We start from the raw sequence: 115343 nt of genomic DNA, 5'->3' as shown, positions 1-115343 counted from the left end.
GCTTGCCAGTTGACGTAAAAGGCGGCGAGTTTATGACTCGCGAGTTACTCAAGGTGGGTAACCGTGATGTGTACGGCGCAGACTTCACGTGGGTCGTTGGTGAGTGGCTGAGTAACTCCCGTACACCCGCAAGCCTGACGGCTTTTGAGCGCCGTGAGTGGGGTAACTTTTATGGATACATCGTCAACGTTAAGGAAAATGGCAACGTTGTTGCTGAGGGTGATGCTGCTTGGGCAGAGCTGACTCAACGAATTGACCGGGTGACTGAGCTTCACAAGCAACTGGTGCGCCTGGAGAAGAAGGACATCGGTGAGGTCAATGCGGCGCTGGAGCGTATCCGTCTTTCCGAGCGTGGCCTTGAGTTGAAAGGGCAACTGGACGATGCAGCCCGTGCGGAGTTCAACGCTGAGCGTGACCAGTGGCACAAGCACTACCAGTCTTTGGAAGGGGAGCTGCTGGCGCTGCGTGAAGCCTACAACCGCGACAGCGTGACGGTGAAAACCGCCGATGGCCGTGAAGTGAGCTTCACCCTGGGGCATGTAGTGCGCGCTTTCCAGCCGAACAACATGAGCTTCATGGAAAAGCTTGGTTTCTACTTCAGCAAGCTCTGGGAGTTTGTCAGCGACGAACCCCGTGAAGCGAATACTGAGGGCGGTATCTTCCCGGCTATCTTCGGTACCGTGATGATGACCCTGATCATGGCCGTGATCGTGACGCCGTTTGGTGTGATCGCTGCCATCTACCTGCGCGAATACGCCAAGCAAGGCCCGCTGACCCGCGTGATCCGCATTGCGGTGAACAACCTGGCGGGTGTTCCGGCGATTGTGTACGGCGTATTTGGCCTGGGCTTCTTTGTTTATGTGCTGGGTGGCTCGCTCGACCGCATCTTCTTCCCAGAGGCTGCACCGGCGCCGACCTTTGGTACGCCGGGCCTGATGTGGGCTTCGCTGACTCTGGCCATCCTGACCCTACCGGTGGTGATTGTGGCCACTGAAGAAGGCCTGTCACGGATTCCTCGTGCGGTACGCGAAGGCTCCCTGGCGCTGGGTGCAACCAAGGTTGAAACCCTGTGGCGTGTGGTGCTGCCAATGGCCAGCCCGGCGATGATGACCGGCCTGATCCTGGCGGTGGCCCGTGCTGCGGGTGAAGTGGCTCCGCTGATGCTGGTGGGTGTGGTGAAACTGGCACCTTCGCTGCCGCTGGATGGCAACTACCCGTACCTGCACCTGGATCAGAAGATCATGCACCTGGGCTTCCATATTTATGACGTCGGCTTCCAGAGCCCGAACGTAGAAGCGGCACGCCCGCTGGTTTACGCCACGGCGCTGCTGTTGGTGCTGGTGATCATCTCGCTGAACTTCAGTGCGGTCTTTATCCGTAACCATCTACGCGAAAAGTACAAAGCGCTGGATCATTAATTATCAGCCGCCCGGCCGTTTGCCGGGCCGCCCAAATGAATTGTTAACGAGGGAGCATTCCATGCAACTCGAAGCACAAACCCACGGTATCGACATCTCCGCACTGGGCCGCGAGCGCCAGGGGCTGGACCTGAGCAAGGAAAGCGTAGCCATCGATGTACCGGGCCTGAACCTGTACTACGGCGAAAAACAGGCGCTGTTCGACGTCAAAATGAGCATTCCGAAGCAGCGCGTCACCGCCTTCATCGGCCCGTCCGGCTGCGGTAAGTCCACGCTGCTGCGTACCTTCAACCGCATGAATGATCTGGTTGACGGTTGCCGTGTCGAAGGCGAGATCAATATCGACGGCACCAACATCTACCGCAAAGGCGAAGATGTTGCCGAGCTGCGTCGTCGTGTCGGTATGGTGTTCCAGAAGCCTAACCCGTTCCCGAAAAGCATCTACGAAAACGTGGTCTACGGCCTGCGTATTCAAGGCATCAACCAGCGCCGTGTGCTGGATGAGGCGGTTGAGTGGTCGCTGAAAAGTGCTGCCCTGTGGGACGAGGTGAAAGACCGTCTGCACGACTCGGCGCTGGGCCTGTCCGGTGGTCAGCAGCAGCGTCTGGTGATCGCCCGCACCGTCGCGGTACAGCCAGAAGTGCTGCTGCTCGATGAGCCATGCTCGGCACTCGACCCGATCTCCACCCTGAAAGTGGAAGAGCTGATCTACGAGCTGAAGTCCAAGTACACCATCGTCATCGTGACCCACAACATGCAGCAAGCGGCGCGGGTTTCTGACTACACCGCGTTCATGTACATGGGCAAACTGATTGAGTTTGGCGACACAGATACGCTGTTCACCAATCCGGCCAAGAAGCAGACTGAAGACTACATCACCGGCCGTTACGGCTAATGGGCATGTCTGAGCGCGCTGGGCTGCGGCGGCGGGACTTGCCGTACTCATTGTACTGTCTGCGTCCCGCCTTCTTGCCCAACACGCTCATCCAAGGCCCATTAAACACTGGTCAGTAAACGGTTAATCAAGGGTTTCAAAATGATCAACAAAGAGAACCTTACCCAGCACATCTCCCAGCAGTTCAACGCCGAGCTGGAGGAGGTGCGTAGCCATCTGCTGGCCATGGGTGGTCTGGTTGAGAAGCAGGTAAATGATGCGGTCACCGCGCTGATTGATGCCGACTCCGGTTTGGCCCAGCAGGTGCGTGAGATTGATGACCAGATCAATCAGATGGAGCGCAACATCGACGAAGAGTGCGTGCGCATTCTGGCCCGTCGTCAGCCTGCGGCGTCTGACTTGCGTCTGATTATCAGTGTGTCCAAGTCGGTGATCGACCTGGAGCGCATCGGTGACGAAGCGACCAAAATCGCCAAGCGCGCTATTCAGCTGTGTGAAGAAGGCGAGGCCCCGCGCGGTTACGTTGAGGTGCGCCATATTGGCGATCAGGTACGCAAAATGGTCCAGGAAGCACTGGATGCCTTTGCTCGTTTTGACGCTGATCTGGCCCTCTCTGTGGCGCAGTATGACAAAACTGTCGACCGTGAATACAAGACGGCGTTGCGTGAGCTGGTGACTTACATGATGGAAGACCCACGGGCTATTTCGCGGGTGCTGAGCATCATCTGGGTACTGCGTTCGCTGGAGCGCATCGGTGATCATGCCCGTAATATCGCTGAGCTGGTGATTTACCTGGTGCGCGGTACCGATGTGAAACACCTTGGCCTGGCCCGCATGAAAGAAGAGGTTCAGGGGCCAGGTAAGGCTGACTGATCAGCCACTGCTCTGGCCCGCAGTCATGCACGTATTTCATCTATATGTGCATTTCTGTTGGCCATTGGCCATCCGCCATGACTATGCTTATGCCCAGCTAAGCAGGAGTGGCCAATGAGCAAAGTCAGTGTGCTGGTGGTGGATGACGCCACCTTTATCCGCGATCTGGTTAAAAAAGGGTTGCGTGATCATTTCCCCGGAATCCAGATTGATGAGGCAGTGAATGGCCGTAAGGCCCAGATGCTGCTGACCCGTCAATCTGTCGATTTGATCCTGTGTGACTGGGAAATGCCGGAAATGTCCGGCCTGGAATTGCTCAGCTGGTGTCGTGGGCAGGAAATGCATAAGTCCACGCCCTTTATCATGGTCACCAGCCGTGGCGATAAAGAGAACGTCGTTCAGGCCATCCAGGCAGGTGTATCGGATTACATCGGCAAGCCCTTCTCCAACGAGCAACTGATCACCAAAGTCAAAAAAGCCCTGAATCGTACCGGCAAGCTACAGGCCATGGCTGCCAGCAACGCGCCGAAGATTCTCAGTTCCGGTGCTATGGCTAACGATTCGCTGGCGGCGTTGACGGGGGGCAAGGCGGAAGTCATCAAGAAGGCGCCTGCCACGCCCGTGCGTAACACTCAGCCAGTAGAGTCTGTCAGCAGCGCGCCCGCCACGAGCAGTGCCCCGACGGGCCGAGGTCAGGGGCGTCTGCGTTTGTCATCGGGAGCCAATCTCGCCTGTGTGATCAAAGCGCTCAGCCTTAAGGAGGCTTTGTTGGTCATCAAGCGCGGTGAAGTGCTACCGCCGGTGCTCGACAGTGCTGTGCTGGATCTGGAGCAGGGTGAAGCGGCCGAAACGGCACGCCTTAACGGTTACCTGCATGCTATTGCGGCTTTGGAGCCGAAGCCTGACAGCGAGTGGCTGCAGCTGACTTTCAAGTTTGTCGATCAGGACCCGCAGAAGCTGGACTACATCTCTCGGCTGATTGCCCGTGGCAGTGCACAAAAGCATTTCACACCGGGAGCCTGACGCCCTGATACCACCCGTTTACCCAAGGGGCGTGGCACGATCAGGCATCGGCTGCTAATCTGCGCATCCGGACACGTCAGAAGATCCGATCACGATGCTAGGGCGACTGATACTGTTATGCGGCGCCATGAGCCTGGCTGCTCAGGCCGCCGCATTGACCATCTACAAATACACCGATGCCAACGGTGTGGTGACCTATTCCGACCAGGCGGCGCCGGGGGCGCAAGTCTTCGTGTTCCGCGACCGCATGGTTGAGCGTCTCGATCAGCAGGTCAAACTCGAAACCAAGAAGCATGTGGCGGGCGAAACCCTGCTGGTGCGCAATGATCTGTTTGCACCTGTGCAGGTTGAGCTGAGTTTGGAAGAGCTGAATAACGTTGCCGGTGCTCCGGATAAGCCGATTACGTGGGTTCTACCGCCACGCAGTCACATTCGCTTGGCGACCCTGGCGCCGCGGGATGCGTCCCAGCCCATGCGCTATAAGCCAAGACTGCGTTACGTCATGGGCGATCCACGCTTACAGCCATCCCAACAGGTCTACCCGCTGCCATGGCGTGGAGGCCCATTCCGCCTGACGCAGGGTGCCAATGGCAAGTACAGCCACTTCACCCCCAAAGGCCGTTATGCGATTGATATTGCCATGCCGGAAGGCACGCCCATTGTCGCCGCACGGGGAGGCGTGGTGGTAAAGACCGAGAATAACCAGAGCGGGCGGGGGAATAACCCGGCCGGTAACTTTGTGCGCATTCTCCATGACGACGGCACCATGGGCGTTTATCTGCACTTGATGCGCGGCTCCGTGGCAGTAGCAGAGGGCTCACGGGTCAGTACCGGCACCATGCTCGGCCGTTCGGGCAATACCGGTAATAGCACCGGCCCACACCTGCACTTTGTGGTGCAGCGCAATGTGGGGTTTGCCCTGGAGTCGATTCCTTTTGATTTTGCTCAGCCGGTAAACAGCCTGCCGAACTTTGCTGTCGGTGGTGAGTAAGGCCGGATAGGTTCCGGCCTTAGCGTCAATCAGCTCAGCTTGAGCACTTTGGCCAAGACCACTTTCGGGCCTTTCATCTTTTTCACGATGATACGCAGGCCCTCGGTTTCCACTACTTCCTCCTCCTCCGGCATGCGGTTGAGGGAGTCGTAGATCAAGCCGGCAAGTGTTTCGGCCTCAACGTGGTCGAGGTCTACGCCCAACAGGCGTTCGACTTTGGCCAGCGGTGTATCACCCCGGACCAGCAATTTTCCGGGTTGATAGGCAAGGATGCCGCGTTCGGCCTTGCGGTGTTCGTCCTGAATGTCGCCCACCAGCGCTTCCAACACGTCTTCCATTGTCAGGTAGCCAATCACTTTGCCGTCGGCTTCTTCTACCAGCGCAAAGTGTGTGCTGCCTTGGCGGAATTGCTCCAGCAGATCGGATAGCGGCATATGCCGGTTAACCCGCTCAATCGGGTGCATTAAATCACTTAGGCTCAAGGCCGACGGCAGCATTTCCAGAAGGGACAGTTGCAGCAGCAGGTCCTTGATATGCAGCACGCCCACATACTCGTGTGTGTCTTCATCGTAAATGGGGTAGCGGCTGTATTTGTGGCGGCGGAAAACGCTGAACACTTCATCAAGCTTGGCATTGAGTGGCAGTGAGATCAGGTCTTCCCGGGAGTTGGCCCAGTCCACCACTTCCAGCTCGCCCAGCTCCACAGCGGAGGCGACAACGCGCATGTCCTGATCATTTGGGTCGCTTGCGCGGCTGGAGTGCAGGATCAGCTTGAGTTCATCACGGCTGTAAGGGTGCTCGTTGTTGGCCCCAGGCTCACCTTGGCCGGCAATGCGCAAAATAGCGTTGGCGCTGGCGTTAAGCAGGAAAATCGCCGGATACATCAGCCAGTAGAACAGATAAAGCGGGACGGCAGTCCACAGCGAGAGCAACTCAGGCTTGCGGATTGCCCATGACTTTGGCGCCAGCTCACCGACCACAATGTGCAGGTAGGAAATGATGAAGAAGGCCGTGATGAATGAGACGCCATGGATAACCTGCTGAGATTCGATGCCGATGGCCGCCATCAGTGGCTCCAGCAGATGAGCAAAGGCGGGCTCGCCGACCCAGCCAAGCCCAAGCGAGGCCAGCGTGATACCCAACTGGCAGGCTGACAGGTAGGCATCTAGCTGATTGTGCACTGTACGCAAGATGTGGCCGCGCCAGCCGTTTTGGGCTGCCAGGGTTTCCACTTTGGTAGAGCGCAGCTTGACCATGGCGAACTCAGCGGCAACGAAGAAGCCGTTAAGCAGAACCAGGAAAAGGGCGAATAATAGAAGGCCGAAATCGGCAAAATAGTTGCTTACGGTAACGCTAGAAGAGGGGTCCATAACGGAGTCAATTGGCCATTGGGCCTTAAAGGGTGGCGCTGCCTGAGAGATTTTTCAAGTGCGCGGCCTGTTATTGGCCGCGCCGGTTCACTTGTTGGTTGGGAAAGTGGCAGGTGAAGACACTGCCTTTGCCGAGCACGCTGGTTATCTCCATCTTGCCGCGGTGACGCAGCAACACATGCTTGACGATGGCCAGACCTAACCCTGTACCGCCGGTATTGCTGGCACGGCTGGAGTCGACTCGGTAGAAGCGTTCGGTCAGACGCGGCAGGTGTTTTTCATCAATACCAATGCCTGTGTCACGCACGCTCAGATGGGCGCCTTGATCGTCTGCCCACCATCGCACATGAACTTCGCCCGCATCGGGTGTGTACTTAACCGCATTGAAGATCAAATTGGAGAAGGCACTGCGCAGCTCAGCTTCACTGCCCTTGAGCTTGATACTGCTATCGGCTTCCAGGGTGATGCGATGATTGCGCTCACCGGACAAGGCCTGTGCGTCTCCCTTAATGCTCAGCAACAGCAGGTCGACAGCAACCGGCTGGTTGTCCGACGGGTAATCGGTGGCTTCAAGTTTGGCCAGCAGTAGCAGGTCGTTCAGCAGGTTCTGCATGCGCCCGCCCTGTTGTTGCATTTGCTGCAAGGCACGGAGCCAGCGCGGGTTAACGTTTTCAACATTATCCAGCAGCGTCTCCAGGTAGCCCGCAATCACCGTCAGCGGTGTGCGTAGCTCATGGGAAACGTTGGCGACGAAGTCTTTACGCATCTGCTCCAGCTGGTACAGGCGGGTGACGTCACGTACTAACATCAGGTGTTCGCGGTTACCGTACTGAGTAATGTGGTATTGCAGGCGCACACGGTCGCTGATGGGAGAGGGCAACTCCAGTGGCTCGTTGTAGTTGTGCCCTTCAAAATACTCGATAAAACGCGGGTCACGGACTAGGTTGGTGATTTGCTGGCCACTGTCTTGAGGCGTTTTCAGTCCCAGCAGTTTCTCGGCAGCGATATTCCACCACTCCAAGTTGCCGTCACGGTCGAGCATGATCACTGCATCGCGCAGGGCGGCAGTGGATTCCTGCACGCGGTCAATCACCGCCTGCAAGCGGTCACGCACCCGCAGATCACGGCGTTGCAGGTGGTAGATGTTGTCGAACACCTCCCCCCAAAGTCCGTGCCCCTCAGGGGGCGCTTCGTCGTGTTTGCGAGTCAGCAGCCATGTGTGCAAACGCAACAATTGCTTCAGATGCCAACCCAGATACAGGGTCAGTCCTGCAACCAGCGACCAGGCGTACTCACCAGTAATCACTCCGAGCAGGAGGCAGGCGGCAATCAGTAACAGGCAATGACGTATTAGTGCTGTGCGCCAGTCTCGGTTCAATTCATATCTCTCGCCAATTCGTCTTCATTCGTCCGTGAGTGACTCAGCTTTTGGTAGAGAAACGATAGCCTGTACCGCGCACAGTCTGGACCAGGTTCTCATAGGCTTCGCCCAGTGCTTTACGCAGGCGGCGGATATGGACATCCACCGTGCGCTCTTCAACATAGACGTTTCCGCCCCATACCTGATCAAGCAGTTGACCACGGGTATAGGCACGCTCTTGGTGGGTCATGAAGAATTGCAGCAGACGGTATTCAGTCGGGCCCATCTCCGCAGGTTTACCATCGATGGTGACGCGGTGGCTGACGGGATCTAACAACAGGCCGCCCACCTCAATCGGGCCTTCGCTGTCAGCAGGACCTGCACGGCGCAGTACGGCCTTGAGGCGAGCAACCAGTTCACGTGGCGAGAACGGTTTGGTGATGTAGTCGTCTGCGCCTACTTCCAATCCTTGGATCTTGTTGTCCTCTTCGCCTTTGGCGGTGAGCATGATGATTGGGATGTCGTTAGTCAGCTCATCACGCTTCAGGCGGCGGGCCAGTTCAATGCCGCTGGTGCCTGGCAGCATCCAGTCGAGCAGAATCAGGTCCGGTTTGCGGTCAACGATAATGGCGTGTGCCTGCTGAGTATTCTCCGCCTCTAAGCACTCATACCCGGCCATCTCCAGGGCCACGGCGATCATTTCACGGATCGGTGCTTCGTCATCGACGATCAGGATGTTCTTGCCAACCATTAATCAAGCCTCGGGTCATCTTGCTGTATACGCAGCATTAGATAACGAAATTATTGCAGCTATGTGACAAGTAGATTTTCACAGTCTGCAGGCTCTGACGGTCAGCGCAAGGCGTAATCCAGAATGAGGCCGATGAGGATGGCTAAACCTGCCCAGTGGTTATGCAGGAAGGCCTTAAAACACACCATCGGCTCGCGCTTGCGGGTGACGATGAACTCCCAAATGAAACAGCCCGCTGCGACCAGTAAGCTCAGGTGGAAGTACAGACCCAGTTCGAAGCGTGCTGCTGCCAGCAGCAGGCAGCCGAGGGCGAGGGCTTGCAGGGTGAGGATAATGATGCGGTCAGCATCGCCGAACAGGATGGCCGTGGACTTCACCCCGATCTTCAGGTCGTCGTCACGGTCGGCCATGGCGTAATAGGTATCGTAGGCTACGGTCCACAGCAGGTTGGCGATATACAGCAGCCAGGCCTCCGGCGGCAGGCTGCCGGTTTCTGCGGTAAATGCCATTGGCATACCCCATGAGAATGCAGCACCCAACACCACCTGCGGGTAATAGGTATAGCGCTTCATAAAGGGGTAGCAGGCCGCCAGCGCCAGGCCGCCAAACGAGAGCCAGATGGTGGTGCTGTTGGTGAACAGCACGAGGATAAAGCTCAGCACGATGAGGATGGCAAACAGCGTGAGTGCTTCTTTGGAGGTTACTTTACCGCTGGCCAGTGGGCGGGCTTTGGTACGGGCAACATGACCGTCTACTTTGCGATCCGCAAAGTCATTGATCACACAACCAGCGGCACGCATCAGCAGCACGCCCACAACGAAAATAAACAGATTTTTAACGCTAGGCACACCCTCTGCCGCTACCCACAGCGCCCACAAAGTTGGCCACAGCAGCAGGTAAATGCCGATGGGCTTTTCCAGGCGCATCAACTGCACAAAATCCCACGCGCGGGGATGTACACGGTTGAGCGATTGCAGCAGGCGGGTATACATCGGTCAGGTCTCCAGACTAAGCCGGCAGATTATACGGATGATCAGGTGCTCGGCGCTGGACTGCGCGCCAGCTCGTGCCAGAACTGTGGCAGAAAGACTTCCGCCACGAGCACGCCTAATGTGCCACGGGTGAAGCAGGAGCGGCGGCCCCACAGGTCTTTTATGCGGTACTCAGTTGGCAGCCATTGCTCAGGGTAGCGACAGACCTGAAGCTCGCCGCGATCAAAGGCGGGGTTGCTGAACAGCAGCTCACCGAGGGAGCGGGTGCCTAGTTGTTCCATGTCCAGATCTGAGTCCTGCAAAGCCTGTCGGGCTGCCACGCTGCGGGCAAATACCCAAGGCTGTTGGTGGCCGAGCAGGTAAACCTCGCGCACCCAGCCTTCACTGCCAGGGGCTACACCAAGGGCTGCGCACTCATCATCCCGCAGCGTCTGCCAACCTTCTGACAGAGGTGTCACGCTGAAGTGATTAACAGACTGGCGGGTTAGCCTGCGGGTCAGGGAGTCTTCGTTGAACAACCAGTCGTAGACGACGGCATCCGGCTGTGGCTGCAGCTCTGTGCAGGTCAGCCAGACAGGGGCGGCATAAGCAGAAGCGTGGGGCACGAGCGCACTTTCGATAGGGGAACAGATGGCCGAGTCTAGCACGCTGCCGGACTGGGGGGCGGCCTCCGGGCTGAACTGAATGTTCTGGCTTCTCGACTTTGGTTGGCCTTTCAACACTGTTATTCATCGCATCACAACTTGGCGCAAGGGGCGTGATGCGGTAGTTTCGCGGCGCAAAAGCGCTGTGATCGGCCTGAGGTTGATATGAAAAAGTGGCAATGTGTAGTCTGCGGACTGATTTATGACGAGAGCCAAGGCTGGCCAGATGATGGTATTGCCCCCGGCACCGCCTGGCAGGACGTTCCTGAAGATTGGCTGTGCCCGGACTGCGGTGTGGGTAAAAGCGATTTCGAGATGATCGAGATTGCCTGATCTGCTCTGCGGAAACACTGAGCGGCGACTTCGGTCGCCGCTTTGCTTATAAGGCGGGCATACTTCGGTATTTCTTGGCAGGTGCATCAGCCCTGTCTGTATCAAACAATTGCAATGCGCTGCTGCCTGGCTGCGCCAAGAGAACTGCATCATGAGCGATCCATTGGTAATCGTTGGTACCGGTTTGGCCGGCTATAACCTGGCCCGCGAGTTTCGTAAGCTGGACAGTGAAACGCCTCTGCTATTGATTACCGCCGACGACGGGCGCTCATATTCCAAGCCGATGCTTTCCACCGGTTTTGCTAAAGGCAAGGATGCAGATGGCCTGACCATGGCTGAGCCCGGCGCGATGGCCGAACAGCTCAAAGCTGAAGTCCGCACCCATACCCGTGTCACGGCCATCGAGCCTGAGCACCGGCGTATTTGGATCGGCGAAGAGTCCGTGCGCTACCGTGACCTCGTTCTGACTGTGGGGGCGGAGGTCATCCGTTTGCCGATCCCCGGAGATACGGCTGACAAGGTGTTTTCAGTCAATGACCTGGAGGATTATGACCGCTTCCGCCAGGCCATCGCTGGTAAGCGTAATGTCCTGATCCTCGGCGCGGGCCTGATTGGCTGTGAGTTTGCCAACGACCTCATGCTGGGGGGCTATGGGGCTGAGCTGGTGGCGCCGAGCGATCAAGTGATGCCGGGGCTGATCCCACCGGCTGCCGCCACGGCTGTCCAGCAAGCGCTGGAAGGGGCGGGTGCGAAGTTCCACTTGGGCTGCGTCTTGGCGTCGCTGAGAAAGGATGGCGATGGTTTGCTGGCCGAGCTGTCAGATGGTTCTGAGCTGAAATGCGATGCTGTGCTGTCCGCCGTAGGGCTGCGCCCGCGTATTGAGTTGGCATCAATGGCGAGCTTGCGGGTCAATCGTGGGATCGTGGTCGATCGGCAGTTGCGCACCACCCACGACAATATTTATGCACTGGGCGACTGCGCCGAAGTGGATGGCATCAATTTGCTTTATGTCATGCCACTGATGGCAGGCGTGCGGGCGCTGGCACAGACCCTTACAGGCACACCGACAGAGGTTAAATATGGGCCAATGCCCATCACCGTTAAAACACCAGTGTGCCCTTTGGTTGTTTCTCCACCGGTTGGTGACAGCGGTATCTGGCAGATTGAAGGCAGTGGCGCAGACACCAAAGCGCTCTGTCACGGGCCTGATGGGAGCCTGCTTGGGTATGCATTGACCGGGGCTTACGTGCAGGAGCGATTGCAGCTGAATCGGCTGTTGCCACCCGTTTTGGCATAGAAGTCACGCGAAATGTCAGATGTGTCTTATTTTTGTTTCGTTTAATTGTCAGACAAGGCTAGCGCGATTGGGTGCGGCCGTGCCATTCTCCACGCGTCTGCCGCAGGAGGTGGTCGTCGCGGCATTTGGTATCTGCTCGAACAGAGCAGCCCCGGACACAACAACAAAAACGTAAGAGGCACTTATGCGTAAACCGGAACTCGCCGCAGCTATCGCTGAAAAAGCGGATCTGACCAAAGATCAGGCAAATCGCGTACTCAATGCAGTACTCGATGAAATCACTAAAGCACTGCATCGCAAAGACAGCGTTACCCTGGTTGGGTTCGGCACATTCGTGCAGCGTCATCGCGGTGCCCGTACCGGCAAAAATCCACAAACCGGTCAGCCGGTGAAGATCAAGGCCAGTAACACTGTTGCCTTCAAGCCCGGTAAGTCGCTGAAAGACGCGGTGAACTAAGAGCGCGCTCTGGCTTCCGCGGAACCCTATCAAGAAGAGCCCCCGAAAGGGGGCTTTTCTTTTTAATGTAGGCTCAAGAAATACTCGGGCTCTGAATAAGCTAATATCTGGCCCAAGAAAGAATATGCCTTTAAATAACTTAAGTACTCTGGCGAATCTTTACACTAAAGATATTTCAACGTGATGGTTGCCGTGCTGTTGGCCTTTCCGGGTTTTATCTGTTCTTGAGTCTGTATGTATCGTGCCGACATAGGTATTCTGAAGGTTCCTGCTGTCTTAACAGTGTCTATGAAAAATAATTCCCCCAGTTTTATTGGGCTGTTCTTGTGGAGTAATTGAATGGCAGCACCGCTTGCGGTGCGAGCGCCAGAAGAAAGTTTCAAAAGCCCTAGGCTTGCATCCTCAGCATCACCATCAATTTGAAGGTTTACTCGCGTACCTGCATTACACTTTAGTGGTATGTTAAATGCTTTTTCTGAGCCACTTTCAGAGCTCGCAGAGCCTATACCATCGAAATGCTTTGCATCACCACGAGGCATGTCGATAATAATCGACTTAGTCGTAAGGTCGCATGTGCCTAAAACCAATGTGGATGCGTTAAAAAATAAGTCCTGACTAGAATATGTTCCATCACTGTTATAGAGCTTGATCTGGCCAATTTTACTTTGGGTAGTGCTGCCAGGGGAGATGACAGGAGATGTTTGATAGAACGTATAAGTTATGCTGTTCCAAACAACTACTGGCTCTCCAGGTATTGCTGCGTTGTAATCTACATCACATAATTTATGCGTGCTGTTCGTCAAAAATCCATATTGGCAGTTTTTATGTAGGTTTAAAGTTGATTGACCGTCTATGTGGTGACCGACGGTTGGGTGTACCTTAATTTTAAAACCTACGCCGGGTATAGGGCTGGCAAATATTCCCTTCGCCATAGAGGGAGCCTGAGGTGCATCTATAGATATCTCCAGCTTTCCCATTCCTGGTGTGATCTCACAGCCTAAATGGCTATAGGAGGCGTGGCTTTTGTCATCACCCAGCGGCTTTCCAACACTAGGTGCAGTGTGCTCTTGAATAAGTTTTGGTAAGGACAAGTATGTCGCAGGTGTTGGACTGCAGTTGATCGCATAAGCATTCTTTGAAAAAAATATTAAAAATAATAATTTTATTAATGGTAATAATCTGGATAGCATTTGTTTGCCTGCTTAAATTTAATTACTACACGTCACGCGTATGTCATCATAAAAAACGTCGTGTGTTTTTTCTGGCAATTGGTAGGTTGCTTCACAAATCTCATCTTGCCATTTTATTGTTAACTTCCCAGTGTCTTTTATCCCGAAAGCTAGTAAGCGAGAGTTGTTGTCAATAACGCCTAGATTTTTTCCATCTTGATCTACAGCCACTGCGCCCATAGGGATTCCTTCACCTGTTGTAAGGGCGAGTGTAAATTGGACTCGACGCCCAGTCTCAGCATTAAAGCGTGCATGGGCAATAGAACCGCGCCGTGGAATAACCTGTATTGAGGTCTCTTCAAGTTCAACGTCTGAGCCTATAGTTGAAGTGTCTAGGTCTATCCAGTTACGACGATAAGGTTGAACGTAATTTGCGATAACGAAACCAGCGCTGTCTGTATGGGCTTGTGACGATAAATTAATGCCTACACCTTTAACTTTTGGTACTTCAACCAGTGCGAATGTATCAGATACAGGCTGGCCAAGCGTGATCCCGTGCTTATGTACTACAACGGAGCCTGCGGCACCTAAGTTATAATGTTTGCTATCTGGGGATTGTGAATAACTGCCGTTTAATGAAGCATACGGAGAGTTCCAGTTCAACCCAAGACTGATGGATGTATTGTCATCTTCGTTGTAAGTTGCTTGGGCGTTGTAATTTAGGTTTCCTTTATCGTCAACGGATCCAGATATGCCTGTCTGAAAATTATCACCGCTATTTTTTGAGCTGATTGCTGAGGTATAAATTCGTGGTGATCGGTTAGAACTACCCAGCGGCATACTAAATGTAGCTGATATTTGGTTGTCCTCTGCCTGGCTTGAGTCAGCTGACTCTGTCCGAGACAGCGATATACTAAAGTTTCCGTCAAATAATCTTCCGCTGTAACCAGCTTGGAATTTTCGTGTGCGCCCAAGCGTGTTCCAATAACTGGTTTCTCCTGCGCTGACGAAGAAGGTGCCACTGTCACCCAAGCTTTGGTTTATGTTGAGGTCTAGACGGTTCTTTTGTTTAGCGTAAGATGCGCTAGCAAAATCACCCATATCTTCAACATGTTGGCTTAAAGTCCGATATTCCTCTGTAGAATATCGATATCCCACCATCGTGAATGTGGTGTCAGTACTATTGAATGTCTTAGAGTACAGAAACCGAACGCTTTGACCATTTTTTTTGTCAGAAGGTGTTTTGGAGTTGCTGTTCGTTACATCTAGCGACATGCCACCAATTGGTGTGTTGAGCCCTAAACCTACGTTTATGGCGTTGTAGTCTTCAGCCGTAATCGTGCCGCCATAGGCCGTAATTTCATTACTCAGTCCGTAAACAAAAGTGCCTTGAGCAAAGTTCGGTGCCGAATAATCACCGTTGCCATATTCTCCCATGGCAAGGCTATAGCGTTTTTGACCCTTGCTAACCATTACGGGCAAAAATGCGTAAGGCTGTATAAAGCTTCGTTTCTCGCCGTCAGACTCAATAATGGTGACTTCCAAGTCGCCGTTAGATCCACTTGGATAAATATCTGTAATTTCAAATGCGCCTGGCGGTACAGAGGTTGAGTAGATTAGGTTGTTATTCTGGCGTATTTCAACTGTTGCATTGGAGTTAGCAATACCGTGGACGGTAGGGGCAAAACCGATTTCGTTAGCCGCCAGCATGGACGTGTCGGTGCCGAGTTGTAAGCCTCTGTATTGAACGCTATCAAAAATGTTTCCAGGGCTATAAAGTTCGCCAAGAGATAGGGTGCTCTTTAGGCGGCTTATATCACGCTCGATGTAATTCCTAGTGCTATTGAATTTAGCTGAGGTATCTGAGGTTGCTGTAATTGTAGATTCATTACGCAAACGCCAAGCACCGATATTCAGGCCGTTACGGAGGCCGATAAACAAATAATCATTGGAGTTGTTTGCGTTTGTGTTTCTAGTAAAGTTACTTTGGTAGTTGCTATAAAATGCGGTTATACCATCCTCCCACAGTGAAGGGTCAACTGTGGTTGATGTGCGCAAAATGTAAATTTGTGGAACGCTTATGCTAAGCTCGAGTTTATTAACATCGAAACTAATAACTGCGCTTGGGATTGTTTCAAGATCGAATATGCTGTCATCGGTCAATTCTGAGGATATGTATCCGTCACTTTTGAGTCGGTAGATGTCTACTCCCATTTCGCGTAGTGTGGCTATGTTGAACTCTGGAAGTACTTTTCCGCTAGTCTGCTCCTTGAATACTAAATCATCACGCTTCCATACTGTGTTATTGATTAGTATGTCTACGTTGTAGCTGCCAGGTGCCACACCACTTTCAGTTTCGAAGTATTTTAATTCAATAGCCGTTGCGCTTCCGTTTTTAATAAAGCTTTGGTTGAACTCGATTGAGTGTGCGTTTGTTGGCGATAAAAATGCAGGCGTAGTCGAAATCGCAAGTATGTACGAAATCTTTGCTCTGCTATTTATGATTGCTTTTGCTTTATTCATTTTGAGTCGCGCAGGTGTATGCACAGCTAGATACTGAGTTGTATTTGGCTATATGCTATTGCTTGAGCTGGAGCTTAATTTAGGGTCGTGGAGAATCTGTCTATACCGCCATAGTCGTTGACTACTTCAAAGTCTATGGTTGAAAGTGTTCCAGAGTCGCCGCTCCAACCTTTTATCGCGAATGAGGCAGTTTCCCCAGGTCGGATCATGTCTGTGTCAACTCTGTAATCTTTTTTTGCGGTCTTTAACTTTGCATTTGCGATAGACACATGGAACTTTGAAGGGTTGCTCACCTCCAATCCTTTTGAGGTTATTGTCCACTTCAATTCTTTTGCTGCGCTTAGTGGATCACCTGTCAAGCCAGTTGGCCGATAAAAAACTTTTATCTTATGTCTGGCCGCAATCTGTAATACGTTATCTTTTTCTGGTTTTGGGGGTATTTCTTGTACGCTTAGCCAGTAGACGGATTCACGTTCTTGATCTGCCCCTTTCCCTTGATAGAAGATTCGCAGAAGCTGTTGTTTATCAGCTCCAAGTCGACTAAGTGAAGGCGTAATAGCAAATGGGATATTTGTGTTTATAGACGGATTGTCTGCATCAATCCATGACTGGATCATTATGTCCGTGTTTGAATTGTTTCTTGCCAGTATCGATGCTTCTTTGTTTGGGGCTGTGAAAATTAAACGTGTTCCACCTAGAGTAACTGCAGCTTGTGAATAAAAGGAAATGGCTAATAGTGCGCAAAAAATAACTGTGCGCATGCCTAGAAATTGCATGTCCATTTCGAAGCCCGTATGTAATTACGTAATTAGAGGTGGGGGCCGTAGCCCCCAAACTTACTTACTGGTAAGTAATGGTGAATGGCAGAGTGGCGTTAGCCAGGCCCGGCTCGATAGTTGCGTCGCCGTTGGCTACATAGGACGCGCGAATATTCAGATCTGCTGTATAAGCCAGACCGCCTTGACCGTCATCTGCTTCAACCAGTGGGGCGGTGAAATACTCGCCTGCACGGAGATCAATGAGCTTGCTGCTGGTGTCGTAAAGGCCGATGCCGACACCTGTGGCGCCGCCTGCTTCAAGAGCCAGCAGTGCGCTGTTGGTAGCGTCGTAACCGCTGCCACTCGCAGGGTCAAACGCGACGTTGACGGAGGTCAGGCCAGTGCCGGTGCCGCCGCAGTCCAGATTCAGGTTAATGTTCTTGCTTGCAGCAATGCTGCCGTTGCCTGCGGCGTTGGCAATAGAATCAACAGACACTTTACCCATATCAATGTCGATGATCTGGTTGCTAGCGTCACCCCCGACAACTGTTCCCGAACCACCTGTCAGTTCACAGGATGCAGCAACAATTTCGCCCCTGAAATTCAAGGTGCCGTCGTTAGCCATTACAGAACTTGCCAGCATGCTAGCGGCCAGAACAGAAAGTACTTTGATAGATTTAACTGACATTGGATTTCCCTATTTTCATTAGTTCACCTCCCCATTAGTGCGAAGGGACGCTAAATCTACATCTGGTGCTCAGCTTGACGAATAAGCATCCCCTGAGTTGTTTGTAGGGAAATCCTTGTTATTGGCTTGAGGTAAAACGCTCGATTTTTACTCGCCGAGGATGCCTTCTTATCCTGTTTATCAGATGCGCCTAGCTATTTCATACTTTGTGTAAGTGCAACTGTTTCGAGTCGTTAATACGATAGAATGGGATATATTTCTTTGTAGGAGCTTTACATGAAATTCCGTTTTCTTTTGTGGATGCTCGGCCGGCTGATGGCTAAGTCGAGTCGTAACAACCCTGCGCTTCAACAGCAGTTGGTGGATAAAGATATGGTCTTCCAGCTGCATACGCTGGATGGCAAGGTCGCTCGCCACTTCATCGTTAAGGATCAGCGTATTACCAGCAAACGTGGTTCTGCTGAGGCGCCTGCATTCTCTCTGGGTTTTAAAGACTCAGCCTATGGCTACGCCACCATGACCGCTAAGAACAAGCAGCTAGCGTTCATGCAGGGTATCCAGAACAAAGACATTCAAATTCAGGGCAACCCGGCATTGGTGATGTGGTTCCAGGGTTTGACCAAGTACCTGATGCCGAAAAAGAAAAAGCCAGAAGAGAAAAAGGCTGCGTGAATGCCTTTCGGCAAAGATGAGACGCAAAGGGTGGTCGTGGCGTTCGGCTTTGGCTAGGCTGCAAGCTCAGTCAATATGAGATTTCTCCATGCGCCCTTTGTTGATTGCTTTGTCTTTGCTGGTATCGCCTGTTTGGGCTGCGGAGCCCAAACCAGAAGCGTTTCTTCCTGTGTTCGAACTGGCAGGCGTCAGTCTGCTGTGTGAGCAAAGCCTGCCATTGATTCAGCATGAGTTAAGTGACACGCAGCAGGCTGAGCTAGGGCGTGTTTTTTCAGCTGAAGCAATGTGCTTGGATCTTGCCAGCCGCTTAACGAAAACGGTGGATCAAGCTCAATTGACTGAAGCTGAGCAGCTTCTATCGAGTGAGTTTGCTAAGGGGTTTTCTGCGGCTGAGCGCGAAGTCGGGGAGAGTCTGGATGGCCTCGCCGACTACAGGGATCAGCTGGCTGAAAAGCCGCCCCGCGCCAGCCGTGTCGAGCTGGTTCAGCGCCTTGATAACGCTGCACGGACAACCGATCTGGCTACGCTGCTGCGCTATGAGACGGGCAAGACCCGGGCTTATGTGTTGACTAAGGCGCGCGGTAAAGCCGTTGATGAGAAGACCTTGAGCGAGCGAACCAAGACGCAGGAGGAAGAGTTGCGTAAGTCCAGCTCGGAGTCGGTTAAGTCATTCATGCTCTATGCCTACCGGTACAAGCCAAGCGATGAGCTTGAGCAATACGCTGAGATTTACGAAAACCCAGCCGTTGCAGCCATCCTCAAGGGTACGGTGGAATTGCTGCCGCAGCTGTTTGCCGAGCGTCGTAGCAAGTTATAGCCGTTACAAATAAACAAAGGGCCTTACGGCCCTTTGTTGTTTTTACACTTAATGCCCAAGCTGGAACTGCGATGCCAGCTCACGCAGGGCGGTCTCCGCGTGCAGCACGCGGCTGACCGCCTCAAGGGCTTTTTCGCGGCTGATACCGAGGTTGTCATACAGACTCTGCGGGATTTCACCCTGTGGGCCGCTGCCGATGCCATGGTTGTTGAGCAGGCGTATGGCCAGGCAGGTCATATTTGGGAACAGGGCGTATTCACCGTCGTAGTCTGGGTCTTGCTGGAAGCGCAGGGCAGCCACGATCTCCTCTGGCATGTCCCAGTGGCGCATAAGCCATGCGCCGATCTGCTCGCGGGTGATGCCAAGCAGGTGCTGCTCGATATAGTTGTGATGCAAGTGCGGATTGGCTTCCAGGTGGCGGCATATCAAGGAGAAATGCGGCGGGAAAACATGGGCCAGCACCAGGTAGCCGAAGTTGTGCAGCAGGCCGGCAAGGTAGGTCAGGCCGGCTTCTGGGCGATGGGCGCGGGGCAGGGCTTGGGTCAGTCCATCAATGACGGCCGCAGTGTAAATCGCTTGTTGCCAGTACGGCGTTGAGCGCTGTGGGCTGTCTTTGGGCAGGCTGAGGGATTTGTCCATTGCCAGACCCAGGGCCAGGTTGATGACCAAATCAAACCCCAGTACACGGACGATAGCATCTTCTACCGAGCGAATTTTGCTGGGGGCTGCATAGTAAGGGGACGCTGCCCAACTGATGACCTGAGCGGCCAGGGCGGGGTCGGTTTCGACTACGCTGGTGATGTCATTGACGCTTGCATCCGGGTTTACCCGCAGCTTCATAAGCTGTTTTGCGGTCTTGGCCAGCGGTGGAATCTCAATGGTCTCTTCGAGACGCTGCTGTATCCGGCGCGCAGTAAACGCCTGCACGGCCTGAGTAATTTCGGCGCGGTCATCATCTGGACGATTCAGATTCAGACGAATGTTTTCCACAGGCTCGCCAAAACGTGCGGCGCTGGCCTTGCTTAGCAGGGCTTTGAACGATTCAGTGCTGACTTTCAGCAGCACGCCGGGCTGGCCTGACTCAATGTACAGAACCTGCTGTTGCAAGATGCGCTCATCGTACAGGCAGGGGGAGCTGGTCAGCGCTGGGATGCCAGGGAGTACTTTAAGGGCATGCTTATCGAGCATGCGTTCCAGTCGTTCAGCTTTGATGACGGTGAGGTGCCGTCCGGTCAGTTCAGTGAGGCGGGCCAGATCCAGTAGTTGGTCTTGGCTGTATAGAACCAGCAGTGCGCCTACAGCATCATCCAGCAGGATAGCTTGTAAGCGCTGTGCCGCAGGGAGTTCAGTGCTGTCGAGCTGAGCTTCATGGTGGATGCCCAGCTTTTGCAGCAGTTGTGTGATCACGTGCGGCGCTTGCGTGGACGTATCTGGCGAGGAGGCGGGCTCAGTCATGGTGTACAGCAAACCTGTTAAGTTGATTGTCGGGCAGTCTGGCTGTAATGATGCCGGAGTGCTCTAAAGACGATATTACACTTGTCCATACTGCTGGCCATGCCGCAGCCAGCGTTCGAGTAACGGGCTGACATGCTCAGGCCAGTGTTCCAGCAGCGTCTGCGCCGCGTCCCTTACGGCGGGTAGAAGATCAGCGTCGCGCATCAGGTCGGCCACCTTAAATTGCAGCAAACCGGTCTGGCGGGTACCGAGCATTTCACCAGGGCCACGCAATTCCAAGTCTTTCTCTGCAATCACGAAGCCATCGCTGGTCTCGCGCATGATTGCCAAGCGCTGTCGTCCCAATTGAGATAATGGCGCGTGATACAACAACAAACAATGACTTGCGGCACTACCGCGGCCAACTCGGCCTCGTAACTGGTGAAGTTGGGCCAGACCAAGTCGCTCCGGGTTCTCAATGATCATCAGGCTGGCATTGGGTACGTCAACACCGACCTCAATGACCGTCGTTGCCACCAGTAGCTGCAGTTCGCCTAGCTTGAAGCGCTCCATCACGGCGGCTTTTTCAGCGGGCTTCATGCGTCCGTGTATCAGGCCGACATGCAGCCCGACCAGTGCTTCACTCAAATCTGTAAATGTTGTCTCGGCGGCCTGGCAAGTAAGCTCTTCCGATTCTTCAATCAGCGTGCACACCCAGTAAGCTTGGCGCCCTTCGTTGCAAGCTTGGCGAACCCGCGCGATGACTTCGAGACGGCGGCTGTCGGCGATCACCAATGTATTGACTGGAGTGCGGCCCGGCGGAAGTTCGTCGAGGATAGAGGTGTCCAGATCGGCGTAGGCGCTCATAGCCAGTGTTCGCGGGATCGGCGTTGCGGTCATGATCAGTTGATGTGGGCAGAGGCGTCCATCAACCCCTTTTTGGCGTAAAGCCAGGCGCTGTTGCACGCCGAAGCGATGCTGCTCGTCGATGATGACCAGCGCCAAGCGCTTGAACTGCACCTCGTCCTGAAACAGTGCGTGCGTGCCGACAACCATCGGTGTACCGCCTGCAATTTGCTCTAGGGCAGCTGCTCGTGCCTTGCCCTTGAGTTTGCCAGCCAGCCAGGCGACTTCAAGGCCCAGTGGGGCGAGCCATTTGCTGAAATTAAGGAAGTGCTGCTCGGCCAAAATCTCGGTGGGCGCCATCAGTGCGACCTGATACCCCGCTTCTATCGCTTGCAGCGCGGCAAAAGCGGCGACGACTGTTTTGCCTGCGCCCACGTCGCCCTGAACCAGCCGCAGCATGGGCTCATGTTGGCTCAGATCGTAGGCGATTTCTGCGCCTACTCGTTGCTGGGCGCCGGTCGGCTTGAAGCCTAAGTTCTGCAAAAACAGCTCAGGCAGTTTGCGCGCAGGGGGCAGGGCCGGAGCGCGCAGGGTGCGAACACTGTCACGCAGGCGCTGCATGGACAGTTGATGGGTCAGTAGCTCTTCAAAGGCCAGGCGGTGCTGCGCCCAATGATGCCCTTCGGCCAGCTCCTCAATGTCCGCATCCGGTGGTGGGCGGTGCAGGTAGCGGATGGCTTCATCCAGCGGGCTGAGGTGATATTCCTGAGCGAGCTCTGGCGGTAGCCAATCGGGCAGGCTGTGAGGGCCAAGGCGTGCCAACGTCTGCTCGCTGAGCTGACGCAGGCGCTGCTGAGTCAGGCCTTCTGTACTGGGGTAAATCGGTGTCAGGGTTTGTTCGACGGGTGACGCATCCTGAGCCGATAGCGCCCGATACTCTGGGTGATAGATTTCAAGGCCGGATGAACCGGGACGGACCTCGCCGTAGCAGCGGATCTGTGTCCCGCGCTTGAGGCCTTCTTTCTGTGCCTGGCTGAAATGATAAAAGCGCAAGCTGAGTGTCCCTGTGCCGTCTTGCAAGCGGACCAGCAGGCTGCGGCGACGGCCCATAACAATATCGGCACCAGCCACGATGCCTTCCACCACAGCATCCTGACCGGGCCGCAGCTCACCAATGGGCACGATACGGGTGCGGTCTTGATAGCGCAGCGGCAGGTGAAACAGGACGTCTTGCAGGTTCTCCAGGCCAACCTTGGCCAGCTTTTCGGCCAGCGCGGCGCCCACACCTTTCAGTGCGGTTACGGGCACCGCTGCCAGTTCGGTCATGAAACTCGCCTTAATTTGCCGTCAGATTCGGTTTAGTGACAGAGCACAGGCGAATCGAATCGGTCAGTACTTCGATGGCATTCGGGCGCGGGAAGCTGGCACGCCAGGCAATCGCTACAGTGCGGTAGGGCACCGGTGCGCTGAGCGGGCGCACATCAATTACGCCAGGAGCGTAGTGATGGCTGTGCACGGCGGACAGCGGCAGGATAGAAACGCCCAAACCGGAAGCAACCATGTGGCGAATGGTTTCCAGCGAGCTGGATTCGATGGTGGTGTGCTTGGCGCTGTCTTCACCGCCTTTGCGAATAGTCGGGCAAGCCTCCAGCACCTGATCGCGGAAGCAATGGCCTTCGCCCAGCAGCAGTAGACTCTTATCGTTCAGCAGTTTGGGGTCGATGGTTTCCATCTTGCTCCAAGGATGACCGGCTGGCATCAGAGCAAAGAAGGGTTCGTCATACAGCGGTTTGGTCAGTACATCGGCCTCGTGGAACGGCAGGGCGATGATGATCGCGTCCAACTCACCATTGCGCAGTTTGTCGCGCAGCACGTGAGTGAAGTTCTCTTCTATATAAAGAGGCATTTGCGGCGCGACGCGATGCAGCTGCGGGATCAAGTGCGGGAACAGGTAGGGGCCAACGGTATAGATAGCACCGATTTTCAGCGGAGCCGCCATTTGGTTTTTACCGGCTTGGGCCATCTCGCGGATGCCTTGGGCCTGCTCGAGTACTTTTTGTGCCTGAGTAACGATGCCTTCGCCCACCGGCGTCAGGCGTACAGCACTCTTGCTGCGTTCAAAAATCAGAACACCGAGTTCGTCTTCAAGCTTCTTCACCCCGACTGACAGCGTTGGCTGGCTGACGTGGCAGCGCTCGGCTGCGCGGCCGAAGTGCTGTTCCTGAGCAAGGGTGACTATGTAGCGCAGTTCAGTAAGGGTCATAGTCTTTATCCATTGAAATGCTCTTTAGCATAGCCGCTGTATTCAACGGAACCAACCATTGATCCCCATTCTTAGTTCCATAGGCGTAGTTAGACGCTTTTCCTCTAAAGGTGAGGTATAGTGTCACAGGCTTACGGCATTGAAAAAAATTACCAAATATGACCGTAGGCGAATAGAATTGCGCACACCCTGATGGGGCGCTGTCTGAACCGGGACATCGCCTCAATAGTAAAACCAATAAAGCCGCCCCTTTATCCAAGGAGAACCGGCATGCCTGATGTGGTAACCGCCATGTCCCAGAACTGGGCCTTTGCAGTTTTTTTGTTGGGAGTCTGTGGACTCATCGCGTTTATGCTGGGCCTGTCCAGCCTGCTAGGAAGCAAGGCTTGGGGTCGCAGTAAGAACGATCCTTTCGAATCCGGCATGCTGCCGGTCGGCAGTGCGCGTCTGCGTCTGTCCGCTAAATTCTATCTGGTCGCGATGCTCTTCGTGATCTTCGACGTCGAAGCCCTCTATCTCTTCGCTTGGGCAGTCTCAGTGCGCGAAAGCGGCTGGGCGGGCCTGATCGAAGCTACAGTCTTTATAGCAATTCTGTTGGCAGGTCTTGTCTACCTATGGCGTATCGGTGCGCTCGATTGGGCACCCGAAGGCCGTCGTAATCGGCAGGCGAAGCTAAAACAATGAGGCTTTGGCGATGCAATACAAACTTACTCGGATTGATCCGGATGCGCCTAACGAGCAGTATCCGATCGGTGAGCGGGAGACTGTTTCTGACCAGCTTTTAGAAGATCAGGTCCATAAGAACGTCTTCATGGGCAAACTTGAAGACGTGCTTAGTGGTGCAGTGAACTGGGGGCGCAAAAACTCCCTGTGGCCGTACAACTTTGGTCTCTCGTGCTGCTATGTGGAGATGACCACGGCTTTCACGGCGCCACATGACGTTGCACGCTTTGGTGCTGAAGTTATCCGGGCGTCGCCTCGTCAGGCCGACTTCATGGTCGTTGCAGGGACCTGCTTCGTCAAAATGGCCCCTGTGATTCAGCGTCTGTACGACCAGATGCTCGAACCCAAGTGGGTGATCTCGATGGGCTCATGTGCCAACTCTGGCGGCATGTACGACATCTATTCTGTGGTTCAGGGTGTCGACAAGTTCCTGCCGGTTGACGTCTATATTCCCGGCTGCCCGCCCCGTCCTGAAGCATTCCTGCAAGGTCTCATGTTGTTGCAGGAGTCTATTGGCAAGGAGCGTCGTCCGCTTTCCTGGGTCGTTGGCGATCAGGGCATTTACCGTGCCGAGATGCCTTCGCAGAAAGAGCAGCGACGCGAACAGCGTATCGCCGTAACCAATCTGCGTAGCCCCGACGAAGTGTAAGTCCGGGCTCGATTGGGCCCGCCTACAGACGCCGTTGACCGATAGCGACCGAGATCATGACTGCAGACAGCATTCTGTCCATACCGCCGTACAAGGCTGACGACCAAGATGTGGTTGTCGAACTGAATTCCCGTTTTGGCGCTGACGCGTTCACCGCACAAAACACCCGCACCGGCATGCCTGTTTTGTGGGTAGCCCGTGAACGACTGGTCGAAGTACTGACCTTTCTGCGCAACCTTCCGCGCCCTTACGTCATGCTGTATGACCTGCATGGTGTGGACGAGCGCCTGCGTACCCAGCGCCGCGGCTTGCCGGGTGCTGATTTCACTGTGTTCTATCACCTCATGTCGCTGGAGCGTAACAGTGACGTGATGATCAAGGTCGCCCTGAGTGAGGGTGATCTGAACCTGCCGAGCGTTACCGGGATCTGGCCGAACGCCAACTGGTATGAGCGTGAGGTCTGGGATCTGTACGGCATCACCTTCACCGGTCACCCGCATCTGAGCCGCATCATGATGCCGCCGACCTGGGAAGGTCACCCCCTGCGCAAGGATTACCCGGCCCGTGCCACTGAGTTTGATCCGTTCAGCCTGAGCCGCGCTAAGCAGGAGCTGGAAGAAGAGGCTGCACGCTTCAAGCCGGAAGACTGGGGCATGAAGCGCGGCAACGAGCATGAGGACTATATGTTCCTCAACCTCGGCCCGAACCACCCTTCGGCGCACGGTGCTTTCCGCATCATCCTGCAACTCGACGGTGAAGAGATCGTCGATTGCGTGCCTGACATCGGTTACCACCACCGTGGTGCCGAGAAGATGGCCGAGCGTCAGAGCTGGCACAGCTTTATCCCTTACACCGACCGTATCGACTACCTCGGCGGTGTGATGAACAACCTGCCGTACGTATTGGCAGTGGAAAAACTCGCGGGCATCAAAGTGCCGCAGAAGGTCGATGTGATCCGCATCATGATGGCCGAGTTCTTCCGTATCACCAGCCACCTACTATTCCTCGGTACTTATATTCAGGACGTTGGTGCGATGACGCCGGTGTTCTTCACCTTCACCGACCGTCAGCGTGCTTACAAAGTAATCGAGGCTATTACTGGCTTCCGTCTGCACCCGGCCTGGTACCGCATCGGTGGTGTGGCCCATGACCTGCCGCGTGGCTGGCAAGGTCTGGTGAAAGAGTTTGTGGATTGGCTGCCGAAGCGTCTCGACGAGTACGAGAAAGCCGCACTGCGTAACAGCATCCTTAAGGCTCGTACCATTGGTGTGGCGCAGTACAACACCAAGGAAGCGCTGGAGTGGGGCACCACAGGTGCCGGTCTGCGTGCCACCGGTTGCGACTTTGACCTGCGTAAAGCGCGTCCGTACTCGGGTTATGAGAACTTCGAGTTCGAAGTGCCGCTGGCTGTGAATGGTGATGCTTACGACCGCTGCATGGTGCGTGTGGAAGAGATGCGCCAGAGCATTAAGATCATCGACCAGTGCCTGCGCAACATGCCGGAAGGCCCGTACAAAGCGGATCATCCGCTGACCACGCCGCCGCCGAAAGAGCGCACGCTGCAGCACATCGAAACCCTGATTACTCACTTCCTGCAAGTCTCGTGGGGTCCGGTGATGCCGGCCAACGAGTCCTTCCAGATGATTGAGGCGACCAAGGGCATCAACAGTTACTACCTGACCAGCGACGGCAGCACCATGAGCTACCGCACGCGCATCCGTACGCCGAGCTTCGCTCACCTGCAACAGATTCCGTCGGTTATACGCGGCAGCATGGTGGCTGACTTGATTGCGTACCTGGGCAGTATCGACTTTGTTATGGCTGACGTGGACCGCTGATTATGAGCACGTTGATTCAGACTGACCGTTTCGTCCTCAGCGCTACCGAACGCTCGGCCATTGAGCACGAAATGCACCATTACGAGGACCCGCGCGCGGCGTCCATCGAAGCGTTGAAAATCGTCCAGAAAGAGCGTGGATGGGTGCCGGATGGCGCTGCCGACGCGATTGGCGAGATTCTCGGCATCCCGGCCAGCGATGTGGAAGGCGTAGCGACGTTCTACAGCCAGATTTTCCGCTCGCCGGTTGGCCGTCACATTATCCGCGTATGCGACAGCATGACCTGCTACATCGGCGGTCATGAAGGCGTGCTGGAAACCATCAAACAGCAGCTGGGTATCGTGCCTGGCCAGACCACCGCTGACGGCCGCTTCACCTTGCTGCCGGTGTGCTGCCTAGGTAACTGCGATAAGGCACCGGCGGTGATGATTGACGACGACACCTTCGGCAACCTGCAGCCCGAAGGCGTGGCCAAACTGCTGGAGTCCTACGTATGAGTAAGACGCTGACTTCCATTGGCCCAGCCAACCGGATTACCCGCACTGAAGAAACCCATCCGCTGACCTGGCGTCTGCGTGACGATGCGCAGCCGGTGTGGCTTGAAGAGTACCGTTCCAAGAACGGCTACGCCGCCGCTCGCAAAGCCCTGACCGAAATGGCTCAGGCCGATATCGTCCAGACCGTGAAAGATTCAGGCCTGAAAGGTCGCGGTGGTGCAGGCTTCCCCACTGGCGTTAAGTGGGGCCTGATGCCTGCTGATGAGTCCATGAACATCCGCTACCTGCTGTGCAACGCGGATGAAATGGAGCCGAATACCTGGAAAGACCGCATGCTTATGGAGCAGCAGCCGCACCTGCTGATCGAAGGCATGCTGATTTCCGCCCGGGCGCTGAAGGCGTATCGCGGTTACATCTTCCTGCGTGGCGAGTACGTTGATGCCGCCGCCAACCTCAACCGTGCCATTGAAGAAGCCAAGGCCGCTGGCCTGCTGGGCAAGAACATCTTTGGCAGCGGTTTTGATTTTGAGTTGTTCGTTCACACCGGCGCTGGCCGTTATATCTGCGGTGAAGAAACGGCGCTGATCAACTCGCTGGAAGGCCGCCGCGCTAACCCGCGCGCCAAGCCGCCGTTCCCGGCTGCTGTGGGTGTATGGGGCAAGCCGACTTGTGTGAACAACGTTGAAACCCTGTGCAACGTCCCGGCCATCGTCGGTAACGGTGTGGACTGGTATAAGAGCCTGGCTCGCCCGGAAAGTGAAGACCACGGCACCAAGCTGATGGGCTTCTCCGGCAAGGTGAAGAACCCTGGCCTGTGGGAGCTGCCGTTCGGTATCTCTGCCCGCGAGCTGTTTGAAGACTATGCCGGTGGCATGCGCGACGGGTACAAACTCAAGTGCTGGCAGCCTGGTGGTGCCGGTACGGGTTTCCTGCTGCCTGAACACCTCGATGCGCTGATGTACGCCGGTGGTATCGGCAAGGTCGGCACCCGTATGGGCACTGGCCTGGCGCTGGCGGTCGACGACAGCATCAACATGGTCTCGCTGCTGCGCAACATGGAAGAGTTCTTCGCCCGTGAATCCTGCGGCTGGTGTACGCCGTGCCGTGACGGCTTGCCGTGGAGCGTGAAGATGCTCCGGGCGCTGGAGCGTAAGCAGGGTACTCGTGAGGACATCGACACCCTGTTGGGGCTGGTCAACTTCCTTGGCCCAGGCAAGACCTTCTGTGCTCACGCACCAGGTGCCGTCGAGCCGTTGGGCAGTGCGATCAAGTATTTCCGTTCGGAGTTCGAGGCTGGCGTATCCAGCTCGGCCACTCCGGCAGCGCCTGGGCAGTTTGTCCACGCGTAAAGATTAGCGCCAGGGCGGCCGCCTGAGCGGCCACCGGCACACCGTGATTCCATTAGCCAAGCCTGCTTCGGTGGGCAAAGAAGAAACCTGAACCATGGCCACTATCCACGTAGACGGCAAAGATTTCGAAGTCGATGGGGCGGACAACCTGCTACAGGCCTGTCTGTCTCTGGGGCTCGATATCCCTTACTTCTGCTGGCACCCAGCGCTCGGAAGCGTCGGCGCCTGCCGCCAGTGTGCGGTCAAACAGTACAACGACGAGAACGACACCCGTGGTCGCCTCGTTATGTCCTGCATGACGCCAGCCACTGACAACACCTGGATCTCCATCGACGACGAGGAGGCCAAGCAATTCCGCGCCAGCGTCGTTGAATGGCTGATGACCAACCACCCGCACGATTGTCCGGTGTGCGAGGAGGGCGGTCACTGCCACCTGCAAGACATGACAGTGATGACTGGCCACAACCAGCGCCGTTATCGCTTCACTAAGCGCACCCACCAGAATCAGGAACTCGGCCCGTTCATCGCTCATGAGATGAACCGCTGCATCGCCTGCTACCGCTGCGTGCGTTACTACAAGGATTACGCCGGTGGCACCGATCTGGGGGTCTACGGTGCCCACGACAACGTGTACTTCGGTCGCGTTGAAGACGGCACGCTGGAAAGCGAGTTCTCCGGCAACCTGGTCGAGGTCTGCCCGACCGGTGTGTTCACCGACAAAACGCACTCTGAGCGCTACAACCGTAAGTGGGACATGCAGTTTGCCCCGAGCATCTGCCACGGTTGCTCCAGTGGCTGTAACACCAGCCCAGGTGAGCGTTATGGCGAAATCCGCCGTATCGAAAACCGCTTTAACGGTGATGTGAACCAGTACTTCCTGTGCGACCGTGGCCGCTTCGGTTATGGCTACGTCAACCGCAGCGACCGTCCGCGTCAGCCGCTGCTGCAAAGCGCCAATGGTAGCCAGCAGTTGGGTATCGACGCTGCGCTGGACAAAGCCGCCGAGCTGCTTAAAGGCAAGCGCGTGATCGGTATCGGCTCGCCGCGTGCCAGCCTGGAAAGCAACTTCGCCCTGCGTGAACTGGTTGGCGCAGCCAACTACTCCACCGGCATTGCCGCTGAAGAACTGGCCAATATCCGCCTGATCCGCGACATCCTGCAGAACGGCCCGCTGCCGGTGCCGACCCTGCGTGAAGTGGAACTGCACGACGCCATTTTCGTCCTCGGCGAAGACCTGACGCAAACCGCTGCCCGCATGGCTCTGGCCCTGCGTCAGGCGGTGAAAGGTAAAGCCACCGAAATCGCCGCCTCTGCGCGCATTCAGGACTGGCACATGGCGGCAGTGAACAACGTCGCTCAAGGTGAACTGCACCCGCTGTTTATCGCCAGCGTGGCACCGACCCGTCTGGACGATGTGGCCGAAGCCTGTGTTCATGCCGCGCCGCTTGATCTGGCCCGCATCGGCTTTGCCGTGGCCCACGCCATTGATCCGAGTGCTCCGGCGGTAACCGGTCTGGATGCTGAAGCTAATGAGCTGGTGCAACTGATTGCCGAGGCGCTGCTTGAAGCCAAGCGTCCGCTGGTAGTTGCCGGTGCATCGCTGGGCGAGAAGAGCCTGATTGAGGCCGCTGCCAACATCGCCAGCGCCCTGAAGAACCGTGAAAAACAAGGTTCGATCAGCCTGGTTGTGCCTGAAGCCAACAGCATGGGTCTGGCCCTGCTGGCCGGTGATGACAGCCAGTCGCTGGACGACGCGCTGAACGCCCTCAGCAGCGGTGATGCCGATGCTGTGGTGGTGCTGGAGAACGATCTTTACCGCCGCGCCGACAGCGCCAAGGTGGACGCAGCTCTGGCCGCCGCCAAGGTCGTCATCGTTGCTGATCATCAGCACACCGCTACCAGCGACAAAGCGCACCTGCTACTGCCGGTGGCCAGCTTCGCGGAAGGCGACGGCACGCTGGTCAGTCTGGAAGGCCGCGCTCAGCGCTTCTTCCAAGTGTTCGAACCGAGCTACTACGACAGCAGCATTCTGGTCCGTGAAGGCTGGCGCTGGCTGCACGCCCTGCACAGTACCCTGCAAGGCAAGGCTGTGGACTGGACTCAGCTGGATCAGGTGACTGAAGCCTGTGCCGCCAGTAACACACTGTTGGCCCGTATCGGCGAGGCAGCGCCAAGCGCCTCGTTCCGTATCAAAGGCCTGAAACTGGCCCGTGAGCCGCACCGCTACAGTGGCCGCACCTCCATGCGCGCCAATATCAGCGTGCACGAGCCGCGTCAGCCGCAGGATCAGGATTCGCCGTTTGCTTTCTCTATGGAGGGTTACGCGGGCACTAAAGAAGATCGCCAGCAGATTCCATTCGCCTGGTCGCCGGGTTGGAACTCACCGCAAGCCTGGAACAAGTTCCAGGACGAAGTCGGTGGCCATCTGCGTGCCGGTGATCCGGGTGTACGCCTGATCGAAGCCAAGGGTGACGTGCTGAGCTGGTTTGCAGTACCGGCAGCCTTCAATCCGGAGCAGGGCACGTTGCAGGTTGTACGCCTGCACCACCTGTTCGGCAGTGATGAAACCTCTGCATTGGCTAAGCCGATTCAAGAGCGCATGCCGCAGCCTTACGTGCTGCTGGCAACTGCCGAAGCTGAGCGACTGGGTGCCAAAGAAGGTGCGCTGGTCAGCCTTAACGTAGCCGGTCAGACCCTGCGTCTGCCGCTGCAGGTCAGCGATGATCTCGCCATTGGCGTAGCCGGGCTGCCGGTCGGTCTGCCGGGTATTCCCGCGCTGACTTCGCAAGCTGTAGTCACAGGTCTGCAGGAGGTCGCGCAATGAGCTGGCTGACACCTGAAGTGGTCGATGTGCTGATTGCAGTGCTCAAGGCGCTGGTCATTCTGGTGGTTGTAGTGCTCTGCGGGGCACTGCTGAGCTTTGTCGAACGCCGTCTGTTGGGCTGGTGGCAGGACCGTTATGGTCCGAACCGCGTTGGCCCGTTCGGCATGTTCCAGCTCGGTGCGGACATGATCAAGATGTTCTTCAAGGAAGACTGGACGCCTCCATTCGCCGACAAGTTCATCTTCATCCTCGCGCCGATGATCGCTTTCGCGGCCATGCTGATGGCCTTTGCGATTATTCCGATCACGCCGACCTGGGGTGTGGCGGACCTGAACATCGGTATCTTGTTCTTCTTCGCCATGGCCGGTCTGTCCGTTTACGCGGTGCTGTTCGCCGGTTGGTCGAGTAACAACAAGTTCGCCCTGCTCGGTGCGCTGCGTGCGTCGGCGCAGACTGTGTCTTACGAGGTGTTCCTGGCCTTGGCACTGATGGGCGTGGTGGCGCAGGTCGGCTCGTTCAACATGCGCGACATCGTTGAGTATCAGGCGCAGAACCTGTGGTTCATCATTCCGCAGTTCTTCGGCTTCTGTACCTTCTTTATCGCAGCGGTTGCGGTGACTCACCGTCACCCGTTCGACCAGCCGGAAGCGGAGCAGGAACTGGCTGACGGTTACCACATTGAATATGCCGGTATGAAATGGGGCATGTTCTTCGTTGGTGAATACGTCGCCATCGTCACTGTCTCGGCGCTGCTGGTGACCCTGTTCTTTGGTGGCTGGCACGGGCCGTTCGATCTGCTGCCGCAGATTCCGTTCTTCTGGTTCGCCCTGAAAACCTGCTTCTTCATCATGATCTTCATCTTGCTGCGTGCGTCGATCCCGCGCCCGCGCTATGACCAGGTCATGGCGTTCAGCTGGAAGTTCTGCCTACCGCTGACCCTGATCAACCTGCTGGTGACCGGCGCCTTTGTGCTGGCCGCGGCCCAGTAAGGAGTAATCGCAATGTTCAAATACATCTGGGATGTGCTGGTCGGCACTGCAACCCAACTGCGCAGCCTGGTCATGGTCTTCAGCCATGGCTTCCGCAAGCGCGACACCCTGCAATACCCGGAAGAGCCGGTGTATCTGCCGCCGCGTTACCGTGGCCGTATCGTCCTGACCCGCGACCCCGACGGTGAAGAGCGCTGCGTAGCCTGTAACCTCTGTGCAGTGGCTTGCCCGGTGGGCTGTATCTCCCTGCAAAAGGCAGAGAAAGACGACGGTCGCTGGTATCCGGAGTTCTTCCGCATCAACTTCTCCCGCTGCATCTTCTGCGGCCTGTGCGAAGAAGCCTGCCCGACTACTGCGATCCAGCTCACGCCGGATTTCGAGATGGGCGAGTACAAGCGCCAGGATCTGGTGTACGAGAAAGAAGACCTACTGATTTCCGGCCCGGGCAAAAACCCGGAGTACAACTTCTACCGTGTCTCGGGTATGGCGATTGCTGGCAAGCCGAAAGGCGCTGCCCAGAGCGAAGCCGAACCGATCAACGTCAAAGGCCTGCTGCCCTAAGGAGAGTGCTGTGGAATTTGCTTTCTACCTCGCCGCTGGTGTGGCGGTCGCGGCAACATTCCGGGTGATTACCTCGAGTAACCCGGTGCATGCCCTGTTGTACCTGATCATTTCCCTGCTGGCTGTGGCGATGACCTTCTTCTCTCTCGGCGCGCCCTTTGCCGGGGCCTTGGAAATCATCGTTTACGCCGGTGCCATCATGGTGCTGTTCGTGTTCGTGGTGATGATGCTCAACCTCGGCCATGCCGCCGTGGAGCAGGAACGCAAATGGCTGACCCCAGGCATCTGGGCCGGGCCTGCGATTCTCTCGGCGCTGCTGCTGGGTCAATTGCTCTATGTGCTGTTCCAATCCCCGAGCGGTGCTGCGCTGGGGCTGGAAACGGTTGATGCGAAAGCGGTGGGTATTTCCCTGTTTGGCCCGTATCTGCTGGTGGTCGAACTGGCTTCCATGCTGCTGCTGGGTGCGCTGGTCAGCGCTTATCACCTGGGTCGCCACGATGCCAAGGAGCCAACTGCATGAATGCTATTCCTCTGGAGCACGGCCTGGCGCTGGCCGGCGTGCTGTTCAGCCTCGGTCTGATTGGCCTGATGGTGCGCCGCAACATCCTGTTCGTGCTGATGAGCCTGGAAATCATGATGAACGCTACGGCGCTGGCCTTTGTGGTCGCAGGCAGTCGCTGGGTTCAACCAGATGGCCAGGTGATGTTCATTCTGGTGATTACGTTGGCGGCCGCTGAGGCCTCCATCGGTCTGGCGATTCTGTTGCAGCTGTATCGCCGCTTTAACACCCTCGATGTCGACGCTGCCAGCGAGATGCGCGGATGAACCTCTTATTCCTGACTCTAGTGTTTCCACTGATCGGCTGGTTCCTGCTGGCCTTCTCCCGTGGGCGTTTCTCCGAGAATCTGTCCGCGCTGATCGGCGTTGGCTCGGTGGGTTTGTCGGCGCTGGTTTCAGCCTGGCTGATCTTCCAGTTCAACACCAACCCACCGGCTGATGGTGTCTACACCCAGCAGTTGTGGCAGTGGATGAGCGTGGCCGGTTTCGCGCCGACCTTCACCCTGTATCTGGATGGCCTGTCGCTGACCATGCTCGGCGTGGTGACCGGTGTGGGCTTCCTGATCCACATGTTCGCCAGTTGGTACATGCGCGGTGAAGAGGGCTACTCGCGCTTCTTTGCTTACACCAACCTGTTCATCTTCAGCATGTTGCTGCTGGTACTGGGCGATAACCTGCTGGTGCTGTTCTTCGGTTGGGAAGGCGTGGGCCTGTGCTCGTATCTGCTGATCGGCTTCTACTTCAAGCACGTTCCGAACGGCAACGCAGCGCTGAAAGCCTTTATCGTCACCCGTATCGGTGACGTGTTCCTGATGATCGGCTTGTTCCTGCTGTTCCTCAACCTCGGCACCCTGAACATTCAGGAACTGATGGTGCTGGCGCCGCAGAAGTACGTGGAAGGCGACACTTGGCTGTGGCTGGCGACCCTGATGCTGCTGGGCGGTGCTGTGGGTAAATCGGCGCAACTGCCGCTGCAAACCTGGCTGGCTGATGCGATGGCAGGCCCGACTCCGGTGTCGGCGCTGATCCACGCGGCGACCATGGTGACCGCAGGTGTTTACCTGATTGCCCGTACCAACGGCCTGTTCCTGCTGACCCCGGACATCCTTGAGCTGGTCGGTATCGTCGGTGGCGTGACGCTGGTGTTGGCAGGTTTTGCCGCACTGGTACAGACCGACATCAAGCGCATTTTGGCTTACTCGACTATGAGCCAGATCGGCTACATGTTCCTCGCCCTCGGCGTGGGTGCATGGGATGCGGCAATCTTCCACCTGATGACCCACGCCTTCTTCAAGGCCCTGCTGTTCCTTGCTTCCGGTGCGGTGATCAACGCCTGCCACCACGAGCAGAACATCTTCAAGATGGGCGGCCTGTGGAAAAAACTGCCGTTGGCCTACGCCAGCTTTATCGTCGGTGGCGCTGCGCTGGCAGCTCTGCCGCTGATTACCGCCGGTTTCTGGTCCAAGGATGAGATCCTCTGGGAAGCCTTCGCCAGTGGCCATCAAGAGCTGCTGTACGCAGGTCTGGCCGGTGCCTTCCTGACGTCGATTTACACCTTCCGCCTGATCTTCATCGCCTTCCACGGCGAGCAGAAGACCGAAGCCCACGCAGGTCATGGCATTGCCTACAACCTGCCGCTTATGGTGCTGATTGTGTTGTCGACTTTTGTCGGCGCGCTGATCACTCCGCCGCTGGCCGGTGTTCTGCCGGAAAGCGCGGGGCATGCCGGTGGCGACTTCAAGCACACGCTGGAAATTATCTCCGGTGTGGTGGCGGTGATCGGTATCGTACTGGCGGCGTTGCTGTTCCTCGGCAAGCGCAGCTTTGCCACCGCCGTAGCGCAGAGCGGGCCGGGTCGTTTCCTGTCGGCTTGGTGGTTCGCTGCCTGGGGCTTCGATTGGTTGTATGACAAGGTCTTTGTGCAGCCGTACCTGTTCCTCTGCCGCATTCTGAATCTGGATCCGATCGACCGCACGATTGGTCTGGTGCCGCGTCTGGTCCGGGGCGGTAACGCGCTGGTGACCCGCAGCGAGACGGGGCAGGTGCGCTGGTATGCAACTTCGATCGCCGGGGGCGCCGTGTTGGTGCTCGCCGTCCTCCTGTTTCTGAACTAAGGAAAATAGCCCGTCATGATACTGCCCTGGCTAATCCTGATTCCCTTTATCGGCGGCTTCCTCTGCTGGTTCTGCGAGCATTTCAGCAAAACCATGCCCCGCTGGATCGCCTTGATTACCATGCTCCTGCTGTTTGGTCTGGGGCTTTGGCTGTGGGCCACTGGCGATTTCAGCCTGGCCCCGGCACCTGAGACTGGCCCGGTCTGGGCGGCTGAGTTCCAGCTGCCGTGGATCTCCCGTCTGGGCATCAGCATCCATCTGGCCCTTGATGGCCTGTCGCTGCTGATGATTGTCCTCACCGGTCTGCTCGGTGTGCTGTCGGTGCTGTGCTCGTGGAACGAGATCAACCACCGCATCGGCTTCTTCCACCTCAACCTGATGTGGATTCTCGGTGGTGTGGTCGGTGTCTTCCTCGCGGTTGACCTGTTCCTGTTCTTCTTCTTCTGGGAAATGATGCTGGTGCCGATGTACTTCCTCATCGCGCTCTGGGGTCATAGCGGCAGTGCTGGCAAAACCCGCATCACCGCTGCCACCAAGTTCTTCATCTACACCCAGGCCAGCGGCCTGATCATGTTGGTGGCGATCCTTGGCCTGGTGTTTGTGCACTTCAACCAGACCGGCGTGCTGACCTTCAACTACGCCGACCTGCTGAAAACCGAACTGGCACCGGGCACTGAGTACATCCTGATGCTCGGCTTCTTCATCGCCTTTGCGGTGAAGTTCCCGGTGGTGCCGTTCCACTCCTGGCTGCCGGATGCTCACGCTCAGGCGCCGACCGCAGGCTCCGTGGACCTGGCTGGTATTCTGTTGAAGACCGCTGCTTACGGCCTGCTGCGTTTTGCCCTGCCGCTGTTCCCTAATGCCTCCGCTGAGTTCGCACCGATTGCGCAGTGGCTGGGTGTGTTTGCCATTGGCTATGGTGCTCTGCTGGCCTTCTCGCAGACTGACATAAAGCGTCTGGTCGCGTACTCCAGCGTCTCGCACATGGGCTTCGTGCTGATCGCTATCTACTCCGCCAGCGAAATTGCCCTGCAAGGCGCGGTGGTACAGATGGTCGCTCACGGTCTAAGCGCTGCGGCACTGTTTATCCTCAGTGGCCAGCTGTATGAGCGTTTGCACACCCGTGACATGCGTGAGATGGGCGGTAGCTGGGCGCGTATGCCGTGGTTGCCTGCCATCAGCCTGTTCTTTGCGGCGGCTGCATTGGGTCTGCCGGGTACCGGCAACTTCGTCGGCGAGTTCCTGATCCTGATCGGCAGCTTCGCCAGCGCGCCGTGGGTCACTGTACTGGCCGCTGTGGGGCTGGTGCTGGGGTCGGTGTACTCGCTGATCATGATTCACCGTGCTTACTTCGGTCAGCCGAAAGCTGAGTCCGCTCTGAAAGGCCTGAACTTCCGTGAGATGTCCATGGTCCTGGGGCTGGCAGTGCTGCTGATCCTGCTTGGTGTATATCCGCAACCGGTGCTCGATACCTCTGCTGCCAGCATGCAGGGCGTGCATCAGTGGATGGATAACGCCATCAATCAATCTGTTTTGGCACGGTAAGCTGCTCAATGGAAAGTCATGCTATGCAATTCACGACTCAACATTTCATCGCGCTGCTGCCGCTGCTGATTACCAGTGCCACGTTGGTACTGGTAATGCTGGCAATTGCTTGGAAGCGCAACCATAGCGTCACCTTTGGCCTTTCGGTGGTGGGGCTCAACCTGGCTCTGCTGTCGCTGCTGCCTGCGCTGGGCGTGACACCGATTGAAGTGACGCCGCTGCTGTTGGTGGACAAGTTTGCTTGCTACTACATGGCGCTGGTACTGGCCGCTACGCTGGCCTGCGTCACGCTGATTCACGCCTACCTCGGCGGTGACTCTGGCAAAGGCTATCCGGGCAACCGCGAAGAGCTGTACCTGCTGATGCTGCTGTCGGCAGCGGGCGGTCTGGTTCTGGTCAGTGCGCAGCATCTGGCCGGTCTGTTCATTGGCCTGGAGCTGCTGTCAGTGCCGACCTACGGCATGATCGCCTACGCCTTCTTCAACAAGCGTTCGCTGGAAGCCGGTATCAAGTACATGGTGCTGTCGGCCGCTGGTTCGGCCTTCCTGCTGTTCGGTATGGCGCTGCTGTATGCCGACTCTGGCAACATGACCTTTGCGACTATCGGCGCCAAGCTGGCAGCTGATGGCTTGCCGAGCATGATTGTGCAGATTGGTGTGGGCATGATGCTGATTGGCCTTGCCTTCAAACTTTCGCTGGTGCCGTTCCACCTGTGGACGCCGGATGTATATGAAGGTGCTCCAGCGCCAGTTTCCGCCTTCCTTGCCACCGCCAGTAAGGTTGCAGTCTTTGCTGTGTTGCTGCGCCTGTATCAGATGTCGCCTGCGGCAGCCGGTGGTTGGCTGACGGACGTGATGACCGTTATTGCGGTTGCCTCAATCCTGATCGGTAACCTGCTGGCGCTGTTGCAGAACAACCTGAAGCGTCTGCTGGGTTACTCCTCCATCGCTCACTTCGGTTACCTGCTGGTGGCGTTGATCGCGAGTAAAGGCTTGGCCGTTGAGGCGATTGGCGTGTACCTGGCCACTTATGTGCTGACCAGCCTGGGTGCTTTCGGTGTGATCACTCTGATGTCCACACCGTACAGCGGCCGCGATGCTGATGCGCTGTTCGAATACCGTGGCCTGTTCTGGCGTCGCCCGTACCTGACGGCGGTGCTGACCGTGATGATGCTGTCGCTGGCGGGTATTCCGCTGACAGCTGGCTTTATCGGTAAGTTCTTTGTGATTGCTGCTGGCGTGGAAGCCCATGAGTGGCTGTTGCTGGGAGCGATGGTGATCGGTAGTGCTATTGGTGTGTTCTATTACCTGCGGGTGATGGTCACCATGTTCATGGTTGAGCCGAACCTGCAGCGCCGTGATGCTGATCTGCACTGGGCGCAGCGCGCTGGCGGCATCATGCTGCTGTTGGTCGCACTGTTGACCTTCGTCCTGGGTGTGTACCCGCAGCCGTTGCTGGGGCTGGTTCAGCTCGCGGTCATCGGTTCCTGATGTGAGCACAGCTATGTCGACTCGCCACAGCCTGATGATTGCCGGATGTGGCGATGTCGGCAGCCGCCTCGGCCAGCAGCTGCATGCTGCTGGCTGGCAGGTCTATGGCCTGCGTCGTGACACCCGCCAATTGCCGCCCGGCATCCTCCCTGTTGCAGGCGATCTGCAGCAGTCCACGCCTCCTGAGTCTTGGCCCGAATCTGCTTTGGATTATCTGGTCTATTGCGCCGCTGCGAACCAGCACGATGAGGCGGGCTATCGCGCCGCTTATGTGGACGGCTTGCAGCATGTGCTGGATTGGCTTGATCAGCATGGTCAGCGGCCCAAGCGGATTGTGTTTGTCTCCAGCAGCAGTGTGTACGGCCAACAAGACGGTAGCTGGGTAGATGAAACCACTGAAGCTATCGCGGAAGGGTTTTCAGGTCGGGTGATGCGTGAGGCTGAACAGCGGGTTTTGGCCTGTGGCCTTCCTGCCACCGTGGTACGCCTGACGGGTATTTACGGCCCTGGCCGCGAGTGGCTGTTGCGTCAGGTTCGGGAGGGATATCGAGTCGCGATAGAGCCGCCGTTGTATGGTAATCGCATCCATGCCGATGATGCTGCTGGTTTGCTCGCCTATTTGTTGCAAGCGGATGTGCAGGGCAGGGCGTTGGATGAATGCTATATCGGTGTGGACGACGCCCCTGCGCCACTGCATGAGGTGGTTGATTGGTTACGGGCGCGTTTGCAAGTCAGTCACTGGGCTGACGAAGCCAGTGTGCGCCGTGCTGGTAGCAAGCGCTGCAGTAATGCCCGGGCGAGGGCGTTGGGCTGGCAGCCAGCCTACCCGAGCTACCGGGAAGGCTATGAGATGATCTTGCAGGCCAAAGGGCTCTGAGCCTCAGCGCAGAACCAGCTTCCAGCGTTGTGGCCCTTTGCGGTAGGAGGCGATTTCCCCGGCTGGTGCCTGGTTGATCGCTTCATAAACCCGCATGTCGCTGCCCTCACGTTCAAACAGCCAGCTGTCCCCCTGATTGCCCAGTTGCAGCCAGATGCCGTCGCTGTCGCCATTCATCGCTGCACAGTCTCCGCCCAGGCACAGGGCATAGCGCTCGGCGCCGGGCAGGCCCTTAACGCTGCCATCTGCTGCAAACTGAACAAGTCCACCGCGACCGATGCCTTCTTTGATCTCCCAGGTGCCGCCCATATAAGCCGTGTACAGGGCTTGGATAAAGGTGCCGCCGATGTTGGGAGCGCTTTGCTTGGCAGCATTGAAGTGCTGCTCCGGCCAGGTATCGCTGGCTGCCTGAATCAGTTTGCCGGAAGAGACTTTCAGGGACTCCTGAATATCTGTGTTGAAGATCGCCCGGTATTGGCCATCCGCCTCCCGTGTCAGTTGCCCTTCGTACTGCTGGTAGCCATTGCTGACGCTCGCACGCTGGTGCGCCAGATCAATCTGCCACTCCAGATTGGGCCCATAGGCCAACAAGGCTTCGTGCAGGTTGCCGTTACTGACGGCAGCATCAATGGCGGTCTGATTGATCCAGACACCACTGGGGTCTTTGGGGGAACTGGCACAGCCAACCAGCATGAGGCTGGCTAACAGGGCAGGCAGCAGGCGGTACATGCGTATCCTCGGTGCAAAATGCTAATGCTGAGCAGGATAGCGGCGAGTTGAAGGCAGGTCGATAAAGGAAGCGCCACAGCGGTGAAGCTGTGGCGCGAGGATCAGCGGGTCAGCTCGAAGTTGAGCGGGAAATTCAGGCTTACATTACCGTTGCCGAGCAGCTCTTTGGGTGGTTGTGGCACCGGGCTGGCGCGGCGCAGTTGAACCAGTACGTCACGGTCGAAGCTGGCACGGGCTGTGGAGTCCTTCACCTTAGCTTGCAGAATGTCGCCACTTGGCGTCACCTCAAAGCTCAAGGTTACGGTGTGGCGGTCGCCAATCCGACTGAAGCGACGCTCACGATCCGGGTAATGCATACGGCGGCTCAGGTGTGCATGAACCTTAGCCAACCAAACATTCCGCAGGCTTTCGTTACTGGCTGCAGGACGACCTGGAGCTGCTTCAGCTGCTTTTGGCGCTGTAGGTGCCGTATTTGCAGTGGACTCGCTTTGGGGCTGAGTCTGCGCAGGCTTCTCCGGAACGGGCTGTGGTTTAGGCTGGGGCTTAGGCTCCGGCGGTTTCGGCCGTGGCTTGGGCTTAGGCTTGGGTTGCTCAATCACCAGTTTCGGCTTGGGTGCTTCAACAACCTTAGGCAGAGGCTCTGGCTCTGGTTCGACCACAGGTTGCGGAGCCGGCGCTGGAGGCGGTGCCAGCGGCTGGAGTTCTACCATCATGGCTGCGGGCGGAGCCTCGATGGCAATGGCCTCAGGCTTCCAGTACAGCGCCCAGAGGAACACGCCGATGTGCACAGCCAGCACTAGGATCAGGCTGGCAGCCCAGTATAAGTCGCGTCTGCTGTTTGTCATTGCGCGCCGATCGTCTCAAGTCCTACCAGGCCGATCTTCAGGTAACCTGCTGTGCGCAGGCTATCCATGACATTCATCAGATCTGCGTATTCCACACCCTTGTCGCCACGGACAAAGATGGTTTTTTCTTTATCTGCCTGAGTCAGCTTATCTAAGGCACCGCCAAGTTGTTCAGCGGAAACCTGCTCCTCTCCGAGGTACAGGCTTTTGTCTTCCTTGATGCTCAAGTAGATAGGTTTATCCGGGCGTGGCGCAGGCTTTGCTGTTGACGCTGGCAGGTCGATCTTCACATCAACCGTTGCCAGCGGCGCTGCGACCATGAAGATGATCAGCAGCACGAGCATGACGTCGATAAAAGGGGTGACGTTTATCTCGTGGTTTTCCTGGAGATCATCACCGCTGTCATTCAGGTGCAGACCCATAGGTTCATACCGCCCTTACAACCGGAGAGGTTTGAGGACGATCAGTGGTGTTGCAGTCCAGATCACGGCTGACCATCAGCAGCACCTGTGCAGAAGCATCACCAACTTGCGCCTTGTAACTGGCGATGGACCGGGCGAATACGTTGTAGATGATCACCGCAGGAATCGCAGCAACCAGACCGATTGCCGTCGCCAGAAGGGCTTCGGCAATACCAGGCGCCACAACAGCAAGGTTGGTGGTCTGGGATTTGGCGATCCCGATAAAGCTGTTCATGATCCCCCATACGGTACCGAACAGACCCACGAAAGGTGCTGTTGAACCGATGGTGGCAAGCACGCCGGTGCCCTTGGTCATGTCGCGGCCACAGGCGGCAACAAGGCGTTCAAGACGGAAGCTGACACGGTCTTTAATACCGTCTTTGAGCTTGCTGCTGGCTGAAAGGTTGAGTTCGTCTCGTGCATCTTCAATCAGCACAGTGGTGATGCTGTTTTTGTCACGAGGTTGGTCAGCGGCCTGCTGCAGGGTGCGGGCGCTTTTCAGGTCAAGCAGTTCGCGGCGCAGGCGGCGGCGGGCAGTCACCAGCTCAATGGTTTTGGCCAGCCAAACGGTCCACGTCAGGATAGAGGCCAGCACCAGACCAATCATCACGGCCTTAACCACGATGTCGGCGTTTTGATACATGCCCCATGGCGAGAGGTCATGAAGCATGGCTTCGGGCTCTTCGACGGCGGCGTCAGTGAGCGCGTTGTACTGGTTGAGCAGGAGGTCGGCCTGTGTGGCGTCGAGCCCGGCCTCTTGGATGAATTGCTGCTGAGCTGCATTAATTTGCTCTTGAGTCGCTTCGGCGCCCAGGGCAGTGATTTTCGCTTGCAGTGCAGTGAGTTGAGGATCTTGAGGGGCTTGCAGCGGTGTAGCGGAGGTCTTGTCTGTAGCGGGAGTTACGGGAGTGCCGGTTGCCGGGGCTGCTACCGCGGTAGGTGCTTGCACCGGTTGGGTTGCTGCAGGTTCATCGGCAAAACCGCTGAGTGGCAGAAGCGTCAGCATAGCCAGACAGAATGGGCGAAGACGTTGCAGTGCGCGGGGCGTCTTTGTTTGAAGTCTTGCTTGCAGTGAGAGCATATCGGCCAAACCTGAATGTGAAAGATGAGCAGGCACTCGCCGGGGTAGACGAGACAGACAATGCAATCATTATTGCAAATAGTTCTCAATAAATAAATACGCCGACAGGCAATCCGCTGGTAGAACGCTCAAGGTAGGACGGTTTGGGAGTCGGAGAGGTAGGGATAAAACAGGCGGGGTAGGAGAAGGCGGAGCAAGCGCTCCGCCCTAAGGGCTTATTCCAGAACCAGAATAGCGTCCATTTCAACTTGAGCCCCACGCGGCAGAGCGGCAATGCCGATGGCGGCGCGGGCTGGGTATGGCTGCTCGAAATAGCGGCCCATGATCTCGTTCACTTTGGCGAAGTTGGACAGGTCAGTCAGGAAGATATTGAGTTTGACGATGTCTTTGAATGAGCCGCCTGCGGCTTCAGCAACGGCTTTAAGGTTTTCGAAAACCTGTACGGTCTGTTCTTCAAACCCTTCCACCAGTTCCATGGTTTTTGGGTCAAGTGGGATCTGGCCGGACATATAGACGGTGTTGCCAGCCTTGATGGCCTGAGAGTAAGTGCCGATGGCAGCCGGGGCCTTGTCGCTGTTGATAACGCTCTTGCTCATGGGGACTCCAGAAGGTTGCTGACGTAGTGCTGCAGGTGCTGGGTGCACCTGCAACGTAGACCCCCTAGATTCGGTGATTGCTCGGGCGCTGTCAAAGCTCAAGTGCTTGATCAGGCGTGGACAGACTTAAGCCTTGGCCCGGGTAATGCGGATGATGCCGTGCAAGGTACGCAGTTTCTTGATGACGCGGGCCAGATGAACACGGTCATGTACGCTGACCACCAGCTGAACCACGCTGGTGCGCCCGTCGCGCTCGTCCATGCTGATCTTCTCGATGTTGCCATCGGCGGCGTTAACGCTGCTGGCCAGCAGGGCGATCAGGCCGCGCTGGTGCTCCAGCTCGACGCGCAGTTCCACGTTGAATTCGCCGGTGACGTCTTTGGCCCAAGACAGCTGGACGCATTTCTCTGGGTTCTGGCGGATTTCGCCGATGTTTTTGCAGCTTTCCAGGTGCACCACCATGCCTTTACCGGCCGAGAGGTGACCCACAATCGGGTCGCCTGGAATCGGTGTACAACATTTGGCGTAGCTGAGCACCAGCCCTTCGGTACCGCGAATGGCCAGTGGGCCTTCGCTGCTGGGCAGGGTTTCTTCGTTATCGCTGAGCAGGCGGCGCGCGACCACGTAAGCCATGCGGTTGCCCAGGCCAATGTCTTCCAGCAGGTCTTCGGTCAGTTCCAGGCGGTACTCGTTGAGTACAGCTTCGATACGTTCAACGGGCAGCGCATCCAGGTGACTGTTGAAACTGGCCAGAACCTTGTTCAGCAGGCGTTCGCCCAGGCTGATGGACTCCGAGCGACGCTGTTGCTTGAGCGCATGGCGGATATGGGTGCGCGCTTTACCGGTTACCACGAAGTTGAGCCACGCGGGGTTTGCACGGGTGCCTGGCGCGGTCACGATTTCCACCGTGGAGCCGCTTTCCAGCGGCTGCGACAGCGGCGCAAGACGGCGGTTGATGCGGCAGGCAATACAGGTGTTGCCGACGTCGGTGTGAACCGCGTAGGCAAAGTCGACCGCTGTGGAGCCCTTCGGCAGTTCCATGATGCGGCCTTTGGGCGTGAACACGTAAACCTCGTCCGGGAACAGGTCGATCTTCACGCTCTCGATAAATTCCAACGAGTTGCCAGCACGTTGCTGCATTTCCAGAACGCCTTTGACCCATTGGCGGGCGCGGGCGTGGCTGCCTTTAGGCTGCTCTTCATTGGATTTGTACAGCCAGTGTGCGGCAATGCCGTTGTTGGCCAGTTCTTCCATCTCGCGGGTGCGGATCTGAATCTCAATCGGTACACCATGCATGCCGAACAGCGTGGTGTGCAGCGACTGATAGCCGTTGGCTTTGGGGATCGCGATGTAATCTTTGAAGCGGCCAGGAAGAGGCTTGTACAAATTATGCACAGCACCGAGTACGCGGTAGCAGGTGTCGACCTTGTCGACCACGATGCGGAAGGCGTAAACATCCATAATCTCGTTGAATGCTTTGCGCTTGCCGCGCATCTTTTTATAGATGCTGAACAGATGCTTCTCGCGGCCCATCACCTCGCCACGCATGCCCTCGCGGGCCAGGCAGTTGATGATAGACTCTTCGATTTTATTGACGATTTCATTGCGGTTGCCACGTGCGCGTTTGACGGCGGCACGGATACGCTCGGCGCGCATCGGGTGCATGGCTTTGAAACCAAGGTCTTCGAACTCGATGCGCATGCTGTGCATGCCCAAACGGTTGGCAATCGGTGCGTAAATTTCCAGGGTTTCTTTGGCGATGCGGCGGCGTTTCTCGCCGGACAGCACTTCCAGCGTGCGCATGTTGTGCAGCCGGTCAGCCAGTTTTACCAGGATTACGCGGATGTCGCGGGCCATGGCCATAGCCATTTTCTGGAAGTTTTCAGCCTGGGCTTCGGCCTTGGTTTCGAAGTTCATCTGGGTCAGTTTGCTGACCCCATCCACCAGCTCTGCCACAGATTCGCCAAACTGGGCGTTCAGGGCTTCTTTGGCAATGCCAGTGTCTTCGATCACGTCATGGAGCATGGCTGCCATCAGGCTCTGATGGTCCATGTGCATGTCGGCCAAGATGTTCGCCACCGCCAATGGGTGGGTCACATAGGGCTCGCCACTACGACGGCGCTGGCCGTCGTGGGCTTGTTCGGCGTAGTAATACGCCCGGCGAACAAGGTTTACCTCGTCGCCGTCGAGGTAGGTCGAAAGCCGTTGGGCCAGATCATCTATGCTTGGCATGGACGTTCTCCCTGCTGCTGCAGAGGGCGATGGGCCTGAGGAATTCGACCAGGCATAGTCTTACAGCGACTCGTTGGCATCTTCCTCGAACGCAGCGAACAGCGGTTCTTCTTCAACGATGTCTTCCTGGGCAACTACGTCGTAGTTCACCAGACCTTCAGCGATTTCACGCAGGGCAACAACGGTTGGTTTGTCGTTGTCCCATTCTACTTTGGGTTCTTTGCCGCCGGTGGCCAGTTGGCGCGCACGCTTGGTGGCAAGCATGACCAGCTCAAAGCGGTTATCGACGTTGTTCAGGCAATCTTCAACGGTAACGCGGGCCATGGTATTCCTCGATGCGACATAAATAAGAGCAGAAAAAGGTGCCTGCATAATACAGGCGGACTGAATAGTTTAAAAAATCACCAGCAAATAGGGAAGTGCTGTTTGCCGGATGCACTCAGGCCAGTAACTCACTGAGCAAGCCACTGTGGCGTTGCTGTTGGGCGCCCTGCAACAGTTGGTTGGCGCGGAAGATGGCTTTCAGATCGCTGAGGGCATGGCTGAAGTCATCGTTGATAACCAGATAGTCGTACTCAACGTAATGGCTCATCTCGCTGACGGCCTCATGCATGCGGCGTTCAATGATTTCGCCGCTGTCCTGGCCGCGGTTGGTCAGGCGGTGGCGCAAGGCTTCCTGAGTGGGAGGCAGGATGAAGATGGATTTGGCCTCCGGCATCAGGCGGCGGACTTGTTGGGCACCTTGCCAATCGATTTCCAGAATCAAGTCAAAGCCTGCTTTCAGCGTCTGCTCAACCCACTCTTGTGAGGTGCCGTAGAGGTTGCCGAACACCTCGGCGTGTTCAAGAAAGGCGCTTCGGCCGAGCATTTCATTGAATTGCTCGTGATTAACGAAGTGGTAGTTCACGCCGTCTATTTCACCGGGACGCATGGCGCGGGTGGTGTGTGAAACGGAGACGCGGATGCTCGCTTCGCTGTCAATCAGGGCCTTGACCAAGCTGGTTTTGCCCGCGCCGGAGGGAGCGGAAACGATGTAAAGAGTGCCTGTGGTAACGGTCATAGGGTGATCCTGATCATGCCAGTTGTAGGGTGGTTGCTCAGCGCTGCAGGCTGTCGCGTGGCTTATTCGATATTCTGGACCTGCTCGCGCATTTGCTCGATCAGGACCTTGAGGTTGACGGCTGCTTGAGTGCTGCGGGTGTCGAACGCCTTGGAACCCAGGGTATTGGCTTCGCGGTTAAGTTCCTGCATGAGGAAGTCCAAGCGTCGGCCTGCAGCACCACCGCTTTTGAGTACGCGGCGAACTTCAGTGACATGGGTGCTTAAACGGTCCAGCTCTTCAGCAACATCGCTCTTCTGGGCGAGAATCACCAGCTCTTGCTCAAGGCGTTGTGGGTCGAGGTCGACCTTCATTTCTGCGCAGCGGTCGAGAATCTTCTGGCGCTGGCCTGCCAGCATTTGCGGGACTTGTTCGCGCAACGTGCTGACTTGTTCAAGGATGGCATCCAGGCGCTCGTTGAGCAGCTTGGCCAGCTCAGTGCCTTCCCGCTCGCGGCCTGCTTTGAGCTCGTCCAGCGCCTGCTTGAATAGCGTCATAGCGCGTTGATTCAGTGCTTGTGGGTCGACTGCATCGCCCACTAGGACGCCTGGCCAGCCTAAAACTTCGAGCGGGTTGAGCGGTGCCGGTTGTTTGATCAGGGCTGCAACGCTTTCGGCAGCTTTGATGAGTTGCTCCGCTCGGTTGAGGTCTACTTGCAGGGATTTATCTGCGCTGCTGTCGGCAAAGCGCAGGGTGCACTCAACCTTACCACGGGACAAACCGTTACGCAGGGCTTCACGCACAGCGCCTTCCAGGTCGCGGAAAGCTTCAGGCAGGCGCAGGTGAGGCTCCAGATAGCGATGGTTGACCGAGCGCAGTTCCCAGCTCAGGGTGCCGTTGGTGTCCGCCTGTTCGGTGCGGGCAAAGGCAGTCATGCTGTGGATCATGGGGTAAACCTCGCGAAATGGTTAACGAAAGGCGCTGGATTGTAGCGCAGTGAGTCGATGGCGCCCAATTCAGCATAGCTTCGTCACGATACCGCCCTATAATGCCCGGCAGATTTTCCTTAAAAGTAGGTATCGCTAATGAAACGTCCAAGTGACCGCGCCGCCGATCAGTTGCGCCCGATCCGTATTACCCGCAACTACACCAAGCATGCCGAAGGTTCGGTACTGGTTGAATTCGGCGACACCAAAGTGATCTGTACGGTCAGTGTCGAATCTGGCGTTCCACGTTTCCTGAAAGGTCAGGGGCAGGGATGGCTGACCGCCGAGTACGGCATGCTGCCGCGCTCCACCGGTGATCGTAACCAGCGTGAGGCTAGCCGTGGCAAGCAGGGTGGCCGTACTTTGGAAATCCAGCGCCTGATCGGTCGCTCGCTGCGCGCTGCGTTGGATATGAGCAAGCTGGGTGAGAACACCCTGTATGTCGACTGCGACGTGATCCAGGCTGACGGCGGCACACGCACCGCTTCCATCACCGGTTCGATGGTGGCGCTGGTGGATGCGCTTAAAGTGCTGAAAAAGCGCGGCGCACTTAAAGGTGAGCCGCTCAAGCAGATGATTGCGGCGGTATCCGTTGGCATTTATCAGGGCGTGCCGGTACTGGATCTGGACTATCTTGAAGACTCCGCTGCTGAAACAGACCTGAACGTAGTTATGACCAGCGCGGGTGGCTTTATTGAAATTCAGGGCACTGCCGAAGGTGCTCCGTTCCAGCCGGCAGAACTGAATGCCATGCTGGAGTTGGCACAAAAAGGTATGGCTGATCTGTTCAGCGTGCAGCAAGCAGCGCTGGCGGATAATCAGTAACTTCACGCAAGGAAGAGAGGATGCCCATGACTGACGAGCTTCAATTGCCACAACAAACCCCCGGCGCCGATGCGCGGCAGTGGGCGATGTTCTGCCATTTTGCTGCGTTTGCCGGTTTGATCATTCCGTTCGGCAACATCGTCGGGCCACTGCTTATTTGGCAGCTGAAAAAGGACATGGACCCGTTTGTCGATGCACAGGGTAAGGAAGCGCTCAACTTCCAGATTACTGTCGCGCTCGCAGCACTGGTGTGTTTTGGTTTGATGGTTGTGCTGATCGGTTTCCCGCTGCTGATGCTGGTGAGTTTGACTGCATTCGTGCTGACCGTGATCGCAGGGGTTAAGGCCAATGAGGGTAAGGATTACCGCTATCCTTTCACATTGCGTCTGGTGAAGTAGGCCTCACACACGTGGGCCACAAACAAAAAACCGCAGCCAGGCTGCGGTTTTTTGTGGGCGGGATTTGACTCAGATGCTTAGCGTCCAGTCGTAATCCACGATCAGTGGCGCATGCTGCGAGAAGCGAGGCTGGCGCGGCATCCGTGCGTTACGCACACTGCGGCGCATGCCCTGGGTCAGCAGCTGATAGTCGAAGCGATAGCCCAGGTTAAGCATTTCGGCTTGTTCGCTGTCTGGCCACCAACTGAACAGGTCACCCTCGCGGGTGACTTCGCGCAGGGCGTCGACATACCCCATGTTGCCCGTCACTTCGTCCATCCAGGCGCGCTCAGGTGCCAGGAAGCCCGGAGACTGTTGGCAGTCGCGCCAGTTTTTGACATCCAGCTTCTGGTGGGCAACGTAGAACGAACCGCAATAGATGTACTCGCGGCGCTTACGGCGTTGCTTGTCCAGAAAATGGGTGAAGTCGTCCATGAACTTGAACTTCTGGTTCAAGTTCTCATCACCATGACGGCCCGAAGGCATCAGGACTGTAGCAATACTTACTTTGTCAAAATCAGCTTGCAGGTAACGCCCGTAGCGGTCGGCCATTTCAAAGCCCAAACCACTGATTACCGCCTTGGGTTGCAATCGGGAGTACAGGGCCACGCCACCAAGGCTTGGCACTTCTGCATCACAGGCATAAAGGAAATAGCCATCCAGTTGGAGGGCTTGGTCGTCCAGTTCAAAGGCGGAAGCGCGAGTATCCTGCAGGCAGATGACGTCAGCATTCTGTGCTTGCAGCCAGCTGAGAAGTCCCCGCTCGACTGCTGCATGAATGCCATTCACGTTCACACTGATGATCCGCATAAATGGCCCCTAAAATCGCGTGCGTGTATGATACCCGAGCTCTCCTGCAATTGGTTAAATTCCTAGCAATTCCGTACCGTCCGAGACTTTTTCATGCAAGCGTACCAGCGTGATTTCATTCGTTTTGCCATTGAGCGCGGTGTTCTGCGCTTTGGTCAGTTCACCCTCAAGTCCGGGCGTGTCAGCCCCTATTTCTTCAATGCCGGCTTGTTCGACAGCGGTTTGGCCCTGGCACAGCTGGGGCGTTTCTACGCAGCCGCTGTTGTAGACAGCGGGATCGACTTCGACGTTCTGTTTGGCCCTGCATATAAAGGTATTCCGTTGGCGGCGACGACAGCCGTTGCCCTGGCTGAGCATCACCAGCGTGATCTGCCGTGGTGTTTTAACCGTAAAGAGGCCAAAGATCACGGTGAAGGTGGCACGCTGGTGGGGGCGCCACTGCAAGGCCGTGTACTGATCATAGATGACGTAATCACCGCCGGTACGGCCATTCGCGAGGTCATGCAAATTATTGATGGCCAAGGTGCTCAGGCATCGGGCGTTTTGATCGCGCTGAACCGTCAAGAACGGGGCAAAGGCGAGCTTTCTGCAATTCAGGAAGTTGAGCGTGATTTTAAAATGCCAGTAATTAGTATTGTTTCCTTGGAGCAGGTGCTGGAATATCTGGCAGGTGATGCTGAATTGAAGCAGCATTTGCCAGCTGTTGAAGCCTACCGTGCGGAGTACGGTATCTGACCTGACCAACCAAGGTGATGCATTGATGCTGAGGAACGCCCTGTCCTGTTGTTCGTTGGTAATGAGTGTGTGCCTGTCGACGTCTGTCGTGGCCGCCGAGCTGTACCGCTATGTGGATAACAAAGGGGTGACGGTCCTCAGCCGTCAGGGTGTGCCGCCTGAAGTTGTTGCCAAGGGCTACGATGTGCTCAATGAGCAGGGGCGCGTTATCCGTGTCGTGCCCCCGGCGCCTACGGCAGAGGAGTTGGAGAAACTCAAGGCTGAAAAGGCTCGCGCCCGCTCTGACGAGCAGCTGCTTCGCCTTTACAGCACGCCGGATGACGTTGATCGCGCCCGTGAGCGCAAGTTTGCCGAAATTGACGGGTTGCTCGGGATCGCTAAAGGCAACCTGCAGGCGTCCATTACCCAGCAGGGTAACTTGCAGAGCCAAGCTGCTGATCACGAACGCTCAGGGCGTGAAGTACCTGCTCACCTGTTGCAACAGATTGATGCGCAGCGCACCGAGCAAAAACGCCTGAATGCAGATATCAAACGCTACGAAACCGCCCGCACAGACGCCGAAAAAAGCTTCACCGAAGACCGTCAGCGTTTAGAAGAGCTGCTTCAGCAAATACGCTGATCTAGTGCTGAGGCGGGCACTTCTCGTAAGCCGTTATCTTTTCCTTCAGCCAGTCCGGTAGCGGTTGGCTGATGCGCTCGGTGGTATTGGCGCGGACGTAAATCACTTCACCGCTGGTGAGTAATTCATTGTTACGCCAGATTCCCATGAAAAAACTCATGCTCGAGTTGCCGAAACGGGCAGTGCGTATGCCAATTTCCAGCGCATCGTCAAAATAGGCTGGGGCGTTGTATTCGAGCGTGGATTTTCTGACAAAAAAATCGCTGCCGTCGCGACTCAGGTCTGTGGGGTATTTGATGCCCAGTTCCCGGTAGTACTCCGTAATGGCTACATCTGCATAGGTCAGGTAGTGACCATTGAAGACGATGTTCTGCGGGTCCACTTCAGACCAGCGTACACGCAGGTGGTGAAAGAAGCGGAAGTCATCGCGGGAGAGTGTGCTCATGGCGGCTCGGCTGATCGTGAAGTCGTGTGCTGAGCTTGTCCGTTCAAGGTGCAGGAGACAAGCAGCAGAGAGGCAGGTCAGGCGGGCGAATCAGCCAATGGACTGATTCGCCATGCCAGTGTCAGCGCTTGCGGTTGCTGATGAGGGTACCAACACCAGTATCGGTGAAGATTTCCAGCAGGATGGCATTCGGGACGCGTCCGTCGATGATCAGCGAGCTGCCGACACCGCCTTGAACCGCTTCCAGGGCGCAGCGGATCTTCGGCAGCATGCCGCCGTAGATGGTGCCGTCGGCGATCAGCTCATCGACTTGCTGGGTGCTGAGGCCCGTTAGCACCTTGCCTTCTTTATCCATCAGGCCGGCGATGTTGGTCAGCAGCATGAGCTTTTCAGCTTTCAGCGCTTCGGCCACTTTGCCTGCTACCAAGTCGGCGTTGATGTTGTAGGACTCGCCGTCCGGGCCAACGCCAATGGGGGCGATCACCGGGATAAAGTCGCCCTGTACCAGCAGGTTGAGCAGGTCGGTGTTGATGCTGACTACTTCGCCGACCTGGCCGATATCAATGATTTCCGGCTTGGTCATCTCCGGAGTCTGGCGAGTAACGGTCAGCTTTTTCGCACGGATCAGCTGAGCATCTTTACCGGTCAGGCCGATGGCATTGCCGCCGTGGCTGTTGATCAGGTTAACGATGGACTTGTTGACCTGGCCGCCAAGAACCATTTCTACCACGTCCATGGTTTGTGCATCGGTCACGCGCATGCCGTCGATAAAGTGGCTTTCGATGGACAGACGCTTGAGCAAATCACCGATTTGCGGGCCGCCACCGTGCACCACGACGGGGTTGATGCCGACTGCTTTCATCAGCACGATGTCGCGGGCAAAGCCGGTTTTCAGCTCTTCGCTTTCCATGGCGTTGCCGCCGTATTTGATTACCAGCGTCTTGCCGACATAGCGGCGGATGTAGGGTAGCGCCTCGGACAATACCTTGGCGGTATGGGCAGCAGCCTCGCGTTCGATGGTCATTCAGGGCTCCAGTTGGGCGTTCGCTAATTAAAAAGGCAGTTGCAGGTCAGGTTCGACGCGGCGAAGCTGGGCGCGGAATACTTCCTTGATGCGCTCAAGTTCTTCTTCGCTTTCCGCTTCAAAGCGCAAGACCAGAACGGGCGTGGTATTGGACGCACGGACCAAGCCCCAGCCTTTGGGGTAGTCGATGCGGATGCCGTCGATGTCGGTGAGTTTACCGTCACCCCAGACACCGTCTCGTTGCAGGCTTTCAATAATGCTGAATTTGCTCTGCTCGGTGACTTGAATATTGATCTCCGGCGTGGAGATATCATCCGGGAATGCGCTGAATATCTGATCAGCATTACGGCTGTCCAAGCTGAGGATTTCCAGCAGGCGGGCGGCAGAGTAAATGCCGTCATCAAAGCCGTACCAGCGTTCTTTGATGAAGATATGGCCGCTCATTTCCCCGGCCAGCAGGGCGCCGGTTTCTTTCATTTTCTTTTTCATCAGTGAGTGGCCGGTTTTCCACATCACCGGGCGGCCACCATAGCCGCTGATCAGCGGTGTCAGGCGGCGGGTGCATTTGACGTCGAAGAGGATGTCGGCGCCGGGATTGCGGGCAACCACATCTTTGGCGAAAAGCATCAGCAGGCGGTCAGGGAATACGATTTTGCCGCTGTTGGTCACGACGCCCAGACGGTCACCGTCGCCATCGAAGGCCAGGCCGATGTCGGCATTCTCTTCGCGCACCTTGTTGATCAGGTCTTCGAGGTTTTCTGGTTTGCCCGGATCTGGGTGGTGGTTGGGGAAGTTACCGTCCACCTCGCAGTACAGCGGAATAACGGTACAGCCCAGGGCCTCGATCAATTTCGGGGCGATCACACCGGCTACGCCGTTGCCGCAGTCGACCACTACGCGCATGGGCTTGGCGAGAGCGATGTCATTGCGAATCTGTTGGAAGTAGCTTTCCAAAACGTCGACTTGTTCAACCGAGCCAGTACCACTGCTCAGGTCCTGTTTCTCGATACGCTCACGCAGTGCCTGAATCTGCTCATTAGCCAAGGTGTCACCGGCGATGACAATCTTGAAGCCGTTGTAGTCAGACGGGTTGTGGCTGCCGGTTAGCATGACCGCCGACTTGCCCGCGAGGATATGGGCGGCGTAATACAGAACCGGGGTCGGCACCATGCCGACGTCGCTGACGACACAGCCGCTGTCGGCCAGACCTTGAATCAGTTGTTGCGCCAGCTCTGGACCGGAGAGGCGACCGTCGCGACCAACGGCAACGCAGGGCTCGCCTTGGGCCAAGCTTTGTGAGCCGATGGCGCGGCCGATCCAATAGGCTGTTTCGGCGCTGAGGGTTTTGCCAACAATACCGCGAATGTCATAGGCGCGGAAAATGTCGGCAGGCAGTTGTGGTGCTTGGGTTGCGCCAGTGGCAGCAGGTTCGTTGTTGAGACCTAACAAGTCCATGTCCTCATCGAGAATGTCGATATCCAGAATATCGGTGTCTTGAAACATCGGATCGGCAATCGGCGTTGCGCTTACGGGTTTCTCCGGTGCTGCGACGCTAGCGGTTACCGGTTTGCTCTGTTCAGCGCTGCGTCTGGGCAGGCGCTGAATGGTCTGGGCTAAGTCGCGTAGGGGCTCCAGTTTGAACTCGGGCATTTTGGAGCCCTTGTTGGCAATCAGTGCTTGCAGCATTTGTCCCAGGTGTTCTGTTTCTGTGTTCAGCGTGCGGTGTGTACGGCTGTGCAGCAGGTACAGGCCGAGCAGGGCGCCGCTAAAGGCCAGTAGTGCCGCGCAAAGCAGCAACAGCGGTGACAGCGCTGGGCTGATCAGTTGCGGGCCTGGCGTGAAATTAAGGGTCCAGTTTGGGTTACCGGTGGCAAATGCCTCAGCTGTGCCGTTGGCTTGGCCGCGTTGCAGCAGAACTTGGGCTGCACTGGTACTGAACTTTTGCACCAACTGAATCTGGCCTATTTCGGCCGGTATAGGAGGAAGTAGGGCCGTCAGGCGTTGCAGGTCGACTGCCAGTAACAGCGTGCCGAGGACTGGGCCTTTGTCCTCTTGGCGCAGCGCTGTAGCGCTGTATACCAGCCAGCGATCACCGACTTTGAAAGCCTCGGCTGCGGCGTTCTGGCCATTCTCCACGCGGCGTAGCATATCCAGTGCGGCGAAATTCAGTGGCGCCGCACGGCTGGTGTCTTGGCTGGCCTGGGCGCGCAGGTTGAGGCGGGCGTCGACCACGTCATTCCAGTAAGTGAGACTCTGCTCGGCATTGCGGATCAGTTGAGCATCACCGCTTTGCAGTACCTCAAGCAGTTGCGGGTTGCGGGCGGCCGCCTGGGTATCGGCACTGAGCTGGCGCAGGGCTTTTTCCAAGGTGGCAGCTTGACCTGTGCCCCATGCTTGATTGAGCTGTTGCAGGTGGTGCTGATGGGCGCTGCTGAGTGGACCAAACCAGAGCAGCGCGGCACCTAGGGCAACGCCCAGCAATGAGAGCAAGGTGCCGGGCAGTAAGTCTTTTAAAGCGGGAGCCGCAGGTTTTTCCTGAACCGGTTTAAGCGCCAAGTCGGCACTGCCGGTGATGGCGTCAGTCTCTTTCGCTGTGCGCTTGAAGAGTTTCATGCGGCCTCTCCTCTTATTATTTATATGCCCTAATGGCTTGTGTGGTCAGAGTGTTCCGGAGTGTCCGAAGCCGCCTGCGCCGCGCTGGGTCTCGTCGAACTGCTCAACCAGCTCAAACTTGGCCTGCACGACCGGTACCAGTACCAGTTGCGCAATGCGCTCGCCAATGGTGATGGTGAACGCGCTTTGGCCACGGTTCCAGCAGGAGACCATCAGTTCGCCTTGGTAGTCCGAGTCGATCAGGCCCACAAGGTTACCCAGCACGATGCCGTGTTTATGGCCCAGGCCTGAGCGGGGCAGAATCATCGCGGCCAGACCCGGATCACCGATGTAGATCGACAGGCCGGTGGGAATCAAAACGGTTTGGCCAGGCTCCAGAACGATGTCCTCTTTGAGCATAGCGCGCAGGTCGAGGCCGGCAGAACCAGGTGTGGCATAGGCTGGCAGGGGGAATTCGTTGCCCAGTCGTGGGTCGAGAATCTTGGCTTGTAAGGCGTGCATAGTGGGCTCTGTCTTAATTCGAAAAAGGATCAGCTGCGGTTCAGGCGATCAGCAATGAAGCTCACCAACTGGCGGGCGATCTTGCTTTTGCTGGTCTGAGTGAAGCTAGTCTGGCCGAGTTCCCGGTCGATGATGGTGATGGCGTTTTCTTCACTGTTGAAGCCGATGGTGGGGTTTGCCACGTCATTGGCGACGATCAGGTCAAGATTTTTGTCTTTAAGTTTGCGCGAAGCGTACTCCAGCAGGTTTTGGGTTTCGGCAGCGAAACCTACGCTGAAGGGGCGATCCGGGCGGCTGGCCAGGGTGGCTAGGATGTCCGGGTTGCGCACCATTTGCAGGAGCAGGCCGTCGCCGGTGCTCGGGTCTTTCTTCAGCTTGTGCTGGGCCACCACCTCGGGGCGATAGTCCGCGACAGCCGCTGCGGCGATCAGCAGATCGCAAGGCATGGCGGCCTCGCAGGCGGCGAGCATGTCACGGGCGCTGACCACATTGATGCGCTCGACGCGGTCCGGTGTTGGCAGGTGCACCGGGCCGCTGATCAGGGTTACTTTGGCACCGGCTTCGGCCGCTGCTTCTGCTAGGGCAAAGCCCATTTTCCCGGAGCTATGGTTAGTGATGTAGCGCACTGGGTCGATGTTTTCCTGGGTTGGGCCAGCAGTGATCAGGACGTGCTTGCCGGTCAGCGCCTTGCATTGGAAGCAATCAGCCGCACATTGCGCCAGCTGTTCGGCTTCCAGCATGCGGCCTAGGCCGACGTCGCCACAGGCCTGGCTCCCAGCAGCCGGACCGAAGAGGTGGAAACCCCGTGAACGCAGAAGCTCTGCATTGGCCTGGGTCGCAGGATCCCGCCACATGGCCTGATTCATCGCCGGAGCCAGTGCTACTGGCGCATCGGTGGCCAGTACCAATGTGGTCAGCAGGTCGTCAGCCACGCCTTGAGTCAGGCGCGCCATCAGGTCGGCGGTGGCTGGGGCGATGAGGATCATGTCGGCCCAGCGCGCCAAGTCGATATGGCCCATCCCGGCTTCGGCAGCGGGGTCGAGCAGATTGAGGTGGACCGGGTGGCCGGAGAGGGCCTGTAACGTCAGCGGGGTGATGAATTCTTGCCCGGCTTTGGTCATGACGACGCGCACGTCTGCGTCTTGATCTTTGAGTCGGCGAATCAGCTCAGCACTCTTATAGGCAGCGATACCGCCGCCTACGCCCACAATAATGCGTTTCCGATACAGCCGCTGCATAGACCTGCCTTGTTTCGAAGATGGATGTGCGTCACGGCGTTGGCATTCCCCTGCGCGACTGCCGTGCAAAGGCCGCTACGATAGCACAGCAGCCGCCATGAAGCAGTGCTGCCGATGCCCTGTAAGTCTGGCGTCGCGGCGTTGCCGGATGGCTTTAAACACAAGGAGGTGTGATGAGTATTCGTGATTGGCCAGCGGCAGAGCGGCCGCGGGAAAAGCTTTTGGCGCAGGGTGCTGTGAGCCTGACGGATGCGGAGCTGCTGGCAATCTTCCTGCGTACCGGCGTGGCGGGTTGCAGTGCGGTGGACTTGGCCCGTCAGTTATTAAGTGAGTTTGGTAGCTTGCGGGCGCTCTTACAGGCCGACTTGCCTTCATTTTCTCAGCACTTGGGCTTGGGCCCGGCCAAGTTCGCCCAATTACAGGCGGTGTTGGAAATGGGCCGGCGGAATTTGGCGGAACAGCTGCGCCGTGAGTCTGCGTTGGAAAGCCCGCAAGCGGTGCGCGATTACTTAAAGACGTTGCTACGCCACGAGCCCCACGAAGTGTTCGGTTGCCTGTTTTTGGATGCCAAACACCGGGTTTTGGCGTTCGAGGCGCTGTTCCATGGCTCAATCGACAGTGCCAGTGTGTATCCCCGGCAAGTGGTTAAGCGGGCGCTGTTCCACAACGCGGCAGCGCTGATTCTTACCCACAATCACCCCTCGGGCGTTGCAGAACCGAGTCAGGCTGATCGCGACCTGACCCGGCGCTTGAAGGATGCGCTGGCGTTGGTGGATGTACGGGTGCTGGATCACTTTATCGTCGGCGACGGTGAGCCGCTGTCGATGGCTGAGTATGGTTGGGTATGAACCAGCCCCTTGTGCAGGGGCTGGTGTGAGATCAGCGGCTGACCTGCACCTTCGAGAAATCGACGCGGCCAAATGGGCTCACTGTGTAGCCGCTGACCTTTTTACTCAGTAGGGCGTAGGCGGTGGGGTGCGCCAGGGGCAGCCACAGCGCTTGTTCCTGAATGATGCGCTGCGCTTCCTTATATAAGCGGCTGCGTTCGGCTTGGTCGCTGTTGGCTTTGCCGTCGCTGATTAGCTTGTCCAGCGTAGGGTCGCAGTAGCGGGCGAAGTTCAGCCCGGATTCAACTGAGGCGCAGGAAAACTGCGGGGTGAGGAAGTTGTCTGGATCGCCATTGTCGCCAGCCCAGCCCATAAACAGCAGGTCGTGCTCACCGGCTTTAGCACGACGGATCAGCTCGCCCCATTCAATCACGCGGATATCTGCCTTGATGCCCACTTCGGCCAGGTCAGCCTGCAGCAGTTGAGCCCCCATGCTGGGGTTGGGGTTAAGCAAGCTGCCGCTGGGGCGGGTCCAGATGGTGGTGTTGAAGCCATTCTCCAACCCGGCCTCTTTTAGCAGGGCTTTGGCTTTTTGCGGATCGTGAGCATAACCCGGCAATTCGCTGTTATAGCTCCACGTGTTGGCAGGATAAGGGCCGTTGGCCACTTCGGCGCTGTTCTCGAAGACGGCTTGCAGGTAGCTGGCTTTGTCGAAGGCCAGGTTGATGGCCTGCCGCACCTGCGGTTTATCCAGAGGTGCGTGTTGGCTATTGATGCCAACGAAAGCCGTCATGAATGCAGCGGTATGGGCGCTTTGCAGGTTGGGGTCGTTCTTGATTGCTTGAATATCTTGCGGCTTAGGCGACAGGGCAATCTGGCATTCGCCGCGCCGCAGTTTCTGCAAGCGCACATTAGCGTCCGGGGTGATGGCGTAGATCAAGTTGTCCACAGCCGGTTTGCCCGCGAAATAATTCGGATTGGCGCTGTAGCGTATAACGGCATCTTTCTGAAAACGCTTGAGCACGAACGGGCCGGTGCCCACGGGCTGGCTGTTGAGCAGTTCCTGTTTGCCTGCAGCGAGCAATTGGTCGGCGTATTCGGCGGAATAAATGGAAGCAAAGCCCATGCTGAGGATCGCGAGGAAGGTAGCGTCCGGGCGATTCAGGGTGATACGTAGGCTGTGTTCGCCGGTTTTCTCCACGTTTTTAATCAGGCTGGGCCACTGCATCGACTGCGCATGTGGATAACCGCTGGCCGCCACGGCATGCCAGGGGTGATCGGCGTTGAGCATGCGCTGGAAGCTGAACAGCACATCGTCAGCTGTCAGCTGCCGTGTTGGGGTGAAATAGGGCGTGGTGTGAAAGCTGACATTGCTGCGTAGGGTGAAGTCATAGGTCAGGCCGTCCTCACTGACCGTCCAGCTTTCTGCAAGGCTGGGTACGAGCTTGCCGCTGGCTGTGTCGAAATCGACCAGGCGGTTCATCAGAACATCCGCAGACGCATTGGTGGTGGTCAGCGAGTTGTACTGCACCACATCGAAACCGTCCGGGCTGGCTTCCGTGCATACGCTCAGCGTGCTGGCCTGGGCCAGGGCTGGCAGGAGGAATGGGGCAATCAGCAGCGGCAGTGCAGCAAGGCGCATGGGAGCTCCAGAGTATTGAGTCATCGGGGTAACTTAACCCTAGGGCATTAACAGGGTTTCAGGCAATGAGGGCGCGCGACGAATGGTCAAGCGGATGGGATGCTGTGCACAGCGCCATCAGCGTGTAAAATGTGGCGTCTGTAAAACACATGGCAAGTGCAGATTGCCTTGTGGCGCCAGGGGCTTTCTGGTATAAAGCAGCGCTCTTTTGTAGGGGCCCGGTTCTTGCGCTTTCAGGTATGGCCGGTAAGACCCTCGAGATACGTGGCGTCGAGCGCCAATGACATTGAGTTTATGCGGCCAACCCATGCCGGGTTGGGCATGTGGTTTTAGAGGGCTGAGGCATGTCGAGAGTCTGTCAAGTTACCGGTAAGGGTCCGGTAACCGGGAACAATATTTCCCACGCAAACAACAAAACCCGTCGTCGTTTCCTGCCGAACCTGCAGCATCACCGCTTCTGGGTTGAGTCTGAGAAGCGTTTTGTACGTCTGCGCGTTTCCGCCAAGGGCATGCGTGTAATCGACAAGCGTGGTATTGACGCTGTTCTGGCCGAGCTGCGTGCTCGCGGCGAAAAGGTTTAAGGAGCTAAATCATGCGTGAATTGATCCGTTTGATCTCGAGTGCCGGTACTGGTCACTTCTACACTACCGACAAGAACAAGCGCACCACTCCAGACAAGATCGAAATCAAAAAGTACGATCCTGTTGTGCGCAAGCACGTGATCTACAAAGAAGGCAAAATCAAGTAATTGATTCTGCTTGCTTTGAAAAAGCCCGCCTAGTGCGGGCTTTTTTATGCCTGTAATTTGTCTCCTTTCCCCTTGCCCCGTTCATAGCGCAAGAAAAAGCCCGCACTAAGCGGGCTAAAAGGGGACAAAACTGATACTGAGTTTACTGGCTCTTTTGCTCAAAGATAACGTAAACCTTACGGGTAGGCTCTAGCACCTCCCAGGTGCCGCTAAAACCTGCCGGAATGACGAAGCGATCACCGGCGCGCAGGGTTTTGGCGTTGCCATCTTTGTCACGTAATACCGATACACCCTGAAGCATTTCGCAGTATTCATGCTCGGTGTAGTTGATGGTCCAGTGACCCACTTCGCCTTCCCAGATGCCGGTGCTGAATTGGCCGCACGGGCTTGAATAGTGGTTGCGTACATTTTGCTCGGCGCCGCCTTTGAGAATCTTCTCAGGGGCCGGGCGGTAGTGCTCGGCTGGTGTGGTGGCTTGAGCAAAGTCGATGATGCTGTCGATGTTCATAAGCAAGTCCGATAAAGGTACGCACTGCTACGGCAGGCTTGTTGTGGTGGGTTCAGATGAACGGCCAGTCTATGTTTAATAATCCGCACATAACAAGCCAGTTGGGCCTGTGTTTGTAAAAAATATTGGAAGTATCGGGGCCTCTGGTTTAGTGTTGAGGCAAGAGTGGGTTGGCGTGAACCCATGCAAAATAATTTACAGCGCAAGCGCAATCTGCGGCGCTATCACTGCTATATAGGGGATGTTCGTATGACTAGCCTGACACGTGCCGACTGGGAACAGCGCGCCAAGGACCTGAAAATTGAGGGCCGGGCCTTTATTCACGGTGAGTACCGTGATGCTGTTTCTGGCGACACCTTTGACTGCATTAGCCCGGTAGATGGTCGCCTGCTAGGACAGGTAGCCAGCTGTGATCTGGCTGATGCCGACCAGGCAGTTGCCGATGCCCGCGCAACATTTGAATCCGGTGTGTGGTCGCGTATGGCGCCGGTGGAGCGTAAAAAGCGCATGATCCGCCTGGCTGATCTGATCGAAGCCCATCGCGATGAGCTGGCCCTGCTGGAAACCCTGGATATGGGTAAGCCGATTGGCGATTCCCTGTCGGTTGACGTGCCAGCGGCTGCCCGTGCTATCCGTTGGAGCGGCGAAGCCATCGACAAGATTTATGACGAAGTCGCTGCCACCTCGCATAACGAGCTGGGCTTGGTCACTCGCGAGCCGGTAGGCGTGGTTGCGGCAATCGTGCCGTGGAACTTCCCGCTGCTGATGACCTGCTGGAAATTGGGCCCGGCACTGTCCACCGGTAACTCGGTCATCCTCAAGCCTTCCGAAAAATCCCCGCTGACCGGTCTGCGTCTGGCTCAACTGGCTATTGAAGCTGGTATTCCTGCGGGCGTGCTGAACGTGTTACCGGGCTTCGGCCACACCGTGGGTAAAGCACTGGCATTGCATATGGATGTCGACACGCTGGTGTTTACCGGCTCGACCAAGATCGCCAAGCAGCTGATGATCTACGCTGGCGAATCGAACATGAAGCGCGTTTGGCTGGAGGCCGGTGGTAAGAGCCCGAATATCGTGTTCGCTGATGCCCCGGATCTGAAGGCCGCCGCTGAAGCCGCAGCCAGTGCCATCGCCTTTAACCAGGGCGAAGTGTGCACCGCTGGCTCCCGTCTGCTGGTGGAAAATTCCATCAAAGATAAATTTGTGCCGATGGTGGTTGAAGCCATCAAGGCTTGGAAACCGGGCAACCCGCTGGATCCGGCCACCAACGTGGGTGCGCTGGTTGACACCACGCAGATGAACAACGTGCTGAGCTACATCAAAGCTGGTCACGATGATGGCGCCAAGCTGGTTGCTGGTGGTAATCGCGTACTCGAAGAAACTGGCGGTACCTACGTGGAACCAACCATTTTTGACGGCGTAACCAATGCCATGCGCATCGCCAAGGAAGAAATCTTTGGCCCAGTGCTGTCGGTGATTGGCTTCGATACAGTCGAAGAGGCCATCGAAATTGCCAACGACACCATCTACGGTCTGGCAGCCGGTATCTGGACCAGTGACCTGTCCAAGGCGCACCTGACTGCCAAGGCTGTGCGCGCCGGTAGCGTCTGGGTCAATCAGTACGATGGCGGCGACATGACTGCGCCGTTCGGTGGCTTTAAGCAGTCGGGTAATGGCCGTGACAAGTCCCTGCATGCCTTTGATAAGTACACCGAGCTGAAGGCGACTTGGATCAAGCTGTAAGCGTTCAATAGGTCCGCCCTTCGGGGCCGGTTGAGGCAGCTTCAGGCTGCTAGTCGCCACACCTGCGGCCGGGTTTCCTTTGGAGATCCGGCCGTTTTGGTTTTCGAGGTGTTCACAAGGGTTCTGGTAATGCGTTGGGGTACATACTTTGCAGTCTGCGCAGCAGTAATCAGTATCGGTCTGGCACTGGGCGTAACTATGCCGCTGGTGTCATTACGCCTGGAGGAGTGGGGCTACAGCTCCTTCGCTATTGGCGTAATGGCGGCTACACCTGCGGTGGGCGTTTTGTTGGGCGCCACACTGGCAGGGCGTCTGGCGGCTTGGTTAGGCACTGTGCGGCTGATGCAGGCGTGCCTGTTGTTTGGTGCGTTGTCCGTCATCAGCATGGCGCTGATTCAGCACTATGTGGTGTGGCTGGTGCTGCGGCTGGTGCTGGGTATTGGCCTGACGGTTGTCTTTGTGCTCGGTGAAAGCTGGATTAACCAGCTGGCGGTGGAAAAGTGGCGCGGGCGTTTAGTGGCGCTGTATGGCACGGGTTACGCGCTGAGCTATCTGTGTGGACCTTTGTTGCTGGCTGCGGTTGGGGCAGAAGGTGATCTGGGCTTCTGGGTCGGTGTGGGCCTGTTGATTGGGGCTGCCATGCTGTTGCTGGGGCGTACTGGCGCACCAAGCGTAGAGGCGCACAGTGCTTCGGCGCGTAATCTGCTGACGTTCTGCCAGCGTATGCCGGCGATTGCCTGGGCGGTGATGTTGTTTGCCGCATTTGAGGCGATGGTGCTGACGTTGATGCCGATTTACGGGCTGCGTCAGGGCTTCACTCAGGAAGTCGCACTGTTCATGGTCAGTGTGGTGGTGGTGGGTGATGCTGCGTTGCAGTTGCCGATTGGTTGGTTGGCCGATCAGATGTCCCGGCGTCGCTTGTTTCTTATCTGTGGCGTGGTGCTGATGTTGTCCAGCCTTGCGGTGCCGCTGAGCTTGCATACGCCTTTGATTTGGCCGGTACTGATCCTGTTTGGCGCGACTGCAGGCAGCCTGTTTACGATCTCACTGATTTTGATCGGTGAGCGCTTTCGTGATGATCAATTGGTCCAGGCGAACGCTCATATTTCCCAACTTTGGGGCCTTGGCTGCTTGGTCGGCCCGCTGCTGACGGGGGCGGTCACGCAGTGGGTCAGCGGCCATGCCCTGCCGCTGATGATGGCCTTAGGTGCTGCTGGATTTGTCGTGTTGGCTTGGCGCGGCAAGGGCTTGTAGAACCGTATTAAAGGGATTCGCTCATCAACTGCTGGATGCACTGCCCCAGCAGTTGTATGGCGTGTTCCAGCTGCGCAGTGGGTTTTTGTGCGTAGTTAATGCGCAGGCAATTACGGAACTTGCCGGCGGCGGAAAAGATGCTGCCGGGGGAGATGATCAGCTTGTGCGGCAGCAGCAGGCGATTGAGGCGTTGGCTATCGAAGTCTTCGGCTAGCTCGAGCCACAGCATGAAACCACCATGGGGCTGGCTGAGGCGGGTTTGTTCCGGTAGATAGCGTCTGATCCATTCAATCATCACATCGCGGTTGCCGGCGTACTGGCTACGCATGCGCCGTAGATGTGGCTGGTAATGGCCGCTTTTTAAGTAGTCCGCCAGGGCTTCCTGTGGCAGCTGCGCGGTCATGCCGCTGGAAATGTATTTTTGGTGCAGAACGACGGGCAGGTATCGCCCCGGTGCGATCCAGCCAATACGGATGCCGGGCGCCAATGTCTTCGAGACCGAGCTGCACAGGACTACGCGGCCATCCTCATCGAAGGATTTAATTGAACGTGGGCGTGGGTAGCTGTACGCCAGATCGCCATACACATCATCTTCGATAATCGCCACGTCGTGGCGCTGGGCAAGGGCCAGCAGTCGGCGCTTGTGGGTGTCCGGCATGATGTATCCAAGCGGATTATTGCAGCTGGGTGTGAGCTGAATCACTTTGATCGGCCACTGTTCCAGTGCCAGCTCCAGTGCATCCAGGCTGATGCCGGTCAGTGGGTCGGTGGGCAGTTCCAGGGCCTTGATGTCAAAGCCTTTAAGCGCCTGCATGACGCCGTGGAAGCTGGGGGAGTCCACCGCGACGATATCACCTGCTTTGCACAGAGAGCGAAAGGCGACCGAGAGCGCTTCGTGGCAGCCGCTGGTAACGATGATTTCATCGGCAGGAATTTGGCTGCCGGAGTCGAGCATCAGCCGTGATAACTGCTCCCGTAGTGCCTGATGGCCCTTCAGGCTGCCGTAGCCGAGGTCTTTGGTCTGCTGGCGTCGGCTCAGGCGAGACAAGCTGCGTAGCAGGGGCTTCAGGGTGGGGCTGCTGATATCCGGCATGCCCCGGCCCAGTTGCAGAATGCCGTCGTCTGGGGCCAGGCTGACTAGGTCCAGCACATGATCCCACTGGGAGATATCCACAGGTCGTTGTGCTGCCCGGCTGATATTGGGTAATTGCGCAGGTGTGCGGTTGAACGGCACAAAATAACCAGACTTGGGTTTAGGCGAGGCCAAGCCAAGGTCTTCAAGGTGCCGGTATGCCTGCTGTACGGTGCTCAGGCTGACGCCGTGCTCTTGGCTTAGGGCACGGACAGAGGGCAGACGGTCGCCCGGCCGGTACAGCCCCTTTTCAATGCGTGTGCTGAGTTGCTCGGCCAGATTGATATAGAGCGTCATAGCAGGCTCTTCCTGAAGCGATGGAGTCATACAGATCGGATCAAAAAGCTCAATTCAGATGAATTTGCGGGGCATCTGTATGTTTTTAATAGGCGCTTTTTGAGTCTGTAAGGCGATTGCCAGTGGTTCCATCATGAGCTCTAACACACTTAAGTGACAGGGGTTCAGGATGAAAGGTTACAAGTCGGGCGTGCTGGGAGAGACACGGACTGTATTGAGAGGGGTGGCTACTTCGAATCGTCTGTATGGTGCTGGGTTACGTTGGTGGCGCTTGTGTTACCAGCGCATGCAGACGCGGCGCGTGCTGCGCCAGCTAAGCGACGACGAGCTGAAAGATGTGGGGCTTAGCAGGACGCAGGCCTTACGTGAGGCCTGGCGCCCATTCTGGCTATGACGGTGTTTACACCAGCTCTTTCAGGCGGTGCCAGAGCATGCCCAACGCCAACAGTGGCGAACGTAGGTGTTTGCCGCCGGGGAAGGTGATATGTGGCACTTTAGCGAACAGATCGAAACCGCCCCCCAGCTGGCCGCTGATGGCTTCACCCAGTAGTTTGCCTGCCAGGTGCGTGGCATTTACGCCATGCCCAGCGTAGGCCTGGGCGAAATAGACATTCGGGTGTTGTGGTAAGCGACCGATTTGCGGCAGGCGGTTGGCGCCGATCCCGATCATGCCGCCCCACTGGAAGTCGATGCGTTTTTTGGCCAGCTGCGGGAACACCTTGAGCATTTTCGGCCGCATATACGCCGCGATGTCAGCCGGGTCACGCCCTGAATAATGGCAGGCGCCACCGAACAGTAGGCGGCGGTCAGCTGAAAGGCGGTAGTAGTCCAGCGCGACGCGCTGATCACACAGGGCCATGTTTTGCGGGATCAAGGATTTGGCTTCCGCTTCGCTGAGCGGTTCGGTGGCGATCACATAGCTGCCCGCTGGCAGTACCTTGCCACCAATAGTCGGGTCTAGGCCGTTCAGGTAGGCGTTGCAGGCCAGTACCAGATTGGCCGCGCGAACCACCCCTTGAGCAGTATGAACGCTCACTTGTGGGCCGTATTCGATACGGGTTACAGCGGAATCTTCAAACAGTTGTACGCCCAGATTCTGTGCGGCAACCGCTTCACCCAAAGCAAGGTTGAGCGGGTGCAGGTGGCCAGAACCCATGTCGATCATGCCACCAACATACTGATTGGAACCCACGACTTCGTGTACTTGGTCGGGTTGTAGCAGGCGCATTTCGTGGCGGTAACCCAACTGCTTGAGTTCAGCCATATCCTCAGCAAAACCTTCGAGGTGGCTGGGCTTGTTGGCTAAGTCGCAGTAGCCCCAAGTCAGGTCGCAGTCGATGTTGAATTCGGCCACGCGCTGGCGCACCAGCTCGACGGCTTCCAGCCCCATCAACTTAATTTGGCGCACCCCATCGCTGCCGATGACGTTTTCAAACTGCTCGACACCATGGCCGACGCCGCGAATAAGCTGACCACCATTGCGTCCGCTGGCACCCCACCCCACTTTCCGGGCCTCAACCAACACAACCGAGAGACCTTTTCGCGCCAGCTCAATGGCCGTGTTCAGGCCAGAGAAGCCGCCACCGACAATGCACACATCAGCGCGAACCTCCCCACGGAGGGCTGGGAACCCAAGTTGCTGGTTAGCGGTTGCAGCGTAGTAAGACGCTGCGTGCTGATGGGTGTGCACGGGCTGGTGAACGCGGCCGCTCATGTGTGAAATCCTGATTATTGTGTTGTGGAAATTTTACGAAGCATAAGCGCCGAACTTGCCTTGCGCCAAGTCCAAGGTCGTAAATGAACTGCGTCGTGGCGACAAAAGCCGCTCTGGCGCGGCCTGCGTTAGAATGGTTAATCTGGTTAGAGGGCGCATATGATGAGCTGTGTCAGCCGCAAAATTGATCGTCTGCGTTTGCAGATACCCAGCTTCGCCTGTGTGCCTGGCTGTCACGACTGTTGTGGCCCGGTCACGGCATCGTCTGAAGAAATGTCACGCCTGCCGGTTAAAACCGATGCGGAGCATGATGCTGCGCTGGCGGAATACAACTGCGTGCATCTTGGTCCAAACGGCTGTGAGGTGTACGACCAGCGCCCGCTTATTTGCCGACTATTCGGCACCACCGAAAGCCTGCCTTGCCCTCGAGGGCAACGCCCTGAAGAGTGGATCGAGCCTGCAGTGGAGCGGCAGGTGCATCAACTGATTGCCAGCACCCGCCAGGTCTTAGTGTGAGTCTTAGTCTGCAATTGGCAGGCTAAGGGTCTCTTTTACCTCTTCCATCACGATATAGCTTTTCGACTCACGCACATGAGGTAGCTTAAGCAGGATGTCGCCGAGCAACTTGCGATAACTGGCCATCTCGTTGATTCGGGCTTTTACCAAGTAGTCGAAATCCCCGGATACCAGATGGCATTCCAGAACGTGCGGTAGCTTCAGCACGGCGCGGCGGAATTCTTCGAAGGTATCGCCGGACTTGTAGTCCAGGCTGATTTCGACAAACACCAGCAGGCTGGCTTTAAGGTTTTGCGGGTTCAGGCGGGCGTGGTAGCCCATGATGATGCCTTCGCGCTCCAGGCGGCGGACCCGCTCGGTGCAGGGAGTGGTGGAAAGGCCTACACGATCACCCAGTTCGGTAAAGCTGATACGCCCGTCCTCCTGCAGGATTCGCAGGATATTACGGTCAATCTTGTCCAGTTCACGTTTGCTCTGATGTTGAGTACGCAAGGTGGATACCCCTCTGCAAAAGCCGATTGTGCCAAGGATTCTCGCCAAATATAGCTGGTTATATAGTGAAATGCACTGCTGAAGAATTCCTATACTTCGCCCAACTGTGGTCTAGATAAAAGCACAAAAGTACTGATTGTGGTTTAGGAGAGCGTCATGCGTGTTTTGGTTCTCGGTAGTGGTGTGATCGGCACTGCCAGTGCGTACTACCTGGCTCGGCAAGGTTTTGAAGTCGTTGTGGTGGACCGTCAGCAGGCGCCTGCTATGGAAACCAGCTTCGCCAACGCAGGTCAGGTTTCGCCCGGCTACGCCTCGCCGTGGGCTGCCCCTGGCGTTCCCTTGAAGGCTATCAAGTGGCTGCTGGAGAAGCACGCTCCATTGGCCATCAAAGCGACCGGTGATGTCGATCAGTACCTGTGGATGGCGCAGATGTTGCGCAACTGCACCGCAAGCCGTTACGCCGTGAACAAAGAGCGCATGGTGCGACTGTCTGAGTACAGCCGTGATTGCCTGGATGAGCTGCGTGCTGAAACAGGTATCACCTATGAAGGCCGCATGCTGGGCACTACTCAGCTGTTCCGCACCCAGGCACAACTGGATAATGCTGCGAAGGACATTGCTGTTCTGGAGCAATCAGGTGTTCCTTACGAGTTGCTGGATCGCGCTGGCATTGCCCGTGTTGAGCCGGCCTTGGCTTCAGTCACTGATAAGCTCGCGGGTGCCCTGCGTCTGCCTAACGACCAGACCGGCGATTGCCAAATGTTCACCACCAAACTGGCTGAAATGGCCCGGAATCTTGGTGTTGAGTTCCGCTTCGGGCAAAACATTCAGCGCTTGGATGCGGTGGGTAACCGCCTCAATGGCGTGTGGATCGACGGTAAGCTAGAAACCGCCGATCAGTATGTGCTCGCGCTGGGCAGCTACAGCCCGCAAATGCTCAAGCCGCTGGGGATCAAGGCGCCAGTTTATCCGCTGAAGGGCTACTCCCTGACCGTGCCAATCACCAATCCAGATATGGCGCCGACCTCAACCATTTTGGATGAAACCTATAAAGTAGCGATCACCCGCTTCGACAACCGCATTCGTGTTGGCGGCATGGCGGAAATTGCTGGATTTGATCTGAGCCTCAATCCACGTCGCCGTGAAACGCTGGAAATGATCACTGGTGATCTCTACCCGCAGGGTGGTGATCTGTCTCGTGCTGAGTTCTGGACAGGGCTGCGTCCTGCTACACCGGACGGCACCCCAATTGTTGGCGCAACTCCGATCAGCAACTTGTACCTCAATACCGGGCATGGAACGCTGGGCTGGACCATGGCCTGTGGCTCTGGTCGCCTGTTGGCTGATCTGATGGCGAAAAAACGTCCACAGATCAGCGCTGAGGGTTTAGATATTTCCCGTTATAACAATTCTTCAGAGAGTTCCAAGCATGTCAGTTCAGCGCCTGCGCACTGAAGCTCGTTTCAGCGAAATCGTCATCCACAACAACACCGTTTACCTGGCGGGTCAGCTGGCGGATGATTACAGCGGCGATATCGTGCAGCAAACCCAGGAAACCCTGGCCAACATTGATCGCTTTCTGGCTGAGGCCGGTAGCGATAAGTCGAAGATTCTCTCCGTCACTATCTTTCTAAAAGATATGGAGCGTGACTACTACGGGCTTAATCAGGTTTGGGATGCTTGGGTTGCTCCGGGAGCAGCCCCGGCCCGAGCCTGTGTCGAAGCCAAAATGTATAAGCCTGAAGTGCTGGTTGAAATGACAGTGGTGGCTGCTCAGTAAGCCGATCTGCTGTTTCACTTGCGAGTCCGGTCGCCGGTATTTTTGAGAAGTCTACTGGCGACTGTTTGAATATAACGAGAAGTCCATGCGTCCTGCCCGTGCCCTGATTGATTTAAATGCCTTACGACATAATTACCAGTTGGCCCGTGAAAGCTCCGGTGCCCGCGCCTTGGCTGTGATCAAGGCTGATGCCTATGGTCATGGCGCCGTACGCTGTGCCCAAGCCTTACAGGATATTGCCGACGGCTACGCTGTTGCCTGTATTGAGGAGGCTCTACAGCTGCGCGAGGCGGGGATCCGCGGTCCAATTTTGTTGCTGGAAGGCTTCTTTGAGGCCGAAGAGCTGGCGCTGATTGAACAGCATGAATTTTGGTGTGTTGTACACACTCAATGGCAGCTGGAGGCCATCGAGCGTAGTTCGGTCAAGGCTCCGCTGACTGTATGGCTGAAAATGGATAGCGGCATGCACCGCGTTGGTTTTCATCCTGAGCAATATGAGGGCGCGTATAAGCGTCTGCAGGCCACCGGTAAGGTGGGGAAAATCGTTTTGATGAGTCACTTCTCGCGTGCGGATGAGTTGGATTGTGCGCGCAGCGAAGAGGCTTTCGAACAGGCTCGCCAAGCACTCAATGCGGAGGTGAGCTTACGCAATTCACCGGCCATTCTGGGCTGGCCACAGCTGTTCCCGCAGCCGCAGAGTAACAACTGGGTTCGCCCAGGGCTGATGCTTTATGGTGCTACGCCATTTGAAGTTGAGCATGCACTGGCCAGCCAGCTTCAGCCAGTGATGACGGTTGAGTCGAAAATCATCAGCGTGCGTGAGCTTCCTGCCGGTGAGCCAGTGGGCTATGGCGGCAAGTTCGTTTGCGAGCGCACAACCCGTGTGGGCGTTGTCGCAATGGGCTATGCCGATGGTTACCCGCGCCATGCGCCAACCGGGACTCCGGTCGCGGTGGATGGTCAACTGACTCGCCTGATTGGGCGGGTGTCGATGGATATGCTGACGGTTGATCTGACTGATCTGCCCGACGCTGGCGTTGGCAGCCGTGTTGAGCTGTGGGGCAAGCAAGTTCTAGCCAGCGATGTGGCCATGTCTGCTCAGACCATTCCCTATCAGATATTCTGCAATCTGCGACGCGTTCCACTGCTTTATACCGACGTCTAGATGAACGGCTGTGTGGATTAGTCCTCCTTGGTGTTGTAAATACTGAACGCTGTTGCCATGATACGGGCACATCTTTCCGTTACTTCCCGAGGGGGCTCCCACATTGGACGTCGGCGTTCGACTGCAATCCATCCGCAAGCTCAAAGGTCTTTCCCAGCGTGAACTCGCCAAGCGTGCGGGTGTCACCAATAGCACTATTTCCATGATTGAAAAGAACAGCGTCAGCCCTTCGATCAGTTCGCTGAAGAAGGTGCTTGGGGGAATCCCTATGTCGCTGGTGGAGTTCTTTTCTCTGGATGTCGAGCAGGAAAGTCAGACTCAGGTGGTCTACCGGGCGGCCGAACTGACGGATATATGCAGTGGCGCGATTACCATGAAGCTAGTGGGCAAGGCGCATCCAAGTCGGGCGATTGCCTTCCTTGATGAAACCTATCCGCCAGGTGCCGACACGGGTGATGAGATGTACGCCCACGATGGTGAAGAGGCCGGTATGCTGATGGAGGGTAAGCTGGAACTGACAGTCGGATCCGAGGTGTTTATCCTTGAGCCCGGCGACAGCTACTATTTCGAAAGCACCAGGCCACATCGCTTCCGTAACCCGTTTGATCTGCCTGCACGGCTGATTAGCGCCACAACGCCGGCGAATTTCTAAGCCTGAGAAGAACGTTGGTTCAGGCTTTTCAATAACCCTGCGACAATATGGGTTGTTTCGGGTTGCTGCGCGAACCTATATAATATCTGCCGCTCGCGAAACCGTGGCCGCGAGCGTGACTAGCCACGATGAGGGTGTACCGTGAATCTGATTAAGAAAATGCTGGTGGCACCAGCTGCTGTATTGGCCCTGTGGGCAGTGACTGCTCAGGCCACGACTGATGAGGCTATTGCCGAACGTCTGAAGCCGGTTGGTGAAGTATGTATCCAGGGCGAAGAGTGCAAAGGCGTTGGCGCCGTTGCCGTAGCTGCTGGTGGTGGCGCACGTAGCGCTGACGACATCATCGCCAAGCATTGCAATGCTTGCCATAGCACTGGCCTGCTGGGTGCACCGAAAATCGGTGACACTGCTGCATGGAAAGAGCGTGCCGATCACCAAGGTGGTCTGGACGGCATCCTCGCTAAAGCTATCACCGGTATCAACGCCATGCCTCCGAAAGGCACCTGCGCTGATTGCTCGGATGACGAGCTGCGTGGTGCTATTCAGAAGATGTCTGGTCTGTAATCGCACTGATCTAAAAAAGCCGCCTCTAGGGGCGGCTTTTTATTGCCTGCTGTTTCGCTGTGCGGGTCTTGTTGTCGCGATATTCACGGTTCAAGCCGTTCCCACGGAGACCTCCGGCATAAAGCCCTTCTTACTGAAGGGCAGATGCTAGCGTTTGAGCATGGCCCGCATGTTGGCTAGAGCGTCGTTACCGCGTGCGGTTTTCACTTCTTGTGGAGCGTCCTCAAGGCCTTCCCATTGCAAGTCTTCAGGCGGCAGTTCGTCGAGGAAACGGCTTGGCAGGCAGTCCATGATCTCGCCGTATTGCTTGCGCTTGGCGGCAAAGGTCATCACCAGGTTTTGTCGTGCGCGGGTGATGCCGACATAGGCCAGGCGGCGCTCTTCTTCGATGGTGTCGGCTTCGATGCTGGAGCGGTGCGGGAGGATTTCCTCTTCCATGCCGATGATGAACACGTAGGGGAACTCCAGACCTTTAGAGGCATGCAGAGTCAGCATCTGCACGCCGTCGGCGCCTTCTTCCTCTTCCTGCTGACGCTCAAGCATGTCGCGCAGTACCAGCTTGCCGATGGCGTCTTCGATGGTCATGTCGCCATCTTCGTCGCGCTCAAGGGTGTTCTTCAGGGCATCGACGAGGAACCAGACGTTGCCCATGCGTGCGTCAGCGACCTTGTCGTTGGAAGCGTTCTGGCGCAGCCAGTTTTCGTAGTCGATGTCCATCACCATGCTGCGGATGGCGGCAATTGGATCGTTCTGCGCGCACTCCTGGCGAATGCGGTCCATCCAGCGGGTAAAGCGGTTCAGGCGGTCGGTGTAACGGGCGTCCAGCACTTGGCTCAGCCCCATTTCTCCCGCTGCAGCGTACATGCTGATGTTGCGTTCGGAGGCGTAGTTGCCGAGTTTTTCCAGCGTCGCAGAGCCGATTTCCCGCCGTGGCACGTTAATGACGCGCAGGAAGGCGTTGTCGTCATCCGGGTTTACCAGCAGGCGGAAGTAGCTCATCAGGTCTTTCACTTCCTGGCGGGCGAAGAAGCTGGTGCCGCCGGATAAGCGATAAGGAATCTGATGATGCTGCAATTTCAGCTCCATCAGTTTGGCCTGATAGTTCCCCCGATAGAGGATGGCAAAGTCGCTGTATGGGCGCTGCGTGCGCATGTGCAGCGTGAGGATTTCCAGGGCGACCCGTTCGCACTCGGCATCTTCGTTGCGGCAACGGATTACGCGGATTTCATCGCCCACGCCCATCTCCGACCACAGTTGCTTCTCGAAGGCGTGGGGGTTGTTGGCGATCAACACGTTGGCGCATTTGAGGATGCGGCTGGTGGAGCGGTAGTTTTGCTCCAGCATGACCACCTTCAAGGAGGGATAGTCTTCCTTGAGCAGCATCAGGTTTTCGGGGCGGGCGCCACGCCAAGCGTAGATAGATTGATCGTCGTCGCCCACCACGGTGAACTGGTTGCGCATGCCCACCAGAAGTTTGACCAGTAAGTACTGGCTGGCGTTGGTGTCCTGATATTCGTCCACCAGCAGGTAGCGGATGCGGTTCTGCCACTTTTCCAGAATGTCGGCATGTTCTTGAAAGAGCTTCACCGGCAGCAGGATCAGGTCGTCAAAGTCCACCGCGTTGTAGGCTTTAAGCGTGCGCTGATAGTGCAGGTAGACGATGGCGGCAGTTTGTTCTTTGGGGTTGCGCGCCTTGCTGATGGCTTCATCGGGCAGAATCAGGTCGTTCTTCCAGGCACCGATGTAGTTTTTGATCTCGTCGATGCCGTCGTCGCCGGAATACTCTTTCTGCATGATGTCCGAGAGCAAGGCTTTGATATCGCCGTCATCGAAGATCGAGAAGCCGGGTTTGTAGCCCAGACGTGCGTATTCCTTGCGGATGATGTTCATCCCCAAGTTGTGGAAGGTTGAGACGGTCAGCCCGCGTCCTTCTGCACCTTTAAGCAGCGTGCCGACCCGCTCCTTCATTTCCCGGGCCGCCTTATTGGTAAAGGTCATGGCAACGATGTGGCGGGCCGCTATGCCGCAGTTCTGCACCAAATGGGCGATTTTGCGGGTAATTACGCTGGTTTTGCCGGAGCCTGCGCCGGCGAGCACCAGAAGCGGGCCGCCGACATAGTTCACGGCTTCCTGCTGCCGGGGGTTCAGTCGGGACATTCAATCAATCGTCAGGGGAAAGTGGCCGTGCATTTTAACAGGCCGGGCGCTGTGCTGTGACTGCCTAATAAATGTGTTGTGCGTCACATAATAATGGTGTGATGGGGTTGGCTAAATTCTGTAATACATTACTCTGCTCGTTATAAAGCTCGCTTGTAGTGACGCAAGACAGGGCAGTATTCACTAGGGAAAGTGACTGAGTCGTCGGTTATGACGCGTCCGGACGGTGAATACCGTTCATTTCTGCTGTATGGGGGGGCTGTTTGGCGGCGTTAGTCCAACCGTTAGAGGTGTGCCTGCTAGCGGAAACACAGAGCTGGGATTCGCTGCTGCGTGAGTGTCTGAACTCATTCGGCGGTGCTTATCGATTTATTACCGCGCCATCCTGGCAAGCGGTCAGTCCTCTATTTGATGAATCCAGCCACGCCGTAGTGCTTGCGACGGCAACGCAATTACCTTCGCTGAGCAACTGTCCGCTTCCTGTCGTCCTCCTTCTTGATCATCAGCCTGATGTGGAGCCTGAGGGTGTAGCCGATTGGCTGGTGCGTGATCATCTGAGTGCTGAGGTCGTACGCCGTTGCCTGCGATATGCCTGTGAGCGAGGGAGTCTGAACGAAACACTGAACCGTCTGGCTGAGCAGGATGTGCTCACTGGCATCGCCAACCGGCAGGGATTTCAGACGTTATTGGCTGTGCGTCTGGCCGAATTTGATGGGCGCGGTCTGGTGCTGGGCCACTTGGACTTGGATAACTTTCGCCACGTCAACGATGCGCTCGGTTACCGGGGTGGCGACAGCCTGATTCTGCAGGTCGTGAACCGCATCAGTGCGTTGCTGCAAGCAGGCGAGCAACTGGCTCGTTTGGGCAGTGATGAGTTTGCGCTTTTGATAGATACCCGCCGAGACCCTCGGCGAGCCGAGATTCTGGCAAGTAAAGTCACTGAGGCGCTCGATGAGCCTTACTGGATTGACGGGGAAAGCCTGTTAATGGGCTGTAGCCTCGGCCTGGCGAGTGCCACCAGTGAGAGCACTGTCGATACCTTGATGTGGCATGCCCACATTGCCATGCAGCAGGCCAAAACCCAGCAGGGGTGCACGTTCTATTTCTACGATGAGCGCTTTAATCGCAGCGCCCGTAGCCAGGTTGATCTTGAAGGCGAGCTGCGGCGTGCTTTGCGCCGCGATGAACTAGAGCTGCATTATCAGCCGCGTTTGTGCCTGACCACTGAGCGTATCGTCGGGCTTGAGGCGCTGGTGCGCTGGCGCCACACCAAGCATGGCTTGCTGGGGCCGGATGAGTTCGTACCGCTGGCAGAAGAGAGCGGCTTGATTGTGCCGTTGGGTTACTGGGTGATTAGCCGAGCGCTGCGTGATATGCAGTGGCTGCGGGCGCAAGGTTTGCCGCCTCTGCATATGGCGGTGAATCTGTCATTCCGCCAGTTTCAGGACAGCCAGTTGTTGCCGACGCTTGAGCGCTTAATCAAAGAGCATGGCGTTGATGCACGTTGGCTTGAGTTTGAGTTGACCGAAACCGCAGTCATGCGTCGCAGCGAGAAGGTCCAGCAAACCATGCTGGAGCTGGAGCACTTGGGCGTTCAGTTTTCGCTGGATGACTTTGGTACAGGCTTCTCATCTTTCGTGCACCTCAACAGCCTGCCAATCACCTTACTGAAGATCGATAAGAGCTTTGTTGGCGGGATGATTGAGCGCGCTGAGAATCGTCAGTTAGTACGGGCGATGATCAACCTGGCGCATAACCTCAACCTGCAAGTGGTTGGGGAGGGTGTGGAGACGACCGAGCATCTGGCGCTGTTGCGGCAGTATGGCTGTGACCAGGCACAGGGTTATTTGATCAGCAAAGGCTTGCCATTGGCGGAGCTGGTTCGTTTCTTACTGGCGGAGCATTTGCGCCCGCCGGTTGTGCCTTCGGTGGACTCTTCAGCTGACAGCAGCGGTAAAGCCTTGCAGTAATACCGCTGCTTATTGTCAGCAGGTTAGCGTGCCTGACGCTGCGCTAACTTCTGCTCACGGTAGCTAATGGCAGCAGCTGGAACCGGCGTCACCCGGCCGGTTTCCAGCCAGCGTTTGAGGCGTGTGGCGTCGGCCATGTGGGTGTACTTACCAAAGGAGTCCAGCACCACGAAGGCGACTTGGCGCTGGTTCATGACGGTATTCATCACCAGGCAGCGGCCCGCTTCGCCGGTGTAGCCGGTTTTACTCAGGTTAACTTTCCAGTCTGGCTTGCGTACCAAGTTATTGGTGTTGCGAAAGCCTAGGGTGTAGTTCGGTTTGCGGAATGCTTGAGTTTTTTCCGAAGCGGTGCTGAATTGCTTGATGAGTGGATACTGGCTGGCTGCTTTAACCATCAATACCAAGTCCCGGGCACTGGATACGTTGTGCTCAGATAGGCCGGTCGGTTCGACAAAACGCGTGTGGTTCATGCCCAAGCTGCGAGCCTTGTCATTCATGGCGCGGATAAAGGCGTTGTAGCCGCCAGGGTAGTGGTGGGCAAGGCTGGCTGCAGCACGGTTTTCCGAAGCCATCAGGGCGATCTCGATCATGTCGCGGCGGCTCAATTCGCTGCCTACGCGGACACGGGAGAACACGCCCCGCATTTCTTTGGTCTCACTGATGTTGATGGCCAGCATCTCGTTCAGCGGCAGCTTTGCATCCAGCGCCACCATTGCGGTCATCAGCTTGGTCACCGAGGCTATAGGAACGACCGTGTCGGCATTGCGCTCGTAAAGAATTTGGTTGGTGTTGAGATCGACCAGCAGCGCACTGCCTGCAGCCAGATCCTGCTGGTTGGGGGAGGCGTAAGTAACGCTGGAGGCTATGACGCTGCTGCAAATCAGCAACAGACTCGCGAGTGCATGGCGAATTTTCACGAAGGGGGCTTCACGGCTAGTGGAAGGGAGCGCGGGGGCTGGCGCAGTATACGGAAAACGGCGTGAAATCATGAGTGGGCACAGCATTAAATTGTCATGGCCGGTCGTGTAGCTTAAAGGATTTATCGGGTGGTCGATGAGTGATTCTGTTGAGGGAAATCAGCCTGCACCCGTCAGTCTGATCAGTGCCTTTTGGTTTTGGTTGAAGTTGGGTTTCATCAGCTTCGGCGGCCCGGCGGGGCAGATCGCGATCATGCACCAGGAGTTGGTGGAGAAGCGCCGCTGGCTGTCTGAACGGCGCTTCCTGCATGCCCTGAACTATTGCATGTTGCTGCCTGGGCCTGAGGCGCAACAACTCTCCATATACATTGGCTGGTTGATGCACCGAACCTGGGGCGGGGTTATAGCTGGGGTTCTTTTTGTACTGCCCTCGCTTTTTATTTTGATTGCGTTGAGCTGGTTGTACATCGCCTATGGTGATGTGCCGCTGGTCGCTGGGATTTTTTACGGAATCAAACCGGCGGTCACTGCGATCGTGTTGCAGGCCGCTTGGCGTATTGGCTCCCGTGCCTTGAAAAACAACTGGTTGTGGGGGATTGCAGGCGCATCGTTTGTGGCGATTTTCGCGCTCAAGGTGCCGTTTCCGATGATTGTGTTGGGGGCTGCGATCTTGGGCTATCTTGGGGGGCGTTTGCTGCCGGAAAAATTCAGTTTAGGCGGCGGTCATGCGGATGCGGGCCGGGACTATGGTTCGCCCTTGCTGGATGATCAGCACCTGCCCGAGCACACCCGTTTCCGTTGGTCGCGTCTAGTGCTTTTGCTGTTGGTGGGGGCTTTGCTCTGGTGCCTGCCGATGGGGCTGTTGAGCTGGTTGTACGGCTGGAGCGGAACGTTCACGCAAATGGCTTGGTTTTTCACAAAGGCGGCGCTGCTGACCTTTGGCGGTGCCTATGCGGTGTTGCCGTATTTGTATCAGGGCGCGATCGACCACTACGGGTGGTTGACCCCTCGCCAGATGATCGATGGCTTGGCGTTGGGGGAGACCACGCCGGGGCCGCTGATTATGGTGGTGGCGTTTGTCGGTTTTATCGGGGCGTATGTGCATCCGGTGTTGGGCGACTCTGGGTTTGTCAGCGGTGCAGTGGCAGCCACGCTGGTGACGTGGTTTACCTTTTTGCCTTCATTCCTGTTCATTTTGGCCGGTGGGCCGCTGGTCGAGTCGACTCGTGGGCAACTGCGTTTTACCGCGCCACTGACTGGGATTACGGCGGCGGTGGTGGGGGTGGTCGTCAACTTGGCGCTGTTCTTTGCCTACCACGTGCTGTGGCCGGAAGGATTTACTGGTGTGTTTGACTGGCCGGCAGCGGTGATTGCAGTGGCTGCTGCGTTGGCGCTGTTCCGTTTTAAACGTGGCGTGATGGAGGTGCTGCTGGTGTCGGCGCTGGCAGGGTTGGTGGTGTATTTGTTGAGGGTTTGACTTGGGGCGCTCGACCATGCGCCCTACAAAAAGTGTGACCGCCTGAGACATGCGCTCAAGTAGGGCTAGTGAGTCGTCAGGTGGAGTAATCAACACGGGTATGCGTGCATTTCATTATTGGTAGACGCCTGTGGCAACGGGTTTCGCCCTTCCCGGGCGAGTACCTTTTGTCGCGACAAAAGGCACCAAAAACGCTCGCCCCGGCATGCGGCCCTACGCTTTGCTCCGGGTTCGTGGCCAGAATCACCGTTCCAGAGGCCCGCTGCGAAGGTCCATCCTTGGCCCATCGTATCTTTCGCGGCATCCATGCCGCTCAACCTCTTCCACGGCACTTCTGACCACCCTCCTGAAGGGGCAAAAGGCGTCGCTCTCACGCAGGGTGAACAATTGGGGTTTAAACGGATAGTACAGGCGCCCGTAAGGTGGCGTGCCCGTCTTGGCCGGGTCCTGTTTCAGGCGTGGGCTGACGGAGGTGACAATGTTTGGGCAGCGGGTTTGGCTGGGGAAGAGCCGGTGGATGGCTTCGACCATCCACCCTACAAAAAGCATGAACTATGTTAGTTGCGTGGGTATGTAGGGTGGATTAGCCGTAAAACGGCGTAATCCACCATTGCTTGTAAGCAGGGCAGTTACTACATAAACCAGCGGTATTCCCGGGCGCTGACTTCGTCCATAAAGGCCAGGTGGTCGTGGTGTTTGTTCTCGCAATAGACCATCACGAACTCGTCTCCCAGCCCTTGTTTCACCTGTGGATGGTCGCGCATGGCTGCGACGGCGCTGAGCATGTCTTTGGGGAAGTCGATGCCACTGCTGCGGTCTTCGTTGAGCGGGGCGATGGGCTCTTTGCCTGCATCCAAGCCGTGTTCCATTCCGGTCAAGATTGCAGCCAGTACCAGGTACGGGTTGGCGTCGGCTCCGGCCAAGCGGTGTTCGATGCGCAGGTTGCGGCCATCTGACTCGGGAATGCGGATGCATGCATCACGGTCTTCGAAGCCCCAGCTGGCGCGACTGGCTGCGTTCACCATGGCGCCGTAACGGCGGAAGGCGTTGTGGCTGGCGGCGAAGATCGGCATGCAATGCGGCAACAGGTCCAGGCAACCGGCTACGGCATGGCGCAGTGGGCGCTGGTTGTCGGCGGCAAGCAGGTTGTTGCCGTCGTTGTCATAAAGGCTGACGTGAACGTGCATACCGCTGCCTGGTGCATTCAGGTAGGGCTTGCTCATAAAGCTGGCGCGTAGTCCGTGCTTGAGCGCCGTGCCTCGGGTGCTGCGGCAGAACAGGGCGGCCCAGTCGGCGGCGCGCAGGCCGTCGTCGCAATGGCCAAAGTTGATTTCGAACTGGCCAGGGCCTAGTTCGGCGGTGATGACGTTGGCGTCGATGCCTTGGGCCTGGGCGGACTCGACAATGTCGTGAAGCACGTTAGAGAAACGTGACAGCCGCTCGATGTGCATGTTCGGCTGGTCGTCTTCGTCATCACAAAGCGGGTCGCGTGGGAACTGTGGCAGGCCATCTTTGAGCTTGCGGTCGAACAGGTAAAACTCCAGTTCGAAGGCGACCACGGGGCGAATGCCGCGTTTGGCTAGACGATTCAGTACGCGGGCCAGCACTTCACGTGGGTCGAATTCGATCGGTGCCGCCGTGCCGTCGGAGCTCATCAGCATCTGTCCAAGCGGCTGATCCTCCCAGGTCACGGGTTTGAGTGTGCCGGGGATCAGGCGGCGCGGTGCATCGGGGTCGCCGTCGTTAAAGCAGTAGTCGCCAATCGGATGTAGCCCGCCCTGAACACCAAGCAGGACGCAGTTTTGCGGGACCTTCAGGGGGCTCCCCGCGGCCACTTTTTCGAGCATTTCGATGGGGTAGCGCTTGCCGTAGAAATGGCCGGGAATGTCCAGGCTGATCAGGTCAACGTAGCGCACGTCAGGGTGCGCCGCGCGAAAGGCTTGTACTTCGTCGAGCAGGCTGGAGAACGATGTTGTTATTGTCATACGTACTTCTTCCTGCGCGTGGTGGGTTAGCAGAATACCCAGAGCACGCGCGTCGGTTTATCGGTTAGGTTGGCGTAGCGAAATCTTGCGTAGGGCGGCAGTTGGAAGCTGTCGTTGGGGCCTAGGGTGACAGGCTCTTCGGCGTCGTCGAGCCAAATACTCAGCTGGCCTTCCAGGACAAAACCGCCTTGTTCGTCGCGGTCTTTTAGGTGGCCGTCACCGCTGCTGGCTCCGGGAGCCAGGTAGCTGTCGAGCATGGAAAAACCACCGGAAATACTCGGCGAGGCCAGTACGTCGGTAATGCCGCCTGCGTAGTACAGCGTGCGGCGTTCATCCGGGCGGGTGACCCAGCGTACGTCACGGGGTTTGCTCAGGCTGTAGAAGTAGGTGGTCGGCACGCCCAGGGCTTCACTGATGGCTGTCAGGTCAGCCACCGTGGGTTGGGACAGGCCACGCTCCACTTGGGAGAGAAAGCCGACCGAGCGTTCGATCTTGGCTGCCAGCTCGCCCAAGGTGAGGTTTTTGTGTTTGCGCAGGTCGCGAATGAGTATCGCGAGGCCTTCTACTTCTTCCTGTTCGGTCATGGTTGCTCCGCTGTCAGATCACGTCGCGCAGTCTATACCAGGCTTTGCCGACTGCTTCGATCGGTGCTGCGAGCAGGTCGCCGCCTGGGAAGCGTGGGTTTGGCAGGCGCTCATACAGCTTGAGCAATTCGTCGTCGCCCAGAATGGCGTCGCTGATGGCCTTGGCCGCTGCCAACGTTGGCAATACGCCATGGCCAGAGAAACCTTGCAGCCAATACTTTTGACCGCTGCGGCCGAGATGCGGAGTGCGGTACATGGTGCAGTCGATATGGCCGCCCCAGCCATAGTCGATCTGCACGCCTTTGAGCTGCGGGAAAACACGTTCCAGATAGGGCCGGGTAGCCGCTGGCACATCTTTAGGAATACCGCCGAGGTAAGTGCAGCCACCGCCGAACAGCAGGCGGTTGTCAGGGGTGACGCGGTAGTAATCCGGTACAAACTGGGTGTCGATGCTGCAGGTGCCTTTTGGGAATAGGGATTGCGCCAGTTCCGGGTCCAATGGCGCGGTCGCGACCTGATAGGAGCCGACTGGCAGCAGGCGTTTGGCCAGGTCGCGGTCGAGGCGGTCGACATAGGCGTTGCAGGCCATGACCAGTACATCGCAGGTAATTTCACCCTCGGCGCAGCGTACGCGGTATCCGTTGCCGTGCTCCTGCCAATCAAGGGCTTTAGATTGTTCGAAGATCTGGCCGCCAGCGGCTTCCAGTGCATTGGCCAGGCCGTGTGCCAGTTTCAGTGGGTTCAGGTGTGCAGCACCGGCATCGTGAACGGCGCCCAAGTAGCGCGGGCTGGCAATCCACTGTGGCAGCTCTTCTTTGGGAATGAAGCTCAGTTGCTGATAGTCGTATTTTTGCGTGGCTTCTTCGATGCTTTCTTGCAGCAGGCGCACACGACGTGGAAGGACGGCGCAGTATATGGCCCCGGTGCGGTAGTCGATGTCGAAACCATGGCGTTCAGGCAGCTCGCGCATTTCGTTGGCGGCCCAGATCATGCTGTCCCAGAGCTGGCGGGCACCTTCTAAGCCCAGCGCTTTCTCGAATGGCGGCATGTCGCAAGACCAGCCTGGCAGCGCTTGTCCGCCATTACGCCCGGACGCAGCCCACGCCAGGCGGCTGGCTTCGACCAACGCAACTTTTTTACCGGCTAAGGCCAGGCGCAATGCTGTGTGCAGGCCGCTGAAACCGCCACCGATAATCAGGACATCGCAGTGCAGGCTTTGTTGCAGGCGCGGGCGCAGCGGTATCTGGCCAGGAAAAGTGCCTGCGTAGTAGGTGCCGATATGCTGAGCGGACTGCTTGAACATAGTTGCCTCATGAAATTATTTATTATTAATTTCATGAAAATATACGCTTAATTTTTCACAAGGCAAGGCTAAGTGTTCAGCAGACTCTATTCCTGCCGCTGTTTTTGGCTTGATAAAGGGCTTTATCGGCGCGGTCTAGTAGTTCGCTGGGCTCGGCCACACCTTGTTCAGTTGAGCAAATACCGGCGCTGAGGGTGACTGAAAAATGCTGCTCGGCGGCGGTGAACTGTAGCTCGGCAAAGCGTTGTCGGATCTCGTCAATAACCAGCCGTGCCTGCTCAGCATTGCAATCAGGCAGAACCACCAGAAACTCTTCTCCACCGTAACGGCCGAGGCTGTCGATACGGCGCAGACGCTGGCGAAGGAGGTTGGCCAACGCACGGATGACGTTATCGCCCGCTGCATGGCCATAGGTATCGTTGACCTTCTTGAAGAAGTCGATATCGAGCATGGCCACACTGGCGGGTTTGCCTGAGCGGTGGGCGCGTTCTTGCTCCAGGGCGACTTGCTCTTTGATATCCGCGTGCTTAAGCAAACCGGTCAGGCTGTCGCGGGACAGGGCGTTACTGAGTAAGCGGGCTCGCTGTGCGCGGGAGAATACGGCGGCAACCAAGGCGTTATCTGAGATCGGCTTGCTGAGGAAATCATCTCCCGCTTTGATCAGGGCATTCATTTGGCGACTGATGTCAGTTTCGGCTGAGAGGTAAACGATTGGCACCCGCAACCAGTCATCATCCAGGCGGATGATTTGCGCCAGCTCGGGCCCAGTACAGCCCGGCATGCTGACGTCGAGGAGGATGACCTCGGGGTTGAAGCTGCTCATGGTGGCGAAAATCTGCTCGGGCTCATGGAGCATTTCCACACGCATGTTGGCGTCACGGAGAATCAGGCTGTAGCGTGAGGCCAGTTCGCGGTCATCATCAATGATCAAAACCCGGTAAGGCTCACCCTGCTGTTGCGAGAAGCAACGTTCTAGGCGGTTCTCCAGCTGCGGAATATCCACCGGCTTGCGGAAAAAGCCCATGGCACCGACCCGTACCGCGGCCAAGTGCGTGGCGAAGTCATCCTGCGTGGTAATCACCAGCAGCGGCAGGGGTTCATCCTGGCGTTGTTGGAGCGTGGCTGCATATTGCAGGCCTGTGATGGGTTCGTTGGGCAGGTTGATATCGACGATCAGGGCGTCTGGCGGTTGTTCATTCAGCGCTTCATCTAATTTGTCGATGGTGAAGAAGTGCTTGGCCTGATAACCGAAGCTATTGAGCGTAAGGCACATGCTTTCGCCGATTTCACGCTGGTCTTCGAGGATGTAGATGCGCCGTGCACTGGTGTCCCGTGGCGTTTTGTTGGCCTGGCTGACAATACTCTGGTTGCCCTCGGGCTTGTATTGCCTGGAGGTCATTTCAATCAGACTAAGGCTGAATTCGTGCAACGTGTTGCCGTCAGTGCGTAAGGATTGCAGCCAGCGGTCAGCCTTCTTCTCGAGCTCGCGGGCATGTTCGCCCAAGGTGATAAAACCAAAGGTACCGGCGCTGCCAGCGAGTTTATGCAGCTGGTCGCGAACACTCAGCAGGTATTCGTATTGCTGCTTGGGGTCATTGCAGTGCAGCAAGCGCTCGCCTAAGTTGCCAATAGCGGGTAACTCTTGTGCCACGCGCCGGGCAAAACTGTCGTTGAGCTGTTGCAGGCGCTGTTGCAGATCCACCTCTGTGGCGGGGGAGTTACTCATGGCTCTGACTCCAGATTTGTCGTACTTGTGCAGCCAACTGCATAGGGTCGAACGGTTTAATAATGACGTCGCGAGCACCTAAGCTGCGGTAGTGCGCTACTTCTGCAGGCTGAACCTTGGCGGTCATGAAGGCTACCGGGACTTTATTGATGTCCAGCATTTGGGTGATGTGCGACAGCGTTTGCGGCCCATCCATGCCCGGCATCATGACGTCGAGCAGAATGAAGTCAGGCGCAAACGCTGGAAGTTGCTCAAGGGCTTGCTGGCCGTTGGAGCAGGTCAGAACCTCAAATCCACCCACAGCCTCTAACGCCAGGCGGGCGATAGCCTGGATGGAAGGGTCGTCTTCAACATGGAGGATGCGATTTAGCTCAGGCATGGTTGAGTCCCTCTGGAGAGGTATTACCCGCAACCACTTGCTCCGGTTTATAAATAGTCAGTTCAAACCAGAACGTGGTGCCTTGACCAAGTGTGGATTCGAAGCCGATTTCTCCGCCCATGCGCTCGATGATCTCTTTACAAATGGCCAGCCCCAGACCTGTACCGCCTTTGGCGCGTGTATCGGTGGCATCCGCTTGAGAGAATTTGCTGAATATACGCGCCCGGAATTTTTCCGGAATGCCCTCGCCATGGTCGCGAACGCTGATCCGCACCCGATTGCCTCGCTGCTCTGCACTCACTTCGACGACGTGTTGTCGAGGGGAAAATTTGGCCGCATTGGACAGCAGGTTGGCCATGACTTGTCCCAGTCGCAGTTTATCGGCCATGACCTGCGTTTCACTGACGGGAGGCAACAAGTTAATCCTTACCTGCAAGGCCTGAGCATAGGGTTGGTTGTGTTCCACGGCCTGTTCCAGCAATGACCACAACCGGTGGGGCTGTAGCTTGAACTCCATTTTTCCTGCGACAAGTTTTTCCATATCCAGCAGGTCATTGATCAGCAGATTCAGACGCTGACTATTCTCATGAGCGATTTGCAGCATTTGCTGCATCTGCTGTGGCACGTTACCCAATGCACCACCCAAGATCAGCCCCAGTGAGCCGCTAATGGCGGTTAGCGGCGTACGAAGTTCGTGACTAACGGTAGAAACGAATTCGTTCTTCATGCGCTCAATGCGTTTGCGTTCTTCGATGTCGCGAATCACCGCAATGAAGCGGCGTGAACCTTGGTGGCTGACTTGTGAGATCGCCAGTTCTACAGGGAAGGTTTCGCCATTGCTACGTAGTGCCGTCAGCTCGATCTCTTTGCCGAGAATCTGCCTGATGCCTTTATGTAGATACAGATTGAGATAACGTGGCTTTAAGGTGCGCTCAGAGTCCGCTATTAGCATCGTGATGCGGTGCCCGGAGACCTCTAGGTGTGTGTAACCAAAGATGCGTTCAGCGGCGTGGTTGAAGCTTTCAATGTAACCCTGTTTATCGAAGGTAATAATTGCGTCCAGCACGTTATCGAGCAATGTGCGCAAGTAGTCTTCCCGTTCACGAATGGCCATTTCAGCGGCAATACGCTCGCTGAAATCCTGGATCTGTGCCACGAAATACAGCGGCTGGTTGCTGGAGTCGCGGACAAGTGAAGCGCTGACCAGCACCCAGATGATGCGGCCCTGGCTGTCGATATAGCGCTTCTCGTGCTGGATCGTGTCGACGCGATCGTTGAGCAGGTCGTCAATGTCCTGCAAGTCGGTGTTTAGGTCGTCAGGGTGGGTGACGCTTTGGAAGTTGGTACTGAGCAGGTACTCACGGCTGTAACCGAGCATGTTACACAGCGCATCGTTCACCTCCAGCCAATTTCCGTCCAGAGTCCCCAACGCCATGCCTTGTGGCGCGGTGTTAAAGGCAGTGCTGAAGCGCTGCTGGCTGATCTTGAGCTGGTCCTCGACCATTTTTTGGTCACTGATATCCCAGATGAAACCTGAGATCCACAACAGTTCACCTCGGCTGTTGTATTCGCCGCGGCCCTTCTCACGGACCCACACGTCATGCCCATCAGCATGAGTAATGCGATAGGTCAGCTCAAAGGACTCTTCGCGTTCTAATGCCAGCTTTGCACTGAGTGTTAGTTCACGGTCATCAGGGTGGACAGTCTCGGCGAAGCTGCGTTTGCGGTTATGGATGAAGTCAGCCGCAGGGAACCCACTGATAGCGGCAATCTCTTCGCTCAGATAGCTCATTGTCCAGAACTCATCATTGCGGCAGCGGTACACGGCTCCAGGGAGGTTGGAGACCAACCCTCTGAAACGGTTTTCACTTTTTTGCAGTGCCAGCGTAGTTTGGTGCAGTTTGTTGATGTCACTGGCAATACCCAAGTAACCGCTGACTTTGCCGGTGCTGTCATGCATGACGCTAACGGTCAGGTTGACGATGCGTTGCTCGCCATTCTTGCGCACGTATGTCCATTGTCGGGTTTCGGGCTCACTGCCGGTGGGTGTCAGGCTGAATACCTGGAAACCGGAAACTTCTCTGTTGTATTGGCTGCTGAGCAGGGTCGCACGTGTGCTGATTTCTTGCGGCAGGTGGAACAGCAGCGGTGTGTGTTTGCCGATGACTTCTGCACTGCGATAGCCCAGTAAGCGTTCAGCGCCTGAATTGAACAGGGTAATCAGGCCATTTACGTCTGTGGTGATGATGCTGGTGCCGGTGGAAGAGTCCAGTACGGTTTGCAGGAACAGACGTGCTTCGCGGGTTTGTTCTTCATGCAGCTGACGTTCCAGTGTTGCACTGACCCAGCGCCCGAACAGTCGAAGGAACTCTTCGTCGATCTCATCAAAAACAACGGCACGCGGAGCGTGCGCGGCAAAACACAAGGTGCCGAACTGTTTTCCGGCAACCCAGAGATTGGTGCCTATAAAGCTTTCAAAACCCTGTAGTGGATAGGCCGGATGGTGCGCGTATGGGCTTTTACCCATGTGAGTGATGCTCAGTACGTCCTCATGCTGCACGACCATACTGCAGTAAGTGTCACACAGCGGGAGTACTTGGCCTTCGTAGAGACTTTGGTCGTTGCACGTTTGGGCGAGGATGGTCAGCTGGTCAGCTGTCATCTGAGTAATAAGGCCGGTAGGCATGCCATAGAAGGTTGCGGCCAGCTCAAGGGCTTGCCCTAGTGACTGGTGGCTGTTCATTTTCGGCAATGCAGCCACTTCATTGAGAACCCGTAGGGCTGCTTGCTGGCGCTGTAATCGCAGCTGTGCCTGCTCACGTTGTTGGTCTCTGCGCAAGGCATCCAGCAGCTGTCCGAGGGTCGCTAGCAACGGTTTCAGGCGTTCTGCAAAGTCGACCGGATAACCGCATGAACGGTTGGCTAAGGCCAGCATGCCGACCAGTTCTCCGTTGGTATGAATCGGCAATCCGGCAAAGCTCTTCAGCGGCGGATGGCCATCTGGCACGCCAGAGCGGTGAGGGTGTTTCTCCGGGGCATTGGTGATTAAGGGCAAACCATTGCGGATGACCTGCCCAAACAGGCTGTATTGGTTGCGGAATTCCAGACCCTGCTCAGCGGCCTGCTTATATTCTGGCGGGACGGCATCCTGCCAACTGCTGAGGTTGATGGCGAACGTGCGCATAAAGGGGGCGCCACGTTCGTCGTGGAGAATTTCTCCGATCAATCCAAACTGGCTATCAGTGAACTGGAGAATGCTCTGCAACAAGGCCGTAAAGGCTTCTTTCTGGTTTTCAGCGCTGATATAGGCAGCCTGAGCCTGTGCCATGATGGCCAGCAAATGGCGAGCTTCTTCACTCTGCTGATGCTTGACGCGCAGTTCGTCGTTATGTGTGCGCATCAGCGTACGCGTACTGTTGCGGGTGGCCAGCAACAGCAGAATCAGTAACAGTTCTGTCGCCGCCCAAGCGAACAGCCACTTGGCGATGACCCGGTGCAGGCCCGTTGTGTGCTGGTCATTGAGCGTGGTGATATCGCGCCAAATCAGTGCTACGACATTGTTGTCTTGATCAGAGACAGAGATGCGGTGGTCCTTCAGGGGAAGCTGGTTGAGCAAGTAGGTACGTTTACTTTCCTGAAGTACGCTGTAGGTTGTCCCGGCGTCGGGGCCCGGAAGTAGGCGTTCCTTGTGCCAGTGCTGAATTTGCGGTTGTTCGAAGCCTTCAAGGTTCCAGTAGTCATTGTCAGTGCCCAGCCCACGTAAGGTTTCCCCGCTGTCATAGGCCTTTAGCGTACTTTGCTTATAGAGCAAAGCGATCCCTTGGTCCGAGTCCGTATTCAACATGTTAAGGCCCGGCAACATGTCGATGCTGACTTCCAGCGCGCCCACAGTCGAAAGTGCATCGCCGTCGTCGACATGCAAGGGTACTAATGCCCTGATGCTTAATCCGTTGGGGGAAACGGCCAGCCCGCTGCTGGGAACCGACTTGTTCAAAACCTCTTGAAGCATGGTGCGCTGTGCGATGGGGTAATCGCCAAACCACTTGGGTTCGTGCACACGCAGCAGAACTTCGGAGCTGGGAGCTAGGTGTAAAAACAGGCTGAAGGGCTGGGTTTCTTGGAGTTTGCGCCAGCGCGGCGCCAGACGACTGTAGAGCTGCTGGCGTATGGCGCTCAGGTTTTGACTGTCGCCTTTCTTGGAAAGCTGTAACGCATGGGCTTGATTAACCAGCTCTACAACCTGTGTATCCGACGCGAGCGTTTCGGCCAACAGCTTGGCCTTCTGTTGCAGTTCTTGTTGGTCGCTGCGCAGAGCCGCAGTGTGTAACTGGTGCTGGCGTTCAAGTTGCAGGTGCCAAAGGTTGTCGCGTTCGTTCAGGGCAATCGCACCCAGCACCGTGAACAGGATTGCAAGGCCTAGGCTTCCTAGACCAGTAATCCAGTATATGGTGCGAGGTTTGCTGCCCGCACTCATGAGTGATGGGCCTGAACGGGTAGGTGCGTGTGCATGGCGGTTATTCGCTGGGTTTTGTTGGTGCGCAGCTCAACTGTTCTGCCGGTTGTGGACGTGCGAAGTAGTAGCCTTGGGCATGGTCGCAGCCGAGGCGAATCAACATATCCACTTGGTCTTCATTCTCGACGCCTTCAGCCAGCACATTGAGCCCCATACTGTGGCCCAAGGCAATGACGGCGCGGGCGATGGCTACGTCGTCATGATCCTTAGGCAGGCCGGCAACAAAGCTCTGATCCAGCTTTAGTTTGTGCACGGGCAGGCGTTTGAGGCGAGCCAGAGAGCTGTAGCCAGTACCGAAGTCGTCGATGGCCAGGCGCAGTCCAAGGTCGCGCAGGGTCTGCAGCTGTACCTGTGCCGCATTGGGGTTGATCATGATCGCGCTTTCGGTGACCTCCAGCTCGAGGTGAGCTGGGTTGAGGCCCGTCTCTTTAAGTACCTGAGCAACCCGCTGATCCAGTCCGCCCCGAGTGAACAGTCGGCTTGAAATGTTCACTGCAATAAAATCAAGGGTATAACCTGACTCCTGCCAGGCGACCATTTGCTGACAGCTCTGAACCAGAACCCAATCATCAATCGCGGCGATGAGGCCGATCTCTTCGGCTACCGGAATGAACTCTCCCGGTGGAACCAGCCCGCGAACCGGGTGTTGCCAGCGAACAAGTGCTTCCACGCCAATCATCTTCCGAGTGCTCAAGCACAGCAGCGGTTGGTAGAAAACACGCAGTTCGTTGTGATCAATGGCATGGCGCAAGGCACTGGCTATTTCTACACGCTGGCGCGCTAGTTCAGTCAGCTCTTGCGTGTAAAAAGCATAGTTTTCACGGCCGGCGTTTTTGGCTTTGAACAAGGCAGAGTCAGCATTACGCAGGATTTGGCTGGCATCACTGACGTCATCGGGGTACAGGCCGATGCCGAGGCTGGCGGTGATGAACAGCTCATGGCCGTTTATCTCAAAGGGCTGCTTCAGGCAGTTCAATAGATGCTGGGCCATGACAGCCGCTTGTTCGGTGTTGTTGCAGTTTTCGTAGAGCACGCCGAACTCATCCCCTCCCAGTCTGGCAAGGGTCATGCGGTCATTCAGGTTTTGGCTCAGGCGTTCGCCCACGGCTCTGAGCAGCAGGTCGCCAGTGGTATGGTCCAGGCTTTCGTTGATGTGCTTGAAGTGATCAAGGTCAATCAGCAGTACCGCACCGCGAAGTTGTTCTGACACCGCGCGATCCAGGGCGTGCTCGACACGTTCGGTAAACAGCAGGCGATTGGGCAGGTTGCTCAGCGGGTCATGGTGGGCCAGATAGTCCAATTCACGCTGTGAGCGTTTGAGGGCGCTGATGTCAGAGAACACTGCAACGTAGTGGGTGATCTCGCCATGAGGATCGCGGATTGCGCGAATGCTCTGCCATTGAGGATAAATCTCGCCACTTTTACGGCGGTTCCAGATTTCGCCACTCCAGGTGCCATGCTCTGCCACACACTTCCAGATGTTGCTGTAGAACGTGCGGTCATGGCGCCCAGATTTGAGCAGGCCCGGCGATTTACCGACGATTTCGTCGAGGGTGTAACCGGTGATGCGGACGAAGGCAGGGTTGCAGTGAACGATTAACTTATCTGCACCCGTAACCAATACACCCTCTTGGGTGACGTTATAGACGGCGGCAGCGGTACGAAGGTCTTCTTCATCCTGGCGACGTTGGGTGATGTCGCTGGCTGTACCTGTCAGGTGTTCTGGCTGCTGGTTGTTATCCAGAATCAAGCGTCCGCGGAAATGGATCAGACGGTAGCTGCCATCGGTGTGCAGCATCCTGTGACTGTATTCGTACGGTTGCGTGTCCCGCGTTTGCAGGCGCTCTCGAAAGTTTCGTTCAAAAGTGGCTTTTTCATCCGGGTGCAGACGATCCAGCCAGAAGTTTGGCGGCGTTTCCGGCGGTATGTGAGAAAGTCCGAGCATGGCCGCCAGGCTAGGTGAGCAATACACCTTGTCGCTGGACATATCCCAGTCCCACATTGCATCTTTTGCTGCTTCTAATGCTTGGAGCAAACGCTTCTCACTGCGTTTGACAGCTTCTCCCGCTATGCAATATTGGCGTTGGTGAGCACGTAATACGATGTACAGCAGCAATGCTGTGACCAGTACAAACCCATGACCCTTCAGACGTTGGGCCAACTCGGTTTCTGCCGGTGAGAGCTGCAGAGCTGAAAGCAGTCCGTCGCTAAAAAACACCCAACTACTGGCGATCACGATGTAGCTCAGGATCAGACGCCAGGCACTGAACGATAAGTTCATGGATGGTGATCTTTGGTTTTATAAATATGGTGGCAAAGTATAGAGATTGTGATGCATAACATCACCTAAATGTGTGCCGGTTACTGATTTTTTGTTATTGCTATTGGATAATGTTAAACGGTATGCGCGCAAAAAGCTGGCATATCCTCCTATGTAATGAGGCTTCTCCTCCATGTGGCATAACGGTTTACTTTACCTGTCGATCTGGCAACTGGTGGTTGTCACTTTGGTGATGACACACATCACCATCGTCAGTGTAACGGTGTATCTGCACCGCTATTCAGCGCATCGTGCGCTGGAACTTCACCCCGCACTTAAGCATTTCTTCCGTTTCTGGCTGTGGCTGACCACCGCCCAGAACACCCGTGAGTGGACCGCCGTCCACCGTAAGCACCACGCCAAATGTGAAACGGTCGATGACCCGCACAGCCCGGTGGTTAAAGGTCTGAGCACAGTGCTGCGTAAAGGCGCAGAGCTGTACCGCGAAGAGGCGAAAAACGAGGACACCCTGCGCATCTATGGCAAGAACTGCCCGGATGACTGGGTCGAGCGTAATGTTTATTCGCGTTTCCCAATCGCAGGCGTAACGCTGATGGCAGTGATTGATCTGCTGCTGTTTGGTGCACTGGGCATCACCGTTTGGGCGATCCAGATGATGTGGATTCCAGTCTGGGCTGCTGGTGTCATCAATGGCCTTGGCCACGCTGTCGGCTACCGCAATTTTGAGTGCCGTGATGCAGCGACCAATCTGGTGCCGTGGGGCATCCTGATTGGCGGTGAAGAACTGCACAACAATCATCACACCTATCCGAACTCCGCCAAGCTCTCTGTGCGCAAATGGGAGTTCGACATGGGCTGGTTCTGGATCAAACTGTTCAGTTTCTTCGGTTTGGCCAAGGTACAGCGGGTTGCGCCGATCGCGCACCGTGTTGAAGGTAAGCGTCACTTGGATATGGACACTGCGATGGCCATCCTCAATAACCGCTTCCAGATCATGGCTCAGTACCGCAAGTTGGTGATTGCGCCATTGGTTAAGCAAGAGCTGGCTAAGGCTGATGCGTCTGTGCGTCATCACTTCCACCGAGCCAAGCGCTTACTGTCCCGTGAGCCAAGCCTGTTGCACGAAGGCCACCATGCTCGCATCCAGCGCATTCTGGAGCAGAGCCAGGCGCTTAAGGTCATCTACGAAAAGCGTTTGGCGTTGCAGCAAATCTGGGCCAAGACCAGTGCCAATGGCCACGACATGCTTGAAGCCATCAAGCATTGGGTCAGCGATGCAGAGGCCAGCGGCATTCACTCCCTTAAAGAGTTTGCTGAGCAGCTCAAAACCTACTCGCTGCGTCCTACTGCTGCAGTTTAATGCGGTGAGTTATCGAGCAAGCCCGCCTTATGGCGGGCTTTGTTTTTATGGCCTGAGAATGGCCGCATAGATTGAAGCTGCCCGCGGCACAGGCCAAGATGTAACAGATATTCACCTGTAAGCCGGGATTTGCTGAATGTTTGCCAAATGGCCGTTGCTGACGACCTTGCGCGGGTATGACCGCGACCAAGCTGGGCGAGACATGCTGGCCGCCGTGCTGGTGTGTCTGATGCTGGTGCCGCAGGCGCTGGCGTATGCGCAACTGGCTGGCCTGCCTGCTGTGACTGGATTTTACGCAAGCATGCTGCCCCTGCTGGTGTATGCCTTGATTGGCGGCAGTCCAGGGGTGGCTTTGTCGTTTGGGCCGGTAGCCGTGCTCTCACTGATGACGGCTGCTGCGTTAGCTCCTCTCGCAGAGCCCGGCACTGCCGCATATCTGGTGGCTGCAACCAGCTTGACCCTTATGGTGGGTATTCTGTTGCTGGCCATGGGCATACTGCGCTTGGGCTTTATCGCCAACTTCCTTAGCCATCCGGTGATCTCGGGTTTTGTCAGCGGCGCGGCAATACTCATTGCGGCCAGCCAGTTTAAGTACCTGCTGGGCGTGTCTGTCAGCGGTCTGACCCTGCTCGACGTGCTTCCTGCGTTGTATCGGCAACTGCCAGAGATCCACCTGCCCACCCTGGTGCTCTCGGCTGTCAGCCTTGGTCTGTTGCTGGTACTGCGGAATTTGCAGTGGTTCGGGCTTAAAAAATCGCTGGTTCAGCGTGTCCGCCAATTTGCCGCTTTGATTTTGATGATGCTGGCAATGGGCTTTGGGGCTTTTTTGAAACTGGAGCAACAGGGTGTCGTGGTTGTGGGGCAAGTTGTGACAGGCTTGCCGGGCTTCAGCTTGCCTAGCCTTGACCCAGGACTGCTGCGTGAATTGCTGCCGGCGGCGGTCCTGATCGCCTTAGTCGGGTTTGTTGAGTCCATCTCGATTGCCCAGAGCTTGGCTATGCGCAAACGGCAATCGATTGATCCTGATCTGGAAGTGGTCGGGCAGGGTGCAGCCAACATCGCCTCGGCCTTTAGTGGGGGCATGCCGGTGGCGGCCAGCTTCTCCCGCTCGGGACTGGCGTTGCAGCAAAACGTGGCGACCCCACTGGTGGGCGCGTTTGCCGCAGCCTTGATGTTGGCCGCCGTGTTGGGATTAGCACCCATGCTGGAACATCTGCCGCAGGCCGTGCTGGCGGTGACCATCGTGGTGTCGGTCGTAGGCCTGATCGATATCGCAAGTTTGCGCCGGACCTGGCGCTATTCTCGGCAGGAAGGCGCTGCGCAGTTAGCGACCATTCTCGGTGTGCTGCTGCATGGCATGGAAACCGGGATTCTATTGGGTGTTGGGCTCTCGCTGGTGCTGTTTCTGTGGCGCACCAGCCGACCACACATGGCCGTTGTGGGGCAGGTGCCCGGTACCGAACACTTCAGAAACGTTGAGCGTTACGAGGTGGTCGAGAGCTCAACGGTGCTGTCGGTTCGGGTGGATGAAAGCCTCTATTTTCCCAATGCCCGTTACCTTGAGGAGCGTATTGGGGCGCTGGTTTCAACCCGGCCTCAGATCCGCCATCTGGTTTTAATGTGTTCTGGTGTTAACCAGATTGATGCCAGTGCTGTAGATGCACTGGACGCCATCAGCGGGCGGCTGCTCAGTGCGGGTATCCAACTGCACCTGGCGGAAGTGAAGGGGCCGGTGATGGATCGTCTGCAGCGCTCAGACTTTTTACAAAACTTTGGCGGCCAAGTATTTGTCAGCCAGTACAAGGCACTGTGCACCCTTGACCCGTTGTTCGCCGAATCGGCAATCCACCATCACTACGGCTGATGGGATTCGGGCGCGTGGCAATGGCTTTCAAGGCGATTCAGCTATTGGCGGGCCATTACGCGGTGAGTAATTTTGTAAGATTGTTTGTCATGAAATATTCAGAGGTTGGCGACTGAATCAGTCTGTAGGCAAGGCCCTGCGCGCGTTGTGGAGATTTGACGCTAGCCCGTCTAAATCGCGCGTCTCACGCCATCGGTAAAACTCAGTGGCAAGTGTTGATATGGGTCAATGCGGTGATGGCTATCGGCCTTCATGGTCGGGTTAAGATAGTTACGCAAGCCAATACAACAACTGAGGAGATACCTATGCGCACCCTGAGCCTGATGGCCGGTTTGTGCCTGAGTGCCGGAGCTTGGGCCGCTGTTCCCGCCAGCGAGCCAGTCCAGCCAATTGCACCTGCTGAAATCACTGACCCGGCCAAAGTGGAACTCGGCAAGCAGCTGTTCTTTGATCCGCGCCTGTCCCGTTCGGGCTTCATTTCCTGTAACTCCTGCCACAACCTGTCCATGGGCGGCAGTGACAACCTGCCGACCTCTATTGGTCACAACTGGCAGGAAGGTCCGATCAACTCGCCAACCGTACTGAACTCCAGCCTCAACCTGGCGCAGTTCTGGGATGGTCGTGCGGCTGACCTGAAAGAGCAGGCCGCAGGCCCGATCGCCAACCCGAAAGAGATGGCTTTCACCCACATCCTGGCCATCGACGTACTGCGTTCTATTCCGCAATACCGCGAGTCCTTTAAAAAGGTCTACAAGGTTGATGAGATCACCCTTGATGCAGTAACCGACGCCATCGCCGAGTTTGAAAAGACCCTGGTCACGCCAAACTCCCGCTTCGACAAATGGCTCAAAGGCGACAAGAACGCCATCACCAAGACTGAGCAGGAAGGTTACGACCTGTTCAAATCCATCGGCTGCGTGGCTTGCCACAATGGTCCGGCACTGGGCGGCAACTCCTTCCAGAAAATGGGTCTGGTTGAGCCGTACAAAACCGAGAACCCGGCTGAAGGTGTTGCTGGCCTGACCGGCAAAGACGCTGACCGCTTCAAGTTCAAAGTGCCGACCCTGCGTAACGTTGAGCTGACCTACCCCTACTTCCACGACGGCGCGTACTGGAAGCTGGAAGACTCGGTTGACGTCATGGCACGCCTGCAACTGGGCCGTAAGCTGAGCGACGACGAAATCGGCAAAATCACCGCTTTCCTGAAAACCCTGACCGGTGATCAGCCAAGCTTCGCCCTGCCGATCCTGCCGCCGTCCACTGCCAGCACTCCGATTCCGAAGCCTTTCGAGTAATCGGTAGCGCAATAAAAAACGCCCGGCATTTGCCGGGCGTTTTGTTTATCACTTCTGCGGTGCAGGTTGCTGCTGGGTAATGCAGTGGATATTGCCACCGCCCAACAGAATCTCCCGTCCCGGCACCATGACCACGCGGTGCTCGGGGAAGATGCGCTCGAGGATGGCGCGGGCTTCTTCGTCTTTCGGGTCGTCGAAGCAAGGGGCGATGATGCCGCCGTTGACGATCAGGAAGTTGACGTAGGACCCCGCCAGGCGGATCGACGGATCGCGCTCTTGTGTGCCGTCGACCATATCAACGCCTGCGCATTCTTCTGCGGTGGCGTGGAGCGGGCCGGGGATTGGCATTTTGTGTACGACCAGTTTGCGGCCTTTTGCGTCACGCACGGTTTCAAGCACCTGCATGGCGGCTTGGCAGCGTGGGTAGTTCGGGTCGTTCTGATCATCAGTCCAGGCCAGCAGAACTTCACCGGGGCGCACGTAGCAGCAGAAGTTATCCACATGGCCGTCGGTTTCGTCGTTGTACAGGCCCTCCGGCAGCCAGATCACAGTGTCGATGCTCAGGTGATCGCGCAGGACTGCTTCGATCTCTTCGCGGGACAGGTGCGGGTTGCGGTTGGCGTTGAGCAGGCATTCTTCGGTGGTGATCAGGGTGCCTTCGCCGTCGACGTGAATCGAGCCGCCTTCGAGGACGAAGCCTTCGGTGCGATAGCGTTTGCAGTGCTCGATCTCGAGAATCTTGCGTGCCACTTGGTCGTCACGCAGCCATGGCCAGTACAGGCCGCCGTTAAAACCGCCCCAGGCGTTGAAGCCCCAATCCACGCCGCGTACTTCGCCTTGGTTGTTGGTGACGAAAGTCGGGCCGGTGTCGCGCACCCAGGCGTCGTCGGTGGTGATTTCCACCACGCGGATGTTGGCGTGATCCAGGCGGGCGCGGGCGTTTTCATACTGGGCCGCCGAGGCACAGATGGTCACTGGCTCGAATTCGGCGATGGCTTTGGCCACGGCAGTAAAAGCGGCCTGTGCGGGCTTGCCGCCGTTGCGCCAGTTGTCCGGGCGCTCAGGCCAGACCATCCAGGTTTGGCTGTGGGGTTCCCATTCCGCTGGCATGCGGAAACCGTCGGCGCGGGGTGTGCTGCTGAGTGTCATGGTTTTTCCTGCCTATTAAGCGAGAAGGCTGCTTAAAGCAGCCTTCCATAAACGGGATTATTCGCTGGCCAGTTTGCCGTCGAGGGTCAGTACCGGGCCGTACAGGTTCGGGCGACGGTCACGGAACGAGCCCCAGGCACTGCGGATGTGCTCCAGCTGATCGAGGTCGAAGCTGTGCACGAGGATGCCTTCTTCGGTCTCATTCAGCTCTTCGACTTTCTCGCCGAACTGGTTGGCAATGAAAGAGGAACCGTAGAAGTTGATGTGGTAGCCGTCCTGGTCTTCACGACCAATGCGGTTGCTGGCCACCAGCGGCATCAGGTTGGCACCGGCGTGGCCTTGCTGTACGCGCTGCCAGTGATCGCGGGAGCTGATAGTCGGGTCATGTGGCTCGCTGCCGATGGCAGTCGGGTAGAAAAGGATTTCTGCACCGAGCAGGGCCATGCTGCGGGCGCATTCCGGGAACCACTGATCCCAGCAGATGCCCACGCCGATCTTCGCGTAGCGGGTGTTCCACACTTTGAAGCCGGTATCGCCCGGGTTGAAGTAGTACTTCTCGTGGTAGCCAGGGCCGTCCGGGATGTGGCTTTTCCGATAAATCCCGAGGTTGGTACCGTCCGCGTCGATGATGGCGATGCTGTTGAAGCGGGCACGGCCAGCCAGCTCAAAGAAGCTGATCGGCAGAACGACTTGCAGCTCTTTAGCGATTTTCTGGAAGTGCAGGATGGCCGGGTTGCTTTCAACCGGGGTGGCCAGCTGCATGTAGTCCGGGTTCGGCTTCTGGCAGAAGTACGGGGTTTCGAACAGCTCTTGAATCAGGATGATCTGGGCGCCTTTGGCCGCTGCCTGGCGTACCAGTTTCTCGGCGTTGGCGATATTCGCAGCGGTATCCCAGGAACAGGCCATTTGGGTGGCGGCGACAGTAACGTTACGGGTCATGTTTGGCACCTCAGGAGCGGTCGGGTTGTCGGGGCACACTAGCAGAGTCCGGTGAACATGCGGTTGCACGCAGGCATCTGTGAGCGTATGGACTATTTATATCCGATAAAAATCGGCTTTTAAAGTGTATTAATGCCATTTTTTGAAAAAATATTGGATATTTATCGAATAAAAATCGATATTTTGAGGCGAGAGGAAATACAGCGCAGGCGCTGTGGGCAGTACGAGGGGGGAGGAGTTAGGCGCTGAAGCGTTTGTGCAGTTCGAACTGCTCGTTGCCGTCATCCCAACCGGCTTCCCAAGCGGCCAGAAGAACATCGGCTTGGAGTTCCGCGTTGCGCGGCTGTTTGGCGTGGCCTGTGAGGCCGGCCATGTACCCTTGTTGGTAGGCTTTATCGAGGCTTTCCAGGCTCAACTTCTGTGAGTGCTCATCAAAAGACATGTTGGCAATCTCTAGGGGTACGTTAATCCTATATTAAACTGTTTTTGCCGCTATTAATTGCCATTGATACTGAAAATCCAACCCTTAGTGAGGGGGCTCCGGCGGCTTACAACCGCCGGGCCCTCATCAGGAGTCAGACAGCGAGCGCCAGGATGCTGGCTTGATAGGCGGCAACGAAGTTGTCGAAATCGCCCTGCTCGGTTGCTTCCAGCTCAGCCTGTTCCTGAATGGATTGGCTGACGCTGCTCTCGAAACGGGCAGCTTGCTCGGCAGTCAGAGGTTGGTTGCGGAAGTACTCGGCATGCAACTGGCTCTGCTTGAGGGCGAACTCGGTGAACGTTTGGCCCTTTTGTAAGGCTGCCAGCACTTGTGCGGAGGGTGTCAGGCTGCTGTCGGCGACCTTTGCCAGTTGTGCATTCAGGGCTTCGATGTGGGCGTGATCGCCGTTGCTGCGGTCCAGAACTTCTGCCAGTGGGCGAATGTTCTCCAATAGCTCTTCAGCCCAACTTTGCAGAGTGACCTGCTCGCCGTTGCGTTGCAGATGCAGGCCTGGGCGACGACCTTCTTTGACGACTTTAAGGAAGTTGCTGCTGCACTGACCGCACTCGCCGTTTTGCAGCAGCGGGCTTTCCTCGAATGCGCAGTAGAGCAGGAAGGCATCGAGGAATCGGGCTTCGGTCAGATCAATCCCCAGCGGCAGGAATGGGTTAATGTCCAGGCAGCGTACCTCAACATATTGCACTCCGCGGGCCACCAGGGCCTGGATCGGCCGCTCGCCGCTGTAAGTGACGCGCTTGGGACGAATGCTTGAGTAGTACTCGTTTTCGATTTGCAGAATATTGGTGTTCAGCTGCTGCCATTCACCGTCTTTTTTCGTGCCAGCGGCCACGTATTCCGGGTAGGGCGTGGCAACGGCCTGACGCAGGCTGTCGGTGTAGCTGGCCAGATCGTTGTAGCAAGGGGTCAGCCCGCTCTGGGCAGAGCTTTGATAGCCCAGGTCGCTCATGCGCAGGCTTGTGGCGTAAGGCAGGTAGAGGGTTTCAGCATCCAGCTCCTGCAATTGGTGAGGGCGACCGCGCATAAAGCCTTTATGAAGGGCTGGCGAGGCACCGAACAGGTACATCAGCAGCCAGCTGTAGCGGCGGAAATTGCGGATCAGGGCGATGTAGCGCGACGACTGATAGTCGCGTGCATTGCGGGTGTTGCCTTCCGCCTGTTGTTGCAGGGACCACAGCGCCTCCGGTACGGAGAAGTTGTAGTGGATGCCTGCAATACACTGCATGGTTTTGCCGTAACGCAGGGCCAGGCCTTTGCGGTAGACATATTTCAGCTCGCCAATGTGGGAGCTGCCATAGCGGGCGATAGGGATGGTGTCTTCGTCTGGCAGCTCGCAGGGCATGGACGGGCTCCACAGCAGTTCGCCATCCAGTTTGGAGTAGACGAATCGGTGGATCTGATCCAGGTCTGACAGGGTGTCTGCCGGATTCGCTTCTGCCGGGGTGATGAACTCCAGCAGCGATTCGGAATAGTCCGTAGTGATCTGCGGATGGGTCAGCGCTGAACCCAGTGGCTGCGGGTGAGGCGTCAGTGCCAGTTGGCCGTTGCCGTCAACGCGCAGGCATTCGCGTTCGATGCCGTGCAGGCATTGGGAAAGCAGGGTGAGGTTGGCGCGCTCGCCAAGCTGGTGCAGGCGGCGGGATAACAAGTCGCTCAAGTTTGCATTCCTTAACACGCATCGGTCGCCGGGATATGGGGGTAACGACTGCGCTCTACAAGGGCCAATAGGAAACTTCCTACCAGATTAATGCAGTTTTCAATCCGAATGCATCATCAACGGTAGAAACAGGCGCCCTGTGTGAGGGTGGCCTAGCTGGGCTGGTGCTCTGAAGACACCAGCCCAGTGCCGCCGCTTACTTCTTCAGCTGTTTGGCATTGGCGAACAGGGCCGCCATTCCGCCGGTGGCCGGAGCCGGTTTGTCTTCGCGGGAGTGTCGCTCGCTGCGAGGGGTATTGCCGCCGCGGTTACCGCCTGTGCGCGGGCCTTCGGTTTTCTCGCCCGGCGTGTCGCCCATGCGCATCGACAGGGCGATACGGTTACGCGGGATGTCCACTTCCATGACCTTCACCTTGACCACGTCACCGGCTTTGACGGCTTCGTGCGGGTCTTTGATGAATTTTTCAGACAGCGCGGAGATGTGTACCAGACCATCCTGGTGCACGCCAATATCCACGAACGCACCGAAATTGGTGACGTTGGTGACCACGCCCTCAAGGATCATGCCCAGTTTGAGGTCTTTCAGGGTTTCCACGCCTTCCTGGAACTCGGCAGTCTTAAACTCAGGACGCGGGTCGCGCCCTGGTTTTTCTAGCTCGCTGAGGATGTCGCTGACGGTGACCAGACCAAATTGCTCATCCGTAAATTGTTTCGGGTCTAGGCGCTTGAGGAAGCTGCTGTCGCCGATCAGTGAGCGAATGTCGCGGCCGGTGTCGGCGGCAATACGTTGTACCAGTGGGTAGGTTTCCGGGTGAACGGCGGAGGCGTCCAGCGGGTTGCTGCCGTTCATGATGCGCAGGAAGCCTGCGGCCTGTTCAAAGGTCTTCTCACCCAGGCGCGGCACTTTCAGCAGTTCAGCACGGCTGTTGAAGGCGCCGTTGGCATCGCGGTAGTTGACGATATTCTGCGCCAGCGTGGCGTTAAGGCCGGAGATGCGGGTGAGCAGGGCGGCGGAGGCAGTGTTCACATCCACGCCCACGGCGTTTACGCAGTCCTCAACCACGGCATCCAGCGAGCGGGCGAGCTTGAGCTGGGACACGTCGTGCTGATACTGGCCGACACCAATGGATTTCGGGTCGATTTTCACCAGTTCGGCCAACGGGTCTTGCAGGCGGCGACCGATGGAGACGGCGCTACGCAGGGATACGTCCAGGTCCGGGAATTCTTTGGCAGCCAGCTCGGAGGCTGAGTACACCGATGCACCGGCTTCGCTGACCATGATTTTGGTGAGCTTGAGCTGTGGATACTTTTTGATCAGTTCGATCACCAGCTTGTCGCTTTCGCGGCTGGCAGTGCCGTTGCCGATGGCGATCAGCTCGACGTTATGTTTGGCGCACAGTTTTGCCAGGGTGTTGATGGTGCCATCCCAATCATTGCGCGGAGCGTGCGGGTAAACAGCAGTCGTCTCGAGCAGTTTGCCGGTGGCATCGACTACGGCGATTTTGCAGCCGGTACGCAGGCCGGGGTCTAGCGCCAGTGTTGCGCGCGGGCCAGCCGGGGCGGCCAGCAGCAGGTCATTGAGGTTACGGGCAAATACGCTGATGGCTTCGTCTTCTGCACCGTCGCGCAGTTCGCCCAGCAAGTCGGTTTCCAGGTGAGTGTAGAGCTTGACCTTCCAAGTCCAGCGCACCACTTCGCCCAGCCATTTGTCGGCTGCACGGCCTTTGTTGCTGATGCCGAAACGCTCGCCAATCATCACTTCACACGGGTGCATGGTGCCCGGCTGTTCGTCGCCGACTTTCAGGCTGACGCTGAGGATGCCTTCATTACGGCCACGGAAGATCGCCAAAGCACGGTGCGACGGCGCACCTTTGAGCTTTTCGTCATGCTCGAAGTAGTCGCGGAATTTCGCCCCTTCTTCCTCTTTACCTGCGACGACGCGGGCGCTGAGGGTGGCGTTGTCCTTGATGAAGCTGCGAAGGCTAGCCAGCAAGTTGGCGTCTTCAGCAAAACGCTCCATCAGGATGTATTTGGCACCTTCGAGCACAGCTTTTATGTCGGCAAAGCCTTTCTCGGCGTCGATAAAGCGCTCGGCTTCACTTTCCGGGGTCAGGCTTGGATCATTAAACAGTGCGTCTGCCAGTTCACCCAGGCCAGCTTCCAAAGCAATCTGGCCTTTGGTGCGGCGTTTTTGCTTGAACGGCAGGTACAGGTCTTCAAGACGAGTTTTGGTGTCTGCGAGGTTGATTTCGCGGGCCAATTCGGGAGTCAGTTTGCCTTGTTCCTCGATGCTGGCCAGGATGCTGGCGCGGCGTTCGTCCAGCTCACGCAGGTAGCGCAGGCGCTCTTCGAGGGTACGCAGCTGAGTGTCATCCAGGCTGCCGGTGACTTCTTTACGATAGCGGGCGATGAACGGTACGGTCGAACCTTCATCCAGCAGGGCTACAGCGGCGGCAACCTGCTGCGGGCGAACGCCCAGTTCAGTGGCGATACGGTTGTTGATGCTATCCATATGTACGGCTATCCACACTCATGTAAGGCTCCCGAAAACCGCGGGCTGAAGCGCTGGTTTTCAAAAAAGCCCTGTGACGACAAAACGGCACTGCACCGGCAGGCCGGACGCGAAAGGGCCGCATTATAAACATTGCTCAGGCCTTCTCCGGAAACCATCGGGGAAAAATCTGCTAACAATGGCCTAGCCTTGAGTGGAGCCACCTGGGCCATAATGCGCCCATTGCACACCACCTGCGCATTTGTGCCTGTGGATGTCTGAACAAGGAGTTGTGAATGAGCAACACTGCGCTGCCTGCCGAAGGCGAAAAAATCCTGATCGTTGATGACGATGCACGCCTGCGTCGTCTGCTTGAGCGTTTTTTTGATGAGCAGGGCTATCGTGTCCGTGCGGTTGAGAATGTCGAGCAGATGGACCGCCTGCTGGCCCGTGAGCTGTTCAATCTGGTGGTGCTGGATCTGATGCTGCCGGGTGAGGATGGCTTGTCCGCCTGCCGTCGCCTGCGTGAGTCGAACAATCAGGTGCCGATCATCATGCTCACCGCCAAGGGCGATGAGGCCAGCCGTATTCAGGGGCTGGAGCTGGGCGCTGACGATTATCTGGCCAAACCATTCAACCCGCGTGAGTTGTTGGCGCGTATTAAAGCGGTACTGCGTCGCCAGGCGCCGGTTGTACCGGGGGCGCCGGGCAGTGAGGATGAGGTCGTCAGCTTTGGTGACTATCAGCTGTCCCTGGCCACCCGCGAGCTGCGTAAAGGCGATGAAGTCCACATGCTGACCACCGGTGAGTTCGCCGTTCTCAAGGCGCTGGTGCAGCATGCCCGTGAGCCGCTGACCCGCGACAAACTGATGAACCTGGCCCGTGGCCGTGAGTGGGATGCGCTGGAGCGCTCCATTGATGTGCAGATTTCCCGTCTGCGCCGCCTGATCGAGCCGGACCCCTCCAAGCCACGCTACATCCAAACAGTCTGGGGTGTGGGTTACGTGTTCGTGCCGGACGGCAATAAGTAATTCTGATGCAGGCACCTGTCTGGTTTCCGCAGAGCTTCTTCGCCCGCACGCTGTGGCTGGTGCTGATCGTCGTGCTGTTTTCCAAGGCGTTGACGTTGGTCTATCTGATGATCAACGAAGACGTGTTGGTGGACCGCCAGTACAGCCATGGTGCGGCCCTGACTATCCGTGCGTATTGGGCGGCTGATCCTGATGCGCGGGATGTGATTGGTCGCGCTGCAGGCCTTCAGTGGGTGGCCGCCGGTGATGTGCCGGAAACTGAAGAGCACTGGCCCTACAGTGAAATCTTCGAAGAGCAAATGCGTTCGGAGCTGGGGCCGGACACCGAGGTCCGGGTGCGTGCTTTAAACCCGCCTGCGTTGTGGGTCAGGGCGCCTTCGCTGGGTGATGACTGGTTGCGCGTGCCGTTGTATCCGCACCCATTACGCGGGCAGAAAATCTGGAGCGTGCTGGGCTGGTTCCTTGGTATTGGCTTGCTCTCGACAGCTGCTGCCTGGATTTTTGTGCGTCAGCTCAATGCCCCGCTCAAACGCTTGGTATTTGCGGCTCGCCAACTGGGTAAGGGGCGCAGTGTGCGCCTGCCGATTAGTGATACGCCCAGTGAAATGACCGAGGTGTACCGGGCGTTCAACCAAATGGCGGAGGATGTTGAGCAGGCGGCCCGTGAGCGTGAGTTGATGTTGGCTGGGGTATCCCACGATTTGCGTACACCGCTGACTCGCTTACGCTTGTCATTGGAGTTTTTGGACACAGACTCTGAGCTGACCGAAGACATGGTCCGCGACATTGAAGACATGGACGCGATTCTTGATCAGTTCCTGGCCTTTATTCGCGATGGTAGCGGTGAGCCACTGGAAGAATTGGATGTGCGCGAGCTGATCCATGAAGTCGCTGCGCCCTACAATCAAAAAGGGGAAGTGGTACGTCTGTATCTCGAGCCAGTGCCTGCATTTCCTCTGCGGCGGATTTCCTTCAAACGCCTGTTGGTCAACCTGATTGAGAATGCGCTGCGTTATGGCGGTAATCAGGTAGAAGTGCTGGCATCGGTTTCCGGTGATCACAGCGCGCCCTATGTGGTGATCAGCGTGCTTGATCGAGGCACTGGGATTGATCCTGCTGAACTCGACAATATTTTCAATCCATTCATCCGTGGTGATCGGGCTCGTGGTGGGCAGGGAACTGGTCTGGGATTGGCCATCGTTAAACGCATTGCCGCCCTTCACGGCGGCAGCGTAGAGCTGCGCAACCGGGTTGGGGGTGGTCTGGAAGCCAGAGTTTGTCTGCCTTTGGGGTTGTTATTACCACGCGATGCTGCTTGATTCGAGGTAGCATGCGGGCCTAAGTTGCTCGTCTATGCTTGTTCGGTAGTACCGTCTCGAGGTCAGCATGCCGGCAGTCTCAGTTTACCGTTCGCTTTGGACATGGTTAATCCCCTTACCATTGCTCCTGTTGACTACTGGGTTTTCCTTGGCCACACCCTTTATGAGCGGTGTGGCGCTTTGGTATCTGCCTTTTGCCCTGGGTGTCCTGCTGGTGATTTGGTGGGGGCCGCGGGTGCTGCCAGCGGCTTACCTGAGTGGCATTTTGTCATGTGTCTATAACGGTTTAAGTTGGCAAACGGCTGCGCTTTGTGCGCTGCCTATGACCACCGCACTCGGCTTGGCCTGGTTGCTTCTTTATCTGCGGTTGTTTGATCCAACTGTGCCGAGCGTTCGTCACTTGGTGCGCTACATGCTTTGGGGCGTATTGCTGCCTGCAACGACCCTGTGCTTCGGGGGCATGCTGGTGAGTTGGGCCCAGTACGGTTTACAGCTAGCACAACTGCCGACGGCGAGCCTGACATTGTGGTTGATGAGCTGTCTCGTCGCCTTTGGGGGTGGGACAATTCTTCTGGTCTACCTTACGCCTTGGCTGAAGAAACGGGGCTGGCTGATCAATGGTCCTGTCAGCAGCGCTGAACCGTTGCAGGAAAACCTGAGTAAACTGCCGCCTGGGCTACTCCTGTTAGCCCTGTTGATCGCTATGCCATGGATGTTGGCCAACACCTATCTGGAACTCAATCTGCCACTGTTCGGCATGATGCTGTTTGCCCTCGCGTTGAAGTGGGGGTTCCCCGGTGCATTGTGTGGCGCTGCACTCAGTGCGCTTATGGTCATCAGCTTGCCCTTTTTACGTGAGTGGGTGGGTTTTGCCCCATGGGCTGATGCGCAGCGCATGAATCTGCATTTGGGGGTGTTGCTCTTCACACTCGCCTCCCTTCTTCTTGGTCGAAGCTTGAGCGATCTGCGCCAGTCATTAGCGCGTAGCTCCAGAATGCAAGAGCAACTTTCATTGGCCCATTTGGCGCTGGACGCGAGCCCTCTGGGGGTGGTGATCGTCGACGTGCGTCAGCCGCATATGCCGTTGATCTATTGCAACCCTGCCTTCGAGCGCATGAGCGGCTACTCCAACGCCGAGACGATAGGAAAAAGCTGGGACTTTCTGGTGCGTGAGGATCGCCAGCAAGAAGGCTTCATGCGCCTGCGTCAAGCCATTGAAGATGGCATTGCTTGTGATGTGGTCTTGCGCCTCTATCGTAAGGATCTTCAGTCAATGTGGGCGCAGTTAACGCTTTCGCCTATCTACGACGATGTCGGTATCAGCCATTTTGTAGTCATGCAGTCTGACGTTACAGCGCGGGAGCAGTTGGCCAGTCAGGTGCGTGCGCAAAGCGATGAGCTGCTCAAGCAGAGTTATCTCTTCAGCCAAACAGAAAACATTGCTGACTTAGGCGGCTGGGTGCTTAACCTGCCATCAGGAACCATGGATTGGAGTGCTGGCTGCTTCCGTATCTATGAGCTTGACCCCGGCCAAGGTACGCCTCAGTTGACAGGGGCCCTAAGCTACATGGACACCAGTAGTCGGGAGTTGACGGAGGCGAAACTGGCGGAATTGGTTTCTGGGCGCGGACAGGATCATTTTGACTTTGAAGTGAGGATTCTCACCGCTAAGGGTAAGTCACGTTGGTTGCGCTTGCGGGGCATCACTGAGTGGGATGAAAACGAGTTGGTTCGCATCTATGGCGCGATCCAGGACATCAGCGCGCGCAAATTTGCTGAACAACAGCTGCGCGAACGGGATGAGCGCCTCAACCTGTTTTTTGAAGCGCCGCTAATCGGCATGGCCATGACCAGTCCGAGCTTTGCCTGGGAAGAGGTCAACCAACGTTTCTGCAGCATGCTTGGTCGCAGTCACGATGACTTGATGACGTGTACGTGGGCGTCGCTTTCAGTTGAGGAAGAGTTGGTTATTGAGCGGTCTCTGCTCGATCAGGTGCACGGCGGAGAACGTGAAGGGTTTGAGTTGGAAAAACGTTTCCGCCGCGCTGACGGCAGTCTCGTGCATACCCGAGTCAGCCTGCGAGCCGTGCGCCACAGTACCGGCCGGGTGAGGATGTTTCTGTTATTGGTCGAAGACATCAGTGGCCGACTTCAGGCCGAAGCGCGCTACCGTACGTTGGTGGAGAATGCGCCTGAAGCCATCATGTTGGTCGATGTCCAAGGGCGGATGGTGGACTGCAATGAGAACACTCTGCGACTGTTGCGTTACACCCGTGAGGCTATCACCACTAAGACACTGTTTGATTTGAGCCCGGCCAAACAGGCTAATGGCCGGCCGTCCCAAGAATATGGCCGCTTACAACTGGAACAAGCGATTGCTGGAGGCGCGCCGGTCTTCGAGTGGCTTCACCGTGACAGCAGTGGTCGCAATATCCCCTGCGAAGTGCGGCTGGTACGTATGCCAGGTGAGCCGGTATTGATTCGTGGATCGGTGATGGATATCTCCGAGCGCCAGCACTATCAGCAAGAGATTGAGCGGCTAGCCTACAGTGACGAGCTCACAGGACTGCCCAATCGACGTTTACTTTTGGACCGCTTGCAGCACGCTATGCAGCGTGAGTTGCGCGAAGGCACAACGGGGGCCTTGTTATTCATTGACTTGGACCATTTCAAAACAGTCAACGACAGCCTCGGGCACCAAGTCGGTGATGGGTTGTTGCGAGAGGTCACGCTACGTTTGGTCAGTGCCTTGCGAGCGCAGGACACGCTCGCGCGGATGGGCGGCGACGAATTCGTCGTGTTGCTCGAAGGTCTGGATAAAGATCCGGAGGTGGCTGCCGAATCTGCTGCCATCACCGCAAAGAAACTACTTAAAGCGTTGGTGGATCGCAGTTGCTGGATTGATGGTCATGAGTTGTCCATCAGCGCCAGTATCGGTATCGCCTTGCACCCGTTGGGGCGCCAAGCTGCGTCAGATGTGCTGAAACAAGCAGACACGGCTATGTATCAGGCCAAGCAGGGTGGGCGTAATGCATTTCACTTCTTTGCCCCGGAGATGCAGGCGGTTATCGACCAGCGATTGCAGATGCAAAACGAGCTGCGGCTGGCGGTACAGCGTGGCCAGTTAAGGCTTATGTTCCAGCCTCAGCTGGAACTGCACAGTAACCGTGTTTCCGGTGCTGAAGTGCTGCTGCGCTGGGGGCATCCTGAGCGTGGCGAGGTTATGCCCGGAGACTTCATTCCTTTGGCAGAAGAGACCGGACTGATCGAGGAGCTCGGCACTTGGGTGCTTGAGCAAGCGTGTGCGCAACTCAATAAATGGCTTGTCATGCGGCCGGACTTCGTTCTGGCGATTAATCTCAGCCCTCGTGAGCTGCGTCAGCGGAACTGCGTATCTCGTGTTCGCGATTGTTTGCAGCGCCACAATATTGCCCCGCAGTCACTGGAGCTTGAGATCACCGAAGGTGTTCTGGTCGAAGATGTTGAGCAGTGCATCAGCAACATGCAGGCCCTGAAAACGCTTGGCGTGCGCTTCTCCATTGATGACTTTGGCACGGGCTACTCCTCGCTGACCTACCTCAAGCGCCTGCCGCTGGATCGCCTGAAAATCGACCGCAGCTTTATCTGGGATATGGATGCGGCCGATGGCAATGGCCTGATGATTGTGCAGACGATTCTAGTCATTGCCCGCAACCTAGGGCTGGAGTGTGTTGCAGAGGGCATCGAAAGTCAGGAGCAACTGGCCTGCTTACGTGAGCAGGGCTGTGAGCTGGGCCAGGGCTACTATTTCAGTCGCCCGCTGAGTGAGGAAGAGTTTACCCAATGGTTAGTACAGGCCCACACGGAGCCTGCCACCTAACCTTTCCCTTTGGTGCGTGTCAGGTTGGGGCCCGCATGCTTTTCCAGGTGCTGAATAATCAGTCCAGCCACGTCCTTACCCGTAGTGGTTTCGATTCCCTCAAGACCAGGGGAGGAGTTGACTTCCATCACCAGCGGGCCGCGCTGGGAGCGCAAAATATCCACTCCGGCCAAGCTCAGCCCCATCACTTTTGCTGCATGAATGGCGGTTTTGCGCTCTTCCGGAGTGATTTTGATCAAGCTGGCAGTCCCACCGCGATGCAGGTTTGAGCGGAACTCGCCGGGCTTGGCTTGCCGCTTCATGGCTGCGATGACCTTATCACCCACGACAAAACAGCGGATGTCTGCACCACCGGCTTCCTGGATGTACTCCTGCACCATGATGTTCTGTTTCAGGCCCATAAAAGCCTCAATTACTGACTCAGCCGCTTTAGCCGTTTCACACAGCACCACGCCGATGCCTTGAGTGCCTTCTAGCACCTTGATCACCAGCGGTGCGCCGTTAACCATTTGGATCAGGTCGTCGATGTCATCCGGCGAGTGGGCGAAGCCAGTGACTGGCATGCCGATGCCTCGTCGGGACAGCAGTTGCAGCGAGCGAAGTTTGTCCCGCGAGCGGGCAATGGCGACCGACTCGTTCAGCGGGAACACACCCATCATTTCAAACTGGCGCAGCACCGCGCAGCCGTAAAACGTCACTGAGGCGCCGATGCGAGGAATCACCGCATCAAAACCTTCAAGGGCTTTGCCGCGGTAGTGAATCTGTGGGTTATGGCTGGCGATGTTCATGTAAGCGCGCAGCGTATCGATAACGACCATCTCGTGGCCCCGGGCCTGACCGGCCTCTACCAGACGGCGGGTGGAATACAAGCGGGGGTTTCGGGACAGCACAGCAATCTTCATTCGGCACCAGAAGAGTCGGCAAGTAAGGGTTTGGATTGCACGTAGGAGAGGGCCGGATTGACCAGCAGATTACCTGCCACCAGCGCTTTGGAGCCCAGCAACACGCGATAGCGCATGGTTTTGCGGCAGGCCAGGGTGAACTCTACTGGCCACTGCTGTTCTCCGAGCGCCAAATGGGTGCGTATGACATAACGAGACTGACTTTGGCCGTTGGAACTCTTGATCGTTTTCACTGAAACAAGCGGCGCCTCACAGCGATGGCGACGTTGCACCAGTGTGCCTAAGTGCGCGGTGAAACGCACCCATTGTTCACCTGCGCGTTCAAACACCTGAATGTCTGTAGCATGCAAGCTAGACGTGCTGGCGCCTGTGTCGATTTTGGCACGCAGGCCCACCATGCCCAGTTCAGGCAGGTTAATCCATTCACGCAGGCCAATAACGTTAGGCAGATAAGTGGTTTTCACAGGTTCCATCCGATAGTCTCCAAAGCATTCTAGTAGGCGCTTATGACAACTGCATCAGGCAAAATGCCTGCCAGAGCACTGTGCGTGATGGATACCCAATGAACGATAACGACGACAAAGTCCGGCTGGACAAATGGCTCTGGGCCGCGCGTTTCTACAAAACCCGCGCCTTGGCGAAGGCCGCCATCGAAGGTGGTAAAGTGCACCACCGTGGTGAACGCTGCAAACCTGGCAAAGAGCCCAAGGTTGGGGACGAGTATGTCGTCCGCACTGGTTTTGATGATCGCACCATTGTGGTGCGTGCTTTATCCGTGGTGCGTCGCGGTGCACCAGAAGCGCAACTGCTGTATTGCGAAACGCCAGAAAGCATTGCCAAGCGCGAGGCCGCTGCGCAGCAGCGCAAAGCTGGGGCCTTGGGTGTGCAAACCGACGGGCGGCCGACCAAGAAACAGCGTCGGCAAATTCTGAACTTTCACGATTTGCAGGGCTGAAAGGCCCTGCCGATGCCCTGCAAGCCGCGTTCCGACTGGGCTCAGGGTGGGGTAATAGAAATTACCCGCGCAGCCGATAGCTAAGAGGCGCTTGGTCAATGGCGCGTTTGCGCCTAAAATTGCCGGCCACGTTACATTCAGTGATAGCTGGCATGTCTGATTTTACCCAACGCTTTTTGTTCGATGACAGTGACATTCGCGGCGAGCTGGTCAGCCTGACTGACAGTTACCACCACGTCCTGGCCAAGCATCCCTATCCGCAACCAGTCGCCCAGTTGCTGGGTGAGCTGTTGGCCGCTGCATCGTTGCTCATCGGCACGCTCAAGTTTGACGGACTGCTGATCTTGCAGACCCGCTCAAGCGGCGCGGTACCTACGCTGATGGTAGAAGTCTCCAGTGATGGGGATGTGCGGGGGATCGCCCGTTACGACGCCGACCAAGTTGCGGAAAATGCCACTCTGCGCGAACTGATGCCAGACGGCGTGATGGCCATGACCATCGATCCCAAGCTCGGCCAGCGTTATCAGGGCATCGTTGATCTCGACGGCGACACCTTGGCTGAATGTCTGACTACTTATTTTCAGACCTCTGAGCAGCTGCCAACGCGCTTCTGGCTGAGCGCTGATGGCCAGCGTGCGCGCGGATTGCTGCTGCAGCAACTGCCTGCCGACCGGATCACTGACCCGGACGAGCGAGAGGCCAGCTGGCAGCATGCGGCGACTCTGGCCGATACCCTGACAGTTGAAGAATTGCTCAGTTTGGACAATGAAACCTTGTTGCATCGCCTCTACCATGAGGACGCCCTGCGTTTGTTCGACCCCCGCGGTTTACAGTTCCGCTGCAGCTGCTCCCGCGAGCGCTCCGGTCGGGCGTTGATCAGCTTGGGCCAGACGGATGCTGAGGCCTTGGTGCGTGAACACGGAGGCAGCGTAGAAATCGACTGCCAGTTCTGCAACCAGCGTTACCTATTTGATGCAGCTGACGTGCTCCAGCTGTTCATTGACGGCAGTACCGAGGCACCCTCGGATACGCGCCACTAAAATAAGTGCAAGAGAACCGCGCCGGTACGATTTGAATAGAGACTGCACCCGCAGCGTGCTTTTTTCTGGCATAATCCGGCGCACTTTTTTCAATGTAGTAGTGTTAAATTTGCACTACAAACGTTCGTAAGACTCGGCCTAGTGGCCGACGGGGAACCTCATGACGCAAGCCAACAACGCCGTGTACACAGACATTAGCGCTGCCCAACTGGTCGAAGAAGCCCTTCGTCGCGGTGAGGGTGAACTGGCCGCCAATGGCGCGCTGGTAGTGCGTACCGGCCACCGTACTGGTCGTTCGCCGGCTGATCGCTTCATCGTGCAAGAGCCGAGCACCGAGGCGCAGATCGCCTGGGGCGCGATCAACCGTCCGTTCCCGGCCGACAAGTTTGACGCACTGTGGGATCGCGTTCAGGCGTTCTCCGATGCTCAAGACAGCTTCGTATCGTACGTGCATGTTGGTTCTGCTGAAGAACACTACCTGCCGGTCAAAATGACCACTGCTACTGCTTGGCAGAACCTGTTCGGCCGTCAGCTGTTCATCAACCCTGCTCAGTACAACCCGAGCGGCAAAGATGAGTGGCAAGTGCTGAACGTCGCCAATTTCGAGTGCGTGCCTGAGCGTGACGGCACCAACTCTGATGGTTGCGTGATCATCAACTTCGCCGCCAAGAAAGTGCTGATCGCTGGCATGCGCTATGCCGGTGAAATGAAGAAAGCCATGTTCTCCGTGCAGAACTTCCTGCTGCCGGAAAAAGACGTACTGCCGATGCACTGCGCCGCCAACATTGGCGAAGAAGGCGACGTAACCCTGTTCTTCGGTCTGTCTGGCACCGGTAAAACCACCCTATCGGCTGATGAATCCCGCTACCTGATCGGTGACGACGAGCACGGTTGGGGCGAAGGTGTTGTGTTCAACATCGAAGGCGGTTGCTATGCCAAGTGCATCGACCTGTCCGAGAAGAACGAGCCGGTGATCTGGAAAGCTATCCAGTTCGGCACCGTTCTGGAAAACGTAGTGCTCGACGAGCAGCGTACTCCAGACTACAGCGATGACAGCCTGACTCAGAACAGCCGCGCTGCTTACCCGCTGGAGTATGTTGAGAAGCGCAGCGAGAAAAACCTCGGTGGCGAGCCGAACGCTGTGATCTTCCTGACCTGCGACCTGACTGGTGTACTGCCGCCGGTTTCGATCCTGAACAATGAACAGGCTGCTTATCACTTCCTGTCTGGCTACACTGCACTGGTCGGCTCCACTGAGATGGGCTCCGGCGGCGGCATCAAGTCGACCTTCTCCACCTGCTTCGGCGCACCGTTCTTCCCGCGTCCGGCTGGCGTATACGCTGAGCTGCTGATCAAGCGTATCAACGCGTTTGGTTCCAAGGTCTACCTGGTTAACACGGGTTGGACTGGTGGTGGTTACGGCGTTGGCAAGCGCTTCAACATCCCGACTACTCGTGGTGTGATTGCAGCTATCCAGAGCGGCGCGCTGATTGGTGCTGAAACTGAGCACCTGCCAATCATCAACCTGGACGTGCCGAAGGCTGTTCCGGGCGTTGAAACCAACCTGCTCAACCCTCGTAACACTTGGGCTGACAAGGCTGCTTACGACGAGGCCGCCAAAGGCCTGGCTAAGCTGTTCATCGACAACTTCCAGAAGTTCGATGTCAGCGACGCGATCAAAAAAGCCGGTCCGCAACTGTAAGTCGCGGCAGCTGCTGAACAAAAAACCGCCGATATTATCGGCGGTTTTTTTATGGGTGTATTACTGCTGAAGTGGGCTGCTCTAGGTCGCTTGGAATTCCATGTATTACGGGCAGTTCAGCTTTCTTGGGGTGGTGCTGCAATAGGTTTCGTCGTTGATCGCAGCACTCTGCATGCGCACGGTGGCTTCAGAGGTGATAATGAAACCGTTACGTCCACCACAGACCTCTTCATAGTCTGGATTGAGGCGGGCGTTTTCGTTCAGGCCAGTTCTGGTTTTGCTGGTATTGAAGGCAGAGGCCGAGCTGAACAGCCTTTCCGCCATGGGTACGATCAGGCGCATGCAGTACTGCACGCGGATCTTCAGCAGGTTGGCATCCTGGATAGAGACCGGCCCCTGTGCAGGTGAACGGAACATCAGGTTGTCATTGGGAATAGCGCTTGCGCCCAGTGCTTCGACCTCCTCCCCAAACTGTGCGAAGGCTTCGCTGTTCGGGCTGATACGCGTGATCATCACAAAGTTGTCCACTTCGGTGGCTGTGTGTGTCATGCGCTCTTTCTCGTCGTCGATCTGCGAGAACATTGGGTACATGCCTCGAATTAAGCCGCGGCGCATATCGCTGTACAGGGCATGGTTCATTGCACCAATACGAGCGGCCTGAAACGTGGCGTAGTTCAAGCCATTCTTTGCAGAATAAATAAACGCCACTTGTGCAGCGCCGAAGATCAGCATGATCAGAACGGGGATGATGATCAGAAACTCGATCATCGCCTGGGCTGATTGACGACGCCTCATTGGGGTTACTCCTCCGCCTGCGGAAAGACTTCGAGCAATTTATCGGCGCGCTGTAGCGCCTTGTCGGCATACGGTGTCTGATCGTTCAGGTAGCGGCGCATTTCTGAGGCCGTGACACTCGCTTCGCGAAGTTGTACTTGCAGCAGGTTATGCCAACTGCGGGCGTGCTGTGGGTCGCGTACAAGCGCATCGCGGTAGCTGGCGATGGCGGCTTGGTTATCGCCCTGGCGAGCCTGGCTGTTACCAAGCTGGTAGCGCACACCTGCATCGGTGGGCATTTTCTTCGCAAGCTGGCCGTAAAGCTTGGTTGAGGTGGCGAAATCGCCCTGTGAGTAGGCGTTATCAGCCTGGCGCTGCAGGTCGATAATCTGATTTTTCGGCTGCAGGTTTGCGCAACCGCTGATCAGCAGTGCGAGCATGACGGTGCTCAGGAGGCGCATTTGATCTTATCTCCGGGGGTAATACCTAGGCGCTGGCATTCACCAGCGGCCAGTTCGATAACACTTTTGGCTTTCCAGCACAGGCTAATACGCCATGGGGCCAGGTTTGGTCGGATCGCTACAATCTGATGGTTGCTGTCCAGGTAAACCACGTCGATGGCGAAGCGCATAAAGAAGCAGTGCACCGAGTTACATGGACTGATCCAAATGCCTTCGGCTGGATTTAGGCCTGCACGCCCGAGCAGTCCCTTAAGGCGTGATAGGAGGCTATCAGCCAGGGTTAGCTCAAGGGGAACGTATGTGCCATCAGGGCGGTAGAGCTTGTGCGCCATCAGGCTTCCCCGAGGAATTTGACCACGATCGGGAACAGTAGGATCACGAAGGTCAGCGGGAAGATGAAGGTGATCAGTGGAATGATCAATTTTACGGGTGCTTGCATGGCGGTTTTTTCAGCACGCTGGAAGCGTTCTTCAAGCCGCTGTTGGGCTTGAATCTGCAAGGTATTACGCAGACTGCTACCCATTTTTTCAGCCTGGATGACTGAGCGAACAAAGGTGGACAGGTCTTTCAGATTGACCCGCTCATCCATGCGGTTGAGGGCTTCTGCGCGGGGCAGGCCGGAGCGGATATCACGCAGGACAATACGGAATTCATTTTTCATGGCGCCATCCGGGCCTTTGTCCACGGCCTGTTGCAGGGCTCCAAGAAAGTTCAGACCAGCATCCACGCACATGGTCAGGTATTCGAGGAACACCGGCAGGTTGCGGATAATGTCGCGGTCGCGGCGCTTGTGCATGTCGGTTATCCACATCCACGGCAGGGCTGCACCTAAAAGCATCATCACCAACACCACGGGCCAGATAATGCCGCTTTTACCACTGGCCATCGGCAGGATAGAAATCAGCGGAAACAGGAT

General features: G+C 56.7%; 102 protein-coding genes (2 of these 102 cut by a window edge). 50 read left to right on the top strand and 52 right to left on the bottom strand.

Translation table 11 applies throughout. The annotated features are described in order from the left end of the window. The 5 genes from pstA to WG219_20670 form a co-directional block, all read left to right on the top strand. On the top strand, positions 1-1418 hold the 3' portion of the coding sequence (gene pstA / locus WG219_20690; GenBank protein WXL25683.1) for a phosphate ABC transporter permease PstA. 253 nt of this gene lie to the left of the window's left edge; the window shows 1418 of its 1671 coding nt (coding positions 254-1671); the start codon falls outside the window, past its left edge; it ends in the stop codon at positions 1416-1418. 61 nt (positions 1419-1479) lie between these two features. Beyond that, complete coding sequence (gene pstB, locus WG219_20685) at positions 1480-2313, top strand: phosphate ABC transporter ATP-binding protein PstB (protein WXL25682.1); 834 nt, start codon at positions 1480-1482, stop codon at positions 2311-2313. Between the two features lie 141 nt (positions 2314-2454). Beyond that, positions 2455-3186, top strand: coding sequence for a phosphate signaling complex protein PhoU (phoU, locus tag WG219_20680; GenBank protein WXL25681.1), 732 nt, complete (start codon positions 2455-2457; stop codon positions 3184-3186). A gap of 114 nt (positions 3187-3300) precedes the next feature. Continuing rightward, on the top strand, positions 3301-4209 hold the full coding sequence (locus WG219_20675) for a response regulator (GenBank protein WXL25680.1): 909 nt from the start codon (positions 3301-3303) through the stop codon (positions 4207-4209). A 94-nt stretch (positions 4210-4303) separates the two neighbouring features. Continuing rightward, complete coding sequence (locus WG219_20670; GenBank protein WXL25679.1) at positions 4304-5200, top strand: peptidoglycan DD-metalloendopeptidase family protein; 897 nt, start codon at positions 4304-4306, stop codon at positions 5198-5200. Positions 5201-5229: 29 nt separating this feature from the next. Here WG219_20670 and WG219_20665 read toward each other — a convergent pair whose 3' ends face one another. The 5 genes from WG219_20665 to WG219_20645 form a co-directional block, all read right to left on the bottom strand. Then, the gene (locus tag WG219_20665; GenBank protein WXL25678.1) at positions 5230-6570 is read right to left on the bottom strand and encodes a hemolysin family protein; all 1341 of its coding nucleotides are present in this window, start codon (positions 6568-6570) and stop codon (positions 5230-5232) included. A 70-nt stretch (positions 6571-6640) separates the two neighbouring features. Next, positions 6641-7948, bottom strand: coding sequence for a phosphate regulon sensor histidine kinase PhoR (phoR, locus tag WG219_20660; protein ID WXL25677.1), 1308 nt, complete (start codon positions 7946-7948; stop codon positions 6641-6643). 43 nt (positions 7949-7991) lie between these two features. Further along, the gene (phoB, locus tag WG219_20655) at positions 7992-8681 is read right to left on the bottom strand and encodes a phosphate regulon transcriptional regulator PhoB (GenBank protein ID WXL25676.1); all 690 of its coding nucleotides are present in this window, start codon (positions 8679-8681) and stop codon (positions 7992-7994) included. Between the two features lie 101 nt (positions 8682-8782). Continuing rightward, the gene (gene ubiA / locus WG219_20650) at positions 8783-9673 is read right to left on the bottom strand and encodes a 4-hydroxybenzoate octaprenyltransferase (GenBank protein WXL25675.1); all 891 of its coding nucleotides are present in this window, start codon (positions 9671-9673) and stop codon (positions 8783-8785) included. A 41-nt stretch (positions 9674-9714) separates the two neighbouring features. Beyond that, positions 9715-10278 (bottom strand): chorismate lyase, encoded by a 564-nt coding sequence (locus WG219_20645; GenBank protein ID WXL25674.1) that lies wholly within the window; start codon positions 10276-10278, stop codon positions 9715-9717. A gap of 204 nt (positions 10279-10482) precedes the next feature. Between WG219_20645 and WG219_20640 the strand changes: the two genes are divergently transcribed. The 3 genes from WG219_20640 (at position 10483) to WG219_20630 (ending at position 12404) form a co-directional block, all read left to right on the top strand. Then, on the top strand, positions 10483-10650 hold the full coding sequence (locus WG219_20640) for a rubredoxin (protein WXL25673.1): 168 nt from the start codon (positions 10483-10485) through the stop codon (positions 10648-10650). 151 nt (positions 10651-10801) lie between these two features. Continuing rightward, a complete protein-coding gene (locus WG219_20635) occupies positions 10802-11947 on the top strand; it encodes an FAD-dependent oxidoreductase (protein ID WXL25672.1) in 1146 nt (381 codons plus the stop codon). A gap of 184 nt (positions 11948-12131) precedes the next feature. After that, positions 12132-12404, top strand: coding sequence for an HU family DNA-binding protein (locus tag WG219_20630; GenBank protein ID WXL25671.1), 273 nt, complete (start codon positions 12132-12134; stop codon positions 12402-12404). A gap of 164 nt (positions 12405-12568) precedes the next feature. Here WG219_20630 and WG219_20625 read toward each other — a convergent pair whose 3' ends face one another. The 4 genes from WG219_20625 to WG219_20610 all read right to left on the bottom strand — a co-directional run bounded on the left by WG219_20625 (position 12569) and on the right by WG219_20610 (position 17542). Continuing rightward, entirely contained in the window at positions 12569-13594 is a 1026-nt protein-coding gene (locus WG219_20625) for a fimbrial protein (protein WXL25670.1), read from the bottom strand. Between the two features lie 18 nt (positions 13595-13612). Next, a complete protein-coding gene (locus WG219_20620; protein ID WXL25669.1) occupies positions 13613-16096 on the bottom strand; it encodes a fimbria/pilus outer membrane usher protein in 2484 nt (827 codons plus the stop codon). A gap of 74 nt (positions 16097-16170) precedes the next feature. Then, on the bottom strand, positions 16171-16878 hold the full coding sequence (locus WG219_20615; protein WXL25668.1) for a molecular chaperone: 708 nt from the start codon (positions 16876-16878) through the stop codon (positions 16171-16173). A 58-nt stretch (positions 16879-16936) separates the two neighbouring features. After that, complete coding sequence (locus WG219_20610; GenBank protein WXL25667.1) at positions 16937-17542, bottom strand: fimbrial protein; 606 nt, start codon at positions 17540-17542, stop codon at positions 16937-16939. Between the two features lie 276 nt (positions 17543-17818). On the opposite strand from WG219_20610, the gene WG219_20605 reads away from it, so the two are divergent. Next, positions 17819-18214, top strand: coding sequence for a helicase (locus tag WG219_20605; protein WXL25666.1), 396 nt, complete (start codon positions 17819-17821; stop codon positions 18212-18214). 88 nt (positions 18215-18302) lie between these two features. Further along, positions 18303-19031: a hypothetical protein gene (locus WG219_20600; GenBank protein WXL25665.1), complete on the top strand. Its 729-nt coding sequence runs from the start codon at positions 18303-18305 to the stop codon at positions 19029-19031. Between the two features lie 48 nt (positions 19032-19079). Here WG219_20600 and WG219_20595 read toward each other — a convergent pair whose 3' ends face one another. The 3 genes from WG219_20595 to WG219_20585 all read right to left on the bottom strand — a co-directional run bounded on the left by WG219_20595 (position 19080) and on the right by WG219_20585 (position 23574). Next, a complete protein-coding gene (locus WG219_20595) occupies positions 19080-20486 on the bottom strand; it encodes an HDOD domain-containing protein (GenBank protein ID WXL25664.1) in 1407 nt (468 codons plus the stop codon). A 75-nt stretch (positions 20487-20561) separates the two neighbouring features. Continuing rightward, positions 20562-22637 (bottom strand): ATP-dependent DNA helicase RecG, encoded by a 2076-nt coding sequence (recG, locus tag WG219_20590; GenBank protein ID WXL25663.1) that lies wholly within the window; start codon positions 22635-22637, stop codon positions 20562-20564. A 10-nt stretch (positions 22638-22647) separates the two neighbouring features. Beyond that, on the bottom strand, positions 22648-23574 hold the full coding sequence (locus tag WG219_20585; GenBank protein WXL25662.1) for a hydrogen peroxide-inducible genes activator: 927 nt from the start codon (positions 23572-23574) through the stop codon (positions 22648-22650). Positions 23575-23844: 270 nt separating this feature from the next. On the opposite strand from WG219_20585, the gene WG219_20580 reads away from it, so the two are divergent. The 14 genes from WG219_20580 (at position 23845) to WG219_20515 (ending at position 39588) form a co-directional block, all read left to right on the top strand. Continuing rightward, positions 23845-24258 (top strand): NADH-quinone oxidoreductase subunit A, encoded by a 414-nt coding sequence (locus WG219_20580; protein ID WXL25661.1) that lies wholly within the window; start codon positions 23845-23847, stop codon positions 24256-24258. Positions 24259-24268: 10 nt separating this feature from the next. Continuing rightward, the gene (locus tag WG219_20575; protein WXL25660.1) at positions 24269-24946 is read left to right on the top strand and encodes an NADH-quinone oxidoreductase subunit B; all 678 of its coding nucleotides are present in this window, start codon (positions 24269-24271) and stop codon (positions 24944-24946) included. 56 nt (positions 24947-25002) lie between these two features. Further along, positions 25003-26784 (top strand): NADH-quinone oxidoreductase subunit C/D, encoded by a 1782-nt coding sequence (nuoC, locus tag WG219_20570; protein WXL25659.1) that lies wholly within the window; start codon positions 25003-25005, stop codon positions 26782-26784. Further along, positions 26781-27281, top strand: a complete 501-nt coding sequence (nuoE, locus tag WG219_20565; GenBank protein WXL28062.1) for an NADH-quinone oxidoreductase subunit NuoE — start codon at positions 26781-26783, stop codon at positions 27279-27281. The genes nuoC and nuoE overlap by 4 nt, the downstream gene beginning before the upstream one ends. Continuing rightward, positions 27278-28630: an NADH-quinone oxidoreductase subunit NuoF gene (gene nuoF / locus WG219_20560; GenBank protein ID WXL25658.1), complete on the top strand. Its 1353-nt coding sequence runs from the start codon at positions 27278-27280 to the stop codon at positions 28628-28630. The genes nuoE and nuoF overlap by 4 nt, the downstream gene beginning before the upstream one ends. A 94-nt stretch (positions 28631-28724) precedes the next feature. Further along, the gene (gene nuoG / locus WG219_20555) at positions 28725-31454 is read left to right on the top strand and encodes an NADH-quinone oxidoreductase subunit NuoG (GenBank protein ID WXL25657.1); all 2730 of its coding nucleotides are present in this window, start codon (positions 28725-28727) and stop codon (positions 31452-31454) included. Then, positions 31451-32443, top strand: coding sequence for an NADH-quinone oxidoreductase subunit NuoH (gene nuoH, locus WG219_20550; GenBank protein ID WXL25656.1), 993 nt, complete (start codon positions 31451-31453; stop codon positions 32441-32443). The genes nuoG and nuoH overlap by 4 nt, the downstream gene beginning before the upstream one ends. A gap of 12 nt (positions 32444-32455) precedes the next feature. Then, complete coding sequence (gene nuoI / locus WG219_20545) at positions 32456-33004, top strand: NADH-quinone oxidoreductase subunit NuoI (protein ID WXL25655.1); 549 nt, start codon at positions 32456-32458, stop codon at positions 33002-33004. A gap of 10 nt (positions 33005-33014) precedes the next feature. Then, a complete protein-coding gene (gene nuoJ, locus WG219_20540; GenBank protein ID WXL25654.1) occupies positions 33015-33524 on the top strand; it encodes an NADH-quinone oxidoreductase subunit J in 510 nt (169 codons plus the stop codon). Beyond that, positions 33521-33829, top strand: a complete 309-nt coding sequence (gene nuoK / locus WG219_20535) for an NADH-quinone oxidoreductase subunit NuoK (GenBank protein ID WXL25653.1) — start codon at positions 33521-33523, stop codon at positions 33827-33829. Before nuoJ ends, nuoK begins: the two co-directional genes overlap by 4 nt. After that, a complete protein-coding gene (gene nuoL / locus WG219_20530) occupies positions 33826-35676 on the top strand; it encodes an NADH-quinone oxidoreductase subunit L (GenBank protein WXL25652.1) in 1851 nt (616 codons plus the stop codon). Before nuoK ends, nuoL begins: the two co-directional genes overlap by 4 nt. Positions 35677-35691: 15 nt before the next feature. Beyond that, complete coding sequence (gene nuoM / locus WG219_20525) at positions 35692-37221, top strand: NADH-quinone oxidoreductase subunit M (GenBank protein ID WXL25651.1); 1530 nt, start codon at positions 35692-35694, stop codon at positions 37219-37221. A gap of 23 nt (positions 37222-37244) precedes the next feature. Next, positions 37245-38711 (top strand): NADH-quinone oxidoreductase subunit NuoN, encoded by a 1467-nt coding sequence (gene nuoN, locus WG219_20520; protein WXL25650.1) that lies wholly within the window; start codon positions 37245-37247, stop codon positions 38709-38711. Positions 38712-38724: 13 nt separating this feature from the next. Beyond that, entirely contained in the window at positions 38725-39588 is an 864-nt protein-coding gene (locus tag WG219_20515; protein ID WXL25649.1) for an SDR family oxidoreductase, read from the top strand. Positions 39589-39591: 3 nt separating this feature from the next. Here the strand turns inward: WG219_20515 and WG219_20510 are convergent, their stop codons facing one another. The 9 genes from WG219_20510 to WG219_20470 all read right to left on the bottom strand — a co-directional run bounded on the left by WG219_20510 (position 39592) and on the right by WG219_20470 (position 47518). Beyond that, positions 39592-40317 carry a hypothetical protein gene (locus tag WG219_20510; GenBank protein WXL25648.1) on the bottom strand — a complete coding sequence of 242 codons (726 nt, stop codon included), beginning with the start codon at positions 40315-40317 and terminating at the stop codon, positions 39592-39594. A gap of 101 nt (positions 40318-40418) precedes the next feature. Then, positions 40419-41162, bottom strand: a complete 744-nt coding sequence (locus tag WG219_20505; GenBank protein WXL25647.1) for a TonB family protein — start codon at positions 41160-41162, stop codon at positions 40419-40421. Then, positions 41159-41584 carry a TonB system transport protein ExbD gene (gene exbD / locus WG219_20500; GenBank protein WXL25646.1) on the bottom strand — a complete coding sequence of 142 codons (426 nt, stop codon included), beginning with the start codon at positions 41582-41584 and terminating at the stop codon, positions 41159-41161. The genes WG219_20505 and exbD overlap by 4 nt, the downstream gene beginning before the upstream one ends. Before the next feature lie 4 nt (positions 41585-41588). After that, entirely contained in the window at positions 41589-42629 is a 1041-nt protein-coding gene (gene exbB, locus WG219_20495) for a tonB-system energizer ExbB (GenBank protein WXL28061.1), read from the bottom strand. A 290-nt stretch (positions 42630-42919) separates the two neighbouring features. Further along, positions 42920-43300, bottom strand: coding sequence for a RidA family protein (locus WG219_20490; protein ID WXL25645.1), 381 nt, complete (start codon positions 43298-43300; stop codon positions 42920-42922). Between the two features lie 126 nt (positions 43301-43426). Beyond that, positions 43427-45532 (bottom strand): bifunctional GTP diphosphokinase/guanosine-3',5'-bis pyrophosphate 3'-pyrophosphohydrolase, encoded by a 2106-nt coding sequence (gene spoT / locus WG219_20485; GenBank protein ID WXL25644.1) that lies wholly within the window; start codon positions 45530-45532, stop codon positions 43427-43429. 60 nt (positions 45533-45592) lie between these two features. Continuing rightward, positions 45593-45856 carry a DNA-directed RNA polymerase subunit omega gene (gene rpoZ / locus WG219_20480; protein WXL25643.1) on the bottom strand — a complete coding sequence of 88 codons (264 nt, stop codon included), beginning with the start codon at positions 45854-45856 and terminating at the stop codon, positions 45593-45595. 115 nt (positions 45857-45971) lie between these two features. Continuing rightward, positions 45972-46592: a guanylate kinase gene (gene gmk / locus WG219_20475; protein ID WXL25642.1), complete on the bottom strand. Its 621-nt coding sequence runs from the start codon at positions 46590-46592 to the stop codon at positions 45972-45974. 62 nt (positions 46593-46654) lie between these two features. Further along, the gene (locus WG219_20470) at positions 46655-47518 is read right to left on the bottom strand and encodes a YicC/YloC family endoribonuclease (GenBank protein WXL25641.1); all 864 of its coding nucleotides are present in this window, start codon (positions 47516-47518) and stop codon (positions 46655-46657) included. Positions 47519-47656: 138 nt separating this feature from the next. On the opposite strand from WG219_20470, the gene rph reads away from it, so the two are divergent. Both rph and WG219_20460 read left to right on the top strand, forming a co-directional pair. Continuing rightward, on the top strand, positions 47657-48382 hold the full coding sequence (gene rph, locus WG219_20465; GenBank protein WXL25640.1) for a ribonuclease PH: 726 nt from the start codon (positions 47657-47659) through the stop codon (positions 48380-48382). A 26-nt stretch (positions 48383-48408) separates the two neighbouring features. After that, complete coding sequence (locus WG219_20460; protein WXL25639.1) at positions 48409-48780, top strand: DUF4870 domain-containing protein; 372 nt, start codon at positions 48409-48411, stop codon at positions 48778-48780. 69 nt (positions 48781-48849) lie between these two features. Here the strand turns inward: WG219_20460 and WG219_20455 are convergent, their stop codons facing one another. Further along, the gene (locus tag WG219_20455) at positions 48850-49629 is read right to left on the bottom strand and encodes an exodeoxyribonuclease III (GenBank protein WXL25638.1); all 780 of its coding nucleotides are present in this window, start codon (positions 49627-49629) and stop codon (positions 48850-48852) included. Positions 49630-49722: 93 nt separating this feature from the next. Here WG219_20455 and pyrE point away from each other — a divergent pair, with 93 nt between their 5' ends. Further along, the gene (pyrE, locus tag WG219_20450) at positions 49723-50364 is read left to right on the top strand and encodes an orotate phosphoribosyltransferase (protein WXL25637.1); all 642 of its coding nucleotides are present in this window, start codon (positions 49723-49725) and stop codon (positions 50362-50364) included. A gap of 25 nt (positions 50365-50389) precedes the next feature. Continuing rightward, on the top strand, positions 50390-50983 hold the full coding sequence (locus tag WG219_20445; protein WXL25636.1) for a DUF4124 domain-containing protein: 594 nt from the start codon (positions 50390-50392) through the stop codon (positions 50981-50983). Between the two features lies 1 nt (position 50984). Here WG219_20445 and WG219_20440 read toward each other — a convergent pair whose 3' ends face one another. The 5 genes from WG219_20440 to coaBC form a co-directional block, all read right to left on the bottom strand. After that, complete coding sequence (locus WG219_20440; GenBank protein WXL25635.1) at positions 50985-51428, bottom strand: thioesterase family protein; 444 nt, start codon at positions 51426-51428, stop codon at positions 50985-50987. Between the two features lie 121 nt (positions 51429-51549). After that, entirely contained in the window at positions 51550-52452 is a 903-nt protein-coding gene (argB, locus tag WG219_20435) for an acetylglutamate kinase (protein WXL25634.1), read from the bottom strand. A gap of 27 nt (positions 52453-52479) precedes the next feature. Beyond that, positions 52480-53907, bottom strand: coding sequence for a phosphomannomutase/phosphoglucomutase (gene algC, locus WG219_20430; protein WXL28060.1), 1428 nt, complete (start codon positions 53905-53907; stop codon positions 52480-52482). Between the two features lie 1203 nt (positions 53908-55110). Beyond that, positions 55111-55566: a dUTP diphosphatase gene (gene dut / locus WG219_20425; GenBank protein ID WXL25633.1), complete on the bottom strand. Its 456-nt coding sequence runs from the start codon at positions 55564-55566 to the stop codon at positions 55111-55113. A gap of 29 nt (positions 55567-55595) precedes the next feature. Next, on the bottom strand, positions 55596-56804 hold the full coding sequence (gene coaBC / locus WG219_20420) for a bifunctional phosphopantothenoylcysteine decarboxylase/phosphopantothenate--cysteine ligase CoaBC (GenBank protein ID WXL25632.1): 1209 nt from the start codon (positions 56802-56804) through the stop codon (positions 55596-55598). A gap of 173 nt (positions 56805-56977) precedes the next feature. On the opposite strand from coaBC, the gene radC reads away from it, so the two are divergent. Beyond that, positions 56978-57652 carry a DNA repair protein RadC gene (gene radC, locus WG219_20415; protein WXL25631.1) on the top strand — a complete coding sequence of 225 codons (675 nt, stop codon included), beginning with the start codon at positions 56978-56980 and terminating at the stop codon, positions 57650-57652. Between the two features lie 31 nt (positions 57653-57683). Here radC and WG219_20410 read toward each other — a convergent pair whose 3' ends face one another. Continuing rightward, the gene (locus WG219_20410) at positions 57684-59273 is read right to left on the bottom strand and encodes an ABC transporter substrate-binding protein (protein WXL25630.1); all 1590 of its coding nucleotides are present in this window, start codon (positions 59271-59273) and stop codon (positions 57684-57686) included. 344 nt (positions 59274-59617) lie between these two features. Here WG219_20410 and rpmB point away from each other — a divergent pair, with 344 nt between their 5' ends. Continuing rightward, positions 59618-59854 (top strand): 50S ribosomal protein L28, encoded by a 237-nt coding sequence (gene rpmB, locus WG219_20405; protein WXL25629.1) that lies wholly within the window; start codon positions 59618-59620, stop codon positions 59852-59854. 11 nt (positions 59855-59865) lie between these two features. After that, positions 59866-60021: a 50S ribosomal protein L33 gene (gene rpmG, locus WG219_20400; GenBank protein WXL25628.1), complete on the top strand. Its 156-nt coding sequence runs from the start codon at positions 59866-59868 to the stop codon at positions 60019-60021. Between the two features lie 142 nt (positions 60022-60163). On the opposite strand, the gene WG219_20395 is transcribed toward rpmG, so the two are convergent. Then, on the bottom strand, positions 60164-60529 hold the full coding sequence (locus tag WG219_20395; GenBank protein ID WXL25627.1) for a cupin domain-containing protein: 366 nt from the start codon (positions 60527-60529) through the stop codon (positions 60164-60166). A gap of 249 nt (positions 60530-60778) precedes the next feature. On the opposite strand from WG219_20395, the gene WG219_20390 reads away from it, so the two are divergent. After that, the gene (locus WG219_20390; protein WXL28059.1) at positions 60779-62272 is read left to right on the top strand and encodes an aldehyde dehydrogenase; all 1494 of its coding nucleotides are present in this window, start codon (positions 60779-60781) and stop codon (positions 62270-62272) included. 129 nt (positions 62273-62401) lie between these two features. Continuing rightward, positions 62402-63526 carry an MFS transporter gene (locus tag WG219_20385; GenBank protein WXL25626.1) on the top strand — a complete coding sequence of 375 codons (1125 nt, stop codon included), beginning with the start codon at positions 62402-62404 and terminating at the stop codon, positions 63524-63526. Positions 63527-63533: 7 nt separating this feature from the next. Here the strand turns inward: WG219_20385 and WG219_20380 are convergent, their stop codons facing one another. Together WG219_20380 and WG219_20375 are read right to left on the bottom strand one after the other, a co-directional pair. Next, positions 63534-64955: a PLP-dependent aminotransferase family protein gene (locus WG219_20380; protein ID WXL28058.1), complete on the bottom strand. Its 1422-nt coding sequence runs from the start codon at positions 64953-64955 to the stop codon at positions 63534-63536. A gap of 400 nt (positions 64956-65355) precedes the next feature. After that, positions 65356-66669 carry an FAD-binding oxidoreductase gene (locus WG219_20375; GenBank protein WXL25625.1) on the bottom strand — a complete coding sequence of 438 codons (1314 nt, stop codon included), beginning with the start codon at positions 66667-66669 and terminating at the stop codon, positions 65356-65358. Positions 66670-66831: 162 nt separating this feature from the next. Between WG219_20375 and WG219_20370 the strand changes: the two genes are divergently transcribed. Then, complete coding sequence (locus WG219_20370; protein ID WXL25624.1) at positions 66832-67185, top strand: YkgJ family cysteine cluster protein; 354 nt, start codon at positions 66832-66834, stop codon at positions 67183-67185. A 3-nt stretch (positions 67186-67188) separates the two neighbouring features. On the opposite strand, the gene WG219_20365 is transcribed toward WG219_20370, so the two are convergent. Then, a complete protein-coding gene (locus WG219_20365; protein WXL25623.1) occupies positions 67189-67677 on the bottom strand; it encodes an Lrp/AsnC ligand binding domain-containing protein in 489 nt (162 codons plus the stop codon). Between the two features lie 156 nt (positions 67678-67833). Between WG219_20365 and dadA the strand changes: the two genes are divergently transcribed. The 5 genes from dadA to WG219_20340 all read left to right on the top strand — a co-directional run bounded on the left by dadA (position 67834) and on the right by WG219_20340 (position 71838). Next, positions 67834-69132 carry a D-amino acid dehydrogenase gene (dadA, locus tag WG219_20360; GenBank protein WXL25622.1) on the top strand — a complete coding sequence of 433 codons (1299 nt, stop codon included), beginning with the start codon at positions 67834-67836 and terminating at the stop codon, positions 69130-69132. Continuing rightward, a complete protein-coding gene (locus WG219_20355) occupies positions 69107-69457 on the top strand; it encodes a RidA family protein (GenBank protein WXL25621.1) in 351 nt (116 codons plus the stop codon). Before dadA ends, WG219_20355 begins: the two co-directional genes overlap by 26 nt. An 85-nt stretch (positions 69458-69542) precedes the next feature. Next, positions 69543-70622, top strand: a complete 1080-nt coding sequence (alr, locus tag WG219_20350) for an alanine racemase (GenBank protein WXL25620.1) — start codon at positions 69543-69545, stop codon at positions 70620-70622. A gap of 103 nt (positions 70623-70725) precedes the next feature. Continuing rightward, positions 70726-71274, top strand: coding sequence for a cupin domain-containing protein (locus WG219_20345; GenBank protein WXL25619.1), 549 nt, complete (start codon positions 70726-70728; stop codon positions 71272-71274). 141 nt (positions 71275-71415) lie between these two features. Next, positions 71416-71838, top strand: a complete 423-nt coding sequence (locus tag WG219_20340) for a c-type cytochrome (GenBank protein ID WXL25618.1) — start codon at positions 71416-71418, stop codon at positions 71836-71838. A gap of 147 nt (positions 71839-71985) precedes the next feature. On the opposite strand, the gene rep is transcribed toward WG219_20340, so the two are convergent. Then, entirely contained in the window at positions 71986-73995 is a 2010-nt protein-coding gene (rep, locus tag WG219_20335) for a DNA helicase Rep (protein ID WXL25617.1), read from the bottom strand. Positions 73996-74258: 263 nt separating this feature from the next. Between rep and WG219_20330 the strand changes: the two genes are divergently transcribed. Beyond that, complete coding sequence (locus tag WG219_20330; GenBank protein ID WXL25616.1) at positions 74259-75965, top strand: bifunctional diguanylate cyclase/phosphodiesterase; 1707 nt, start codon at positions 74259-74261, stop codon at positions 75963-75965. Positions 75966-75988: 23 nt separating this feature from the next. Here WG219_20330 and pbpG read toward each other — a convergent pair whose 3' ends face one another. Beyond that, positions 75989-76882: a D-alanyl-D-alanine endopeptidase gene (gene pbpG, locus WG219_20325; protein WXL25615.1), complete on the bottom strand. Its 894-nt coding sequence runs from the start codon at positions 76880-76882 to the stop codon at positions 75989-75991. Positions 76883-77018: 136 nt separating this feature from the next. Here pbpG and chrA point away from each other — a divergent pair, with 136 nt between their 5' ends. Continuing rightward, positions 77019-78359, top strand: a complete 1341-nt coding sequence (chrA, locus tag WG219_20320) for a chromate efflux transporter (GenBank protein WXL25614.1) — start codon at positions 77019-77021, stop codon at positions 78357-78359. 632 nt (positions 78360-78991) lie between these two features. Here the strand turns inward: chrA and WG219_20315 are convergent. The 7 genes from WG219_20315 to WG219_20285 form a co-directional block, all read right to left on the bottom strand. Continuing rightward, on the bottom strand, positions 78992-80344 hold the full coding sequence (locus tag WG219_20315) for a glutamine synthetase family protein (protein WXL25613.1): 1353 nt from the start codon (positions 80342-80344) through the stop codon (positions 78992-78994). A gap of 26 nt (positions 80345-80370) precedes the next feature. Further along, entirely contained in the window at positions 80371-80928 is a 558-nt protein-coding gene (locus WG219_20310) for a cupin domain-containing protein (protein WXL25612.1), read from the bottom strand. 13 nt (positions 80929-80941) lie between these two features. After that, the gene (locus WG219_20305; GenBank protein WXL25611.1) at positions 80942-82231 is read right to left on the bottom strand and encodes an FAD-binding oxidoreductase; all 1290 of its coding nucleotides are present in this window, start codon (positions 82229-82231) and stop codon (positions 80942-80944) included. Between the two features lie 76 nt (positions 82232-82307). Beyond that, a complete protein-coding gene (locus WG219_20300) occupies positions 82308-83957 on the bottom strand; it encodes a diguanylate cyclase (GenBank protein WXL25610.1) in 1650 nt (549 codons plus the stop codon). Continuing rightward, entirely contained in the window at positions 83950-84336 is a 387-nt protein-coding gene (locus WG219_20295; protein ID WXL25609.1) for a response regulator, read from the bottom strand. Before WG219_20295 ends, WG219_20300 begins: the two co-directional genes overlap by 8 nt. Beyond that, the gene (locus tag WG219_20290; protein WXL25608.1) at positions 84329-88810 is read right to left on the bottom strand and encodes a PAS domain S-box protein; all 4482 of its coding nucleotides are present in this window, start codon (positions 88808-88810) and stop codon (positions 84329-84331) included. Before WG219_20290 ends, WG219_20295 begins: the two co-directional genes overlap by 8 nt. 40 nt (positions 88811-88850) lie before the next feature. After that, the gene (locus WG219_20285; GenBank protein WXL25607.1) at positions 88851-91130 is read right to left on the bottom strand and encodes an EAL domain-containing protein; all 2280 of its coding nucleotides are present in this window, start codon (positions 91128-91130) and stop codon (positions 88851-88853) included. A 172-nt stretch (positions 91131-91302) separates the two neighbouring features. Here WG219_20285 and desA point away from each other — a divergent pair, with 172 nt between their 5' ends. The 3 genes from desA (at position 91303) to WG219_20270 (ending at position 95649) form a co-directional block, all read left to right on the top strand. Then, positions 91303-92490 (top strand): delta-9 fatty acid desaturase DesA, encoded by a 1188-nt coding sequence (desA, locus tag WG219_20280; protein WXL25606.1) that lies wholly within the window; start codon positions 91303-91305, stop codon positions 92488-92490. Positions 92491-92626: 136 nt separating this feature from the next. Beyond that, complete coding sequence (gene sulP, locus WG219_20275) at positions 92627-94354, top strand: sulfate permease (GenBank protein ID WXL25605.1); 1728 nt, start codon at positions 92627-92629, stop codon at positions 94352-94354. 305 nt (positions 94355-94659) lie between these two features. After that, positions 94660-95649 carry a cytochrome-c peroxidase gene (locus WG219_20270; protein ID WXL25604.1) on the top strand — a complete coding sequence of 330 codons (990 nt, stop codon included), beginning with the start codon at positions 94660-94662 and terminating at the stop codon, positions 95647-95649. Between the two features lie 48 nt (positions 95650-95697). Here the strand turns inward: WG219_20270 and aguA are convergent, their stop codons facing one another. The 5 genes from aguA to WG219_20245 form a co-directional block, all read right to left on the bottom strand. Next, positions 95698-96798 carry an agmatine deiminase gene (gene aguA / locus WG219_20265; protein WXL25603.1) on the bottom strand — a complete coding sequence of 367 codons (1101 nt, stop codon included), beginning with the start codon at positions 96796-96798 and terminating at the stop codon, positions 95698-95700. A 57-nt stretch (positions 96799-96855) separates the two neighbouring features. After that, positions 96856-97737 carry an N-carbamoylputrescine amidase gene (aguB, locus tag WG219_20260; GenBank protein WXL25602.1) on the bottom strand — a complete coding sequence of 294 codons (882 nt, stop codon included), beginning with the start codon at positions 97735-97737 and terminating at the stop codon, positions 96856-96858. Positions 97738-97975: 238 nt separating this feature from the next. Then, a complete protein-coding gene (locus tag WG219_20255) occupies positions 97976-98179 on the bottom strand; it encodes a ribosome modulation factor (protein WXL25601.1) in 204 nt (67 codons plus the stop codon). Positions 98180-98312: 133 nt separating this feature from the next. Continuing rightward, a complete protein-coding gene (gene gshA, locus WG219_20250) occupies positions 98313-99893 on the bottom strand; it encodes a glutamate--cysteine ligase (protein ID WXL25600.1) in 1581 nt (526 codons plus the stop codon). Positions 99894-100089: 196 nt separating this feature from the next. Beyond that, positions 100090-102405, bottom strand: a complete 2316-nt coding sequence (locus tag WG219_20245) for a Tex family protein (GenBank protein WXL25599.1) — start codon at positions 102403-102405, stop codon at positions 100090-100092. Between the two features lie 275 nt (positions 102406-102680). On the opposite strand from WG219_20245, the gene ompR reads away from it, so the two are divergent. From ompR to WG219_20230, 3 genes are all read left to right on the top strand, one after another. Beyond that, on the top strand, positions 102681-103415 hold the full coding sequence (gene ompR, locus WG219_20240) for a two-component system response regulator OmpR (GenBank protein WXL25598.1): 735 nt from the start codon (positions 102681-102683) through the stop codon (positions 103413-103415). 5 nt (positions 103416-103420) lie between these two features. Beyond that, a complete protein-coding gene (locus WG219_20235; protein WXL25597.1) occupies positions 103421-104734 on the top strand; it encodes an ATP-binding protein in 1314 nt (437 codons plus the stop codon). A gap of 148 nt (positions 104735-104882) precedes the next feature. Beyond that, positions 104883-108593, top strand: a complete 3711-nt coding sequence (locus WG219_20230) for an EAL domain-containing protein (protein ID WXL25596.1) — start codon at positions 104883-104885, stop codon at positions 108591-108593. Here WG219_20230 and rimK read toward each other — a convergent pair. Together rimK and WG219_20220 are read right to left on the bottom strand one after the other, a co-directional pair. After that, the gene (gene rimK, locus WG219_20225; protein ID WXL25595.1) at positions 108590-109495 is read right to left on the bottom strand and encodes a 30S ribosomal protein S6--L-glutamate ligase; all 906 of its coding nucleotides are present in this window, start codon (positions 109493-109495) and stop codon (positions 108590-108592) included. The two genes, WG219_20230 and rimK, sit on opposite strands and share 4 nt — an antisense overlap. Next, positions 109492-109893 carry an ATP-dependent zinc protease gene (locus tag WG219_20220; GenBank protein ID WXL28057.1) on the bottom strand — a complete coding sequence of 134 codons (402 nt, stop codon included), beginning with the start codon at positions 109891-109893 and terminating at the stop codon, positions 109492-109494. The genes rimK and WG219_20220 overlap by 4 nt, the downstream gene beginning before the upstream one ends. 164 nt (positions 109894-110057) lie before the next feature. Between WG219_20220 and WG219_20215 the strand changes: the two genes are divergently transcribed. From WG219_20215 to WG219_20205, 3 genes are all read left to right on the top strand, one after another. Next, positions 110058-110450 (top strand): S4 domain-containing protein, encoded by a 393-nt coding sequence (locus tag WG219_20215; protein WXL25594.1) that lies wholly within the window; start codon positions 110058-110060, stop codon positions 110448-110450. A 152-nt stretch (positions 110451-110602) separates the two neighbouring features. Then, positions 110603-111490: an Hsp33 family molecular chaperone HslO gene (gene hslO / locus WG219_20210; GenBank protein ID WXL25593.1), complete on the top strand. Its 888-nt coding sequence runs from the start codon at positions 110603-110605 to the stop codon at positions 111488-111490. Between the two features lie 160 nt (positions 111491-111650). After that, positions 111651-113192 (top strand): phosphoenolpyruvate carboxykinase, encoded by a 1542-nt coding sequence (locus tag WG219_20205; GenBank protein WXL25592.1) that lies wholly within the window; start codon positions 111651-111653, stop codon positions 113190-113192. 105 nt (positions 113193-113297) lie between these two features. Here WG219_20205 and WG219_20200 read toward each other — a convergent pair whose 3' ends face one another. The 4 genes in view from WG219_20200 to WG219_20185 are tightly spaced (at most 5 nt apart) and all read right to left on the bottom strand, a layout consistent with a single transcriptional unit that may run on beyond the window. Beyond that, on the bottom strand, positions 113298-113987 hold the full coding sequence (locus WG219_20200) for a TadE family protein (protein WXL25591.1): 690 nt from the start codon (positions 113985-113987) through the stop codon (positions 113298-113300). A 5-nt stretch (positions 113988-113992) separates the two neighbouring features. Continuing rightward, positions 113993-114427 carry a tetratricopeptide repeat protein gene (locus WG219_20195; GenBank protein WXL25590.1) on the bottom strand — a complete coding sequence of 145 codons (435 nt, stop codon included), beginning with the start codon at positions 114425-114427 and terminating at the stop codon, positions 113993-113995. Further along, on the bottom strand, positions 114415-114759 hold the full coding sequence (locus tag WG219_20190; GenBank protein WXL25589.1) for a DUF192 domain-containing protein: 345 nt from the start codon (positions 114757-114759) through the stop codon (positions 114415-114417). The genes WG219_20195 and WG219_20190 overlap by 13 nt, the downstream gene beginning before the upstream one ends. After that, positions 114759-115343, bottom strand: the 3' portion of a protein-coding gene (locus WG219_20185; GenBank protein WXL25588.1) for a type II secretion system F family protein. It continues 294 nt past the right edge of the window; 585 of the gene's 879 nt are visible here — the last part of the coding sequence; its start codon lies off the right edge, out of view; the stop codon is at positions 114759-114761. The genes WG219_20190 and WG219_20185 overlap by 1 nt, the downstream gene beginning before the upstream one ends.

It is taken from the genome of Pseudomonas mendocina (genome assembly GCA_037482215.1).
Lineage (GTDB): Bacteria > Pseudomonadota > Gammaproteobacteria > Pseudomonadales > Pseudomonadaceae > Aquipseudomonas > Aquipseudomonas mendocina_E.
The sequence above is the reverse complement of the archived record's forward strand: the minus strand, read 5'-3'. Positions and strand labels throughout refer to the sequence as shown.

Bases quoted from the DNA above. Each gene is read 5' to 3' on its own strand.
- rep (WXL25617.1), bottom strand. From the start codon at position 73,995: ATGTCCCGACTGAACCCCCGGCAGCAGGAAGCCGTGAACTATGTCGGC.
- WG219_20460 (WXL25639.1), top strand. From the start codon at position 48,409: ATGACTGACGAGCTTCAATTGCCACAACAAACCCCCGGCGCCGATGCG.
- WG219_20310 (WXL25612.1), bottom strand. From the start codon at position 80,928: ATGACCGAACAGGAAGAAGTAGAAGGCCTCGCGATACTCATTCGCGAC.
- nuoC (WXL25659.1), top strand. From the start codon at position 25,003: ATGACTGCAGACAGCATTCTGTCCATACCGCCGTACAAGGCTGACGAC.
- WG219_20585 (WXL25662.1), bottom strand. From the start codon at position 23,574: ATGACCCTTACTGAACTGCGCTACATAGTCACCCTTGCTCAGGAACAG.
- WG219_20395 (WXL25627.1), bottom strand. From the start codon at position 60,529: ATGAACATCGACAGCATCATCGACTTTGCTCAAGCCACCACACCAGCC.
- WG219_20515 (WXL25649.1), top strand. From the start codon at position 38,725: ATGTCGACTCGCCACAGCCTGATGATTGCCGGATGTGGCGATGTCGGC.
- rpoZ (WXL25643.1), bottom strand. From the start codon at position 45,856: ATGGCCCGCGTTACCGTTGAAGATTGCCTGAACAACGTCGATAACCGC.
- sulP (WXL25605.1), top strand. From the start codon at position 92,627: ATGTTTGCCAAATGGCCGTTGCTGACGACCTTGCGCGGGTATGACCGC.
- rph (WXL25640.1), top strand. From the start codon at position 47,657: ATGAAACGTCCAAGTGACCGCGCCGCCGATCAGTTGCGCCCGATCCGT.
- WG219_20625 (WXL25670.1), bottom strand. From the start codon at position 13,594: ATGCTATCCAGATTATTACCATTAATAAAATTATTATTTTTAATATTT.
- coaBC (WXL25632.1), bottom strand. From the start codon at position 56,804: ATGCAGCGGCTGTATCGGAAACGCATTATTGTGGGCGTAGGCGGCGGT.
- WG219_20305 (WXL25611.1), bottom strand. From the start codon at position 82,231: ATGTTCAAGCAGTCCGCTCAGCATATCGGCACCTACTACGCAGGCACT.
- aguA (WXL25603.1), bottom strand. From the start codon at position 96,798: ATGACACTCAGCAGCACACCCCGCGCCGACGGTTTCCGCATGCCAGCG.
- hslO (WXL25593.1), top strand. From the start codon at position 110,603: ATGTCTGATTTTACCCAACGCTTTTTGTTCGATGACAGTGACATTCGC.
- WG219_20600 (WXL25665.1), top strand. From the start codon at position 18,303: ATGCGCCCTTTGTTGATTGCTTTGTCTTTGCTGGTATCGCCTGTTTGG.
- WG219_20615 (WXL25668.1), bottom strand. From the start codon at position 16,878: ATGGACATGCAATTTCTAGGCATGCGCACAGTTATTTTTTGCGCACTA.
- WG219_20215 (WXL25594.1), top strand. From the start codon at position 110,058: ATGAACGATAACGACGACAAAGTCCGGCTGGACAAATGGCTCTGGGCC.
- WG219_20205 (WXL25592.1), top strand. From the start codon at position 111,651: ATGACGCAAGCCAACAACGCCGTGTACACAGACATTAGCGCTGCCCAA.
- exbD (WXL25646.1), bottom strand. From the start codon at position 41,584: ATGGGTCTGCACCTGAATGACAGCGGTGATGATCTCCAGGAAAACCAC.
- WG219_20270 (WXL25604.1), top strand. From the start codon at position 94,660: ATGCGCACCCTGAGCCTGATGGCCGGTTTGTGCCTGAGTGCCGGAGCT.
- aguB (WXL25602.1), bottom strand. From the start codon at position 97,737: ATGACCCGTAACGTTACTGTCGCCGCCACCCAAATGGCCTGTTCCTGG.
- rimK (WXL25595.1), bottom strand. From the start codon at position 109,495: ATGAAGATTGCTGTGCTGTCCCGAAACCCCCGCTTGTATTCCACCCGC.
- spoT (WXL25644.1), bottom strand. From the start codon at position 45,532: ATGCCAAGCATAGATGATCTGGCCCAACGGCTTTCGACCTACCTCGAC.
- WG219_20190 (WXL25589.1), bottom strand. From the start codon at position 114,759: ATGGCGCACAAGCTCTACCGCCCTGATGGCACATACGTTCCCCTTGAG.
- WG219_20455 (WXL25638.1), bottom strand. From the start codon at position 49,629: ATGCGGATCATCAGTGTGAACGTGAATGGCATTCATGCAGCAGTCGAG.
- WG219_20605 (WXL25666.1), top strand. From the start codon at position 17,819: ATGAAATTCCGTTTTCTTTTGTGGATGCTCGGCCGGCTGATGGCTAAG.
- dut (WXL25633.1), bottom strand. From the start codon at position 55,566: ATGCACGCCTTACAAGCCAAGATTCTCGACCCACGACTGGGCAACGAA.
- nuoK (WXL25653.1), top strand. From the start codon at position 33,521: ATGAATGCTATTCCTCTGGAGCACGGCCTGGCGCTGGCCGGCGTGCTG.
- WG219_20370 (WXL25624.1), top strand. From the start codon at position 66,832: ATGAGCTGTGTCAGCCGCAAAATTGATCGTCTGCGTTTGCAGATACCC.
- rpmG (WXL25628.1), top strand. From the start codon at position 59,866: ATGCGTGAATTGATCCGTTTGATCTCGAGTGCCGGTACTGGTCACTTC.
- WG219_20255 (WXL25601.1), bottom strand. From the start codon at position 98,179: ATGTCTTTTGATGAGCACTCACAGAAGTTGAGCCTGGAAAGCCTCGAT.
- WG219_20510 (WXL25648.1), bottom strand. From the start codon at position 40,317: ATGTACCGCCTGCTGCCTGCCCTGTTAGCCAGCCTCATGCTGGTTGGC.
- WG219_20380 (WXL28058.1), bottom strand. From the start codon at position 64,955: ATGACGCTCTATATCAATCTGGCCGAGCAACTCAGCACACGCATTGAA.
- WG219_20290 (WXL25608.1), bottom strand. From the start codon at position 88,810: ATGAGTGCGGGCAGCAAACCTCGCACCATATACTGGATTACTGGTCTA.
- dadA (WXL25622.1), top strand. From the start codon at position 67,834: ATGCGTGTTTTGGTTCTCGGTAGTGGTGTGATCGGCACTGCCAGTGCG.
- WG219_20445 (WXL25636.1), top strand. From the start codon at position 50,390: ATGCTGAGGAACGCCCTGTCCTGTTGTTCGTTGGTAATGAGTGTGTGC.
- exbB (WXL28061.1), bottom strand. From the start codon at position 42,629: ATGCTGACGCTTCTGCCACTCAGCGGTTTTGCCGATGAACCTGCAGCA.
- phoB (WXL25676.1), bottom strand. From the start codon at position 8,681: ATGGTTGGCAAGAACATCCTGATCGTCGATGACGAAGCACCGATCCGT.
- WG219_20490 (WXL25645.1), bottom strand. From the start codon at position 43,300: ATGAGCAAGAGCGTTATCAACAGCGACAAGGCCCCGGCTGCCATCGGC.
- WG219_20580 (WXL25661.1), top strand. From the start codon at position 23,845: ATGCCTGATGTGGTAACCGCCATGTCCCAGAACTGGGCCTTTGCAGTT.
- pstB (WXL25682.1), top strand. From the start codon at position 1,480: ATGCAACTCGAAGCACAAACCCACGGTATCGACATCTCCGCACTGGGC.
- WG219_20410 (WXL25630.1), bottom strand. From the start codon at position 59,273: ATGCGCCTTGCTGCACTGCCGCTGCTGATTGCCCCATTCCTCCTGCCA.
- WG219_20220 (WXL28057.1), bottom strand. From the start codon at position 109,893: ATGGTGGGCCTGCGTGCCAAAATCGACACAGGCGCCAGCACGTCTAGC.
- WG219_20195 (WXL25590.1), bottom strand. From the start codon at position 114,427: ATGCGCCTCCTGAGCACCGTCATGCTCGCACTGCTGATCAGCGGTTGC.
- WG219_20385 (WXL25626.1), top strand. From the start codon at position 62,402: ATGCGTTGGGGTACATACTTTGCAGTCTGCGCAGCAGTAATCAGTATC.
- ompR (WXL25598.1), top strand. From the start codon at position 102,681: ATGAGCAACACTGCGCTGCCTGCCGAAGGCGAAAAAATCCTGATCGTT.
- WG219_20375 (WXL25625.1), bottom strand. From the start codon at position 66,669: ATGAGCGGCCGCGTTCACCAGCCCGTGCACACCCATCAGCACGCAGCG.
- pyrE (WXL25637.1), top strand. From the start codon at position 49,723: ATGCAAGCGTACCAGCGTGATTTCATTCGTTTTGCCATTGAGCGCGGT.
- WG219_20505 (WXL25647.1), bottom strand. From the start codon at position 41,162: ATGACAAACAGCAGACGCGACTTATACTGGGCTGCCAGCCTGATCCTA.
- WG219_20440 (WXL25635.1), bottom strand. From the start codon at position 51,428: ATGAGCACACTCTCCCGCGATGACTTCCGCTTCTTTCACCACCTGCGT.
- nuoH (WXL25656.1), top strand. From the start codon at position 31,451: ATGAGCTGGCTGACACCTGAAGTGGTCGATGTGCTGATTGCAGTGCTC.
- WG219_20235 (WXL25597.1), top strand. From the start codon at position 103,421: ATGCAGGCACCTGTCTGGTTTCCGCAGAGCTTCTTCGCCCGCACGCTG.
- alr (WXL25620.1), top strand. From the start codon at position 69,543: ATGCGTCCTGCCCGTGCCCTGATTGATTTAAATGCCTTACGACATAAT.
- nuoM (WXL25651.1), top strand. From the start codon at position 35,692: ATGATACTGCCCTGGCTAATCCTGATTCCCTTTATCGGCGGCTTCCTC.
- recG (WXL25663.1), bottom strand. From the start codon at position 22,637: ATGACCGAACTGGCAGCGGTGCCCGTAACCGCACTGAAAGGTGTGGGC.
- argB (WXL25634.1), bottom strand. From the start codon at position 52,452: ATGACCATCGAACGCGAGGCTGCTGCCCATACCGCCAAGGTATTGTCC.
- WG219_20245 (WXL25599.1), bottom strand. From the start codon at position 102,405: ATGGATAGCATCAACAACCGTATCGCCACTGAACTGGGCGTTCGCCCG.
- WG219_20675 (WXL25680.1), top strand. From the start codon at position 3,301: ATGAGCAAAGTCAGTGTGCTGGTGGTGGATGACGCCACCTTTATCCGC.
- WG219_20595 (WXL25664.1), bottom strand. From the start codon at position 20,486: ATGACTGAGCCCGCCTCCTCGCCAGATACGTCCACGCAAGCGCCGCAC.
- WG219_20315 (WXL25613.1), bottom strand. From the start codon at position 80,344: ATGACAATAACAACATCGTTCTCCAGCCTGCTCGACGAAGTACAAGCC.
- nuoG (WXL25657.1), top strand. From the start codon at position 28,725: ATGGCCACTATCCACGTAGACGGCAAAGATTTCGAAGTCGATGGGGCG.
- WG219_20670 (WXL25679.1), top strand. From the start codon at position 4,304: ATGCTAGGGCGACTGATACTGTTATGCGGCGCCATGAGCCTGGCTGCT.
- gmk (WXL25642.1), bottom strand. From the start codon at position 46,592: ATGACCGTTACCACAGGCACTCTTTACATCGTTTCCGCTCCCTCCGGC.
- ubiA (WXL25675.1), bottom strand. From the start codon at position 9,673: ATGTATACCCGCCTGCTGCAATCGCTCAACCGTGTACATCCCCGCGCG.
- WG219_20575 (WXL25660.1), top strand. From the start codon at position 24,269: ATGCAATACAAACTTACTCGGATTGATCCGGATGCGCCTAACGAGCAG.
- radC (WXL25631.1), top strand. From the start codon at position 56,978: ATGAGTATTCGTGATTGGCCAGCGGCAGAGCGGCCGCGGGAAAAGCTT.
- WG219_20635 (WXL25672.1), top strand. From the start codon at position 10,802: ATGAGCGATCCATTGGTAATCGTTGGTACCGGTTTGGCCGGCTATAAC.
- algC (WXL28060.1), bottom strand. From the start codon at position 53,907: ATGGACTTGTTAGGTCTCAACAACGAACCTGCTGCCACTGGCGCAACC.
- WG219_20640 (WXL25673.1), top strand. From the start codon at position 10,483: ATGAAAAAGTGGCAATGTGTAGTCTGCGGACTGATTTATGACGAGAGC.
- WG219_20470 (WXL25641.1), bottom strand. From the start codon at position 47,518: ATGATCCACAGCATGACTGCCTTTGCCCGCACCGAACAGGCGGACACC.
- WG219_20300 (WXL25610.1), bottom strand. From the start codon at position 83,957: ATGAGTAACTCCCCCGCCACAGAGGTGGATCTGCAACAGCGCCTGCAA.
- WG219_20610 (WXL25667.1), bottom strand. From the start codon at position 17,542: ATGTCAGTTAAATCTATCAAAGTACTTTCTGTTCTGGCCGCTAGCATG.
- WG219_20200 (WXL25591.1), bottom strand. From the start codon at position 113,987: ATGAGGCGTCGTCAATCAGCCCAGGCGATGATCGAGTTTCTGATCATC.
- WG219_20355 (WXL25621.1), top strand. From the start codon at position 69,107: ATGTCAGTTCAGCGCCTGCGCACTGAAGCTCGTTTCAGCGAAATCGTC.
- chrA (WXL25614.1), top strand. From the start codon at position 77,019: ATGAGTGATTCTGTTGAGGGAAATCAGCCTGCACCCGTCAGTCTGATC.
- nuoL (WXL25652.1), top strand. From the start codon at position 33,826: ATGAACCTCTTATTCCTGACTCTAGTGTTTCCACTGATCGGCTGGTTC.
- WG219_20285 (WXL25607.1), bottom strand. From the start codon at position 91,130: ATGAACTTATCGTTCAGTGCCTGGCGTCTGATCCTGAGCTACATCGTG.
- desA (WXL25606.1), top strand. From the start codon at position 91,303: ATGTGGCATAACGGTTTACTTTACCTGTCGATCTGGCAACTGGTGGTT.
- rpmB (WXL25629.1), top strand. From the start codon at position 59,618: ATGTCGAGAGTCTGTCAAGTTACCGGTAAGGGTCCGGTAACCGGGAAC.
- nuoN (WXL25650.1), top strand. From the start codon at position 37,245: ATGCAATTCACGACTCAACATTTCATCGCGCTGCTGCCGCTGCTGATT.
- phoU (WXL25681.1), top strand. From the start codon at position 2,455: ATGATCAACAAAGAGAACCTTACCCAGCACATCTCCCAGCAGTTCAAC.
- nuoI (WXL25655.1), top strand. From the start codon at position 32,456: ATGTTCAAATACATCTGGGATGTGCTGGTCGGCACTGCAACCCAACTG.
- WG219_20665 (WXL25678.1), bottom strand. From the start codon at position 6,570: ATGGACCCCTCTTCTAGCGTTACCGTAAGCAACTATTTTGCCGATTTC.
- WG219_20620 (WXL25669.1), bottom strand. From the start codon at position 16,096: ATGAATAAAGCAAAAGCAATCATAAATAGCAGAGCAAAGATTTCGTAC.
- nuoF (WXL25658.1), top strand. From the start codon at position 27,278: ATGAGTAAGACGCTGACTTCCATTGGCCCAGCCAACCGGATTACCCGC.
- WG219_20390 (WXL28059.1), top strand. From the start codon at position 60,779: ATGACTAGCCTGACACGTGCCGACTGGGAACAGCGCGCCAAGGACCTG.
- WG219_20630 (WXL25671.1), top strand. From the start codon at position 12,132: ATGCGTAAACCGGAACTCGCCGCAGCTATCGCTGAAAAAGCGGATCTG.
- WG219_20295 (WXL25609.1), bottom strand. From the start codon at position 84,336: ATGCCTGAGCTAAATCGCATCCTCCATGTTGAAGACGACCCTTCCATC.